Below are 94,381 nucleotides of genomic sequence, written 5' to 3' on the forward strand. Positions count from 1 at the left end.
CAACAGGAGATGTAGAGTGGTTCTATTTTAAGAGAAACGGGCACCCGGTTGCAGGAACCTCGGATGTTTATAAGGTAGAGAAGATCGACAGCAAGAGATATCTCTTTAATGAAAAGGGAAATCCTGCGTACGGCATTGTTCTGGGATCCACAAGCACCAATACTTCCGATGCGGATTATTACTATTGCGGTACCTCCCGCAATGACTGCTCTGTCAAGACCGGCAAGATGACCGTAGAGGACGGCGATGGCGAGAAGATTACCTGCTATTTTGATTCTACCGGCAAGGGCTATACAGGTGTTAAGGATGATTACCTCTATTATAAAGGCAAGCTCCAGAAGGCGGACAGTGATCTGGACTATCAGCTTTGCACAGTGAATGGTAAGCAGTATGTGGTTAATGAGTCCGGTCGTGTTATGAAGAGCAGAAGTAATGTTAAGGATGGAAACGGCAATAAGGTTTCTACCAACAGTGACGGCACATTAAAAGCAAATGTGAGCGGATCACTGGAGTCCTTTGCACCGGAGGCTCCGGTATTATGGGATACCGATGACTGATTCTGCTGATGGTACGTGATATATAAGATTTTTAGAGCGCTGAGAGTTCAGCGCTCTTTTTTGTACTGAGGCTTCAACACTTTTGTGCTTGCAAAACCGGACAAATCAAGGTAGAATTAGCACTTGTGGTTGACACGCACGGCTGGGTTTAAATGAAACGCCCGGATTCGTGTAAAATTGTTTGATATTAAAAACAATTTCCCTCAAAAACCGCTTGAAATTGCCAAATCAGTATGCTATCTTAGTATTCGCTGTGACATGATAGCGTTGAAATGAAAGATTGCTCGCAGAGCGAAAGCCAAGATCCGTACGGATTTGTTCTTCGGAACCTCAGCGAACCGGCAACGGTTCCTACTCTGATCCTGATACGGCAACCAAGTATAAGTCATGCGGGAGAACTTCACGGAGCGAATGTCGAGTTATTAAAACTGACGGCAGGTCACTGTACTACAATTTAATCCGCTGAACAGCAGGCGGATTTTGTGCGTATTCGCTCACGGACACGCACGGTTACGTGTACAGTCACCAACTTATCGTCAAAATTCCGATAGGAGGCGACTTTTTTTATGGCAAGTCAAGTAATGAGAATCACACTCAAGGCTTACGACCACACTCTTGTGGACGAGTCAGCCGCAAAAATTGTGGAGAGCTGCAAGAAAACTGGTTCACAGGTTTCCGGACCGGTACCACTTCCAACTAAGAAGGAAGTCATCACTATTCTGAGAGCTGTACATAAGTACAAGGACTCTCGTGAGCAGTTTGAGCAGAGAACTCACAAGAGACTGATCGACGTCATCAGCCCGAACCAGAAGACAATGGATGCACTTCAGAGACTGGAGATGCCGGCTGGTGTTTACGTTGACATCAAGATGAAGAAGAAATGATTCTAGGATGAACCGGGTAAAACTGGTTCCGCTGTAGAAAGGAGAACACATGAAGAAAGCTATTTTAGCTACTAAGGTAGGGATGACACAGATCTGGAACGAAGATGGCGTGTTAATCCCGGTAACTGTACTTCAGGCTGGTCCTTGTGTTGTTACACAGGTTAAGACAGTTGAGAACGACGGTTACAGCGCAGTTCAGGTAGGATTTGTTGATAAGAGAGAGAATCTTGTCAGCAAGCCGGTAAAGGGACAGTTTGACAAGGCTGGCGTTTCCTGCAAGAGATATCTCAGGGAGTTCAGACTTGAAAATGCCGAGGACTACAAGGTAAAGGACGAAATCAAGGCAGACATTTTTGCTGCAGGCGACAAGATCGATGTTACCGCTATTTCCAAGGGTAAGGGATTTGAGTCAGCCATCAGAAAGTACGGTCAGTCCAGAGGACCTATGGGTCACGGTTCCAAGTTCCATCGTCATCAGGGTTCCAATGGTACATCCGCTACACCATCGAGAGTACTTCCTGGTAAGGGAATGCCTTCTCACATGGGTGCAATCAAGGTTACAACACAGAACCTTACAATTGTAAAGGTTGATGCTGAAAATAACCTGATCCTTGTAAAGGGAGCAGTACCGGGACCAAAGAAGGCTCTGATTACAGTTAGAGAAGCTGTAAAGGCCTGAGACGGAAGAAAGGAGGAACATATAAATGGCTAACGTATCAGTATTTGATATGCAGGGTAAGGAAGTCGGAACTATGGATCTCAACGATGCTGTATTTGGCGTTGAGGTTAATGAGCACCTTCTTCACCTCGCAGTTGTTGCTCAGCTTGCCAACAAGCGTCAGGGCACACAGAAAGCATTAACTCGTTCAGAAGTTTCAGGAGGCGGCAGAAAGCCTTGGAGACAGAAGGGAACTGGTCATGCTAGACAGGGCTCCATCAGAGCACCGCAGTGGAAGGGCGGCGGAGTTGTATTTGCACCGGTTCCACGTGACTATACAACCACAATGAACAAGAAGGAAAAGAGAGCAGCTCTTAAGTCTGCGCTTTCCAATGCCGTTGCAGAGAACAAGCTCATCGTTGTTGATGAGATCAAGTTCGATGAAGTAAAGACCAAGAACTTCCAGAACATGATGGATGCGCTCAAGGTTAAGAAGGCATTTGTGCTTCTTGATTCCAACGATAAGAACACAGTTCTTTCCGCAAGAAACATCGCTGACGTTAAAACCGCTCAGGTAAATGAGCTTAATGTATACGATGTACTTAAGTATCAGACAGTAGTTGCTACAAAGGCAGCTCTTGAAAAAGTTCAGGAGGTATACGCATAATGGCAAACGTTAAATATTACGACGTGATCCTGCGCCCGGTTGTGACTGAGAAGTCCATGGGTGAGATGGCATCCAAGAAATATACCTTCTTCGTACATCCTGAAGCAACAAAGTCTCAGATCGCAGAGGCTGTTGAGAAGATGTTTGAGGGTGCAAAGGTTGCATCTGTAAACACCATGAATCTTGATGGCAAGAAGAAGAGAAGAGGTATGGTTGTTGGTCAGACTGCTAAGCAGAAAAAGGCCATTGTAACACTTACAGAGGACTCCAAGGACATTGAGGTCTTTGCAGGACTTTGATAAAGCGATCCGTCACGTGAAAAAATTTCTCAATTATACGTGACAACATTCATAAAGGAGAAAAATCAGTCATGGGTATTAAGACATATAATCCTTATACACCTTCGAGAAGAAACATGACCGGTTATGATTTTGAGGCAGTCACCAAGAAGACTCCAGAAAAATCCCTTCTTGCAACCAACAAGAAGAACGCCGGAAGAAATAATCAGGGTAAGATCACCGTTCGTCATCATGGCGGCGGAAACAGACAGAAGTACAGAATCATCGATTTCAAGAGAAATTCCAAGGATGGTCTGACAGCTACTGTAGTTGGTATCGAGTATGATCCAAACAGAACAGCTAACATTGCACTTCTCTGCTATGAAGATGGTTCCAAGGCTTATATCCTTGCACCGAACGGTCTTACAGATGGCATGAAGGTTATGAGCGGCGAGAACGCCGAGGCAAGAGTCGGCAACTGTCTGCCTCTTTCCAAGATCCCTGTAGGTTCCAGCGTACACGCAATTGAGCTTCAGCCTGGTAAGGGCGCACAGCTTGTTCGTTCCGCAGGAAACGCTGCACAGCTTATGGCAAGAGAGGGCAAGTATGCAACTCTGCGTCTTCCTTCCGGTGAGATGAGAATGGTTCCGATCGAGTGCCGCGCAACCATCGGTGTTGTAGGCAACGGCGAGCATAACCTTGTAAATCTTGGTAAGGCCGGCAGAAAGAGACACATGGGCATCCGTCCTACAGTTCGTGGTTCTGTTATGAACCCGAATGACCACCCACACGGAGGTGGAGAAGGTAAGGCTCCGGTCGGCAGACCTGGTCCTTGCACACCTTGGGGTAAGCCTGCTCTTGGTCTCAAGACCAGAAACAAGAAGAAGGCTTCCAACAAGCTTATCGTAAGAAGACGTGATGGTAAGGCCATCAAATAATTGAGGAGGAGAAAGAGAATATGGCACGTTCAGTAAAAAAAGGACCATTTGCGGATAAGAGCCTGCTCAAGGCTGTAGATGCAATGAATGCCGCAGACAACAAGGCCGTTATTAAGACCTGGTCTCGTCGTTCTACAATCTTCCCGTCATTTGTTGGTCATACAATCGCAGTACATGACGGAAGAAAGCATGTACCTGTATATATTACAGAGGATATGGTTGGACACAAGCTTGGTGAGTTCGTTGTAACCAGAACCTTCCGTGGTCATCATGGCAATAACGACGAGCGTAAGGCTTAATTGCATAGTTGAAAGGAGGACATGTTAAATGTCAAAAGGTCACAGATCTCAGATTAAGAGAGAAAGAAACGCAAATACTGACAGAAGACCTTCAGCTACTCTTTCATATGCAAGAGTGTCAGTTCAGAAGGCATGCTTCGTACTTGATGCCATCAGAGGCAAGAATCTTGACGAGGCAATCGGTATCGTAACATATAACCCAAGATATGCTTCAACCTTACTTAAGAAGCTCCTTGAGTCTGCAGCAGCTAACGCTGAAAACAACAACAATATGTCAAGAGATGATCTGTATGTTGCTGAGTGCTATGCCAATGCAGCTCCGACAATGAAGAGAATTCATCCGGAACCTCAGGGCAGAGCAATGAGAAGACTGAAGAGAAATTCTCATATCACAGTTGTTTTGGACGAGAGAAAGTAAGGAGGCATTGAATGGGACAGAAAGTTAATCCGCACGGCATGAGAGTCGGCGTCATTAAGGATTGGAACTCCAAGTGGTATGCTGACAAGAAGACTTTTTCAGATACCCTTGTTGAGGACTACAACATCAGAAAGTTCCTGAAAAAGAGACTGTATTCTGCTGGCATCTCAAAGATTGAAATCGAAAGAGCTGCTAATGACAAGGTCCGCATCATCATCTTTACTGCTAAGCCTGGTTTTGTAATCGGCAAGGGCGGCGCTGAGATTGAGAAGGTAAGAAAAGAAGTTCAGAAGCTCACAGACAAGAACGTTTACATCGATATCAAGGAAATCAAGAGACCGGATCGTGATGCACAGCTTGTTGCTGAGTCTATTGCACAGTCCCTTGAGAACCGTGTATCCTTCAGAAGAGCTATGAAGCAGGCAATGCAGAGAACTATGAAGTCCGGAGTGCTTGGTATCAAGGCTTCTGTTGGCGGACGTCTCGGCGGTGCTGATATCGCAAGAAGAGAGTTTTACAGCGAAGGAACAATCCCTCTGCAGACATTAAGAGCTGATATTGATTACGGCTTTGCTGAGGCTGCTACAACTTACGGCAGACTTGGTGTTAAGGTCTGGATCTATAAGGGCGAGGTACTTCCTGCCAAGAAAAATAAGGAAGGGAGCGAGAAATAACTATGTTAATGCCTAAGAGAACAAAATATCGTAAGCAGATTCGTGGCAACATGAAGGGCAAGGCTACAAGAGGAAACAGAATCTCACACGGTGAGTTCGGTATCATCTCTACAGAGCCATGCTGGATCAAGGCTAATCAGATTGAGGCAGCCAGAGTCGCTCTTACAAGATATATTAAGCGTGGTGGACAGGTTTGGATCGATATCTTCCCTGACAAGCCTATTACAGCTAAGCCTCTTGGAGTCAGAATGGGTTCCGGAAAGGGCGCTGTAGAATTTTGGGTAGCTGTTGTAAAGCCAGGCAGAGTTCTTTTTGAAATCGCTGGTGTACCTGAGAGTCAGGCAAGAGAAGCGCTCAGACTTGCAGGTCATAAGCTTCCTTGCAACTGCAAGGTTGTTTCCAAGGCAGATCTGGAAGGCGGTGATAACTAATGAAGAAAAATACTTACTTAGACGAGTTAAAGGCAAAGTCTCAGGAGCAGTTAAAGGAAGAGCTTGTTTCTGCAAAGAAGGAGCTTTTTAACCTGAGATTCCAGAACGCAACAAACCAGCTCGATAATACAGCAAGAATCACCGAGGTTCGCAAGAATATCGCGCGTATTCAGACAGTTATCACTGAAAAGGCTAAAGCGTGAGAAAGGAGAGCACAACAATGGAAAGAAATCTGAGAAAGACACGTACCGGTAAGGTCGTAAGTGCAAAGATGGATAAGACCATCGTTATTGCTATCGAAGATCACGTAAAGCATCCTCTGATCGGAAAGATCGTGAAGCGTACGGTTAAGATCTACGCTCATGATGAAAACAATGAGGCTGGTGTAGGCGATACCGTAAAGGTTATGGCTACAAGACCTCTTTCCAAGACCAAGAGATGGAGACTTGTTCAGATCGTTGAAAAGGCTAAATAATCAGGAGCAGGGAAGGAGCATTATATGATTCAGCAGGAAACAAGATTAAAGGTTGCTGATAACACAGGTGCAAGAGAGCTTCTTTGCATCCGCGTTATGGGTGGCTCAACCAGAAGATATGCCGCTGTAGGTGATACAATTGTTGCTTCCGTAAAGGACGCAATTCCGGGCGGACAGGTTAAGAAGGGCGACGTTGTTAAGGCCGTTGTAGTAAGAACGGTGGATGACATTCGCCGTAAGGATGGCAGCTACATCAAGTTTGATGAGAACGCAGCTGTAATTCTTAAGGAAGACAACACTCCAAAGGGAACCCGTATTTTTGGACCGGTTGCTAGAGAGCTTCGTGATCATGGCTACATGAAGATCGTTTCCCTCGCACCGGAAGTATTATAAGGAGGTTGCCAGATGCGTAGAATTAAAAAAGACGATATGGTACAGATCATTGCCGGTAAGGACAATGGAAAGCAGGGTAAGGTTCTGTCCTTTGATCCTGCAACCAATAAAGTAGTCGTTGAAGGCTGCAATATGGTAACCAAGCATCAGAAGCCGAGCGCCGGCAATCCACAGGGCGGCATCCTTCATAAGGAAGCACCGATCGATGCATCCAATGTGATGCTCGTTGTGGATGGTCAGCCTACCCGTGTCGGATTTAAGGTTGAGGACGGCAAGAAGGTAAGAATTGCTAAAAAGACCGGCAAGGTTGTTGATTGAGAGAAAGGAGGAATTTAAAAATGGCTAGATTAAAGGACCTTTATAATAGCGAGATTAAGGAAGCTATGGTTAAGAAGTTCGGCTACAAGAATGTAAACGAAATCCCAAAGCTTGAGAAAATCGTTATCAATATGGGCGTAGGAGAAGCTAAGGAAAATTCCAAGGTTCTCGACAGCGCAGTTAGAGACCTGGAGATCATCACAGGTCAGCATGCAGTAACAACCAAGGCTAAAAAGTCCGTTGCCAACTTCAAGATCAGAGAGGGACAGGCAATTGGCTGCAAGGTTACTCTGCGTGGAGACAGAATGTATGAGTTCGCTGACAGACTGATCAACCTTGCGCTTCCTCGTGTAAGAGACTTCAGAGGTGTTAATCCTAACGCTTTTGATGGCAGAGGCAACTATGCACTTGGTATCAAGGAGCAGATCATTTTCCCTGAGATCGAGTTTGATAAGGTTGATAAGGTTAGAGGTATGGACGTAATCTTTGTTACGACTGCTAAGTCCGACGAAGAAGCGCGTGAACTTCTTAAGCTTTTCAACATGCCTTTTGCAAAATAATCGGAGGATAGTATGGCAAAGTTATCAATGAAGTTAAAGCAGAAGAGACCTGCTAAGTTCTCTTCAAGAGAATACACAAGATGCAAGATCTGTGGAAGACCTCACAGCGTACTCAAGAAGTATGGTATCTGCCGTGTTTGCTTCCGTGAGCTTGCTTACAAGGGCGAAATTCCCGGAGTTAAAAAGGCATCCTGGTAAGTATCAGGCAATTCTGAGCCTGCGGCGATGTGCAAATGTCGTCAAGGGCGATAATTTCTGGACTGTATTCAAAAAAATACACGATGTATTTTTAAAAGATACGCCAGACCGGGTTGAAACTCGGAAAAAAATGGTTATAATGTAGAATGTTGCGTGTCTCTTTGAGGCACGTGACATTTCGCATCTAACAACATATTTTATTTGAGAAAGGATATCCGTAAACATGAGTATGAGTGATCCAATCGCAGATATGCTTACTAGAATTCGTAACGCAAATACTGCAAAGCATGACACTGTATGCATTCCATCCTCCAAGATGAAGGTAGCTATTGCCGACATTCTTGTTAACGAGGGTTATGTATCCAAGTATGAGCTGGTTGATAACGGCAAGTTCCAGGACATCAAGATGACTCTGAAGTATGGCGCTACAAAGAATGACAAGATCATTAGCGGCATTAGAAGAATTTCCAAGCCTGGTCTCAGAGTATATGCAGGCAAGGAAAACATGCCTAAGGTTCTTGGCGGACTTGGTATCGCAATCGTTTCCACAAATCAGGGCGTTATGACTGATAAGGAAGCAAGAGCAAAGGGCGTAGGCGGAGAAGTGCTGGCATTCGTTTGGTAATAAACGGAGCAGTGCATTACGCCAGAAACTGTAAACATCTGAAAACAGCCGTAACTGGCTGAGAATTTAAGAGAGAGGAGACATTACTATGTCACGTATCGGAAAATTACCGGTAGCAATCCCAGCAGGCGTTACTGTTGAGATCAAGGACGGCAATGTTGTATCCGTTAAGGGACCTAAGGGAACACTTACAAAGCAGTTTGCAAGTGAAATCACCATTAAGGAAGAAAACGGTCACATCGTCGTTACAAGACCTAATGATAATAAAAAAGAGAAGTCCCTTCACGGACTTACTAGAGCTCTCATCAACAACATGGTTGATGGTGTAACCAAGGGCTATGAAAAGAAGCTCGAGATCAACGGTGTTGGTTACAGAGCTGCAAAGCAGGGTAAGACGCTTACACTTACTCTGGGATATTCACATCCTGTAACAATGCAGGATCCGGAAGGCCTCGAGACAGTTCTGGATGGAACTAATACTATTTTTGTAAGAGGTATCGATAAGGAAGCAGTTGGACAGTATGCGGCTGAAATCCGTGCTAAGAGAGGACCGGAGCCATATAAGGGCAAGGGCATCAAGTACGCTGAGGAGACAATCAGACGTAAGGTTGGTAAGACTGGTAAGAAATAAGTAGGAGGAAAGTAAGATGGTTAGCAAGAAAAATAAAGCTGAGCTTCGTCAGAAAAAGCATGCAAGACTGAGAAACCGTTTTTCTGGTACTCCAGAGAGACCACGTCTTTCTGTTTTCAGATCTGACAAGCATATGTATGCGCAGATTATCGATGATGTTGCCGGCAATACCCTGTGCGCAGCATCTACTCTTGATAAGGATGCACATCTTGAGGTAACAGACAATGTGGCAGCTGCTCAGTATGTTGGTAAGGCAATTGCTGAGAAGGCTCTCGCTAAGGGAATCAAGGAAGTCGTATTTGACAGAGGCGGTTTCCTGTATCACGGTAAGGTTCAGGCTCTTGCTGATGCAGCTAGAGAAGCCGGCCTTGTATTCTAATCGAGAGGAGAGACAAGCAAGATGAAGCGTGAAAAAATTGATGCAAATCAGTTGGAATTAAACGACAACGTCGTTGCCATCAAGCGTGTGTCCAAAACTGTTAAAGGCGGACGTACGATCAGATTTTCTGCTCTCGTTGTAGTAGGAGATGGTAATGGTCATGTAGGCTGCGGTATCGGTAAGGCAGTCGAGGTTCCTGAGGCAATTCGTAAGGCAAGAGAATCTGCAGTTAAAAATATTGTAGCGATTCCTGTAACAGATGATAAGTCTGTTCCGCATGATTATGTTGGTAAGTACGGCAGTTCAACGGTTCTGCTTAAGAAGGCACCGGAAGGAACTGGTATCATTGCCGGTGGTCCGGCACGTTCTGTTCTTGAACTTGCAGGTATCAGAAATATCCGTACAAAGTCTCTTGGTTCCAACAACAAGATCAACGTTGTACTCGCTACGATCCAGGGTCTTACATCTATGAAGACTCCGGAACAGTTTGCTGCCCTCAGAGGCAAGACTGTAGCTGAGATTATGGGTTAATTGAGGAGGTTAAGAAATGGCAGATAAATTAAAAATCACATTAGTTAAGTCTCCTATCGCAGCTATCCCGAAGCAGAGAGCAACCATTGAGGCTCTTGGCCTGAGAAAGATTCGTCAGTCTGTAGAGCTTCCAAACAACAACACTACAAAGGGCATGATTCAGAGAGTTAATCACCTTGTAAAAGTTGAAGAAATCTAAGGAGGCATACAATGGAGTTATCTAGTTTAAGACCTGCAGAGGGTTCAAAGCAGTCAAAGAACTTCAGACGTGGCCGTGGTCACGGATCAGGAAACGGTAAGACAGCAGGTAAGGGAGCTAAGGGACAGAAAGCTCGTTCCGGAGCACCAAGACCAGGATTTGAGGGTGGTCAGATGCCTCTGTTCAGACGTCTTCCTAAGAGAGGATTTACAGATCGTAATTCCAAGGTTATCACAGGAGTAAACCTTTCTGCTCTTGAAGCTAAGTTCAACGACGGTGAGACCGTTACCGTTGAGGCACTTGTTGAGAGAGGCCTTGTAAAGAAGGTGTACGATGGCGTTAAGATTCTTGGCAATGGTGAGCTTACAAAGAAGCTTGATGTCAAGGTAAACGCATTTTCAGCATCAGCTAAGGAGAAGATCGAAGCTTTAGGCGGAACCTGTGAGGTAATCTGATGTTTAAATCGATACTAAACGCATTCAAGGTAAAGGATTTAAGAAAAAAGCTCTTATTCATTTTCTGGATGCTCGTAGTAATTCGGTTTGGATCGAATCTTCCTATCCCGGGTGTAAACTCGGGATATTTCGGCGACCTGTTTAATAGTATGGCAAACAATGATGCCTTCGGCTGGTTTAACACAATGACCGGCGGCTCCTTTGAGCAGCTGTCGGTTTTTGCGCTATCCATTACGCCGTACATCACTTCATCCATCATTATCCAGCTGCTGACCGTAGCGATTCCTGCGTTGGAGGATCTCCAGCAGGATGGAGAAGAGGGTAGAAAGAAGCTTACGGAGTACACCAGATACGTGACCATTGGTTTGGCACTGATTGAATCCAGCGCGATGGCGATTGGCTTCGGTGGAAACGGACTGCTGATCGGATATGCCCAAGCGAGCACAATCAGAAAGATTGCTGATATTGTTATTGCTATTGTTACCATGACAGCTGGTTCTGCACTTCTAATGTGGATCGGCGAGCAGATTACAGATAAAGGAGTAGGAAACGGTATTTCACTCGTTCTGCTCTTTAACATTCTTTCGTCTATCCCGAATGACTTCATGACACTGTATGTACGTTTTATACAGGGTAAGAAGGTGGCAACGATGGTGGTTTCCGTTATCATCATTGCAGCCGCAATCTGCGCCATGGTAGTATTTACAGTCGTTCTGCAGGACGCGGAAAGACGTATCCCTGTGCAGTACTCGCGGAGAGTTCAGGGAAGAGGCCTTGTCGGCGGTCAGTCATCTGTAATTCCGCTTAAGGTTAATACAGCCAATGTGATGCCGGTAATTTTTGCATCTTCCATTATGACGATGCCTGTTGTGATCGGTCAGATCCTTAAGGTGGATTATGGAACTATTCCGGGAAAGATCCTTATGATGCTTAATTCGGGAAGCTGGTGTAATCCCAATGCACCGATTTATTCGGTAGGTATGATTATCTACATTGTGCTGCTGTACTTTTTTGCATATTTTTATACGTCGATTTCCTTCAATCCGTTGGAGGTCGCCAATAATATGAAAAAACAGGGTGGCTTTATACCGGGAATCCGTCCAGGAAAGCCAACCAGTGATTACCTTGATGGTATTCTTACATACATCATCTTTATCGGTGCGACAGGACTTGCAATTGTTGCGATTATACCTATTGTGGTATCCGGACTTTTCTCTGTAAGTCGTATTTCATTTGCAGGAACATCTCTTATCATTATTGTAGGAGTTGTGCTTGAAACATTGAAATCTATCGAGTCACAGATGGTCGTAAGAAATTACAAAGGATTCTTAGAAGATTGATACATTACAGCCTCCCCATCCGTATGTGGTGGGGAGGCTATAAGTGCTTTATCAGACAAATGACAATATAAGAGCATTAACCAACAGGAGGCTTTAATGAAGCTCGTAATGTTAGGAGCGCCGGGCGCCGGCAAGGGCACTCAGGCAATCAAAATCGCTGACAAATACAATATTCCGCATATTTCCACCGGAGATATCTTCCGCGCCAACATCAAAGGCGGCACAGAGCTTGGCTTAAAAGCCAAAAGCTATATGGATAAGGGTGAGCTGGTACCGGACGATGTCACCATCGGAATGCTTCTCGATAGAATCGGTGCCGACGATTGTAAAAACGGCTATGTGCTGGATGGGTTCCCACGGACCATTCCTCAGGCAGAGAGTCTTACAAGGGCTCTCGCCGAAAGAGATGAAAGGATTGACTACGCACTGGACATCAACGTTCCGGATGATAACATTGTCAAGCGTATGTCCGGAAGACGTGCCTGTCCGAAATGCGGATCCACGTATCATGTTGTATACGCAGCGCCGAAGCTGGAAAATATCTGCGACAAATGCGGCGCCGAGCTTGTGATCCGTGAGGATGATAAGCCTGAGACGGTTAAGGAGCGTTTAAACGTTTATCATAAGCAGACAGAGCCGTTGATCTCATATTATAAAAATGAAGGTATCCTTAGAGAAATTGACGGTACACAGGATCTTGAAAAGGTATTCCAGGATATCATTTCCATCCTCGGATAAGGATCATCCTGAAAACCGGAAGATCCGGAAAGAAGTTAAGAGTAATGATCGAAATTAAATCAAAACACGAAATTGAGTTGATGCGGGAGGCAGGCAAGATCCTGTGCGAGATGCATAACAGACTGGGAGAAATGATCAGGCCGGGCATGAGCACTGGTGAAGTGAATGAAAAGGCAGAAGGACTTATGAAAAAGCTTGGCGGATTTCCAAGCATGAAGGGTCTCTATGATTTTCCGGCAGCCTGTTGTGTTTCTGTGAATGACGAGGTTATCCACGGAATCCCGGATTTCCACAGGATCTTAAAGGACGGAGATATTGTATCTATTGATACCTGCACAAGTTATCGCGGCTATAATGCAGACGCAACACGAACATGGGCAGTAGGAAACATTTCAGATAACGCAAAGCACATTATAGAAGTATGTCAGGACAGCTTCTGGGCAGGGGTTAAAAACGCGGTTCCCGGAAATCATCTTAATGATATCTGTGCAGCGATCGGTTATTACGCAGAGGATCATGGCTGTGGCGTCCTAAAGGAGTATGTAGGACATGGTATCGGGCACGAGATCCATATGGATCCGGAGGTTCCGAATTATGATATGCATCGTAAAGGACCAAAGCTTGCGGCCGGCATGGTACTTGCGATTGAGCCCATGATTGCAGAGGAAAGCGGTGATGTTCATACACTTGATAATGGATGGACCGTTGTTACCGATAACGGAAAACTTGGCTGTCATTATGAAAATACCGTACTGATAACAGATAATGGTCCGGAGGTCCTGACACTGGTAAAGTGATTATGAGTGTCGAGCGGCAGCGCTTCATCGATGAGCTTAACAGACCATATTACTAAAAGCACATAATATAAATGTACATATAAAAAATAAGAAGGAGAACGGGATGTCAAAATCAGATGTAATCGAGATTACAGGAAAAGTAATCGAAAAACTTCCGAACGCCATGTTTACAGTTGAGCTGGAAAATGGCCATCAGGTGCTTGCCAACATTTCCGGTAAGCTGCGGATGAATTACATTAGGATTCTGCCGGGAGATCATGTTAAGCTTGAATTATCTCCCTATGATCTCTCTAAGGGCAGAATTATCTGGAGAGACAAATGATTTTATGTATTAAAATTAATACATAAAAAACAATAATCCGGAAATAAAGAAGCAGAGTTTGGACTTTACATTTGTTGCCTGTTTTGCTAGAATAATACGGCAACTTTGTTCGAATTCGTAATTAGAAAGGGGAATTTACTATGAAGGTAAGATCATCAGTAAAGCCTATCTGCGAGAAATGCAAAGTCATTAAGCGTAAAGGCTCTATCAGAATTATCTGCGAAAACCCTAAGCATAAGCAGAGACAAGGTTAATTTTTAACAGGAGGAAACTAAAATGGCTCGTATTGCAGGTGTTGATTTACCTAGAGAGAAGCGTATCGAGATCGGTCTGACCTACATTTATGGTATCGGCAGATCATCTGCAGATAAGATCCTCAAGGAAACAGGCGTTAACCCTGATACACGTGTTAAGGATCTGACTGACGATGAGGTTAAGGTTCTTGCAAACTACATCGCTGAGCACCAGGAAGTAGAAGGTGACCTCAGAAGAGATGTGGCTCTTGATATCAAGAGACTGCAGGAAATTGGCTGCTACAGAGGCATTCGTCACAGAAGAAACCTTCCGTGCAGAGGACAGAAGTCCAAGACAAACGCCAGAACATGTAAGGGCCCGAGAAAGACTGTTGCTAATAAGAAGAAGTAATCCTTCTTGCGATTTAATGACAAGTCCAAAGGGAAATGTATTGGAACTATTGTGATCTTCATGTTTTAAATACAGGAAGAGAAATTGAGGAAAGTAGGTTAGTTTAAATATGGCTAAGTCAACTGGTAAAAGAGTGACAAAAAAGCGTGTAAAGAAAAACGTTGAACGCGGACAGGCACATATTCAGTCATCTTTTAATAACACTATTGTTACATTAACAGATGCTCAGGGTAATGCTCTTTCATGGGCAAGTGCCGGTGGTCTTGGTTTCAGAGGTTCAAGAAAATCTACTCCATATGCAGCTCAGATGGCTGCTGAAACTGCTGTAAAGGCAGCTTTAGTATACGGCTTGAAGTATGTGGATGTGATGGTTAAGGGACCGGGATCCGGACGTGAGGCAGCAATTCGTGCTCTGCAGGCAAATGGTCTTGAAGTAACATCCATTAAGGATGTAACTCCGGTTCCACATAACGGATGCCGTCCACCAAAGCGTAGAAGAGTATAATCAAATTAATGACTTAGGCCGCGTCATTTAAATAAAGCGGCACATCAGCCCGATGAAGCAGAGAATAAGATATATAAAGCTGTGTAAAGGGCGTATCACGTAAGTTAATTCATGATATTATAAGGAGAGATATAAAATGGCAGTAGATAAGACTCCTGTACTTAAAAGATGCAGATCACTTGGACTTGATCCTGTATTCCTTGGCTATGACAAGAAGTCTAACAGACAGCTTAGAAATCAGCGTCGTAAGATGAGTGAGTATGCTACTCAGCTTCGTGAGAAGCAGAAGGCAAAGTTCATCTATGGTGTACTTGAGAAGCCTTTCAGAAATTACTATGCTAAGGCTGATAAGATGAAGGGTCAGACAGGTACCAACCTTATGGTACTTCTTGAGTCCCGTATTGATAATGTTATCTTCAGATCCGGACTTGCACGTACAAGACGTGAGGCAAGACAGATCGTTGGACACAGACTGATTACTGTAAATGGTAAGGTCGTAAATATCCCTTCCTACCTTGTATCTGCTGGTGATGTAGTAGAGGTAAGAGAGTCCAAGAAGTCTCTGCAGAGATTTAAGGATATCGTCGAAGTAACAGGCGGCAGAATGGTTCCGTCATGGCTTGACGTTGATTCCGAGAAGCTTAAGGCAACTGTAAAGCAGCTTCCACAGAGAGAGGAAATCGATGTTCCTGTAAACGAGATGCTTATCGTCGAGTTGTATTCCAAATAATTAGCCTGCAATAAAGGAGGCATTGCATGTTCGATTTTGAAAAACCAAACATTGAAATTGTTGATGTTTCAGACGACAAGAGATACAGCAGATTTGTCTGTGAGCCACTCGAGAGAGGTTATGGCACAACTCTTGGTAATTCTCTTAAGAGAATCATGCTTTCTTCCTTGCCTGGTTCAGCAGTATCACAGGTTAAGTTTGAAGGTGTTAATCATGACACACTGATGATTCCCGGCGTTGCCGAGAGTCTGACAGATATTGTTATGAATCTCAAAAATCTGGCAATTCAAAATTCATCAGAGTCAGATGCGCCCAAGGCTGCATATATTGATTTTTCCGGAGAGGGCACAGTAACTGCGGCAGACATCCGTACGGATGAGGAAGTAGAGATCTTTAATCCGGAGCAGGTTATTGCGACTCTGACCGGAAGTGATGCGAAGCTCAAGATGGAGCTGACCATCACCAATGGCAGAGGCTATGTGGCTGCAGATCCGTCTCAGAAGGTTGAACCGGATGAGAACGGAAATGTCGTGTTGGATGTTGATGCTATCTATACACCGGTGGAACGCGTAAATATGACTATACAGAATACACGTGTCGGCAATATGACTGACTACGACAAGCTTACGCTGGATGTGTTTACCAACGAAACCGTCACACCGGAGGATGCAGTTTCAGCGGCTTCCAAGCTGCTTTCCAAGCACCTGGCTCTGTTTATCAATCTGAGTGCAAGTGCAGCGCAGACTGCCGTTATGGTTGAAAAACCGGATGATGAGAAGGAAAAAGTTCTCGAGATGAACATTGACGAGCTGGAGTTATCCGTTCGTTCCTATAACTGCCTTAAGAGAGCAGGTATCAATACCGTGCAGGAGCTTTGCTCCAAGACACCGGAGGATATGATGAAGGTCAGAAATCTCGGCCGGAAATCTCTTGAGGAAGTTCTTGCAAAACTGAAAGAATTAAATCTGAGCCTTTCTCAGAAAGAAGAATAGGGCGGAAACGTCAAACAGTATGAGGTGGATCCCGTAAAAAGCTACGGGGCTCAGATGATTTTACCGGTAAGTCCAAAGAGCACGGTGGAGGATTATAATTATGGCAATGTATAGAAAATTAGGTAGAGCTTCAAACCAGAGACAGGCTATGCTTCGTTCTCTTACAACTTCTGTTCTTGCTCATGGCAGAATCTTTACAACAGAGGCGAGAGCTAAGGAAGTTCGCAAGCAGGTTGAGAAGCTGATTGCCCTTGCTGTTAAGGAGAAGGACAATTATGAGGAAGTTACTGTTAAGGCTAAGGTTGCCCGTAAGGACGCTGATGGCAAGAGAGTAAAGGAAGTTGTTGACGGCAAGAAGACAACGGTTTATGACGAGGTTGAAAAGACCATCAAGAAGGACAAGCCATCCAGACTTGCAGCTCGTCGTAAGATTTACGCATCCACCTATGATGTAACAGAGGTTCCTCAGGCTAAGGCTGGTAAGAAGAAAAATACCAAGAAGGTAGATCTTGCCAACAAGCTTTTTGATGAGTATGCACCAAAGTACGCTTCACGTAACGGTGGTTATACAAGAATCGTTAAGGTTGGTCTGAGAAAGGGTGATGCTGCAATGGAGGTTCTGCTCGAGCTCGTTTAATACGGTTTGAGAGATGTGAGGGAACCGGTCATCGAACAGCCGGTTTCAGCGAATCCGACAAGGTTGCGTATACCACATTGACAGCATATGAGTAAGATCATATAGATAAAAAAGCGGACTCCGAAAGGAATCCGCTTTTTGTTTGCCTGAAAACGTAGATTGCCTAAAAACGCGTGGGAGGGTATACTGATTATGCTATTTATTGATCGGATTTTAAATCAATGCGACGTATAACGTACATAATGCACTGCCGTCGTGTGATATAAGTCGTGTGGTATAAGGAGATTGATATGAAAAAACGTCTGATATCTATTGCGCTTGCTCTGGCATTGTCTTACATAATGCTTCCTATGACATCTTTTGCAGGAAACAGCTACAGCACCATAAGCAGTGTAAAAATCATTGTAGACGATTATCTCAAAAACCTGGAGTATGAGAGCGGTACCCAGTATCCGGAGTTAAATGACACATATGTTTCTGTGCCGGACCAGAACCGGTACGAGGTTTCCGATGTTACCTGGCATTATGACAACGATTCCTCTTATCTTAAGGTCGGCGCTTCTCCCAAGGTTGCTGTATATCTATCTGCAGGCTCCAAGGAAAAAAGTAACGGGGATGAAATTATCTATCGCTTCTCCGGTGCATATACCGCATCCAACGTCACCGTATCCGGTGGAGATTTTGTCAGTGCGCGGAGGATCAGTGCAGATGAGCTGGAAGTAATATTCACAATCCCTGCAGTTACAGGTGACTATGATGCGCCAAGTGATGCCACATGGAGTGATAATGCTCTTGGCATGGCGTCCTGGAACGCCCCGACCGTTACATCAGGATATTATGAGGTTACGTTAAAGCGGGAAGGCAGTACCGTTGTAAAGATTACTACCAATACCATAAATGCAAATCTCTATCCGTGGATGACAAGGAGTGGAGATTATACCTTTACCGTGCGTACAATACCGTATACAGACTGGCAGAAAAAATATGGAAGCCGTTCTGAGGAAATAGAGTCTAATGTTTTGAGCATCACCGACTCCAATAAATCTAACGGCACTGGAAAATATGATACTACGCATATTACCGCGGATCCCGGTAATGCTGCTGCAGGCACCAATGGATCCGGTAATGCAGGAAATGGCAGTTCACAAAATACTTCCACGCTAGTCGGATGGTACCAGTCCGGCAATACATGGTATTTCCGCTATCCTAACGGTCAGCCGATCGTTGGTCAATGGCTGAGTTGGAAGGGCAAGTGGTATCATTTTAATACACAGGGGCAGATGGAAACCGGCTGGTACAAAAATGCTTATGGCAGATGGTTCTATCTTGATCCGCATAATGGCGACATGAAAACCGGCTGGAGGCTGATTGACAATACCTGGTATTATTTCAATCCGACAAAGGATGCGAATGAAGGCAGCATGTTCCAAAGCATGATGGCGGATATCAATGGCAAGACCTATTATTTTGATGACAAGGGTCACATGAAGACCGGATGGGCAGGCATCAAGGATGCAAGTGGAATCGAACAGTATTATTACTTTAAGAGTGATGGACAAATGGCGCGCTCCGAGACGGTAGACGGCTTCGCACTCGCCAAGGACGGTAGATGGATCCACTGATACGATCAAGCGTATAGTGGCATCATATGTATGAAGTTTAACGTAGCTTAATTCATTGCAGTAAATTCAATGCAGTAATTCTATAGACGGACTTTCATATTTACTTTTTATGTGTTTCTTAGTACATTACTAGGATACAATGGAAAATGAGCTACAATCGCAGGGTTACATTCTCATAAGAGAAGCAGCACCGGAAAGGTAAAGATTTGAAAATAATAGACGCTCTGCATCTTGCATTTGACTATGTAAGAACAGATGAAAACGATAAGGTCGTTGAGAAAACCAGAGCTTTGGATGATATGAGTGTACAAATCGAAGAAGGCAGCTTTGTCTGTATCCTTGGTCATAATGGCTCCGGAAAATCGACATTTGCCAAGCTCATCAATGGTCTTAATCTGCCAAGCGAAGGAACCATCCTTGTCAGTGGTAAGGACACAAAAAACGAGCAGGAAATATGGGACATCCGGAAATCCACCGGTATGGTTTTTCAGAATCCGGATAACCAGATTATCGCATCCGTTGTCGAGGAGGACGTGGGATTTGGACCTGAAAACATAGGGATTCCAACAGAGGAGATTTGGATACGGGTAAACAATGCATTGGAAGCAGTCGACATGACTGCCTATCGCCTGAAGTCTCCGAATCGCCTTTCCGGGGGACAGAAGCAGCGGGTAGCCATTGCCGGAACTATGGCGATGATCCCGAAGTGCATCGTACTGGATGAGCCGACTGCCATGCTGGATCCTAACGGCCGCAGTGAGGTGATCTGTACGATTACCGAATTGAATAAAAAACGTGGCGTTACGATCATACTGATTACACACTATATGGAAGAAACGGTAGGTGCAGACCGTATCATCGTCATGGATCAGGGCAGGATTGTGATGGATGGCACACCGCGGGAGGTTTTCTCTCATGTGGAGGAGCTGAAAAAGATCCGGATGGATGTCCCGGAGATGACGGAGCTTGCATGGAAACTGAAGCAGGCGGGGATGCCGATGCTGGACGAGAGCATTCTCACCCGGCAAGAGCTTCTGGACCGTCTTTCCAGACTCCTGCCAAAGCAGGCAGATTTTAATCCGGACTTTGTTAAGGACACACCAAGGCACATGGATATTACAGATCCGGTGATCCGGGTACAGCATCTCAGTCATGTTTACCAGCAGGGTACCGCAATGGAGAGCTATGCGCTGAAGGATGTTTCCTTTGACATTCAGCGTGGCTCAATCGTAGGCATCATCGGTCACACCGGATCCGGCAAGTCTACGCTGACGCAGCATTTAGATGGTCTCATTAAAGCGACAGAAGGCAGTATCCTTGTAAATTTCCGGGACAAGAGCCATCTTTTTGTGACAGATAAAAAAGTCGCTAAGGATCAGAGCGGGGCTGTGCAGCCAACTGCGGATGCGGATGGATTTGTGAATATCTATGCCGATGGATTTAACATGAAGGAGCTGCGCTTTAAGGTTGGTCTGGTTTTCCAGTATCCGGAGTATCAGCTGTTTGAGGTGGATGTAATTTCGGATGTTATGTTTGGGCCCAGAAATCAGGGACTCAGTGATACTGATGCTAAGGCACGTGCGGAGGAAGCTCTGCGAATGGTCGGACTCCCGGAGGAGACCTGGGAGAAGTCACCGTTTGAGCTTTCCGGAGGTCAGAAACGGCGGGCTGCCATTGCCGGGGTGCTTGCGATGCGTCCGGAGGTTCTGATCCTGGATGAGCCTACGGCAGGGCTTGACCCGGAGGGAAGAGATGACCTTTTCCGGCAGATTCGTGCACTGCATGATGAGGAGGGTATGACGATCCTTCTGGTGTCACATTCGATGGATGATGTGGCAAGATACACAGATCAGGTGCTGGTGCTGGATCACGGAGAGCTTAAGATGACAGGTACGCCGGAGGAGATTTTCCGCCGGTATAAGGAGCTTGAGACCATGGGTCTCGGCGCGCCGCAGATTACGTATCTTGTGCATGAATTAAAGGATATAGGCATTCGCTTTGAATCACGACCCGATACCGTAGATGAAATGAGAGATGCGATCCTCAAGCTTTATAAGGAAGCCGGCGGCAAGCTTGGGAAGGAGGTGCGCTGATGCTCAGGGATATCACCTTAGGACAGTACTATCCGGTGGACTCGGTGATTCACCGCCTTGATCCGCGTGTAAAGCTGCTAGCTACACTCATTTATCTGATTTCGCTTTTTGTGATGAACAGCTTCACAGGCTACCTCATCGCTGCGCTCGTGCTGGCAGTGCTTGTAAAACTCTCACGGGTACCCTTCCGGTTTATGACACGCGGCTTAAAAAGTATCATCATTGTGCTTTTGATTTCAGTCAGCTTTAATCTGTTTCTGACACCTGGTACAGAACTTGTGAGGTTCGGTTTTTTAAGGATAACGAGAGAGGGACTTCGGATTGCGTTGATGATGGGTGTAAGACTGATCCTGCTCGTACTTGGCAGCTCGCTTATGACACTTACGACGACACCGAACCAGCTCACAGACGGGCTGGAAAAGGGACTTGGCATATTAAAACGGGTCGGTGTGCCGGTACATGAAATTGCCATGATGATGTCGATCGCGCTTCGCTTTATCCCGATCCTCGTTGAGGAAACGGATAAGATCATGAAGGCGCAGCAGGCGCGTGGTGCGGATTTTGAGTCCGGAAACATCATACAGAGAGCCAAGGCGATGGTGCCGATACTGGTACCGCTGTTTATCAGTGCCTTCCGGAGAGCAAATGACCTTGCCATGGCAATGGAGGCAAGATGTTACCGGGGCGGTGAGGGCAGAACCAAGATGAAACCTCTGCACTATGAGAGAAGGGACAGAATCGCGTATATTGTCATTGCGTTATATCTTGTGATTTGTGTTATCCTGCGGATGGTGCCGGGAGTGCCGGTATGAGACGGATCAAGCTAACGATTGCCTATGACGGGACAAACTATCACGGCTGGCAAAATCAGACCGAGGGTGACGATACGATAGAAGGGAAGCTGGAGGCGGCAATCCGGAGCCTGCTTCCCAATGAAATACCGGAGCTGATCGGGGCAAGCCGGACCGACGCCGGAGTACATGCCCGCGGCAATGTTGCAGTATTTGATACATTGTCCACAATCCCGGCGCCGAATTTTACACCGGCGCTTAACCGCTATCTTCCAGAAGATATCCGGATTATAGCTTCGGAGGAGGTACCGGAAGCCTTTCATCCAAGATTTCAGCCGCATACCAAGATTTATGAATACCGGATTGACAATAACAGAGTTCCGGATCCTCTGAAGCGGCTGTATTGTTACAATTTTTCGTTCCCTCTGGATCTTTACGCCATGCAGAGGGCAGCGGGATATCTCATCGGTGTGCATGACTTCCGTAGCTTTGTAAATCCTGATTCTCAGGTGTTTCAACGGGGCGGAGACGCGGTACGAGAGATCTATCATATTGACATCTGCCGTATCTCGCCGGAGGAAGGTGCTTTTGAACCGAATGCCTCCGCAGGGCAAATGGTCAATGCTGCCGGAGACGGGCAGAAATCTGTCGCAGGCTGTGCAACATCCCCGGAGTTCTCAGGTGGTGAGCTTCGGATCCGGATTTCCGGCAATGGGTTTCTGTATCACATGATCCGTATCATCGCCGGGACATTACTGGAGGTCGGGACGGGCAAGCGAAAGCCTGAGGACATTCCCGATATCCTGAGTCAACGGGACAGGAGAGCCGCGGGCAGGACGGCGCCGGCGAAGGGGCTTACGCTTGTGAAGCTGGTTTATCAGGATACACCCTTACCGCACGTTTAAATCGCGTTTCGATCATGCTTTTAAGAATGCTGATACGGCGCCGATAACGTCGATACGTATTATCAAAAAACCAAAAAACAAAGCTGGTAAGTGCCACCAAAAACAATTGACACACACGGAAAATCCGAGTATTATTAAAAGGCTGTTGCATATGGCAGCATGATACTTATAAGCAGGGCTTCAGTGCCCGGGCTACATTAAATACTGAAATCAGTCTTTTAGAGAATGAGACCAGAGTAGGTAGCCCCACATCAGGAGGTTGTTATGAATTCATACGTAGCAAAAGCTTCTACTATTGACAGAAAGTGGTATGTAGTAGATGCAGAGGGCAAGACATTAGGACGTCTTGCATCAGAAATCGCTTCCGTTCTTCGTGGTAAGAACAAGCCAACTTACACACCGTTCCTTGACTGCGGAGATTACGTTATCGTAGTAAATGCAGATAAGATTACTGTGACCGGTAAGAAGCTGGACCAGAAGATTTATCGTACACACTCAAAGTACGTTGGATCAATGAAGGAAACCACTCTTAAGGATCTCAAGGCTAAGAAGCCGGAGAAGGTAATCGAGAACGCTGTTAAGGGTATGCTCCCTCATGGACCTTTAGGCAGACAGATGTACAAGAAGTTATTTGTATACGCTGGACCAGAGCACAAGCACCAGGCACAGCAGCCGGTTGAGCTTACATTTTAAGGAGGATATCTAAATGGCTAACAACAGAAACTACGGCACAGGCAGAAGAAAGAGTTCTGTAGCAAGAGTTTATATTATGCCTGGTACAGGTAAGATTACCATTAACAAGAGATCCCTGGACGAGTATTTCGGACTGGACACTCTTAAGTCCATTGTAAATCAGCCACTGGTTGCCACTCAGAATGAGGGCAAGCTGGATGTTCTTGTAAACGTACGCGGTGGTGGATATACCGGACAGGCTGGTGCAATCCGTCATGGTATTGCAAGAGCTCTGTGCGAGATGGATGAGGATTTCAGACCGGTTCTTAAGAAGGCTGGATTCCTTACAAGAGATCCGCGCATGAAGGAGAGAAAGAAGTACGGTCTCAAGGCAGCTCGTCGTGCACCGCAGTTCAGCAAGCGTTAATCGATTGTTGCAAACACCTGAAAAACCGCGTAAACAAGCCGTTTGCGCGGCTTTTTCATACCCAAAAATATCTCGGATTTTTTGCCCCAGTTTGTCTCAATTTGTAACAAAAAAGTCAGTTACAAAGTGGATAACAGGCCATTTTCGACCCCAAAAAGTTACAAAAGTGGATAATTTTCGCCTGTTTTGGAGGCAAAAACAGACCGGGATCCTTGACAGATTTTCGGTAATAATAGATCTCACGAAGAGGTATCAGACAGGAGAATTTTGCTGGTGAAACAGCCGGGAAAAATCTTTTGTCACAGTCTGTCACATTTTGACGTAAATTAAACGACATCAATTTTACATAGAGCGTCAGCTCATTCTTTGAACGGAAAGAATGGACTGGCGCTCTTTTTTGTTTTCACAAAGCGAAAGGAGGAAGACGATGCCGTTTGATTATTTCTATGGTCGGGAAGATGCCGAGCAGTATCTGTTCTATCGGATACCGAAGGCACTGATCACCGGTGAACAGTTCAGGGAAATCTCCTGCGAGTCAAAGCTGCTGTATGGCCTGATGCTGGATCGCCTGTCCCTGTCGATGAAGAACGGTTGGTTCGATGATCTGAACAGGGCATACATCATTTATACGGTCGAAGACATTATGTCGGATCTGCAATGCGGCAATCAGAAAGCAGGAAAGCTTCTGCAGGAACTGGAACAGAAAGCAGGGCTGATCAAAAGAAAACGCCAGGGACTGGGAAAGCCGTCTCTGATTTATGTGCTGAAGTTTTCAACAAGTTATCCACAGAAATCTTCGAAATCACATTTCAAGAAATGTGAAAATCACACTTCTGGAGATGTGAAAACCGCATCTCTTGAAATGTGCGAATCACACACTAATAAGACTGAGTTTAATAAAACTGAAATGAATAAGAATAATCCAATCTATCCATCACAGTGTATATATTCCGGAGAAGGACCTCACCCGGAAACAGACCGGATAGATGGATATGATGGGATATCTCATGATCCTGTGAAGTCAGATCCAATGGAAAAGAGAAGGCAGTATGAGCAGTATTTCCGTGATCAGCTGGAAATTGACTGTTTTAAGGACGATCCGTATTACAAGTTCGATCAGGGAAGAGTGAATGAGATTCTGGAGACCTGTGTAGACATCATGTGCAGCACAGCACCTACGATCCGGGTAAATGGTGAGGATATGCCTTCGGAAGTCGTGAAATCCCGGATCATGAAGCTTGGTTATAGCCATGTCCAGTATATTCTCGACTGTTTCCATGACCAGATATCTGACATCCGCAATATCCGGGCATATATGCTGACAACGCTGTATAACGCACCACTGACGATTGACCATTACTATGACGCGAAAGTGCATTACGACATGAGTCATCCGAAGGAATAGCGAAAGGAGGAGAGGATGAAAGAGAAACCAACGGTAATGGCTGTTGTCAATCAGAAGGGAGGAACAGCCAAGACGACCACTGTGGAGAATCTTGGTATTGGACTGGCGAATGCGGGAAAGAAGGTGCTGCTTGTTGATTGTGATCCGCAGGCATCACTGACGATCTGCCTGGGATACCCTAGACCGGATGAACTGCCGTTGACGCTGACGGAGCTTCTGACAGCTTCCATCAATGAGCAGACAGTTGATCTAACAAAAGGGATCCTGCATCAGAAAGAAGGTGTGGACCTGATCCCGTCCAATATTGCCCTTGCCGGACTTGAAGTTGCACTCGTCAATACGATGAACCGAGAGAGGATGCTGAAGCAGTTCCTGGAACCGATCAAGGAAAAGTATGATTATGTGCTTCTCGACTGTATGCCAAGTCTTGGGATGCTGACAGTGAATGCACTTACAGCGGCCGATACGACGCTGATCCCGGTGCAGGCGAATTATCTGTCCGCCAAAGGACTTGAGCAGCTTCTGCAGACAGTAAACAAGGTGAAAAGGCAGATCAATCCAAAGCTTCGGATTGAAGGAATCCTTCTTACGATGGTGGACGGCAGAACTAATTACGCCAAAGATATTTCAAATCTGATCCGGGAAACATATGGATCACGGATTAAGGTCTTTGATTCCGTGATCCCGAGATCGACCCGAGCAGCAGAAATCAGTGCAGAAGGGAAAAGTATCTTTGCCTATGATCCGAAAGGAAAGGTGGCGGCAGCGTATGAGGATATGACAAAGGAGGTGCTGAAGAATGCCGAAAAAAGGCGCAAACATCAGCTTGAACAGCTACGATGACATCTTCAAAACGGAAGAAGACAGACAGGATACCGGAGAACATGTAGTGATGGTGCCACTCGATAAGATTCACCCGTTTAAAGCTCATCCATTCAAGGTGGTCAATGATGAGGAAATGAAAAAGACCGCTGAAAGCATTAAGCAGTATGGCGTTCTGGTTCCGGCGATCGTCAGACCATTGGAAAATGGGGAATATGAAATGATCTCCGGACATCGCAGAAGATATGCTTCGATGCTAGCAGGAAAAGAGACGATGCCAGTTATTGTCCGGGAGATGGATGATGACACAGCGACCATTCTTATGGTTGATTCCAACCTGCAGCGAGAAAACATTCTGCCCAGTGAACGGGCAAAAGCTTATCAGATGAAGATGGAAGCTTTGAAACATCAGGGACAACGTACCGATTTAACTTCTGTCCAAGTTGGACAAAAGTTAGATGCCCGTCAACAGGTAGCAGAAAATACCGGACAGAGTCGTACTCAGGTCCAGCGCTATATGCGTCTCAACAATCTGATTCCGGAGTTGCTCGATATGGTGGATAACAAAAAGCTCGCTTTTAATCCGGCAGTTGAGCTTTCCTACTTGAAGCCGGAGGAACAGAAAGAATTCCTGACGGCTATGGAATCTGCACAGACATCCCCATCGCTCTCTCAGACGCAGCGACTAAAGAAAGCCAGTCAGGAAGGACGATGTACCGAAGACCTGATGCAGAGCGTTATGGATGAGGACAAGAAGAGCCCGATGGACCGGGTAGTATTTGATACAAGCGATTTGCGGAAATATTTTCCAAAGTCGTATACGCCGAAGCAGATGCAGGACACAATCCTGAAGCTGCTGGCACAATGGACCAGAAAACGGAATAGAGATCAGGAGCGATGAGGACGTCAGAGATAAATGCTGAACGTCCTTTTTTGATGCAAGGAGAGGAGAAAATAACATGAATGAAAAACACATCAGTAATGAGCAGTACAGCGATTTTTTGAAGAAAGTTCGGATATCGGTTATCTCAACGGATTACAACAAGGAATTTCTTCAGGTGGCAGCACACAAGGAGTTCGAGGACTTGTCGGTGGTCGCACATCTTATGGCACCGCAGGAGGACGGATCTGTCAAATCACTTCTGGTAACAGCCGTCGGTCTGGATGCCATGGGGATCAATCAGGAACAGTTTATGAAAGACGCTATTGAAGCATCGGAGAAGAATTTCCCGGGTAAAGCAGCACCGCTTCCGTCATACCTTTTTGGACAGGATAGTCCGGAAGACAGTTTTTCAGCAAAGATCTTTGTTGCATCCATGCAGGATATGAACAACGGCGCGGCAGTGATGCTGTATCCGGATTTTATGCAGAAAGCAGCGCAGGAGATCGGCGGGAATCTGTACGTTCTTCCTTCCTCTCGCCACGAAGTGCTTTTGATGAAGGAAGACCCTCTGTTTACACTGAAAGATCTCAAAGAGGTCGTTCATGAGGTTAACCGGACGGAAGTTGCCATGGAGGATCGGCTTTCCGATAACGTCTATCACTATGATGCTGCGGAGAGAAAGCTGGAGATCGGAGAGCATTATCAGGAACGGAAAGCCCAGGAGAAGGAAAGCAGGCACTCTGTCCTTGGAGATCTTTCCTCAAATAAAGCTGCGGCTAAATCACCTGCCGAGAAGGCAGCACGAAAAAAGGATGAGCCAGCACTTTGAGGAGACAGAAATATGTTCAGAGATAACTACAGTTTTGCAATGGAGGACGATGAAATGATTGAAAGATATGATGCTGCACAGAAATGTTTGCTGGGAATGGAAAAAGTTACAGATGATCTGGGAGCTTTGATTCAGGCTTATGCGGAATTAAGCCTGTCTATCGGTAACAGAATCAGGAAGGAAATCTCGGGCAAGGAAGAAAAAACCGGCTGTCTTGTGATATATCCGGACGGCAACATTTTCGAATATCCACTTCGGGCCTTTATAGATTACGAAGGAGATGAAGACGATGATGATGAGATTATCACAGGTCTTGGTGATACCGATCTTCTGTTCAGCTATTCAGAATATGATCTCTTCTCCATTGATGATCAGGACTATATCGATGGTCCCATACAGATTTTCAAAGCGGACTCGGAAGGAATGATTTTACCGCTGACGGATGCTGAAATCCTTATGGCAAGACTGGAAACGATGAAGATGGTCCGCATCGTTCGTGACCAGGGAGAAGCGGCATATATGTTTGCACTGGCAGGAGAGGAGAACTTTGACGCATGAAAGAGAGACTGGGGAAATATCAAGAACTGCTTTCATGCAGGAAGGAAAAAGACAGGCTGAAGTGTTATGCAGACTTATTGAGTTATGCATACCGTGTTGCGGGAAGGAGACTCTATGCAGGAAGAAATCGAAAACCGAAGCGTTAACCTTGCTGTCACAACAACCCGTCTTTCTGTGCACACAATTCTATCAGGAATCAAGGCATACCTGAATCACCGGGCAAAAGTAAAAAATCAGAAACTGGCAAAGGAAGCGGAAGGGCCGCATGGCCGGATGACGGTGAAAAAACTGATTGGTAAGAATCAGGGCGTCAGCAGCATTCCGCTGGATGACAGCCGGATCCGGGACTTTGAGCATGTAGCAAGGAAATATGGTGTAGATTTCGCTGTGACCAAGGATAAGAGTCAGGCGCCACCGAAATACACAATCTTCTTCAAGGCAAAGGATGCAGATGCGCTGACGGCTATTGTAGAGGATTACACAAAGAAGCAGCTTCGACATAGGGAACGTCCTTCTCTGCTGAAACAGCTGACCAAGCTGAAGGCAATTGTCGCAGCAATTCCGAACAAAGTACGGAACAAGGAACAGGAACATTCCCTGTAGAGAAAGAAGAGGTGATCAATATAAATGTAAATGATCGAAAGAAAATGCTGATCCTGAATCTGCCATATGTCATCTTCGGACTTGTCTGCACAAACTTTGGAGAGGCCTGGCGGCTGGCAGAAGGTAGCAATGCCTCAGAGAAAGTCTTATCGCTGATGACTACTCTCGGAACGGCGTTCGGCAATCCGCTTCCAAGCTTCTATCCACTGGATCTCATAATCGGGATCTGCTGCGGATGTATGTTCCGGCTGGCTGTCTATCTCAGAGGAAAGAATGCAAAAAAATTCCGTCACAACACCGAATATGGATCGGCAAGGTGGGGAACTCATAAAGATATTGAACCGTTTGAAGATCCTGTTTTTCAGAATAATGTGATACTGACGAAGACGGAATGGCTGATGATGAGCAACCGTCCGAAGAATCCCGGAAATGCCCGGAATAAGAATGTGCTGATCGTCGGCGGATCTGGTTCCGGTAAGACAAGATTCTGGCTGAAACCGAATCTGCTCCAAATGCATAGTTCTTATGTAGTCACAGATCCGAAAGGAAGTGTTCTGGTCGAGTGCGGGAATGCCCTATTGCACGGCGCACCGAAGCTTGATGAGAGGGGAAATCCTCTGAAGGACAAGAACGGGAAGGTGATCCGGGAACCGTATGTCATTAAGGTTTTCAATACGATTAACTTCAAGAAGTCTATGAAGTATAACCCGTTTGCCTATATCCATTCCGAGAAGGACATCCTGAAGCTTGTGACAGCATTGATTGCTAACACCAAGGGAGAAGGGAAGGCAGGTGATGAATTCTGGACCAGTGCGACACGTTCGCCAGCGGTAAGAAGCTGGCGGACACGCAACTATGTTGCGTGGATAACTGATAGTTTGACAGGTGAAATGATGGGGTAACGCCCTGAAACGCCTGCCCTCGGCGGGCATGCATCAGCTGTAAAGGCTCTTGTATGAAGCCCCGCGACAACGGCCGAGAGCAGCCGAACCGGTAGCCAATGCCGGCGAAAGCGCCCCAGAGGTGGGGTGTGCTGCCTATAGGCCAAGGGTCTACAAGACGCCCATGGTTAGAATGTTCGCCTTGGCGGGCGGACTGACGAACCTGCGAATGTACAGGTCTAAAAGAAGACCCGGTAGAAATGCCGGGGTGCGTTAAAGCGCAGTCGGTGTGGTTTAGTAAGAATTTTTCCTATGAACGACCATGCTGTGTTACAGGCACAGGCAAGCCGACAGGACTATAGTGGGAACCTAAAGGCGCGTATGTACAGATAGAACTATCGGAACGTGGAAAGGTACCGGGTTCCGCAAGGAATAGCCTGACGAAGAACAATAAGCAGGTGAACCGGTGCTGAAAAGCCGTGATCGAACCTATGACAGCCCCTGTAATGGGGGAAAGAGGGATGGTCACCAGTCGGTTGGTCTAAGCAGGCATTATTCAGTCCAGGATAAGGATTCGAGTAAGACCAAAAGGGTCACTCTCTGAGAGGAGGTGATGCCTTATGCCAGGAGAAGCAAAGAGTCTATGTGTTGACGACCTTCGGCATGCAGAGTATTACGGCATGCAACCGGTCTTTGATGAGCTTTACCGAAAAAGCAAGAGCGGGGAAATATTTACAAACCTGATGGAGATCATCCTGCGGCGCGAAAATATCCTGCTTGCCTATCGGAATATCAAGACCAACGGAGGAAGTTACACGGCAGGCACAGACAACAGAAACATTACAGACATCGGGAGCAGGACTCCCGAAGAAGTCGTGGAGAAAGTGAGGTTTATTGTCACAGGGAGTCGGCACGGCTACCGGCCCAAACCGGTCAGACGCAAAGACATCCCGAAACCGAACGGCAAAACAAGGCCGCTCGGCATCCCTTGCATCTGGGACAGGTTGATACAGCAATGTATTAAGCAAGTCATGGAACCGATCTGTGAAGCTCAGTTCAGCGACAACAGTTACGGCTTTCGACCGAACCGATCGGTGGAGCATGCCATAGCGAGGACTTATTCGCTGATGCAGGTGACGCATCTTCACTACGTCATTGAGTTCGACATTAAGGGCTTTTTCGACAACGTGAATCACAGCAAGCTGATCAAACAGATATGGGCAATGGGAATCAGGGACAAGCAGTTGATATTTGTAATAAAGCGGATTCTGACTGCGCCGATTCGCATGCCGGACGGCACAACTATCCTACCGGACAAAGGCACGCCGCAGGGCGGCATCATCTCGCCGCTACTGGCAAACATCGTGCTGAACGAACTGGATCACTGGGTAGAGAGCCAATGGCAGAACAATCCGGTGGCTGTAGCCCGAGGAAGATACAGGACAATCGGTAAAAACGAGGTGTTCGACAAGAGCCACGGGTACAGAGCCATGAAGAGCACAAATCTGAAGGAAATGTATATCGTAAGATATGCTGACGATTTCAGAATCTTCTGCCGCTCGAAGGATGATGCTGTAAAGACAACGGAAGCTGTGACGCAGTGGCTTGAAGAAAGACTGCGGCTTGAAGTTTCCCCGGAGAAAACACGGATAGTGAATGTGAGAAAACGCTATTCGGAATTCCTTGGGTTCAAGATACGGGTCAGACAGAAAGCAAAGAAATACACTGTACAGTCCCACATATGTGACAAGAAGTTTGGGATAGAGCGGGAAAAGCTCGTGGAACAGGCAAAAAGAATAGCCAGACCATCCGAAGGCAAAACGCCATTAGGAGAAATCCGGACTTACAACTCGATGGTGATGGGCATCCAGAACTACTTCGAGATCGCCACCTGCATCAGTCTTGATTGCAGGATCATCCACAGGCAGGTAATGACCGTTCTTACCAACAGGCTGAATTCAGAGAAAGGGTGCAGGCTTCAACGCGAGGGCGGAACTATGACCCAGACGGAGAAGGAGCGATACGGAAGGTCGAAAATGGTGCGCTACGTTGCCGGGATCGATCAACCGATCTACCCGCTTGCATTCGTGAAAAACAAGATACCACACTCGAAGCGGTCTGCCGTATGTAGTTACACGGCAAAAGGCAGAAAGCCAATACACACGAATCTCCGATTGAACCCATTTGTTCTTGAAGGATTACGGTCGATGGCATCGGGCGGACACAGCACAGAATACGCCGACAGCAGAATTTCTTTATTCTCTGCCCAAGGCGGCAAATGTGCGGTCAGCGGAGAGGAATTCGGAAATGCATCCGAAATCGCCTGTCGGCTGAAAATGCCAAAGAAAAACGGCGGTCAGGAACGCTATCAAAACATGACGCTCCTGCATTATCGGTATCTGCCGCTGTTGGAAACATCAGACGCGGCAAAGCTCAAAGCCTTAACCAAAACGCTCAACATGACGAAGAAGCAAGTTTCAAAGGTAAACAGACTGCGAGAGCAGGCTGGTCTGGCGGCTATAGATTAAAAAGCTATTTTGGTGACTGATTAAATGCTTGTAAAAACGATCGATGGAACGCCGGATGCGGTGAAAGTCGCATGTCCGGTGTGAAGTGGGGGAAAACCCGGAGATTACTTCAAAGGGTTACCTATCACTATAGGCGGAGACATTGCTTTATACAGCGCTGATCGGCTATATCCACTATGAAGCTCCGGAGGAAGAGCAGAACTTTGCAACGCTTCTGGAAATGCTCAATTCAATGGATGTCCGGGAAGATGATGAAGACTATCAGAATCCGGTGGATATTCTCTTTGAGAAACTTAAGGAGAAGAATCCAAGTCACTTTGCCGTGCGTCAGTATGTGAAGTTTAAGATGGCAGCCGGCAAAACGTTAAAAAGTATACTTGTGAGCTGTGGCGCCCGTCTGGCTCCATTTGATATTCAGGAAGTTCGGGATATCACCATGTATGATGAACTGGAACTGGATACGCTGGGAGACCGGAAGACAGCGCTTTTTCTCATCATGTCGGATACTGATGCAACGTTTAACTTCTTGATTGCCATGATCTACACGCAGATGTTCAATCTGCTTTGCGAGAAGGCGGATGACGTATACGGCGGAAGGCTTCCGGTTCATGTACGTTGCCTGATCGACGAAGCAGCCAATATCGGACAGATCCCGAATCTGGAGAAGCTGGTTGCGACAATCCGAAGCCGCGAGATCTCAGCCTGTCTTGTGCTTCAGGCACAGTCCCAGCTGAAGGCAATCTACAAAGATAATGCAGATACGATTATCGGCAACATGGATTCCCGGATCTTCCTGGGTGGAACAGAACCGACGACACTGAAGGAGCTGAATCAGGCACTTGGTAAGGAGACGATTGATACCTACAACACTGGTGAGAGCAGGGGGCGCGAAGAATCCCACAGCTTGAATTACCAGAAGCTGGGCCACGATCTTCTTTCCGTCGATGAGCTTGCTGTGCTGGATGGCTCCAAATGTATTCTGCAGCTACGTGGTGTCCGGCCTTTCCTGTCTGAAAAGTACGATCTGACAAAGCATCCGAACTATTATCTCACTGCCGATTATGATAAGAAGAATACTTTTAACATTGAGAAGTATCTCAACCGGAAGATGAAGCTGAAACCGCAAGATGAATATGTGGTAGTAAATGGTGATGTAGAAGCAATTTGATATTAGGGGTTTTGAAGAAGCAGAATCTGTGATACGTTAAAATTGAAAAATATACACCATGCGGGCTGGATTTCTTAAGCGAGTATCGGTTTTGCTGAGATATCAATTTCAAAACCAGAGACGGAGATTTTCAGGCTGTACAGCTCAGATTATCTGGCACTGGTGTGATCATCTGTGGGGAATCTTCAAACAAGGTGCATTGGAAGTGAAATCCGACAACGTGCCGCCTTTGTTTAGGCGGTACGTTTTTGTCGGTAAAGAGGTTAGATTATAAGCAACGGTGACCTTGTAAGTGTTATCGTCCTTATCCCATACAGTGACGGAGTTTACGAAAAGGTCAATGAGCATACGGCAGAACTCTTCATCTTCAATACTGCCGCCACGGAATTGTTCTAACCAATAGATAACCTGGGCTTTGTCCAGTTCAACAATATCCTCAGATTCTTTCTTAGCCTGTTCTTGCAGGTCTTTCTTTTCTTTCTCTAATTCACCCATACGCTTCACAAGCATATCCGGGGCTGACCCAGATTCAATAGCTTTAAGAAGATTGTTGAGAGATAAGTCTACCTGGTGAATACGGTCACGGATTGTTGGGAGGGCTGAATCCAGTTCAATCTCATGCTGATTCTTCTCACAGGCAATAGTAGCAATCTGTTCTATATATTCATCCGTAAGGAGTGATAGAGCGTCCTGGGCAACCAGTCTTTCTATGAACTCCTTACGGATGTTCTTTTTCTTGCAGTCAACATTACCATTTTTCTTCCCATAACACTGATAGTAATAGTAATTTCCCGCATTGCAATTCCCGTTCATTTTACTGCCGCAATGTCCGCAGAAGATTTTACCACTAAGCAGGTAGACTACTTTTGCTTTGTTCCGGGCAGGTGCATTTTTAATCTTGCCGACTCTAAGTTGCACCCTGTCCCAGAGGTCTTTGTCAATAATAGCAGGTATAGCGTCCTCTGCCCGGTAGTCATGGAAGGTGTAAACTCCGATGTATCTCTCATTGCGGAATATTTTGGTGAAAGAACTCTTTCCGAAAGCTGTACCCTTTGAGGTCTTGTACCCACGGGCATTAAACTGGCGGCAGATTTCAGCAACCGTTTCTCCGTCTGCATATTTCTCAAAGGCTTCTTTTACAATGGGAGCCGTTTTAGGGTCTATTACCAGTTTCTTATCTTCAATCTTATATCCCAGAGGGACTGCCCCTCCTATAGAGTTATGTTTATAGGCTGACTCTCTCATACCACGGTTAATTTTCTGGGATAGTTCGGCACTGTAGAACTCAGCCATACCTTCAAGCACGGATTCAAGAATGATACCTTCCGGGTCATTGCTAATATTCTCTGTGGCAGATATAAGCTGCACCCCGTTACGCTTCAAGCGATATTTGTAGGTGGCTGAGTCATACCGGGAACGGGCGAAGCGGTCAAGTTTGTATACGATTACAGCGTCAAACAAGCCCTTCTCAGAGTCCTTTATCATCTTGAGAAACTGGACTCTCTTCTCTATATCCTTACTGGCAGATGTGGCTCTGTCAGCATATATCTCTACAATTCTAATATTATGCCGCTTGCAGAAGTCACGGCAAACACGGGTCTGCCCTTCAATAGATTGCTCAGTCTGGTTATGGCTTGAGAATCTAACGTATAGGCAGGCTGTTTTTATATCCTCATACATGGTTCTTCCTCCATTCTATGAAATCAATTACCCGACACTTTCGTTGTCCCCTTTTCGCTTCTCACACATACAGGTGGTAATAATGTTGAATCTGCCTTGTGGGGTAGCGGAACGAAATGCGTCAAGCAGTAATTGCTCTTCTTCCGTTAGGGAAATCTCTACTTTCGGGCAAGGTGAATCAGATAAACAGAATAGATAATCAGTAGAAACGTGAAAATATTTAGCCAGTCTTAGTACAGCTTCGGCACTGGGCGCATAGGTTCCCTTTTTCCATTTGCTAAAACTGCCATTAGATATGCCTGTAGCAGCTTCAAGGGCTTTTACTGTTAATCCAGACTGTTTTTGTAACTCCAAAATGCGTTCTAAGGTATCCATAAGAACCCTCCTAAAAATAAATTTGGGAAAACTCTAAAATACCTGTTGACAATTTGGGAAAACTCTACTATACTGAGTATGTCAACAAAAGTTGTTTACAGGGTATAAGAAATAGCCCCTCCGGGCTGTAAATTTTACCCCGCAGAGTTTTCAATGGTATATGGGTGTGGTAACTTCATTATAACCTTTGAAGAGTCTGTTGTCAACTTTAGTTTACAAGATTCTAATATGAAAGGAGGAAGCGGAAACGTGGAGGAATGTGAAAACATTCGTGAGCGGCTTAAAAAGCACAAGCTGTCTTACGTCTGGTTGATTGGTCAGCTTGCCTTGAGGGGTATTGTGACTGATAAGACAGAGATGAGTTCAGTAATTTCGGGAACCAGAAACGGTACTAAAGCGGACGCAATCATTGAATTGTCCATAGATATTCTGGACAAGTATGAGAATGGTTCCGTCCTCGTTGATGGGGCTTAATGCTTCGCACATTAGAAGGAAGCGCACTTTGTTCTGTCCTTGCTGACAGGGTAAAGGAATACTTCAAAGATGAGGAAAACCGCAAGAAGTTTGAAATCTGGTATCAAGAAAAATACGGTAAGCCGTACAAGTGGAGGAAAACACAATGAAAGTAAAAAGAATGATTAAGTCTGACGTTGATACTTTTAAGGTTGGAGATATTATCAAGGTCAAACTCACGGACGGTGTGAAGGTGCAGGCTATGGCTATGCAGCAGGAAGAGGACGGCATGATTTTCTGCCTGGTTGATTGCCTGCCTGGTGAGTACCCGATGAACAGTACCCGTACCAATGAAGGAGGTTACGAAGAGAGTGACCTGCGTAAGAAGCTGAATGGTGAGATTTTGAATCTCTTCCCGGCTGAACTAACGGATATGATGGCTCCGTTCGACAACGGTGACCTGCTCCGTCTGCCGACTGAGAAGGAGATTTTCGGTGAGAACTACTACGGTGAGTACGAAAGCCCGTATGTGAAACAGTGGAAGCCGATGAAGAAGCGCAGAAACCGTATGGCGTTCGATGGCACTAAGGAAGAGAACTTGCAGTGGTACTGGCTGATGAACAAGGTCAGAGAATCCGCCGATAACTTCGTTCTTGTGAACTACACTGGGAATGCGAACAACAACTACGCTTCTTCCTCTAATGGCGTTCGCCCCGCTTTCAAAATCAAGAATCGTTAATCTGCACCTCCTTGTGAGGTGCAGTGGGAGCAGAAGCCTATGAAGCAAGTGAACAAAACAATGGGAAACCACTTTGAAGAGGAACTGTGTGAACTTCTGGCAGAGCAAGGTTTCTGGGCGCACAATCTGGCACAGAACCAGGTAGGACAACCCGCAGACGTGCTTGCGGTTCGGGACAACATAGCAGTCTTGATTGACTGCAAGGTATGTTCCAACAACCGCTTCCCGTTATCTCGGATTGAGCCGAACCAGGAAGCAGCTATGACCATGTGGGAAGCCCAGGGCAATGAGCATTGCTACTTCGCTATGAAGCTGAATGATGGACAGATTTATATGATTCACTTCGATGAGTTATGTCTGCGGCAGCTTTACGGGCAGGGCAGCATTACAGAGTCAGAGTTTCCAGAGTACAAGACCTTTCAAGAGTGGTTGGAGGAAATGGATGTTTATAGAAATCGGGAGCCGATTGAAAATCCTTGACCCCTCACCCGAACTGATTAAGTGGTGCAAAGAGAATCTGGAAATGACAAACCCAGAGTATCAGAAAAAAGCCAGAATGCACCTGTGGCTTGGGAATACCCCACGAACGCTTTATCTCTATGAGGTAAATGGAAATAGCTTGATTCTCCCATTCGGGTGTCTGAGAGCAATCCTGCCGCTTCTGGAAGGAGATATGAAGAAGCTGTTCAAAGAGCCGAAGAAGGTTGACTACGGAGACAAGGTTCCGCTGTATGACTACCAGGAAGAAGCAGTTGCGGCAATGCTGATAAACCACTACGGCATTCTACAATCCCCTGCCGGGTCTGGTAAGACCCAGATGGGAATTGCCCTGGCGTGTGCGTTAGGGGTAAAAACCCTCTGGCTGACACATACCAAAGACCTGCTGACGCAGAGCAAGAGCCGTGCAGAACAGTATGTTGATTCGGAACTACTGGGAACGATAACCGAAGGAAAGGTTAATATCGGCAAGGCTATGACCTTCGCCACAATCCAGACCATGTGCAAATTGGACTTAGACAAATATAGAAATGAGTGGGACTGCGTGATTGTGGATGAGTGTCACAGAGTAAGCGGTACACCTACAGCGGTAACCCAGTTCTCAAAGGTACTGAATACGCTGTGTGCCAGACATAAGTTCGGGCTGTCAGCAACCGTCCATCGTTCGGACGGCATGATAAAAGCAACCTACGCAATGTTGGGTCAAGTAGTATGGACTGTTCCAGATGAAGCAGTGAAGTCCAGGGTTATGACAGTAAGTGTTCTGCCGAAAGGTACGGACGTGAAACTGAGTCCTGCTTATCTGAACAGTGACGGCACAATTAACTACTGCAAAATGATTACCTACCTCACAGAATGTGAAAGCCGAAACAAGATTATTCTTGATGACCTGGTTGAGAACCGTGAGCATTTCAATCTGATTTTATCAGAAAGGGTTGACCATCTTAAATACCTGTATGAGCAGTTACCTTTGAAACTAAGGGAGCAAGCAGCGGTGATAGATGGAAAGATGACCAGTAAGAAGCGAAAAGCTGAACGGGAACAGGCTATTGAGGATATGAGGACTGGCAAGAAACGGTATCTGTTTGCAACATATTCCCTGGCAAAAGAAGGTCTGGACATTCCCAGACTGGACAGGTTGTACTTAACAACCCCCCAGAAAGACTATGCGGTGATAGTTCAGAGCGTAGGACGTATCGCCCGAACCTTTGACGGTAAGGAGCAGCCGATAGCTTATGACTATATTGACTGCATACGGTCATTGCAGAAATCTTTCAAACAACGCTGCACCAGTTACAGGAAGTGTGGGTGCGAATTTATAGGAGATTGACATGAAGAATAAAGTTCTGAAAACAATCGGATATATTGTAGGCATAACGTGGCTGTTCACTGCCTGCGCTCTGGATGATGAAGTCTACGGGATGACAATGCTCTTCATCAATGTCCTTTGTACTGCATACCTGGCACTGTTCTCCTGGGCAAATAACTGGTGGTATGACTTGGAGGACTACGAAGATGAAGATGACGAAGAATGTGAAGAACCACTTCACTACGGCTCAACTTCTTCTGGCAGGCGTAGAAGAGAGTATGGGAGCCGAACCCGACAAGTGGGGCGTAATTCCTCCCGAACACTCCAAAGCGTCAATGATTCGCCGCTGCGTACAGGCAAGACAAGAAATCTTGCAGGTACAAAAGGCTCTGGAAGAAGGGCGGTGTAACGATGGTTGAGGGAACCTACATATTCGACTGTGAGGTATTTGCCCATGACTGGCTGTTTGTGTTCAAAGAAGTAGCCACGGGAGAGTACACGGTTATCTGGAATGACAATGATGAAGTTCTGGCTTTCATGGAGCGTAACCCGTATCTGGGTGGCTTCAATAACAAGCACTACGATAATCACATACTCAAGGCAGTTATGTGTGGGTTCACCCCGGAACAGGTGAAGGAGATAAATGACCTCATCATCGTTCACGAATTAAACGGGTGGGACATTCCCGCTCTGAGAGAGTACCGAGTCTATTTTGACAGCTTCGACCTCAAGGATGATTGCCAGGACGGTGTATCCCTTAAAGGGATTGAAGCCCACCTGGGTATACCGATTGAGGAAACAGAGGTTGATTTCAATGTTGACCACGTTCTCTCTGAATCAGAAAAGGCACAGACTACTTACTACTGTAAGTACGATGTGGACGCAACGGAGATTCTTTTCAAGTTGCGGCAAGGTTATCTGGACAACAAAGCGGCTGTAGGCAGGAAGCGTGGTCTGACAGATAGGCAGGCTATGTACATGACCAATGCCAAACTGACAAGCGTGTACCTGCAAGCCCAGAAACCAGAGAAGCCATGGACAGACGAAAGAGATTATCAGTACCCGGATAAGCTGCTCAGACAGTACATTCCGCAGGAAGTATTCGACTTCTTTGACAAGCTACATGACCCGAACATTCCGAACTACCTTCTGTTTGGTGGCTACGATGAACAGGGTGTGAAGCACAAGGGAGCCGCCCTGGACTTCTCCATTGGTGAGTGCAAATGCACGATAGCCTACGGGGGTATACACGGTGCAATTCCTACTTATGTGGAAGAAGCTACTGAGGGCAGGTCAATCCGAAACAAAGATGTGGCAAGTTATTATCCGCACTTGATGACCATTCCTCTCTCAAAGGGACAGAAATACGGCTTCTGTAGCCGCAATATCCCATCCCCACAGGTATATGTAGATACCCTGGAAGAGAGAGTACAGGCGAAGAAAGCCGGGGATAAGGTTACGGCAAACGCTTTGAAACTGGTACTGAACACCACCTACGGAACCATGCTTAACGGTAAAGACGGCGTGGCTTTCAATGACCTGTATGACCCTCTGATGGGACGTTCAGTTTGTATCACAGGACAGCTTCTCCTACTGGAACTGTCAATGCACTTGGTCAGTGAGTGTCCGACTCTGAAAATCATTCAGCTTAACACGGATGGTATTATGGTGAGTTTCGACAACTCCGATGAAGCAAAATGGCAGGAAATTACCCAGGAATGGCAGGACAGAACCGGGTTTGAACTGGAAGAGGATTTCATTCAGAAAATCGTGCAGCGAGATGTAAACAACTACGTTGAGGTTCCTGTGGGTGACGGCAAGCCGAAGGTCAAGGGCGGCGCACTGGTTAGAGGTATTCTAACCAATGCAAACATTGACTTCACCAAAATGGGACTCCCTGCCTGGGAGAACATGAGCGGTGGTGCATGGAATATCAACAACAATGCGGTTATAGTCGCACGGGCAATCCAGGATTACTTTGTAAAGGGTGTAGACCCAGAAGAAACGATAATGGCAAGTAAGAATATCCTGGACTTCCAGGTGATTGCAAAGGTTGGAGGTAAGTATTCCGGGTGCTATCAAATGGTGGGTGAAGATAAGGTTCCCGTACAGAAAGTCAACAGAGTATATGCCACGGCAGACAGACGGTATGGAACCATCTACAAGACCCACGCTGTAACAGGCAAGGACGCAAAGGTTCCCAGTCTGCCAGTTCACTGCATGGTAGACAACAATAATGAGTTGTCTATTGATGTGGTAGACCGTAACTGGTATCTGAAACTGGCACAGAAGAATATCCGTGAGTTCCTGGGTGTGAAACCACCCCGGAAGAATACAAGGAGAATCAATTCCTTGAAAAAAGAAATCTTTAGAATTATTCGATTAAGGAGGATAAGACAATGAAGTATAGCGAAGTGGCTAATGCACTGAAAGCAGGTAAGAAGATTAAGTTGGTTGCATGGAAGAAAGCCTACTGGTATCAGAATGAGAAGGGCGAAATCATCAACCATTTTGAAGATGGTGGCGAAGTCCCGTCTGCGGTACTCTTCCCGCGTGACCTGCTGTGGGTAATGAACGGTAACTGGGAAGTTGTTGAGGACGGTGAGTCGAAGAACGTCAACAAACCTGTGAGCGAGATGAAGAAACTGCGTAACTTCGGATGGGCGATTGCCGCTCTCAAGCGTGGTGAGAAGGTATCCCGTAAAGGTTGGAACGGAAAGAAGCAGTACATTCAGCTTGCGTCTGGTATCTCCTATGTTACTTCTGACGGAAAGATTGTGAACTGTGAGCATGACGCAATCGGAAACCAGGCTATCGCTTTTGTAGGTACGTCTGGGGTTCAGATGGGTTGGCTTGCTTCCCAGGCTGATATGCTTGCGGAAGATTGGACATACGCAGAGGTTTAATCATCGAATTATAAGGAGGACATTAGCAATGGCTAATATTTATGAAGCAATGAACGTGCGCCAGAAGTTGGCGAAAGCAAGACTGTACTTTCTGAATCAGAAGGTACAGAAGTCGGGTAAGAATATGCACCTTGAGTTCAAGTATTTTGAATTGGAGGACATTGTGCCGCCTGCAACCCGTATCTTCGCCCGTGTGGGTCTTACCACGGAGATTGATTTTACGGATGAGGGTGCTGTGATGAAGGTCTACAACGTGGACAACATTGAGGAAGCACCTATGAAGTTCCGTGTTCCGTACCGTGAGGTGAAGCCGATTGTGAGCAATGCAGGCAAGGAAGTCACCAACCCTATGCAGGCTCTTGGCTCTTCTATCACTTACCTGCGCCGTTACCTATGGATGGCGGTTCTGGACATTACTGAACCCGATGACATTGACGCAAACCTTGGTTCTGATGACCAGGCAGAGGAAGAAGAAATTCCTGCTCCGAACCCGGAAACGGCTAAGAAGGAGAAGAAAAAGAAGTCTGCTGCACCTGCCACTCCGAAGGAGCGTGAGGAAGCGAAGAAGGAAATGACGGGTACTGACGGACAGGCTGATGAGTTGCAGATTAAGGCACTCAAGGAAGCCTGCAAGACTCTGATGGACAAGGATTCCGACCAGGAAGAGTTTGTTCAGCAGATTGCCATGAAAACCAATGGCTTCACCAATGTCACCCGTGCAGCGTGTGAGCAGCTTATTCAGAACCTTGGTGAGATGATTGCCGCCTACGGTGAGTAAGGAGGGCTGAGTCATGGCTGACAATGTAAACCATCCCGCTCACTATGAAACCGGGAAGTTTGAGTGCATTGACGTTATGGTGGAAACCCAGGGAGTAGAAGCCACGCAGGACTTCTGCGTGTGCAACGCTCTCAAGTACGTCTACAGGCACAAAAAGAAAAATGGCATGGAGGATTTACAGAAAGCAATCTGGTATCTGAACAAAGCCGTTGAGTTGGAAGGAGAGAAAAACCATGAAGTGGAATGATGATAAGACCATCACTATCACCCCGCCGAAGCGTCCTAAGAAGATTACAGGTACACGCTTTGCGGCGATTATGGGGCTGAACAAGTGGACAACCCCGTTCAACGCTTGGTGTGCAATCACCAGAACCTACGAAGAGCCGTTTGAGGACACAATCTATACCGTTGCAGGTAAGACGATTGAGCCGAAGCAGGCTGAGTTTATGAAGAAGTCCTATTTTATGACAAACCTCATCACACCTACGGATGTGTACGGGGCTGACTACTTCCAGAAAACCTGGGGTGACTTCTTCAAAGACAGTCCTATCTTCGGTGGTATGTGGGACTATCTTCTGGTAGACAAGGACGGCAAGCCTACCACGGTTCTTGAAATGAAAACCACGAAGCGTTCTGAGGATTGGGTTGATGATGTTCCAGAGTACTACGCTTTGCAGGCTGCGCTCTATGCGTACCTTCTGGGTGTAGATGACGTGATTATGGTGTGTAGCTTCCTGGGTGACAAGGACTATGAGAACCCGGACGCATATCAGTGTAGCACTGAGAACACCATCGTTCGTCCGTTCAAGTTGTCTGAGCGTTATCCAGAACTGAAAAAGACCATCAAGAAGGTTGAGAAGTGGTGGAAAACCCACGTTGAGGGCGGTGTTTCTCCGAAGTTCGATGAGAAAGCGGACGCAGACATTCTGAAAGTCCTGCGTGATAACAACCTGTCCCCGGACACTGACATTGCTGCTCTGGTTGCCGAAGCAGAGCAGTTGAAGAAACACATTGATGAGGTCAAGGGTACTGTAGCTGACGATGAGAAGAGGTATAAGACTATTACCGATATGCTCAAGAAGGAAGCTATCAGCCAGTTCAAGGAGGGCGATAAGACCGTTACTATCAGCGGTGCTTCCTTCGACTGGGTTACCTCTAAGACCATGAAAGACCCTGGCTACGATATGGCGAAAATGCAGGAGGACGGCATTGATATTGAGAAGTATCATGGCGCACCCGAACCACAGTACCGCTTTACTCCGAAAGCCAGAAAAGAATCTGCTTAATCAGAAAATTCTCTGATTATATAAACAATTTCAAGGAGGATACTTAAAATGGCAAAAATTGGACTGAGTGATGGTTTCACTCTTATTCCGAAGGGAACCCACGTTTTTAAGATTGTTGAGGTCAAGTACAAAGAGGACTTCGGCAAGATGGAGATTGTTATGCAGCTTGCTTCGGGTCAGAAGCACACGGAACGTTTCTCTCTGCTGAATGCAGACGGTGAGCCGAACCAGGGAGGTCTGAATGCTTTCAGTTACTTCGCAAAGACTGCACTGAATGACTACACTCTGACGGAGATTGACCATGAGGAACTTGTTGGTCACTATATCCGCTGTGAGGTAGACCACGAAGAGGTTGAGTCCAAAAAGACTCCGGGCAAAATGCTCAAGTTCGTTCGCCTGGGTGATAAGGAGCCTGCGGATGGTTTTGACGAAGCGGAAGCCTCTGCCCCGAAGAAGGAAAGCAAGCCTGCGGCTACTGCCCCGGCTGCTGCACCTGCTGAAAAGGCAAGCGGTAAGAAGTTCGACCTGAACAGCATTCTGGGTTAATTAAATGACCTGCGGAGAGGGAGAAGTGTAGCTTTGAACTCTCCAATGGTCTATATTCTATAAAGTTGAATGAAAGGATTGAAGATTATGAGCGAACGAGATAAGCGTGTCAAGGCGTTTGAGAAGCTGATGAGGGGCGGGCTGTCCAGTACGGATGTGTCCTGTCTGAAAAATCAGTTGATGGCAATGGGGTTCTTTACGGCTCCTGCTTCTACGAAGTACCACGGAAACTATGAGGGCGGGCTGTTCGACCATAGCTTTACAGTAACCTCTTCTCTGCTTTCTCTGACAAAGAGGATGGGTCTGAACTGGAAGCGCAAGGCAAGCCCCTACATTGTGGGTATGCTCCATGACCTCTGTAAGTGTGATTCGTACATTCACAACCCGGATGGCACATACAGCTACAACCCCGACATTCTTCTGCCGGGACACGGTGACAAGTCCGTAATTCTGGCACAGAAGATTGTTGACCTCACAGATGAGGAAATGGCTTGTATCCGTTGGCACATGGGAGCCTTTGATGACAAGGAGAACTGGGATAAGTACGGGAAGTCCATTGAGAAATACCCGAACGTCCTGTGGACTCATACCGCTGACATGATGGCGGCACGAATTTTCAAAATTTAAGGAGGAAGAAAACGGCGTGGACTTAGAAGTACAGAAACTCTTAGAGAAAGCAGATGGAAATTTTGCAATCTTTGATTCTGTAGCAAAAGCACATTCCGTTCTTTCCCGTTATGACAGCATAGCTTGCTCTATATCGGGGGGGGAAGGATAGTGACATAATGCTTGATTTGATTTCAAAGATTGATAAAGACCGAAAGGTTAGATATATCTGGTTCGATACTGGGTTAGAGTACCAGGCAACAAAAGACCATCTGAAATACCTTGAAGAGAAATATCATATTGAAATCGAAAGAATCAAAGCAATTAAGCCTATCCCTCTTTCGTGTAGTGAATACGGGCAACCTTTCTTATCAAAGTTTGTATCAGATATGATTTCCCGGCTACAACGCCATGGCTTCACATGGGAGGATAAACCCGTAGAGCAGCTATTGGCTGAATACCCAAAAGCACAGGGAGCAATAAATTGGTGGTGTAATGGCAGAAACAAACCAGGTTTCAAAACCTCAATGTTCAACATTAACTATCATAAGTATCTGAAAGAATTTATGATTGAGAATCCCCCGTGGTTCAAAATTTCAAGTAAGTGCTGCACTTATGCTAAGAAAGAAGTTTCTGCTCAATTTATAAAGGACAACTACATAGACCTTATGATTATTGGAGTCAGAAAAGCTGAAAAAGGTATAAGGTCTGCAAGCTACAAAACCTGCTTTACAGCAAGAGAAGATGAATGCGACCAGTACAGACCGTTATTTTGGTATAGCGATAAAGACGAAGTTTACTATGATGAACTTTTCGACATTCAGCACAGCGATTGCTATACAAAGTACGGTATGACCCGAACAGGGTGTGTAGGTTGTCCGTTCAATCGAAAATTACTGGATGAATTGAGCATAATCGAAGAGCATGAACCTAAAATGCTCAAAGCCGTTTCTCATGTATTCAAAGACAGTTACGAATATACCAGAATGTTCAGAGAATACGTTCAGAAACGGAAGAACGAAGAGAAAGAGAGGACAAAATAATGGGATTTACTGAGATTCTGACGATTATTTTCATCATCTTAAAGTTACTGGGAGTTATCACTTGGGCATGGTGGGTATGCCTGCTCCCGGAGATTATCGCAGGCGTTCTCTACGTTGTTATCGTAGTGGCACAGTTGGTGGCAATCTATAAGACCCACAAGAGTATCAAGAAACATTTCGATGAGTTCTAAGGAGGATTCCAGTCATGGTAACAGTATTGATTGCAATTCTGGCTTTCATTCTGTGTGGTATATGCGGGATGATTCTTCTTGCAGTAATTGCCGTTGCAGCGGCACACGGATGTATGAATGATGAACCACCTAAGTCAAAGGAAGAATGGAAAGAGGTAGATTGATATGACAGGTAAAGAATACCAGGCATTAGCCATTAGAACTTGCAGCATTCCCTACGATTGCAAGGCTGACCGTCTGTATCATGCAGTGTTTGGTCTGAACAGCGAAGCGGGAGAAGTTGCAGGTATCTTACAGAAGAAGTACCAGGGACATGAAGTGAACCTTGAACACATGGAGAAGGAACTGGGAGATTGTCTCTGGATGATTGCGGAAGCGTGTGACGCACTGGGTACGGACATTGATACGGTCATGCAGATGAACATTGACAAGCTGAAAGCCCGTTACCCAGAGGGCTTTACGGTGGAGAACTCCCTTCATCGTAAGGTAGGCGATATTTAATGAACTTCCACAATATCACGCACGATGATATGAACAACGGTGATGGGTTGAGAGTGGTTCTCTGGGTTGCAGGGTGCGAACACCACTGCAAGAACTGCCAGAACCCTATCACCTGGGATTTCACAGACGGGGTTAAGTTCGACAAAGCAGCTTTCCATGAAATCTGCACGGAGTTGAGCAAGCCTTATATCAGCGGTCTTACCCTCTCTGGGGGTGACCCGCTGCACCCCGTCAATCGTTGTCAGATTTTATGGCTTGTGAAGAAGGTCAAGCAGTTCTTCCCGCACAAAACTATCTGGCTCTATACCGGGTACACATGGGAAGAGATAAATGCTGACAACTTCTATTGCAGAGCCATTCTGGACTACATTGACGTTCTGGTGGACGGACGTTTTGAAGAAGCATTAAAGGACGTGGGTTATCACTGGGCAGGTTCCACCAACCAGAGAGTTATCAATGTCCCGCAGTCCTTAAAGGAAGGGAGGGTTATACTCCATGAAAGTAATTAAGAAGGACGGTACGATTGAGCAGTTTGACGGTAAGAAGATTGTCAACGCAGTCAGTAAGTCTGCCGCCCGTGCAATGATTGAATTGGACGATACCCAGTACCATGAGATTGTATCTAAGGTCATGGCTATCGTTTCTGAGCGTTTCCCGGAACAGGTTCATGTTGCGGATATGCACAACATTGTGGAACAGGTTCTTGATGAGGTAAATCCGAAGATTGCGAAGTCTTACAGAGATTACCGAAACTTCAAGAAGGATTTCGTTCACATTATGGATGAGGTCTATCAGAAATCTCAGTCCATTCGTTTTCTGGGCGATAAGGAGAACGCAAACACGGACTCCACCCTGGTTGCTACGAAGCGTTGTCTGATTTTCAACGAACTGAATAAGCGACTGTACCGCAAGTTCTTTATGACCAATGATGAGTTGCAGGCTTGCAAGGATGGATACATTTATATCCATGACCAGTCAGCCCGCCTTGACACTATGAACTGCTGCCTGTGCGACATTTCCTCTATTATGAGCGGCGGCTTTGAGATGGGCAACGTCTGGTACAATGAGCCGAAAACTCTTGATACCGCCTTTGACGTTCTGGGAGATATTATCCTGGCTACTGCTTCACAGCAGTACGGCGGCTTCACTGTCCCGGAGGTGGACAAGATTCTGGCTCCGTATGCAGAGAAGTCCTACAAGAAGTACTGCGCTGAGTACATGGAAATCCGCAATCAACAGACCTTCACCCAGGACGTAAAAGACTGGGCTATGAGCAAGGTGCAGCGTGATTATGAGCAGGGCTTCCAGGGTATTGAGATGAAGCTGAACACTGTGGGTTCTTCCCGTGGTGATTATCCGTTCATTACTATGACCTTCGGACTGGCTACTGATGTGTTCGGCAAGATGGCAAGCAAGACCTTCCTCAAAGTTCACATGGAGGGTGAGGGTAAGCCGGGATTTAAGAAGCCAGTACTGTTCCCGAAACTGGTTTTCCTCTATGACGAAAACCTTCACGGTGAGGGTGGCTTCAATGAGGATGTGTTTGAAGCAGGTATTGATTGCAGTAGAAAGACCATGTATCCCGACTGGCTGTCCCTTACGGGTGACGGCTATGTGGCTGAGATGTACAAAAAGTACGGTAGAGTGATAAGCCCTATGGGTTGCCGTGCATTCCTCTCCCCGTGGTTTGAGCGTGGCGGCATGAAACCTGCGGACGCAGATGACAAGCCTGTATTTGTGGGACGCTTCAATATCGGTGCGGTTTCCCTGCACCTGCCTATGATTCTGGCAAAAGCCAGAGCCGAAAGCCGTGACTTCTATGAAGTCCTGGACTACTACCTGGAAATGATTAGAGGGGTTCACAAGCGTACCTATGAATATCTGGGTGAGATGAAAGCCAGTACCAACCCTATCATGTATTGTGAGGGTGGTGTATATGGTGGACACCTCAAACCGTCTGAGAAAATCAAGCCCCTGCTGAAACCCATGACAGCTTCCTTCGGTATCACAGCACTGAATGAGTTGCAGCGGCTCTACAACGGCAAGTCCATTGCAGAGGACGGAGAGTTTGCCCTGGAAGTCATGCAGCATATCAACCAGAAGGTTACGGAGTTCAAGAATGAGGACGGTTGGTTGTACGCAATCTACGGAACCCCGGCTGAAAGCCTGTGTGGTTTGCAGATTGAGCAGTTCCGTAAGAAGTACGGCATTATCGAAAATGTATCTGACCGCCCGTATGTGAGCAATTCCTTCCACTGTCATGTGACAGAGGACTTAACTCCGATTGAAAAGCAAAACCTTGAAGGACGTTTCTGGGATATGTTCAACGGTGGCAAGATTCAGTACGTTCGCTATCCGATTTCCTACAACCGGGAAGCAGTCAAGACTCTGGTTCGTAGAGCAATGCAGCTTGGTTTTTACGAAGGTGTGAACCTCTCCCTTGCTTATTGTGATGACTGCGGACACCAGGAACTTGAGATGGATGTTTGCCCGGTCTGTGGAAGCACCAACCTCACGAAGATTGACCGCATGAACGGTTACCTGTCTTACTCCCGTGTTCATGGCGATACCCGTCTGAACGCTGCGAAGATGGCAGAGATTGCCGAACGGAGGTCTATGTAATGGGGGGGGACGAAACTTGCATGACATTGGACTGGAAAATCTCAGATTCGCGATTGTGGAACAGGCTGTAGACGATTACCTCAGTTTACTGGCAGGGTTTATCACCCCGACAACAGACTGCAATATTGCAGAACTGGAACGATTCTTTTATTCTGATTGGTTCAGTGTTTTATGCAAGTTGGAGCCAGAGTTCATTATAGAGAATCTGAAAAGAAAGGCGAAGAAGATGATTCTGAAATATACCGTATCAAAGCAGAAAGGCAGTAGCCGTTACTATGTGCATGAGGTAGGCAGTAAAGAGCCTATCCCCGGCACACTGGGAACTAAGAAACAGGCTTTGCACAGAGCGGCAAAGATGAATGACCTGGACTATAAGGACTACATGAGAGTCCGCAGAAGGGATGGTGTGAGTTGTGATAAAGATTGATGAAGTCGAAACCTACGGATGGCAGGCGGCTATCCGTGGTATGAGAAATCCGAAGAACTCCTGGGAGAAGTCAGACAGCTATCCCGCTGTAGATTGCGGGAAGTGCGGAGTGATTGACCGGGACGGTATCTGTCATCCGAAGGAGCATGACTGCACTCCGTTTGCCTGCTATGCAGTCGGTGACAATGACTTGAAGCTGATGGAAACCCTGGGTGCTGCGGGAACTGACCACGGAAAGTACCTGCGTATGATTACCGTGACCGCAGATATTACCGCCCCTCTGTATTGGTGGAAAGAGTACGATACCTACAAGGTAGGCACTGTGGCAAACTCTTGTTCCACCATGCACAAAATCCAGGCAAAGGAGTTCGTTCTGAGCGATTTCAGCACGGAACACCTATCTGCTACGAACCTCATTGTGTTCAGCATGGTCATTGACGCTATGAATAATGCCCGTCTGGATTTCTTGCAGAGAAAGGACAAGAAGGACTGGTGGCAGATGATTCAGATGTTACCGACCTGTTACAACCAGAAGAGAACCGTACAGCTAAATTACGCTGTTCTCAAGAATATGTACCATTCCCGCCAGAATCACAAACTGGATGAGTGGCGTGAGTTCTGCAAGTGGGTGAAAACCCTGCCGTACAGTCAGTTAATCACAGGATAAGGAGAGTGTGGGAATGAAGGATTATTCCAAAATACCAGAGGAATTAAAGAATATGAATCAGTGGGTGTGTGCCTGGGATAACTCCAAAATTCCCATGAAAGCCTTTGAGAAGAAAGCCGCTTCCTCTACTGCCCCGGATACATGGAGTTCCTTTGAGCAGGCAGAGTGGGCAGTAGAGAACGGCTATTATGATAACCTGGGATTTGTATTCGCAGACAACGGACTGGTTGGTATTGATATTGACGCAGGCTTTGAGGATGGTCTTATGACCCCTCTCTGCGCCGATATTATGACCGCCTGCAAGTCCTACACAGAGAAGTCCAGAAGCGGACGTGGCGTACATATCCTGCTGCGGGGTACACTTCCCTTCCATGGTAAGAACAATCTTGCAGGGGTTGAGATTTACAAAGCCCGCAGGTTCTTCATTATGACCGGGAAACAGCTTATCTTTCCAACCATCATTGAGAACCAGGAAGCCATTGATTATGTGGTGGAGAAGTACTTCAAAGAGGTTGAGAAAGAGAACGGCGGGAAGTCTGCACTGGTACAGAAGATATACGCTCCGAAGTTCAATAAGCCAGAGGGCGGCAAGATTCCAGTTCGCCCAGATTACCCGCCGATTGCTTCTGGGGGCAGAAACCTGTCCCTTACTTCTCTGGCGGGAGCAATGCACAACACGGGCTACAACCCGGCACAGATTTATGCGGAACTGAAATTTGTCAACATGACTCAGTGCAAGCCGCCGCTTGATGACCGGGAACTGCAAACCATTACAGAAAGCGTGACGAGGTACAGACGATGAGAAGAGAAACTGGAAATCCCTGCTTTGATTGCAGGTGTGGTTGGTATGACTCTGACCTTGGATGTACCTGTCCTTCACTTGAGAAGTGGTATCAATGTCCGTTAGAGCCAGAACCCGACTGGGAAGAAATAATGAAGGAGGAAAAGAACCGTGGATGACTACGATTATTGCTATGAATGCGGAGGATATGGTGATGACTACCACCTGGACGAGAACGGAGAGTGGGTAAGCAGTTGTCCTGGCTGTCCTCACAATACATTGGAAGGAGATTATGACGATGAATGGTGAGAAAGACACTTGTGCAACCTGTTCACACTTCATCGGTGGCGGTGACTGGAACCTGTGTTGCGATTTGAAATACGATTTATGTTATAGCTGCACTCCGAAGTGTAACGATTATAAAGAGAGGAAGGAGGAAAAGCACAATGGATAATATACTGAGTATCCAGTGGAGTTCTGGACACATGGCAATCTATATGCCCGCTTTCTTCCCTTGTACTGCCGGGAAACTCAATAAGCTGAAAAAGTATATTGCTATGGACGTGGAACACGCAGAAGCCCTGTTCAAGCAAATGCAAGCATTCTTCCGGGAGCGTATTCCCGAATGTGAAGAAGTTTTTCAGCGTGAGGGTAAAGCCTACTGGAATTACCAGGACAAAGCCGCTGACTACGAACATCAACTTGCTAATGGCAAGATCCCGGTGGGACTCCCGCTGACGAAAGAGCAGAAGAAAGACTGGAAGAAGTACGCAAAAGATTGTGCTGCTTCTGCCAGGGCTTGTAAGCGTAGTGCATTACAAGCAAAGAAACAGAAAGAGTGGTTTGAAGCCCACCTGGAAGGAGGTACAGAAGAGTGAGTGATGAGTTATTTCAGTTGTCCAATGGCAGGTACATTACCTCTGAGGACATAAGCAGAAAGCTGTATTACATTAAAGACCACCACCCGGAAACCGCCTACCAGGATGATTCCACTGGGTACTCTTGGGATGAAGCGGGTATGGCTGACCTCTTCTCTGAGTGTTATCAGAATGACACCCGCTACTGCCCAGAAGCAAAGTCCTGGTACACCTATGAAACTGGCAAGTGGCACAAGGATGTGGGTGCGCTTCTGGTTTCTGCAAAGATTAAGGAGTTTGTGCGACTCATGGCTCTGTACTGCGGAGAGATTACCGATGAGGAAAAGCGTAAGCAGTACATGGCTTTTGTGGGGAAGATGGGTGACCGCCGCTTCCGTGACCGTCTTATGAAGGACGCTGCGGACAGCATGAAGATTGCAGCGGCACAGTTTGACACTCATCCCTATCTGATTAACTGTCTGAACGGCACTTATGACCTGGAACACATGAAGTTCCGTGAGCATAGATGGGATGATTTCTTGACCATGCAGACCAATTTTGAATACACCTTGCAGGAAGTTACCTGTCCACGATGGGAACAGTTCATCAAGGAAGTTACCCAGAACGAAGCAGACAAGGCAGACTACTTGCAGAGGGCTTTGGGTTATTCAATCTTAGGTACAAGTAAGGAAGAATGTATGTTCATCCTCCATGGTAAGACCACCCGCAACGGCAAAAGTACCATGCTTGACGCTATTCAGCACTTGCTTGGTGACTATTCAACCGTGGCTCCCGTAGAACTTATCTGCCGTGGTGACCGCCAGAAGAACGCAGAAGCAGCAAACCCGGTACTGGCAAAGCTGAAAGGTAAACGCATGGTTACTATGAGTGAGTCAGATACCGCAGGCAAACTGGATGAAGCTACAATTAAACAGTACACAGGTGGTGAGGACATTACCGCCCGTGAGTTGTATCAGTCGGCTATCACCTTCAAGCCGCAGTTTACCATGTGGCTGTCCTGCAATGACCTCCCTTCGGTGAAGGATAAGTCTTTGTTTGCGTCTGACCGTGTGCGTGTCATTGAGTTCAATCGTCACTTCACTGATGAAGAGCAGGACAAGGGACTCAAGGACTATTTTGAAACCCCAGAAGCAATGCGTGGTATCTTCACATGGTTGGTAGCAGGCTACTTCAAGTATATCCGCTTCGGGCTGAAAATGTCCCAGGGTATGCAGAAGGTTATTAAGCAGTATGAGAAGGATAATGACCTGGTACTGCAATTTCTGGAAGAGAAGTGTGAGCGGAAAGATGAAGGGTACACAAAAGCAAAGTCACTCTACGATAACTACAAAATGTGGTGTAAAGGGTGCGGTTATTATGTGTGCAGCATGAAGAAATTCAACGCAGAACTGACCGCACACCCGGAGTGGTATGCTGATAAAGGTGTCATAAATGGGGTAGCTGTCTATTATGGCATGGGTATGAAGTCAAATTAGTAGGGGTTGGTAGGGTAAAATAAGATTTTACTATAAGTTTTCTTAGTACGCGCGTATCTATAAAAACTTACTGTAAAAATTGAATTTGCCCTACCAACCTCATGCCCGACAGAAAGGAGACAGAAATGGAGTCTTATGTAGAAAGATGGAAGCGGGAGCAGGCTGAGAAACGACTGCTTGAGCAGAAAGAAGCAAAGCAGAAGGAGGTGCAGAAGGACAATGGCAGAAGAGCGGAAGAAACCCGGAGTAAGAGGAAAGGACAGAAAGCCCAGAAGAACAGAAGGGTATCAGAAGAGCAGTCCTAAGAATCTGGTGAAAGCCAGAGAGAACAGTCCTATCATGCAGGCTCAGACTAAGGAAATGCCAGAAGGGTACAATGCGAAGGTGACTGCCTTTATGATGGAGATTATGCCGAAGGAACCTCTGGACTTGCAGGACGTGCCAGAAATGGAAAGACGATTCTTGAATTATGTGCAGAAGTGTTCTGAATGGGATATGAAGGTGGGCAACCAGGCTGCGTATATGGCTATTGGTATCACGAAGGAACAGGCATGGGAATGGGAGAACGTCACGAAGGGGAACCCTGCCCGCACTGACTTTATCAAAAAAGTTCGCCAGTTCTGTGGTGTTTTTCGTGAGGGTCTTATGCAGGACGGCAAGGTGAACCCTGTCACGGGTATCTTTTGGCAGAAGAACTATGACGGCATGAAAGACCAGACAGAAATGGTACTCACCCCGAATAATCCTCTGGGAGAGCAGAAGGACATGAAAGCCCTTGAGCAGAAATACCTTGAGAGTGCTTATGACGGCTCAGAAGTCGCAGAAGGGACTTTTGCAGAAATCGCAGAAAGCCCAGAAGGGGCAGAAGGGCAGAAAGACTAATTTCAAAAGTCGCAGAAGGGGCAGAAGGGCGGCAACCCCTGCCCGCCTGCTGCCTTCCCTGCGGCAGACCGCCCGCCCAGGCTGCGGGGTTTCACCATGCTTTCAAGGCGTGGGACAGGGACAGACCGCCCGCCGCCCGTGGTGCTGTCTTGCTGCCGTGGTGCAGGCGTGGACACTCTGCGCCCCTCTGCGGGCTTTTCTGCCTGTTATGGTATAAGTATAGCCCCGTAGGGCTTGCGCCCGTCCTGGGTGGCTCTGCGGGGCTGTGATGGCATATAAGTATATAGACATAAAAGAACCCCGGCAGGCTGTGAACCTGTCCGGGGTTTCGTGCGTTATAACCAACGCAAGCGGGGGCGGCTGTGGTGCTTCCAATAGTCTACAAGCCGTTGCACCTCTGCGGGGTCATACATGGGTATATTATACAGTTGCAAGCCTGCCGGGGTCATATAATAGCCCTGTCCATAGCGGGGCAGGGTTTCGCACCCTGGAAGCCCTAAAATATTGCGGCTGTCTTGCTTGCTGCGGGTTCTAAGTCCTACACGACTGTCAAAATTTACTTTTATAGGGGTAGGGATAACAGCGGATAGCGGGCACTGTGTAGCGGCTATGATATGCACGTTTGCCGCTCTGCCTATCTGTGCAAGGCGTTGTATAAGCGGTTGCACTTGCTTTTTGTTAGTTGTCATTAAGTCCGCTAATTCATCAATAACCACATAGACCGCCCCGCCACTATAGTTCTTTTCATGGCGGCTCTGCATAGCCCTGTAGCGGCTTTCTGTGGTATCCATGGCATATTGTAACGCCTGCACCATGTCCCCCGGCTCACTGGCATATTTTAGCGTATGCGGCAGGGGCTTATAGTCTACAAGTTCTACCCGTTTAGGGTCTATAAAGATAAATTGCACGGCGGCGGGGCTGTCTTTTAATGCCGTTGTTATTATGCCGTTAATAACTACACTTTTACCGCTGCCCGTTGCGCCCGCTACAAGTAAATGCGGCTGTTTTAGCATATCGGAAAATAGATTGTAATAGCTGCCCTGCGGCGTTTCCCAGGTCTTTTCAATCAATGTTTTATGCCTCCATTCTATGAAATAAGCCCCGGCAGGCGGTGAAGCTGTCCGGGGCTGTGGTTTACTGCTGCATATAGCTATAATCGTATTGTTCCACGGTTTCCAGTGTGGCGGGCGTTGGTGCTTCACCTGTGAACCTGTCCACGGTGCAAACCGGGATATAAAAAGCGCTGTATTTGCCCGTTTCGGAATCGATACAATTATAGTATTCAAACGAATTAACTAAGTTATTAAAATCGTTTATAACTCCGATTTCATCAATTACGAATTGCGCCCGGTCTTTTCTGCTTAACCTGTGTTCATTATGCCAGGGTGTGAACGGGCGCAAGTTGCACGGGCAAATAATAACGGTTAAACCGTTCTTGTATGCGGTGCGGGCGGTCTTTTTGTCAATCCGCTTGAATGTATAGCCTTTTTCGGTAAATATGTATTTTCGCATGGTTTATACCTCCTATTTGTGCATTTTGCTATTGTATGCGGTTCTTTCTGTGGTGCAGGTTTGAAAGCCTACAGTTTCCAGACCCCCGGCGTAGCCGGGACGCTTGCGCCCTAACTGGCTATTTATACACGGCGCAACGTGTTTAAAATGCTATGCGGGAGAGTCTGCAAGCGGCTTGATATAAAGCCCTTGCTTGAACGTCTAACCATTCCTCACGGCTGTTAGGTCTGCGCTCACCCTCACGGGTGCGCTTGTACTCAGATGGGCAGCAGAGCCGCTCTGCAATGTCCCCGTTATAAATGAGGGACGAACCGCCGTAACTATAGGACTTCCAGGAGTCCGCACCATTGAGCAACCACGTTTTAAACTCCGCACGGTCTGCGGCTTCTCTGCCCTCATACGCTGCCCGCTCCTGGTATTCTTCCAGGAGTTCAAGAGCGTATATTGTAACGCCCTTACTCCATGCGCTGAGATCTTTCCTGGCTTCCAGTTCTTTCTTGATTTCGTTGTATGTTTTCATCTGTTTACCTCCTGTTTATTGTGCGCTGCCCTGGCGGGCGGCTGTGGTTTCGAACTTGTTTATCAAGTGTTTTATTGATTATAATATATCAAGTGTTTTATTGAATGTCAAGTGATTTATTGATATTCTTTTAAACTTTTTCACCACGTCCCGCCGCTCTGCCTGTGGTGCAGGCTGTCCCGGTCATCCTGCGGACAGACCCCCGGTGGGGGATATAGACCCCCGGCAACCGGGGCGGGTGAGCCTGGAAAATCCCGCAAAAATAAAAAAGATTCAATAAAACGCTTGACAATAAAATGCTTGTGATATATATATATATACTGACCATAGGAGGTGCAATATGGAAGCAAGAGAGATTATTAAAGACATTATGAGTACCGATGAAGTTACGAATGCTGAACTGGCACGGAGATTAGATATAACGCAGGCAACCGTCTGGGACAGGTTGAATAATAAGAAGGGGCGCAAGGATATTCCTGTATCTCTTCTCAAAACGATGTTAAGCGCACTTGGTTATAAAATCGTGGTTGTTCCAGATGAAATGCCTATCCCCGAAGGTGGATATGAAGTTGGTCAGACAGACATGGTAGGGTAAAATTGAATTTTTCACTAAGTTTTTATAGTAGAAGGTCTACTAAGAAAACTTATATGAAAATCTTAAAATACCCTACCAACCTTTACCGATTAAGGAGGTAATTATTTATGAGCGAATTAACGCTTATTGAACAGAGAACGGTAAATAATGTTCTGGTGGACGGGTACTATGGTAGCGAAGAAGCGTGGTTTACCCGTTTTCAAATAGGTGAAGCATTAGAGTATTCAGACCCTATAACTGCGATTACGAAAATTCACAATCGCCATCCAGAACGATTTGAAGGAAAATCAGTAACTACCAAACTGGTAGGTACTGACGGTAAATCATACGATATGTGGGTTTACAACTTCAAAGGAGTACTTGAGATATGCCGTTGGAGCAAACAGCCTAAAGCCGACATGGTGATGGACGCACTGTATGATATGGCTGAATCTGTTGTTAAAAAGGGCTACTATACAGTCATGTCCGCAGAAGAAACCATCAAAGCATTGGCTAAAGGTATGGAATATAATCATTTCATGGAAGATGTTGTATTTCCAGCTATTGAAATGCAGGATGAATTTACTTTCGATGGGCTTTTGGAACATTATTGTGGCTATCCCGTAAAAACGATGGATGATTTGAAACACGCAAAGGTCGTATTCAACCAAACTTCTAAGGAGAGAAAACAACGATTGTCGGCACTGAAATACAATGTTAATGACTATGTGAATGACGATGATATGTACCGCCGTATCAACAGGTTCAAATGGTCAGCCCCGGAGAATAGAGGTCATTATAAGACCATCAAGGGTGTTCGTTGGTTCGATGACTTTATTATGCAACAGCTAAGATGAAGTAGATTTCATCGACAGCAAGGTATATAAGGAGGTCGCAAACTACGACTCCATTATATGTGGAAGGGGTGAACTCATGTTTTATATTTTGTTTTGCTGTCTATGGTTTCTATGGTGGTGTATCAAGTCAATCGTTTTGTTTGCAATGTGGTTCACCTGGAATATTGTAGTCAGACCTGTGGCATGGTGTTTGTGCCTGCCCTTCAAGTTAATATGTAGCCGTAAGTGAGTTACGGTTTTGTCCAATGGGACTGTCTTAGTTGACGGTTCCATTTTTTTTTTTTGTTTACGGAGGTATGTATGGATTATAGTAAAATGAAAAGCAGCATTGACCAGGCTATCTTAAAAAGTCCGCTTGATGTTGCAGCCTATGATGATAAATTTGCCCTGTGCCGTGACTATGAGGGTACAGAGTTCCGACTGGCTCACGAATGGAACCAGGCTTTGCAGGAGGAAATCAGAGCGGGACTGAAACTGGCAGTAGATACCAGGGATTTTAAGACAGCAGAGGAATTTGACAATCTGCTGTTTCGCTCCCTACTGTTTTGTGCGCCCCATTATTTTGACGCATATTTACAGGCGGTAGAGTACGGCAAGCCTCTTGACAAGAAGTTCTACCTGCCCCGCCGTCATTACCTTAGACGATATGTGGAAGGATACCAGGAAGTTCTTGATGGAAAATTGGACTTTCTGTCCATTTCCATGCCGAAACGATGTGGTAAGTCTCAGCTTGGTATCAACTTTACGAATATGCTTTCTGGTAAATTTCCAGACCGTTCTACGCTGATGGAGGGTACAGGTGATGACCTTGTTCAGTCTTTCTACAAAGGTTGCCTTGAGTACATTCAGCAACCGAACGATTATCATTTTTATGATATTTTCCCAGAGAGCAAACTGGTACAGACCAATGCTGATACGAAGGTCATCAACCTTCTGCACAAGTCCCGATTCCCTACGGTCATGTGCCGTTCCATTGACGCACGGCAGGTAGGTCTTTCGGAAGCAACCAACCTTCTTTACCTGGATGACTGCGTAGAGGGACGTGAGGAAGCGAAGAACAGACAGAGACTTGATGACAAGTGGGAGGTTATTTCTGGTGATATTATCGGACGTGCCATTGAGGGTACGCCTATCGTTATCTGCGGTACACGATATTCTCTGTATGACCCTATCGGTCACTTGCAGGAGGAAATGCGGAAGCAGGGTAAGCGGTGCAAAATCATTGAAACCCCTGCTCTTGACCCAGTGACGGATGAGAGTAACTTTGAATACATTCGTGAGGGCAGGAAGGTTTTCACCACGCAGTACTTCCGTGACCAGAGAGAAATGCTTTCGGCAGAGCAGTTTGAGTCTGAGTTTCAGCAGCAGCCGTTTGAAGCGAAAGGTATTCTTTTCCCGGAAGCGTCCTTGAACCGATACTTTGAACTCCCTGTAGACCGTGAGCCAGACAGTATCATTGCCGTTTGCGATACTGCGGACAAGGGTGCTGACTATTGTTCTATGCCGATTGCTGCGGTGTACGGAGATGAGGTCTACATTGTAGACGTAGTGTTCGATGACTCCCCGCCAGAGGTCACTAAGCCAGAGTGTGCAAAGGCTCTGATGGACAATCTTGTGGTGGCAGGAACTTTTGAGTCGAATAATGCAGGTACATACTTTGCCAGGGATGTACAGCAGATTTTGACTGACCGAAAGTATGTCTGCAATATCCGAACGAAGAGAACTATCAGTAATAAGCAGACCCGTATCGAGTTCGCTTCTGATAACATTATCAAGCATTTTTACTTCAAAGACCCGTCACTCTACGCACGGAACAGTCAGTATGCCATGTTTATGAAGCAGGTCACAACTTACACCCGGTCTGGTAAAGTGCCACATGATGACGCACCCGACTCTCTTTCTCTGCTTGAGAATGAACTGCGTGGACTGGTAGGAGCGAAGGTTGAAGTTTTCAAAAGACCGTGTTAATTTACACAAAAACTCTTCAAACCTATTATCAAGAAAACTCTTGAAATAACCATTGAAGAGTGCTATAATTACAATAGAAATATTAGGATTGGAGGTGGCTTGCGTGTCTTTCGGTTTATACGGTAGACGCATGATAAAGTCTGATGAAACCGAAGTGACCGTTGAGAACGTGGTTGCGATTCTCAATAAGGCACTTCCTTATCACTGGGAGAATCGCAGTGAAATTCAATATCTGTGGTACTACTACAGAGGATTACAGCCGATTCTCAACCGTGAGAAACAGGTTCGTCCAGAGATTTGTAATAAAATCGTGGAGAACCGGGCAAATGAGATTGTGTCCTTCAAGTCTGGCTATTTGATGGGCGAACCTCTACAGTATGTTTCCCGTGGTAACGGTGATAATCTCTCGGACGCAATCAATCAGCTTAACGAATTTGTGTTTGCCGAAGAGAAGCCCGCAAAGGATAAGGAACTTGCTGACTGGTTCCATATCTGCGGTACGTCTTTCAGAATGGTTCTTCCAGATGAGGGAGTAGGTGAGGACGATGACTCCCCATTTGAAATCTACACACTTGACCCACGAAACACTTTTGTAGTGTACAACAATGGTCTTGGAAACAAGCCGCTTCTGGGTGTCAAGTATGTGGTGGATGACAACGGTATAGTTCATTATTGTTGCTACTCTGACCATGAGTATTTTGAGATTGTAGAATCTCATATCATCAAGGCAGAGCCGCACATTCTGGGTGATATTCCCATCATCGAATATCCTCTGAATATTGCCCGCATTGGTGCGTTTGAGTTGGTTATCCCGCTCTTGGACGCAATTAACCTTACGGACAGTAATCGCCAGGATGGAGTTGAACAGTTCATCCAGGCACTCATGCTTTTCCATAACGTAGACATTTCGTCTGACGATTATGAGAAGCTGAGAGAGGAAGGGGCTATTAAGTTCCGGGATATTGACCCTCAGTTGAAAGCCGAAGTATCTTATCTGACCAGTACTCTGAACCAGGGTGAAACGCAAACCCTGGTTGACCATATGTACCAGACGGTATTGACTATCTGTGGTATGCCGAACCGCAACGGCGGTACGTCTACCAGTGATACCGGGTCTGCGGTCATTATGAGAGATGGTTGGTCTGCTGCGGAAGCAAGAGCAAAGGACAGCGAATTGATGTTCAAGAAGAGTGAGAGGATTTTCCTTAAGCTGATTCTGAATATCTGCAAAACTCTGAAAGGCATGGACTTGAAGGTTTGCAACATTGAAATTCGCTTTACCCGAAGAAATTACGAAAACATTCTGCAAAAAGCCCAGGTGCTTGACCTTATGTTGAAGAACAGTAAGATTCACCCACGGCTTGCTTTTGAGCATTGCGGACTGTTTGTTGATTCTGACCTGGCATACACATTAAGTGAGGAATATGCAGAGGAACAGGAGAAGAAAGCACAGGAGTTGCTTGAAAAGCAGAATACGGAAAAGGAGGATGAAACCGATGACTCCAACACTGACAAAGGAAATGGTGCAGCAGGTGGAAACGCTGCTCAAGCACGGCAGCAGAGTGGAAGTGCTAATTGAGCAGGGCAAGGTTACGATTGTTGAAATCAAACGCAAGATGAGAATGAAAGAGTAACACCAGGACAGAGGTTCTGGTGAGTCCAATGGGACTGTGAGTGACGAACTCATAGTCCCTTTTTATTTTGCCTATGAATAATACATTTTCAGCTTATATTTCTGCGTTTGATGAACTCAACATTCTGACTTCCACCAGTTATTACTCCGCTTCTGGGAAGGATATGACCTCAAAGGTTGCTCAGATTGCGGATGACATTTTATCACTGCTCATCCGGGCTTATCAGCAGGGCATTACAGCCACGGCAGATATGCTTGCCTACGATTTGACCGTAGACGTGGATTCCATGGAGGAAGCCATTTATGAGGTGATAGACGGTAAAACCTTTGAAGACAGAATCGCTGACCATGTGATAGCCGGGGATTTGTCGGGCTTACAGATGTTAGTCGAATCTGAATATCACAGGGTATTCAATGCAGCGGAAGAGGATGGAGCCTATGAGTTCCAGTCCACAAGAGGACTGGGAGTCTTAAAGAAATGGGTGACTGTCCGGGATGAAGCCGTTCGGGATACTCATAAATACCTGGAAGGTGTAAGCGTGGCTCTGGATGAAGAGTTTTATACCTTTGATGGTGACCATGCTTCCAGACCGGGTGAGTTCACTAAGGCAGAGAACAATGTGAACTGCCGCTGTGTACTGAAACTTGAAACTGATACTTCGCAGGATTGACCTGCTTGTATGGTGAGGGAACACCTAAAAACGCACACTCAGACAAGAGGATAAAACAGAAGAACATGGTGAGGGAACACCTTAAAACGCAAGGAGGACTTTATTATGAGTTATTTAAGTGATTTGCTTGGAGATTCCTACAAGGAAGGTATGACTGAGGAAGAGATTTCTACGGCTTTACAGGCTGCGGGTGCAGGTCAGAATAATGACGCTGAAATCAATCGTCTGAAAGCACAGCTTTCTAAAGCCAATTCCGAAGCTGCTGATTACAAGAAGCAGTTAAGAGGTAAGCAGACTGCTGATGAAGCCGCTGCCGCTGAACAGAAAGCAATCATGGACAAGCTGACCCAGGAGAATACCGATTTGAAGCGTTCTATCGCTCTGGCAGACAAAAAGACAAAACTGGTAGCTATGGGCTACGATGAGAAACTTGCTGACAGTACTGCAATCGCAATGGTTGACGGCGATATGGACACGGTTATGAAGAACCAGGCTACGTTCAATGAGTCCCGTGAAAAGGCAATTCGTGCTGAACAGATGAAGAAAACTCCCAGACCTGCTGCGGGTTATGATGGGACGGGCGGCATGGATTACGCTAAGAAAATCGAAGAAGCGCAGGCAAGCGGCGATTTGACCGCAGTTGCCTACTATACACGTCTGAAAGCGCAGGATGAAGCGAATCAGATGAAAGAGTAAAAATCGGAGGTAAAAGACAATGGCAGATACGTTTGCAACCAGTTTTGGCGTTCTGAATTATTCTGGAATGCTGTTTAACAAGGGTAACGTGCGTACCCCGCTTTCTTCCATCATTGGTAGCAAGGCGAAAACCACGAATCATGTAGAGTTCGTTACTGGACAGGAGTACACCTCTAACGGTAATGGCTCTCAGCCTGCAATCAGTGAGAGTGCTTCTCTGACTGCCCCGGATGCTAATGTTGTGACCCGTTCTCAGAAAACGAACGTCACTCAGATTTTCCAGGAGTCCGTTGGTATCTCTTACGGTAAGCAGAGCAACATGGGTACTCTGAGCGGTATCAATGTCGCAGAGCAGCAGGCAAACCCGATGAGCGAACTGGACTTCCAGGTTGCCGCTAAGATTCAGAAGGTCAACCGTGATATTGAGTACACCTTTATCAACGGTGAGTACAACAAGGCTACTTCTGATTCTGAGGTAAACAAGACCCGTGGTCTGGTGAATGCTATCACCACTAACATTATGACAATGGCTAAGAAGCCCCTGGGTCTGTGGGATATTGCCGACATGGTGAAGAAGATTTACGGTGCGAATGCTCCGACTGACGGTCTGGTGCTGTGGTGTGACGCTGTGACTCTGTTCCAGGTCAACGCTGACGCTGTTCAGAATGGTCTTACCGTTGTTCCCGCTGCCCGTGAGATTAACGGTATTGCTCTTTCCAGTGTGGTAACTCCTATCGGTGTTGTTTACCTGTATCTGGGTGAGTGCCTGCCTGCGGGTACTGCACTGCTTCTGAACCTTGATGTTCTGGCTCCTGTTTATCAGCCTGTTCCGGGTAAGGGTAACTTCTTCCTGGAGCCGCTTGCTAAGACGGGTGCTGGTGAGAAGTATCAGCTTTTCGGTCAGATTGGTCTTGACCATGGTCCCGAATGGTATCACGGCAAGTTCACTGGTATTTCTACTACCTTTGAGAAGCCGACCTACAGCCGTTCTATTTATGTGGCGAATGCCGCTGACATTGGCAAGACTACGGTCTAATGAAGATTGAAAGGAGGTGGACAACATGACCGATGAAGAGAAACTGACCATGCTTAAAAGCATGACAGAGGAAACGGATAACGATGTGTTGTCCACTTACCTCACTTTAGCGAAAGGGGTAGTGCTTTCCCGTGCCTACCCTTATACGGAAGAAGATACGGTTCCTGCAAAATATGACACGGTTCATGTTGAAATTGCCGCTTATATGCTGAACAAGCGTGGGGCAGAGGGTGAAACAGCACACAGCGAAAACGGCGTTTCCCGTTCTTATGAAGATGGTGACATTCCCCCTACTCTGCTGCGGCGAATCCTACCTATGGCGGGGGTGATTCTATGAAGCTGATGAAGCGCAATCTAAAATCCGTGCATTACTGCCTGTATAAAGGTAGGGAGCCACTTCTGGACGATGACGGGAATGAAACTGGTGAATACCAGGTGGGCTATGAAATCCCCGTTGAACTGCAATGCAGTGTTTCACCTGCGACTGGATATGCCCAGGTGAATATGTTCGGTAACTTAGAGTCCTATGACAAGGTACTCATTACTGATGATATAAATTGCCCCATTGACGAAAACACCCTGCTCTTTGTAGATAAAGAGCCAGAGTTCGGAAATGACGGCAATCCTCTCTGTGACTATAGGGTACGGCGTGTTGCAAAGTCCCTTAACAGTATCTCTTATGCTATTAGCAAGGTGACCGTATCGTGAGCAAGCGTGTTATCAAAGTTACGTTATCTGAAAAGAGCATTGACAATGCCATTAAAGAACTCAAGAACTACAAGACGTGGCTGAAAGAGTGTACTGAAAAATTCATACAAGCCCTTGGCGAAGAGGGAGTCCAGGTGGCTACAGCAAAGTTCCAGACAGCCGTCTATGACGGTACGAACGATGTGAGCGTGTCTGTAGAAAGCCGGGATAACAACAAAGTAGCCGTGGTAGCTGTAGGAAGTTCAGTCCTCTTTATTGAGTTTGGTACAGGTGTAAAGTACCCAGACAATCACCCGGAAGCAGGCAAGAACGGTTTCACCCGTGGCGGCTACGGCTATAAACTGGGACGGCTTGAAAATGGATGGCGGTACACTGGTGACCCTGGTTCTAACGGTGAAGTTATTACCACGGGAAAACACGCAGGTGAAGTTCACACCTACGGTAACCCTGCAAACATGAGTATGTACGAAACAGTCAGAGAGTTGGAAGAGAAGTTTGAAGAGATAGCAAGGAGGTGTTACACATGATTGACTGCGAAAACGAAGTCTATACAAGGCTTGCGAAAATCTTGAGAGAGAAATTCCCTAAGATTGATATTGCCAGTGAATATGTGAAATCACCTTCTTCTTTTCCTCATGTGAGTATTACCCAGAGTGACTGCTATATCCCTACGGAATGGCAGGACAGTAGCATGAAAGAGAATATGGTCATTGCCATGTTTGAAATCAATGTCTACTCCAATAAGGCTGAGGGTAAGAAAACGGAATGCAAGAAGATTATCAAAGAAATCAATGACGCATTGTACTCCATGAATTTTAGGAGAACGGCTATGACCCCGGTTCCGAACATGGAGGACGCAACAATCTATCGGATTACAGCCCGTTTCCGTGTGGCAACCGATGGAAAACACTTTTACAGGAGGTAAGCAAAATGGCTACAAGTACTTATATGACCTTCCTCATGCACAAGAAACAGTCTACATGGGAGAAGCTGCTTGACATTACTGAGTTCCCCGACCTGGGCGGTGACCCGGAACTGCTTGAAACCACCACTTTGTCTGACAAAATGCAGACCTATGTGAATGGTGTCCAGAGCAATGACGGCATGACCTTTAATGCCAACTATGACCACACTGAGTACAAGGCTCTGAAAGCCCTTGAGGGCAATAATGAGGAATACGCAGTATGGTTCGGTGGCACTGAGACTGCAAGTTCCCCGACTCCTACGGGTTCTGAGGGCAAGTTCAAGTTTGCAGGCGAACTGTCCGTCTACGTTACTGGCGGCGGCGTGAATGAGGTTCGTGGTATGGCGATTACGATTGCCCCGTCCACTCCTATCACTGAGGACGAAGAGTAAGATCACATTTAATTTTGAGAATTAAAGGAGAGTTGAGCAATGGCTAAACAGATTGTTTTTACCTATGAAGATAAGGAATACACGCTTGAGTTTACCAGGCGTACTGTCAAGCAGATGGAGGATGAGGGCTTTGTTGCACAGGACATTGACCGTAAGCCTATGACTCTGCTTCCTGCTCTTTTTGCAGGTGCATTCAAGGCGCACCATCGTTTCGTGAAGCAGGATGTGATTGACAAGATTTATGCGAGTATGCCTCATAAGGATGAACTGATTGGCAAGTTGGCAGAGATGTACAATGACCCGATTGTGACTCTGATGGAGGAACCCGATGAGAAAGCGGTAAAAAACATGAGTTGGGAAGCGAACTGGTAACGGGTTCGGACTCCCAGGCTGAAACGGGCGGCAACTGCCGCTTGCCCGTTGTTTATCGTTACGGGGAAACTTTTGAAAAACTCTGCGGTTATTACATGAGTCTGGGCATGGGCTATCACGATTACTGGGATGGTGATTGTGAGATGGCACGGTACTACAGGGATATGGATGAAAAGGTCAAAGAGCGGCAGAATGAAGCCCTCTGGCTACAAGGTCTGTATTTCTATGAAGCGTTGGTTGACGCTTCCCCGGTACTGAATGCTATGAGCAAAAAGCATAAGCCTATTCCTTACAGGCAGGATCCGATTCCTCTGACCGAAGCACGTCATAGACAGCAGCAAGAGGAAGAGAATCAGAAGAAACTTCATGCGGGTAAGGAAGCCATGAAACAGATAATGGCAGGGGTCAATTCAAAATTCAAACGGAAGGAGGAATAAATCATGGCAGTTGAGATTGAAGGTCTTGAGTTTCAAATTGAAGCGAAGTCCGAAAATGCCGCTAAAGGTGTAGACGCTCTGATTAACAGCTTCAATAAGCTGAAAGCAGCAACCAAAGGTGGCGCAGGTCTGAACAATATCAGCAAGAAACTGGACGCAATCAGTAATGCAAAGCTGAGTATGTCCGGGATTGAGAAGATTGAAGATTTGACGAAAAGCCTTAATTCTCTGAGCAATGTCAAGATTTCCTCCACAATCTCTAAGAGAATAACTGAAATCGGTGCTTCTCTGGATGGTCTGAACTGGTCTGGTGTGGAAAAGGTTGAAGCACTCAGCACTGCTCTACAGAATATGCAGGGCATTCAGATTCCGAATATGAGAAACCTTACTGGGAACCAGACAGCTACGCCTGCCGGGACTGCTACTCCTGCTGCGGCAGCAACGAACGCTACTTCGGCGGCAACCTCTGGTGTTACTCAGTATACTTCACAGGTTACGGCAGCAACCAGTGCCACTCACAATTTCGTATCTTCGCTTGGTAAAGTGGCAGGTGCAGTGGGTGGATTTACGGGTATTACATATCCGTTCGTACAGGCGAAAAATGCACTGGGCGCACTTCCTGCCAAAATCAAAGAAGTGGTGGGAAACCTGGGAACGCTCTATCAGCAGTTTGTTAATACGGGCGGTGTTCTGGGTCTGTTCGGGAGAAGTATCAAAGCGGTTGCTTCTACGCTGGGTTCTAAGTTGGCTGCGGGAATGAAGAATGTAACCTCTAACCTCAAGAAGATGAACCCGGTGGCTCAGATTGCGAACGGGAAGTTGGGTCAGTTGTTCTCTTCCTTAAAGCGTATTGCAATGTACCGTGCAATTCGATTCTTCTTTGCACAGCTTACGGCTGCAATGAAGGAAGGTATTCAGAATTTGTATATGTACAGTTCCCTCATGGGCGGTACGTTCAAAGGAAGCATGGACAGTCTGGCAACCAGTTTCCAGTACCTCAAGAACAGCATGGGTGCTATGGTGGCTTCGCTCATCAATATGATTGCTCCTGCGGTGGACGCTCTGATTGATAAATTTGCGGCATTGCTGAACATTGTCAATCAGTTCTTCGCCCGTCTGTCTGGTGCAACCACCTTCACGAAAGCGAAGAAAGCGGCGGCTTCCTATGGCGATTCTATCTCTGGTGCGGGTAAGTCTGCGAAGAAAGCGGCAAAGGATATTAAGGACGCTACGGTTGGCATTGATGAATTGAACATTATCAGTCAGAAGGATTCCAGTGGAAGCGGTTCTGGCAGTAAGAACTATGGCGATATGTTTGAAACCGTGCCGATTGACAGTAGCATTTCTGAATTTACCGACAAGCTGAAAGCAGCACTGGACGCAGGTGACTGGAAAACCCTGGGTACTTTACTGGGTGAAAAGTTCAATGAGATTGTGGATAGCATTGATTGGTCTGGTATCGGTCACAAGATTGGATACGGACTGAACGGTGCAATACAGACAGCATACTGGTTCCTAAAGACAGCGGATTTCAAGAACCTGGGTAACCATATAGCAGAACTGCTGAATGGTGCAATGGAGGAAATTGACTTCACATACCTGGGCAGACTTCTGGTTCGTGGTGTCACGGTAGCCCTTGATTTTATGATTGGCTTGCTTGGCGGTTTGAATTGGAGCCTTGTGGGAAAGAGCATTGGCGATTTCTTGAAGGGTGCATTCAATGAAGCCCAGGAGTGGATTGCAAGCTATAACTGGAACAAGATGGGCAAAGACCTGTGGAAGAATCTCAAGGCTTGTATCAAGGGCATTGACTTTGCAGGTGTGGCACAGAGTTTCTTCAAGTTACTGGGTTCCGCTATAGCGGCTGCTGTGAGCGGTATCGCAGGTTTCGTACAGGGTATCTGGGAGGACATTACCGGGTACTTCCAGAAATATCTCACCAATGATGACGGTACAAAGAAATGTGGTCTTGACTGGGTAGCGGGTCTACTTGAGGGTATCTGGGACGGCATTAAAAATATCGGCAAGTGGATTAAGGAGAACGTATTTGACCCGTTCATTGAGGGATTCAAAGAGTGCTTCGGTATTCACTCTCCTTCTACAGTAATGAAGGAGATGGGCGGTTATGTGGTCGAAGGTTTCTTGCAGGGACTTAACAAGTTCAGTGAGATTGCAGGCAAGGTGAAGGAATGGGCAGGTAAAGTCATTGAGTGGTTCACGAAGGGTGAGGACGGCAAGGGTATTGTTGAGCATTTCAAGGAAATCGGCGGCAATATCGTAAGCGGCTTCAAAGACAAGGTTGGTGGCACTTATACCACGGTCAAGTCTAACGTGACTACCTGGGCAAGCAAAGTGAAAGACTGGTTCAGCAACAACTCTTTTGGTGGAGTGAACAGCGATACTTTCAGTACCTTTGCGAACAACACGATTGAAGGTTTCCGAACCAAAGTCGGTAGTGCCTATACCAACACCAAAACGAATGTGACCACCTGGGCAAGTAAGGTCAAGGAATGGTTCACCAGTAGTTCCTTCGGTGGCGTAAACTCTACGAACTTCCAGACCTTTGCAAACAATGTGGTGACCGGGTTCAAGGATAAGATTGGTTCTGCGTATGTGAATACGAAGAGCAATATGACTACCTGGGCAACCAATGTGAAGAACTGGTTCTCTGGTATTGCTTCCGCTTCTGCATTCTCTGGCTTCGCAACCAGTGTGGTTGATGGGTTCAAGAACAGAATCGGCGGGTACTACACTGCGGCACAGGGTAACATGAGTACCTTTGGTAGCAGTGTGAAGAGTTGGTTCACAGCACATTGCTCCTACAATGGTTTCTATAATGTAGCTTCTGACGTAGTGAGTGGTTTTAAGAACGGTATCGGTGAATTGTACCATACTTGCAAAAGCACAATCTCTTCCTGGGGTAGTTCAATCATTTCCTGGTTCAAGGACAAGTTGGACGTAAACTCCCCGTCTAAGGTCTTTTATGAGATTGGTGGTTTTGCCGTTGCAGGTTTCAATAATGCGATTGCCCAGGTGGGTAAGAGTACGAAGTCTGTAGTCGGAACATGGGCTGATTCCTTTACGAATTTCAGTCCGACAATGGCACTGGCAGTTGATACTTCTGCTCTGAAATATTATGACTCTGCCGCATTCTCCCGGTCTATTTCTTCTAACGTACAGAGCAGCACGGAGGTTTCCGCAACGGGCTTCCGTGAAGCCATGGAGGATTTCTACCATGAGTACGTTGAACCAACCATGGTTCAGATGGCTGATGATATGCGTAGGCAGGCTGATAAGGAAGAGAAAACCGTGGTGCAGGTTGGTAACCGTGTGGTGACTGACGCTGTGACCACTCAGAAGAAAGCCAATGGCTATAGCTTTACGGGATAAGGAGGTAATGTGTAATGGCTTATCTGGCAATCAACGGTTATGCGTTACCTCCCTGCAAGAGAGGTGTCACCCCTACGGTGACCACTCTTGTAGATTCCGGGCGTAACGCAAACGGTACGGTGGTGGGTCAGCGTATCGGACGTGACCAGTACAAGATTGACAATCTGGAATGGTCATGGCTCACTGCCGAACAGTGGTCAAAGATACTGAGTATCCTTGATAACTTCTTTGTAAATGTAACTTTTATTGACCCTGTAAGTAATGCACCTAAGACCATCAAAATGTACTGTGGTAACCGAACGGCTGAACCCTACTGGGTAGATAAGGACGGTCACCCGACACACTACAGGAATTGCAAGGTGAATCTGATTGACGTAGGAGAGTGATTTTATGCAAAAGGTATCCAAAGAGTATAAGGCAAGCATGAAAGACTCCCTCCGTGAGAGAGCATACATAATGATTTCTTTCGGAGTTGTCAACCAGGAAGCGCAGGCGAAAGCCAGAGTAGACAGCGGAGAGTTTGCCTACTTCTCCAACCCGGACAACCTGTTCAATGAGGGAAATGACGATATGGTGTACGCCACTCTGGAAGAGAACTTCACCAGGGTTGACGGTTCCATGTATTTTCTCCCACGGAACAAGCCGGGGGCAATGTTCTACAACACAGGGTTGGTAGGGAAGAATCTGGTATCAGACGGACTGTATGAAGTGACCATAAATCTTCATGCGGCTCCGACTGATTTCAGAGGTATTACGATTAACTTCGGTGAGAACTATCCTACTGATTTTGATTTTGTCACGAATACCGGGCAAAAGGTTGAGTTCCGGGATAATGACAAAGCTGTTTTTACTACAGAGGAAGTGCTTGAGAATGTAACCACACTGACTCTGGTGATTCATAAAATGAAGAACCTCCAAAGCAGGCTGCGTATCTACTCTTTCCGTTTTGGCTACGGACTGGTGTACTACAACGATTCTGTTATGAGTTCTTCGCTTGAGAGTTATGTCAGCCCGATTGGTGCTGACATTCCTCAGATTGATTTCTCAGTAACGCTGAAAAACTATGACAAGTATTTTAATGTGGACAACCCGAAGTCGGCTATCAACTTCCTGGAAACTGGACAGGAGATGGACATTTACTACGGGTATCAGCTTCCGAACTCTGATGAAATTGAATGGGTCAGAGGAAATCACCTGCTCTGTTCTGAGTGGGAGTCCGATGACTACACGGCAACAATCCGTTGCCAGGACGTGTTCCGTAACATGGACACGGAGTATTACAAAGGACTGTATGCTCCGAACGGCAAAAGCTATTATGACCTGGCGATTGAGGTTCTGAAAGCTGCCGGGGAGAAAGACTACTATGTTGACCCCCGACTCAAAAAGCTATATACGAAGAATCCTATCCCCCGTGTTTCCTGTAAGGAAGCATTGCAGATTATAGCCAATGCCTGCCGCTGTGTTCTGTCACAGTCCAGAGTTGGTACGATTCAGATTAAATCCTCTTTCGTCCCGGAAGCTGCGGCAAGCAGCAATGGTGAAACCGATTACTCCCACGTTGCGAAGATTCTAACGGATGATACCAAAGATGAGTACGCAACACTGGCAAGTAACTACACCACGGCAGACGGGACAATGTTCTTCCTGCCACGGGCGGCAAGTAAGAGGACGTTGAACACAGGCTTTATTTCGGAGCAGAAGTCTGACGCTGACGGTAAGTTCACCACAAACCCTATGGTAACAATCGTGCAGGAAGCCGCCTGTATGTACTACGGTGTGAAGTTCGTGTTCGGTAACGCTCTTCCTTCGGGAATGGTCATTCGTACCTACAACAATAACGAACTGGTTACTGAGTATGAGGTGGAAGAAGAGATTACAAAGACCCTGGTGGTTCTTCGGGACTTTGATGATTTCGACACCATGAAGATTGAGTTCACGGGAACGGCAGAGCCGTACAACCGTATTGTGCTTAACAACTTCGCTTTCGGTGATGTGACTGACTTCACCATGGAGCGGCAGGACATGACTTCTTCCCCGAAAGCCATTAAGCAGGAGTTGGTCAAAGAGGTCATCGTACCTTGCTACAGTTATCAGCCGGGTAATGCCGAAGAGAGTCTTGTCAGTGAGGATATTACCGTGAAGTCTGGTGATGTGGAAACCTTCTATGTGGGTGAACCGTCCTACAACTTCCGGGCAACACTGGACGAAAGTGCCAGTGGTGTGAGTATCACTGCATGGGGTAACTACTATGTGACAGTCAAGTTCTCTAAGACAGGAACCTTCCGTCTGGAAATTCTGGGCTATCGGTACAAAATCGTGGAGCGATATGCCACGAAGTCACTGAACAGCAGAGGTAAGTCTGTAAAATGGGCGAACCCGCTTATCAGTGATATGGCGATTGCTACAGAACTGGCTGAATGGATTGGTGACTATTATACCGCAGGTATTGAGTATGAGTACGATACCAGAGGTAACCCGGAGATTGACGCAAACGATATTGTGTACCAAGAGAATGAGTTCCATGACGGAATGAAGGTAAATATCTATCGGCACACAATCAACTTTGACCAGGCGTTCAGCGGCAAGGTAACCGCAAGACGTGTATCCAGTTAGGAGGTGACGGAAGATGGCATGGCAAACACCTAAAACAGATTGGCACGGAAGTACAAATTCAGAGGGTGTTTATACGGGTGACAGATTCAATGCTTCGGATTTCAACCGTATTAAGAACAATCTGACGTTCCTCCGGGATATGGCAATCAAGCTGTACAAGGAGTTCTCTCTTGTAAGCCTGGGTGATGACAGAGTACCAGGTGACTACTTTTACGCTGATGAAATCAATCAGCTTGAAGAAAATCTGGAAACCCTCAACACCAACACTCTCAGAATGTCTTACGGGTCTGCACCCGTTTATAACGATAACGGCACTACGATGGATTTCAATGAACTGAATCGTTTAGAGGGTGCAGCCTTAGACCTGTATGACAGACTCACGAATGAGAGTGAAGGAAGGAGGATGTTTACATGGAATTTCGGAATGAAGGGAGGGGACTTGTAAATGGCATGGGAACTTTTACCTGTTGACTATACGGACGCTGTGTGGGCGGGCTTGAAGCGATACAACCAGATTAACAATGAAGATGGTTCGGTATCCTTCCAGGACATTACGGCTTATACCGGGAAAGAGAAATCTTTCTTCGGGGCAAAAGACGCTAACCGCATGAACGAAGCCCTCAACACCATTATGAGCATGGTGGAGAATGGCACTGACCTGTATACCGCATTCCAGAATTATTTTGCAGAGCAGAAAACTTTGTTTGAGCAGGAAGCTGATTCCAAAGCAACGGAGTTTGATAACTACACGGATAATCTGGAACAGGAATATAAGGCAAGCATGGCGGCTTTTGAGAGTCAGCAGCAGCAAATTTACAATGCCTGGTTCCAGGCTATGAAAGACCAGTTGAGTAAGGACGCTGCGGGCAACCTGCAAAATCAGTGTACTGAACTGGATGAGCGTTTGACTCTGCTTGAGCAGATGACAATGCAGAATGACTTCTCTGCTCCGCTTGCTACAGATGATGAAGCAATCACGCTGATTGTGGATGACCTGGATTATGCGATTCTGGCAGATTGGAAATACAAGGAGGAATAAAAGATGGCAACTATTAGTGTTCAGACGAAAAAGTTTGCAGACCTGGAAGCGATTCTGTCCGTTACGGGTACTGAGCAGATGTTGATTCACGATGGTAACGGCGTGAAGGTCATTACCGTTCAGAATCTCCATAAGGGTTTGCAGGCTGACATTGACGCAATTCAGAATGTGATTGCGGATGGCGCAGGCGCACATAACAGCATTTACCGTGGTAAGAACCTGGGTACTTCTGTTACAGCAGAGCAGTACAAGGCTATTTCTGATGGTACATTTGCAGGTCTTTATGTCGGTGACTACTGGGTTATCAGTGGAGTGACTTACCGCATTGCAGGCTTTGACTATTACCTGCATAACGGCGATACCGATACTACCAAACACCATGCGGTGATTGTACCCGATGAGAATATGGGTTCGGCTCAGATGAATACCACGAATGTCACTACGGGTGGTTATGTTGGTTCGGCTATGTATAAGGCTAATTTGAATGCGGCTAAGACCAAAATCAAGGCTGCGTTTAGTGGTCATGTGCTTAGTCATCGTGTTTATCTGACGAATGCTGTATCTAACGGCGCACCTTCGGGTGGTGCATGGTTTGACAGCGAAGTTGAACTTATGACAGAGCGTATGGTTTACGGTTGCCCTGTTCACTCTCCGATGGGTGACGGTCAGAAAGACCCGTGGAGCGCAATGCACAATTATACCGTGGAAAAATCTCAGCTTCCGTTGTTCGTCCTCAACCCGGCTGCGATTGCTACACGATATGATTACTGGCTGAGAGATGTGGTTACCGCCGTTTACTTCGCTGGTGTGGACTACTACGGGCTTGCGAGCTACGGCAGCGCTTCTAGCTCTCTTGGCGTTCGCCCCGATTTCTGTATCTGTTAATCGAAAATCTGCACCCCCTTGTGGGGTGCAGTAGAAAGGAACTAATGAAATGTCAGTATTGAAAAGCAAACGGAAACCCTCTCAGTTTGAGGTGTTCCATCATCTCAACAAAGTTAGAAAAGAGGTTACTGATTTGCTGCTCCGTGACTTCGGCTACAGCAAACGAAAGGCGGCACAACGTCTTGAGAAGAAATTCAGTGGGCGAAGCTACGAAGAACTTACTGACGTTGAGAAAGAGATTTATGACCATTTCCGCAAACAGCAGGAAGCCTTTGATACTTGGTTTATTGAGGATGAGCGGAAAGCTGTAGTCGATTGTCTGAGGTCTATCGGTGAACACGTTTACACTGCGAACAGCATTTATCCCACCTACTATGAAGAGTTGGTGGAGCGGCGTGTTCATCAAGACCTGGCAATCGGTCAGTGTTACCGACTGGTACAGGAATTACAGTATGCAATAGAAACTCTCCCGGTGGATGTTAATTCTTTCTTGAGGTTCGGTGAGGACATTCAAAGAGAGATAGACCTTATTAAAGGTTGGCGTAAATCTGATAACAAGTTCAAAGGGGCAATCTCTGCAACCGCCGATAACTTCGCTAATGTGAACAACAACGGGAATGCGAACAACAACAACGCTTCTAACTCTAATGGCGTTCGCCCCGATTTCGATACTTCGATTAAATAGCCACTTGAGCGTTTCGGAGTAAGAGAAAGGAGAGGTTGTCCTTCCTATGATGGTAAATACCAAACACGATACTACTTCTTACGAGAATTGTAGTTGTCAACGTGAAATATATGACGGCAATGCGTTGTATGACGCTTATCTTAGAGCAAAGAGTGGGAGTGATTGGAAGCCGCAGGTTCAGCGGTATGAAATGGCATACCTTCTGGACTTGTCCAAAATGCAAAGAGAGTTGAAAGAACATACCTACGAATTTCAGCCCTGTAGCAGTTTTCCTCTTAATGAACGGGGTAAGACCCGCTTTATTACAGGCGAACAGATACGGGATAGAATTGCCAAACATTCTTTATGTGATGAAGTCTTAACTCCCGCAATTAAAGACCACCTCATCTATGATAATGGCGCAAGCCAGAAAGGTAAAGGAATTGACTTTACCCGCCGCAGGTTAGAAGCGCACCTGCACAAGTTCTTCCGGGAGAATCAGAGTAATGATGGTTATATCCTGCTGATGGATTTCTCAAAATACTATGACAACATTCGACATGACAAACTCATGGAGTTGTTTGAAAAGTACGTTGATGACGATACAGCACTCTGGTTCCTGGAAAAGATTGTAGACAATGAGAAGGTGGATGTGTCCTATATGAATGATGAAGAATATGAGTCCGCTATGGACGATGTATTCAATTCACTGGAACACGAAAAGGTTGACAAGAACCTGCTGACCGGGAAGAAGTTCTTGCGAAAGCACTTGAACATTGGTGACCAGGTAGCGCAGGACGCAGGGATTGCTTATCCCATACCGATTGACAACTACATAAAGATTGTAAAAGGCGTGAAATTTTATGGCAGATATATGGATGACAGTTATGTGATTCACAAGGATAAGGAGTTTCTGAAAGGGCTGCTTATAGAGATTGTAGAAATCGCACATGACCTGGGTATTACCGTGAATCTTCGGAAAACCAGAATATGCAAACTGTCTGAAATGTGGAGGTTTCTACAGATTCAGTATTCGCTTACCGATACCGGGCGGGTGATTCATAAGATTCATCCGAAACGGCTTACAGGTATGAGAAGGAAGGCTAAGAAACTGGTACTCATTCTCTCAGAGAAGGATTTCGATGACTGGTTTAGGTCATGGTTCAATGGTCACTGCCACTACATGAGCAAGCTACAGAGGTCAAATATGTTAGACCTTTGCAAGAAATTAAAGGAGGAACACTACTATGGTAAAACTGATTTTAGCTGACGGCACGGAACTCAAGGGCTTCAAGCAGAATGGTAACAACTATGTCAGCAAGACTGAGGTTGATGTGTCCGTGTTTGAGGACAATCTGTCCACTCTTACGATTGTGGACGGTGACACTCAGATGGTCATGCACAACGCTGAACTGATTCAGCAGGTTCAGTATGCTGACGGTTGGTATCTCTGCTTCCGTGAAAAGACTGAGCAGGAAATGCGCTATGCTGAACTTATGGGCAAATTTGAGTACCTGGCAATGATGACTGGCGTGGATATGGAGGTGTAAATCATGGAACACAGCAAGAATTATGAGAAGGTAAAGAAGTTCTACAAGATGGGCATTTGGTCTGAAAAGATGGTGTGGAACGCAGTAGGCAAGTGGATTACCCAGGAAGAGTACAAGGAAATCACCGGGGAGGATTACAGCAAGGAGGGCTAAGATTATGAAAGAATGGATTTGTACTGCAATCGGAGTAGCGGGTAGCTTTATTGCTTCCCTGTTTGGCGGTTGGGACGCTGCTCTGGCAACTCTGGTCATCTTCATGGCGATTGACTATGTTACAGGTCTGATTGTCGCAGGCGTGTTCCATAACAGCGGCAAGACTGAGAATGGTGCGCTTGAGAGCCGTGCAGGTTGGAAAGGGCTGTGCCGTAAGGGTGTTTCCCTTCTGGTGGTTCTGGTTGCCTGCCGCCTGGATTTAATTACTGGTACTAATTTTATTCGTGACGCTGTGGTTATTGCATTCGTGGCAAACGAAACTATCTCCATCGTGGAGAACGCAGGACTCATGGGTATCAATATTCCCCCGGCTATTACTGCCGCTATCGAAGTACTCAAGAAGAAGTCCGATACTGACAACGGCGCAAACTAAGGCGGGAGAGAGGGTTCGCCCTATCTCCTATAAAGGAGTGATGACCTATGACTATCCAGGAGTTTACTGACAGTATTGCCGGGTACATTAAGAAATATGCTGCCGCTTACAATGTATGCGTGTTCAGTCCGATTATTGCCCAGGCGATTCTTGAGAGTAACAAAGGTACGTCTGAACTGGCAGTCAACGCTCATAACTACTTTGGCTTGAAGTATCGCAAAGGACGCTGCAAGACCTGCGTGGGTGTTTACCACAAAGTAGGCAGTGAGCAGAACCCAGACGGAACCTACACCAGTTCCGCTATGGAATGGTGCAAGTTTAGAAGCATGGAAGATGGTATCATCGGGTATTTTGATTTCACCAACATTTCTGCTTATTCCAATTTGAAGGGTGTGACTGACCCCAGACAGTACCTTGAGAATATCAAAGCTGACGGGTATGCAACCTCTCTGAAATATGTGGACAACCTTATGGCTGTCATTGAGAGGTATGACCTTACCCGATATGACAAGGAGGAAATGAAAATGAGTAACAGTTCTCTGGTGTCCTACACCAAAATCTCACCTAACAAAAACAGTCCCCGCAATCATGCGATTGACCGTATTACCCCGCACTGTGTAGTCGGTCAGCTTTCTGCGGAGAGTATCTGCGGTTGCTTCACCAGTCCTTCCCGGCAGGCAAGCTGCAACTACGGTATCGGTTATGACGGCAGAATCTCTCTGTGTGTGGAAGAGAAAGACCGCTCCTGGTGTTCTTCCAGTTCTGCGAATGACCATCGTGCCGTGACCATCGAATGTGCGTCTGACAAGACTCACCCTTACGCTATGACGAACGCTGTATATGCTTCCCTCATCAACCTTTGCGTGGACATTTGCAAGCGCAACGGTAAAAAGAAGCTGCTCTGGTTCGGTGACAAGAACAAGACTCTGGCGTACAGCCCGAAGTCTGATGAGATGGTTCTGACTGTACATAGATGGTTTGCAAACAAGTCTTGCCCCGGTGACTGGCTCTATTCCCGTATGGGTGACCTGGCGGCAAAGGTTACTGCCCGTCTGAGCGGCAGCACTGATGAAGAGAAGCCTGCAAGCACTACCACACTGTACCGTGTCCGCAAGACCTGGGCTGATAGTGCTTCCCAGAAGGGTGCATTCTCTTCCCTGGCGAATGCGAAAGCCTGTGCAGACAAGAACCCCGGATACAAGGTGTTTGATGGTTCGGGGAATGCTGTGTACCCTGCGGAGAGCAAGCCTGCATTCTCTCCGTATAGAGTAAAGGTTACAGCTTCGGTTCTGAATATCCGTAAGGGTGCAGGTACGAATTACGCCCTGGCAGGCTCCATCCGCAACGGTGGTGTTTATACCATCGTGCAGGAAAGCACTGGGCGGGGCGCAACAAAGTGGGGTAAGCTGAAATCTGGCGCAGGGTGGATTTCTCTGGACTAGACCACGAAGGTATCATAATCCCAGAATCGCTTCCAGGAATGGGACTTCAATCTACAGTGGAACGTGTGAATTAACAGGTTTCCTGTGATTGTTGGATTTGCACTCATACCTGGAGCTTAGCAGATGGATAGAATTAAGAAGGACAGTCAGGATACATTGTATCTGATTAACAGAGGAGGAAACGCATGGCAGAAAGCCAGAATATAGAATACAAAGAGTCTTGGCGTGATGAGTATCTGAAATGGATATGCGGATTTGCCAATGCGCAGGGAGGAACGATCTTTATCGGAGTCCGCGATGATGGAAGCATTGTGGGGGTTAAGAACGCCAAGAAACTTCTTGAGGATATCCCGAACAAAATCCAGACGGGATTAGGCATTATTGCTGACGTTAACATGCATACAAAGAACGGACTGGATTATATTGAGATAAAGGTTGAGCCCAGTAGCTTTCCTATAAGTTATCATGGCGAATACCATTACAGAAGCGGGGCTACAAAACAGCAGCTGACAGGCATTGCATTGTCAGAATTTATTATGCGAAAAACTGGATTCCGCTGGGAAGATGTCACGGTCGATAACCTTTCTGCAGATGATCTGGATGAGGAAAGTTTCAAGATTTTTCGCAGAGAGGCATTCAAAAGCGGCAGGATGAAGGATACAGAGCTGAATGTCTCTAACGCGGAGCTTCTGAGTAAATTGCATCTTATTTCCAATGGAAAGCTGAAGCGTTCTGCAGTTCTGCTTTTTTATAGTGATCCGCAAATTATTCAGAATGGGAGCTACGTCAAAATCGGGAAATTTGGCGAAGGAGCAGATCTTCAGTACCAGGATGTGATGGATACGTCTCTTATTACAATAGCAGACAGAATTATTGATCTGATCTATATGAAATATCTTAAGGCAAAAATCACGTATGAGCATGACCGCAGAGTCGAGACATACCCGTATGCGCGTGAAGCGGTCCGTGAAGCAATTTACAATGCGATAGCTCATAACTGCTATATGTTCGGAACTCCGATACAAGTCAGAATAGAGGACCAGGAAATGATCATCAGCAATCGATGTATCCTGCCGGATGGCTGGACATCCAAAACTTTGATGGAGCCGCATGATTCGATTCCTTATAACCCTGATATTGCAAATGTGTTCTATCGGATGGGATATATCGAAAGCTGGGGACGTGGTATTCAGAAGATTTGTGATGAATGTATTGCAATAGGGGCTGATCTTCCAAGGTATGAGGTGCTCGGAAATGGCATACGACTGCATTTTAATGCTTTGCAGAGCGCGTTAATAGATCAGACTAAAGATCCAAAGTATCAGAGAGATACTTTGGCTGATACTTTGGCTGATAAAATTATTGCTTTGTTGACTGAGAGTCCTTCCTTAACCCAGGAAGAACTGGCAGAAAGTTTTAAAATATCTGTTCCATCCGTAAAAAGAGCTATGAAAATACTTTCGGATTCTGGTCGCATAGTGCGTGTCGGTGGGAAACGATATGGTCACTGGGAAGTGAAATGAGTGTGGGCGGCAGCCAGAACGCATCATTATGATCTGAATATGATCATGTGGCGGTATGTAGATGCGAAAACGCCAGAAGAAGAAAGTCAGTTTGTTCAAAATAAATCAGAAGTTGGAGTGGCTAAGATATGAAAAAGAGAGTCAGAGTGCCTCTGGCATTAGGGATAGGTTTTGGGCTTGCCATATTATCAATGGCGATAGCAATATATTTTGGTTATGTGCACGCATATTCAAGTGAAGAGAATATAAGATATGTATACCTGTTTGGATTTAAGATATACAGGCTAACGCTTGAAGGTGAAAAATATATTGGGACTTCACTTGGAGTGAATATGGGGATTATTTGTGCCATCTATATGGGGATTGTTTTCGCTCTCGAAGAAATCATCCATAAGCTTAGAGCACTTTAAAAACCATTTTCCAAATTCCAGTTGTGCGCCCAGCCAAGGGTGTGTAGCCTAACCGGTGGGAGTCCGGTATATCCAAGGCCTAACCAGCCAGATATTAGCGAGTCTTGGGATGGCATCAGTAATGATGCTTGACAAGCGTAGACAGCAAGCAAGTAGGGTCGTTAAAGCGATTGAGCCTCGAAAAGTTAGTTATTCCAGTTGGCCGACGTCTTAACTGGTGTGGAAGGCAACATCATACAGTTCGTTATGGTGAGAACTATATGGCACTGCGGGGTCAGAGAGCCGATCATGCTTGACACTAAGGATTCACATCAACTGGGGAGAGCCTGTCGCCTCTCGCAAAAGAGTATGACATACCAACTGAAAATGGAGGATGTCAAACGGGCGGCAGGCAGTCGGATAACTTCATAGTACTGTTGAAGTCGGGTAATGCCGACAGAGGGAAGGAGGTTACGCAGTAGCGGTCTCTCTGAGGAAACATCATCCGTACTCAGGGACGGAGGAAATGATGGGAACAAAATTAGAGAGAATAGCAGAAATATCAGCGAAAAGTAAGAAACCAGAATTCACAAGTCTGTATCACTTGATCAATGCTGACCTGCTGAAACAATGCCACAAGGAACTTGATGGCAAGAAAGCGGTTGGTATAGATAAAGTGACCAAGGAAGAATACGGAAAGCATCTTGACAGCAATATTGCTGACCTTGTGCAACGGCTGAAGAACAAATCGTATAAGCCACTCCCGACGCGGAGGGTCTATATACCCAAAGCAAATGGAAAACTGCGCCCTCTGGGAATCGTATCTTATGAGGATAAAATAGTGCAGCTGGCAGTAAAGAAGATACTGGAAGCGATATATGAGCCAAGGTTTCTAAATTGCATGTACGGTTTCAGACCTAAAAGGGGATGCCATGAAGCGGTCAAGGATGTTTATCAACATGTGTCGCGCGGGAAGATAAACTTCATTGTGGATGCCGACATAAAAGGTTTCTTCGACCATATCGACCACGAATGGATGATGAGATTCCTGGAATGGCATATCAAAGACCCGAACATACTGTGGCTGATACGAAAGTATCTAAAGGCAGGAGTAATGGTGGATGGTATGTATGAAGATACGGAAGAGGGTGCAGTACAGGGCGGAAATATAAGCCCAACGTTGGCAAACATATATATGCATAACGTGCTGACACTTTGGTTTAAGTTAGTAATCCAGAAAGAGGCAAGGAGCGAATGCTTTCTTGTGAATTACGCAGACGATTTTGTGGCGGGATTCCAATACAAATCAGATGCGGAGCATTACTATGCGGCATTAAAAGAGCGTATGGCAAAGTTTAACCTCGAACTGGAAAAAAGCAAAAGCAGACTGATAGAATTCGGGCGATATGCGGAGCAAAACCGCAAAGCAAGGGGGCTGGGTAAGCCGGAGACATTCGACTTTCTTGGGTTTACATTCTACTACGGCAAGAGCAGGAAAGGATACCCGTGGCCCAAAGTCAAAACATCGCGAAAGAAATTTGAGAAGAAGTTGAAGGAATTCAAAGAATGGCTCTATGAAAATAAGAACCAGCCTGCGAGTGACATAGTGAAACAACTCAATGTGAAACTGGCCGGCTACTACCGATACTACGGAGTGTCATTTAACATCTATAAGCTCAATGCGTTCCTACATCGGGTACAGCAGTTTCTTTTCAAAGCGATGAATAGACGGGGATGTAGACGTACATATACATGGAGCGGATTCGTTGACATGTTGAAGTGCTATCCACTTGCAAAGCCCAAAGTTTACTATCCGCTATATTAAAGTAAATGTTACTGTGAGGAGCCGGATGCGGGAAAGCCGCACGTCCGGATCTGTGAGGGGCTAAGGGTGTGAGCCCTTAGTCTACTCGACTGTCGCACATAAATATATAGCTTTTACTGACCGGAGATCACTCTAAGAAGCGTTCTCCGGTTTCTTATTACCCGGAAATATTGGACACATATTGATGCCGCATCGGTTGATGCGGATTACATAGCAGTCAGATGTTATCTGTGAAGACATCTGGCTGCTTGTTTTGTTTTCAGGATCTGTTTGATCAGGAACAATGCATACGCATAAGAGAAAAGGAAGTCCTTTGCATCATCAGAGACATGAAAGCAAAGTATCGAAAACATGCATAGCCGAAAGGCACAAATCAAGGAGGAAAAATTTATGGCATTTTTTAACAGCGCAGTTGGTGTACTTCAGACTCTTGTTATCGCTCTTGGCGCAGGTCTTGGTATCTGGGGAGCAATCAACCTCATGGAAGGATACGGGAACGACAACCGTGCGACACGTTCGTAAGTGAAAAGCTTGCGCACAAAGTCGAAGGGCATTGACCCGAAAACTTTGGAGAACTGATATTCCGATTGGTGAAATGAGGGAGTAACGCCCTGAAGCGCCTACCTAATACTCCGAATGGCAGGAAACCATGCAACAGGTTTCCCCCAAAGATGTTATAGAGCTCGGTGAAGTCGGCAGAGAGCAGTCGTAAGTATGATTTTCAGACGATACACGAAAGCTGTCCAGCGGTGGATGGTGCTGCCTATATGCCGGGGTTCGGTTACCCATGGTCAGGATGATAGAGATATCTGACGAATTTCTGAATGTACGAGTCTAAACGTTGATACTGTCGAAAGGCAGTACACCTTTTACGGTGGTGTCCGTGGATAAGTAAGACTGGTTGTTATGAAAGTCCATGCATCGTTACAGGCGATGCGGTTATGCATGACCGGATACAGGCTTAGAGGAAAGACCTAAAGGTATCCAATGATAGGAATATCGGAACGTGGAAAGCTGGGAACATGGAGGCTGTTGCAGACCGATGAAGTGGTGGATGGGAATACCTTCGCGAGAGGGCAATAACCGTTCTTTATTCTAGTGAGAGCAGTGGCATGGTACCTGTGAAGCCGTGAACAAGTAAGCGGTGGAGGGACGGCCACAAGTCGAATTCAGTAAAAATCATAAAATACACAACAAACACAGCTTCGAGTATGACAAAGAAAATCCAAACTGGAAGGAGAGGATGCCTGTGCCCACTTCGGAGCAGCAAGAAAGGAAAAGTAAACAAAGAAAAATCCGCAATTCAGAGTATTACGACATGGAGTCAACCTTTGACCGCCTGTATGCCGAAAGCAAAAATGGAAAAACCTTCAATCATCTGATGGAAATCATTGAGAGCGAGGAAAACATCAAGCTGGCTTATCGGACGATCAAAAAGAATACAGGAAGTAATACGGCTGGTGTGGATAAGCGGACGATAAAAAGCCTCATGAAATTAAGTGAGGAAGAATACGTCCGCCGGATACGAAATCAATTCAGCAACTATCACCCGCGCCCCGTAAGGCGTGTGGAGATACCAAAGCCCAATGGAAAGATGAGACCGCTGGGAATCCCCACGATCATAGACCGCATTGTCCAACAGTGCGTTTTACAGGTCATGGAGCCGATCTGTGAAGCAAAATTCAGCGAGAATTCAAACGGGTTCCGCCCGAATCGCTCTGCTGAAACAGCGATTGCACAGTGTATGCGGCTGGTGCAGGTACAACACCTGTATCATGTCGTTGATCTTGACATCAAAGGATTCTTCGACAACATCAACCATACAAAACTGATCCGTCAGATCTGGGCATTGGGAATCCGTGACAAAAAGCTGATATGCATCATTAAGGAAATGCTGAAAGCGCCGGTCATCATGCCAAACGGTGAAAAGGTCTATCCGACCAAGGGAACACCACAGGGAGGAATCCTGTCACCGCTACTTGCAAATATCGTATTGAATGAACTGGATTGGTGGATTGCTTCCCAATGGGAAGAAATGCCAACCAAAACAGAATTCAAGATAAGAGAAAATGCGAGTGGCACAAAGATCAAGAGCCATTCTTACAGAGCTTTGCGCAGAAGCAGACTGAAAGAAATGCACGCGGTCAGATACGCAGATGATTTCAAAATCTTCTGTTCCTCTCATGAGGAAGCTGTCAGGGCCTATAAAGCCACAGAATTATGGCTGAAGGACAGACTGGGGCTGGATATCAGTCCTGATAAATCCAAGGTAGTGAACCTGAAACGGCAGTATTCTGAATTTCTCGGATTCAAGCTGAAAGTTCGTAAAAAGGGCAGGAAATATGTCATTCGGTCTCATATGAGCGATAAGGCGTACAAAAAGGCGCATGAAAAGCTATCCGAAGAAGTGAAGAAGCTGGCTCATTCGTCAGAAGAAGCACAGTTCATGCAGTTACAGAAATACAATTCTGTTGTTGCAGGACTTCACGAATACTACTGTATTGCTACAGAAGTATCTCATGACTTCGGAAAGCTTGCCTTCAGTATTAACAAACAGCTCAGAAACAGGCTGAAAGGCGATCTGTCCAAAACAGGATATCTCAAGGATGGGTTTATCAAGCGGAAATATGGAGAAAGCAGACAGCTGAGATTTCTTCACAAGCGGCCTGTGGTTCCGGTGGGATTAGCACAGCCCAAGAACGCCCAGCACAAACGCAAGGCGGTCAATAAGTATACGGTGGAAGGTCGTGAGTTGATTCATAAGAATCTTCAAATTGACACAGAAACAATGCTTTGGGTGATGCGCAATCCTGTCCGGGGTCGATCTATAGAGTATGCGGATAACAGGATTTCACTGTATGCGGCGCAGTACGGCAAATGTGCTGTCACTGGGGAGACAATGGCTCCTCATGACATCCACTGTCACCATAAGCTGCCGGTCAGCAAAGGTGGAACCGATGAATATGCCAACCTGATTTTGATTAAGAAGGATGTGCATACCATCATCCATGCAACACAAGACCCAACAGTCGAGAGACTCCTGAAATTCCTTAATCTTGAACCAAAACAACTTGTAAAGCTTAACAAGCTTCGTGCATTGGCAGAAATGCCGCCCATTATTCTTTGAATGAAATGCTGTAACGAGGTGTGTAAGTTGTGTGCTTCATGTCCCAAAACTACTGAATTCGATGGAACGCCGTGTGCGGTGAAAGCCGCACGCACGGTGTGGAGCGGGGGAAAATCCTGAGATAATTTCAAGGGATTACCTATCGCTATCCGGCGCGAAGTCTCAGGGCATGAAGCAGCTGATGGCAGGCGGCGGTGTCGCCCTTATCGGGACTGTACTTGTACCGCTTCTTTCCGGACTGTTCGGCTGATACAGGGGAAGGAGACCGCTAAATGGACACAATTCTTCAGCAGATTACAGAATGGCTGAAGAAAATGCTCGTAAGCGGGATCATGAACAATTTCACCGGCATCTTCGATTCTGTCAACAAACAGGTTGGCAGCGTCGCTTCACAGGTAGGGACATCGCCCGCGAATTTCTCTCCGGGCGTTTTCTCTATGATCCGGAATGTTTCTGAGTCGGTGATCATCCCGATTGCTGGGATGATCCTGACTTTTATTGCCTGTTACGAGCTGATTCAGCTGATTATCGATCACAACAATTTAGCCAATTTTGAAACATGGATTTTCTTCAAATGGATCTTCAAGACCTTTGTCGCGGTCATGCTGATTACAAATACGTTCAATATTGTGATGGCCGTATTTGATGTCGCACAGCATGTTATTTCACAAAGTGCAGGAATCATTTCCGGCACGACGGCAATTGACGGCAGCGCACTGTCGCAGATGGAAGACACCCTGATGGCAATGGACCTGGGACCGCTTCTGGGCGTGTTCCTGCAGTCCATCATACTAAATATTGCGATGTGGATCATGTCGCTTGTGATCTTTGTCATCATCTATGGACGAATGATTGAGATCTATCTGATGACGAGCCTTGCACCGATTCCGTTCTCCACGTTTGCAAACAGGGAACAGAGTCAGATCGGACAGAATTACTTCCGATCCATCTGTGCACTTGGCTTTCAGGGATTCCTGATCATGATCTGTGTCGGGATCTATGCGGTGCTGATCCAGAACATTGCATTCTCGGATGATATTATCGCTTCAGTCTGGGGAGTCCTCGGCTACACCGTTTTGTTGTGCTTTACGCTCTTTAAGACGGGAAGTCTTGCAAAATCCGTGTTTAATGCACACTGAAAAAGGAGGAAATCATATTGTCGGCGTATATCTCGGTGCCCAGAGATCTTACCCGTGTGAAGTCCAAAGTATTCTTCAATCTGACAAAGAGACAGCTTATTTGTTTTTCTGTGGCGGCGCTCATTGGAGTACCGTCTTTCTTTTTGATCAGAAAGACTGGAAATATGAGTCTGGCTTCCATGGGGATGATCCTGATCATGCTGCCGTTTTTCTTTCTTGCTATGTACGAGAGAGACGGCATGCCGCTGGAAGTGCTGATGCAGCACTTTATCGAAGCAAAATTCATCCGCCCGAAAGAGCGGCCATACAAGACGAACAACTATTATGCTGCGCTGATGCGTATGGCGCAGGCAGATAAGGAGGTGAGAGAGATTGTTCTGGAAGCAGAAAAAAGACAGGGCGGCAGAAAGTCTGAAGCTGCCGACAAACCTGACAAGCCGCGAAAAGCGGAAAATCGAAAAGATCATTAAGGATGCCAGACAGGATGACGGTATCCCAAGGACCGCACAGCAGTCCATTCCGTTTGAACGCATGTTTCAGGATGGGATCTGCCGGTCAGACAGCAATTATTACAGCAAGACGATTCAGTTTCAGGACATCAATTACCAGCTGGCACAGCAGGAGGATAAGACAGCCATCTTTGATGAATGGTGCGGATTCCTGAATTTCTTTGACAGCTCGGTACATTTTGAGCTTTCGTTCATGAATCTCAGCACAGATGCCGTGAGCTTTGAGAAGAGCATCCGTATCCCGCCGAGAAATGACGGCTTTAATGATGTCCGGGAAGAATACAGTAAGATGCTGCGGACGCAGCTGGCGCAGGGTAATAACGGTCTGACCAAGACCAAGTATCTGACGTTTGGCATTGAAGCGGAATCCATGAAGCAGGCCAAACCACGTCTGATTCATATTCAGACGGATCTTCTGAATAACTTCCGAAGACTCGGTGTGGTGGCAACTGTATTGGATGGAAAGCAGCGACTGAAAGTGATGCATGATCTGTTCCACATGGGTGACAAGGACCGGTTTTATTTTGAATGGAAATGGCTGCCAGAGTCAGGACTTTCGGTGAAGGATTTCATCGCACCATCTTCTTTTTCCTTTCCCGGCGGACGTATGTTCCAGATGGGAGATCTTTACGGAGCCATGTCGTTTTTGGCAATTACAGCCTCGGATCTTTCGGATCAGCTTCTGAAGGACCTTCTGGATATGGAATCCTCACAGGTGGTTACGATGCATATCCAATCTGTCGATCAGAACGAGGCGATCAAGACGGTCAAGCACACGATCACGGAACTCGACCGATCCAAGATTGAAGAGCAGAAGAAAGCTGTTCGTGCTGGTTACGACATGGACATTATCCCGTCAGATCTTGCAACGTATGGGAAAGATGCGAAGAGTCTTCTGCAGGAGCTGCAGAGTCAGAATGAGCGGATGTTCCTGATGACGTTTCTGATCCTCAACACCGGGAAAACCAAACAGGAGCTGGAAAACAATATTTTTCAGGCATCCAGCATTGCCCAAAAGCACAACTGCAACCTCAGAAGGCTGGATTTTCAGCAGGAACAGGGCCTGATGAGCAGTCTGCCGCTTGCACACAATGAAATTGAAATTCAGAGAGGACTGACGACTTCCAGTACGGCGATCTTTGTTCCGTTCACGACGCAGGAGCTGTTCCAGAACGGCAAGGAAGCGCTGTACTACGGGCTGAATGCGCTTTCCAACAACCTGATCATGGTGGACCGAAAGATGTTGAAGAATCCGAATGGCCTGATCCTCGGAACACCGGGTTCTGGTAAGTCGTTCAGCGCAAAGCGTGAGATCACCAATGCGTTTCTGGTGACAGATGATGACATTATTATCTGCGATCCGGAGGCAGAGTATTCCCCGCTTGTAGAACGTCTGAAAGGACAGGTAATCAAGATCTCTCCGACCAGTACGCAGTTCATTAATCCGATGGATATTAATGCGAACTACTCGGAGGAAGACAACCCGATTGCACTCAAGGCGGATTTCATCCTTTCCCTGTGTGAGCTGGTTGTCGGAGGCAAGGAAGGACTGCAGCCGGTAGAAAAGACGGTCATCGACCGCTGTGTGCATCAGATCTACCAGAAGTATTTTGACAATCCGGTGCCGGAGAACATGCCGGTTCTAGAGGACCTTTATAATGTGCTGCTGGCACAGGAGGAGAAAGAAGCCCACCATGTGGCAACGGCACTGGAGATTTACGTCAAGGGATCACTGAATCTCTTCAACCACAGAACCAACGTCGATATCAATAACCGTCTGGTCTGCTATGACATCAAGGAACTTGGCAAGCAGCTGAAAAAGCTCGGCATGCTGATCGTTCAGGATCAGGTGTGGGGTAGAGTCACTGCGAACCGGGAAGCCGGAAAGTCTACGCGCTACTACATGGATGAGTTCCATCTGCTTCTGAAAGAAGAACAGACGGCAGCCTACTCCGTGGAGATCTGGAAGAGATTCCGTAAGTGGGGCGGTATCCCGACCGGTATCACACAGAACGTGAAGGATCTTCTCTCCAGTAGGGAAGTCGAGAACATCTTCGAAAACTCGGATTTCATCTATATGCTCAATCAAGCATCCGGTGACCGGGCCATTCTTGCAAAGCAGCTCAATATCTCTCCGCATCAGCTGTCCTATGTGACACATTCCGGCGAGGGAGAAGGGCTGCTTTTTTATGGCAATGTCATCCTTCCGTTTGTGGATCACTTCCCGACGGATCTGGAACTGTACCGGATCATGACGACAAAGCCGGGTGAAATATCCCACGAGAAGGAGGAAAGTTAATTGGCCGAGAAGAAAGAAAAAGTCCGCTTCCGGAAGGATATGGCGGAGCAGTCGGCTAGAGCAGCACCGGAGGCAGAAGAGGTCCGGCTTCCTTCTGAGGAAGGATATACAAGGACTAGGAAGAAATCCCGTTTCAAAGGCAATACGAACTATGGGAAGGAGCTTCGGTTTAGAAAGAAGAAACAGGACAAACCGAAAACATCAAAAACCGTTTCATCGGCGGTTATTTCCCAGAGAATGCATTCTGCTATTGAATCAGGAGATCAGGATGATAACGTCGGCAGCAAGGCATTGAACCGCAGTACAGAAGCTGCGGAAGATACCGGAAGAGCTGCAGGCGATATTGCAGGAAAGGTGAAATATTCGAGAAAGCTTAAGGCGGCAAAGACAGCAGAAAAGCTGCAATCGGAGTCTGAATATGCTTCACGCGTGGGAAAGACAGCAAAGGAAGCAAATGCGTCAGAATCTGCCGCAGAGAGCACAGGCAATACCAGCTTCTTTTCACGCTGGAAACAGCGGCAGAACATTAAGCAGCAGTATGCGGCAGCAAGGAAAGCCGGAAAAGCGGCTGGGAAAGAAACCGGAAGTGCAGCAGCCAGAGGAAGCACCAAAGCAGGCAAAAGAATTGCAGACATTGGCGCCAATATTCAGAGGTTTGTCTCGGAACATCCTGGAATGCTGCTGACGACCGGTGTTCTCGGACTGATCCTTATTCTGGTTGTAAGCACGTTCTCATCCTGTTCCATGTTTGCCAGCGGCACCGGCAACAGTATTCTCGGCAGTTCCTATACCGCAGAAGATGCGGCGATTCGTGGAGCAAACAATGACTATAAAGCCATGGAAGCAGATCTGCAGTCGCAGGTTGATCAGGTTAAAACGACGCATCACGGCTATGACGAGTACCAATTTGATCTTGCCAATATCAACCACAATCCCTATGTTCTGACATCGTATCTCACGGTTCTCTATGAGGATTATTCAGAGGAAGAGGTGCAGGACAAACTAAAGGAACTGTTCCATGCACAGTATCAGCTGACTTTCCGGGAAGAAATTCAGACCCGCACAAGGATAGAGGAACGGACAGGACACCGGACCGTCAGGGATCCGGATACCGGCGAGACTTCGCGGGAGAAATACACCTATGAAGTGGAAGTGCAGTACGAATATAAGATTCTGCATGTAAAGCTCGTCAATAAGACGATGGAAGCCTGTATCAATCAGGCATCTCTGACTGATGCGCAGAAGTCACGGTATGCGCTTCTCAATGAGACAAAGGGCAACCGGGAATATCTGTTTGCGGATGATGTCTATGCCAATCCATCTGCCGGAGAATATACGGACTATGACATTCCGGTGGAAGCGCTCAGTGACGAGAAATTTGCCAACATGATGCATGAGGCGGAGAAATACCTTGGCTATCCGTATGTCTGGGGAGGATCCAGTCCGTCCACCAGCTTTGACTGCTCTGGGTTTGTCTGCTGGGTGATCAATCACAGCGGTAATGGATGGAATGTTGGCAGGACAACGGCGGAGGGACTTCGTCAGAAGCTGAATATCATTCCGCCGGATGAAGCAAAACCAGGCGACATTATCTTTTTCCAGGGAACGTATGACACGCCGGGCGCCAGCCATGTCGGGATCTATGTCGGCAACGGCATGATGATTCACTGCGGCAACCCGATTCAGTATGCTTCCATCAATTCATCGTATTTCAGACAGCATTTCTACTGCTTTGGCAGATTACAGTAAGGAGGTTTTCATGAGTAAGAAACTGGAAAGAATCAAAGCGGATCTTAATAAAGCCCGTACAAAACGGGCAGAGTGGGATCAGCGGATCAAAGAACTGGAACAGAAATATACAGAAGAGGAGAACACAGAGATCCATGAGGTTGTGCATGCTTTCAGCCTTACCCCGGAGGAACTGCGGGAACTTCTTCAGAATCGGGCAGCCATGGTTCCGAATAAAGGCGCGGAAATGGCAGAACAGGAGGCGGAACATGAAGAAGAGTAAATGGCTTTCCGTTGTACTGGCAGCAATGCTCTGCTGCGGTGTTTCGTCGATCCCGGTATTTGCCCAGACAAATGAACCGGCAGCATCCACCGAGTCGGTTCCGACGGAGACAACCGAGGAGCCGTCAGAGACTGCGGAAGAACCCGAGAAACTGGATCCGCTCACCCCGGATGGCAATCTCACACTGGTGGATGACATTTCAACAAAGAGTGGGAAGCAGTTCATTACCGTCGTTACAAAGAACGGAAACTATTTTTACCTCATCATTGATCGTGATGATGAAGGGGAGCAGACGGTCCACTTCCTGAATCAGGTCGATGAGGAAGATCTTTTGAATCTGATGGATGATGAGGATGCAGATGCTATCAGGGAATCCTTGGATCAGCAGAAAACACAGGAGACAGTAACACCGGAACCGGAAGAGAAAAAAGAGGAACCGGAAACCACAGTGGAACCCGTAGAGAAGAAAAAGAGCAGCAATAACTTCATGCTTCCTGCGGTAGTTGTTCTGGTCGCTGCCATCGGAGGTATTGGTGTGTGGATTTTCCTGCAGGCAAAGAAGAAAAAGGGAAAGCCTGCCAACCAGCCAGATCCGGACGCAGATTACCGGGAAGATGACGACGGTTTTGACCTTCCGGAAGAAGAGGAAACGGAGAATGAACAGGAATCCGAAGACTCTGACGGAGAAGAATAAAAATTTTTCAAGAAATTTTGAGGGAAATGGCTGTTCTTTGCCTATATAGAAGGTGAAGGAGGTCATACACATGACAGAAAACATGAATTCTTTATGCAATGCAGCAGCGATTCGTTCCCTTATTGAGGAAAACAAGAAGATTGAAGAGGAGATCGGAGAACTGGAACAGCTCTTTTGGCAGAACATTATGAAACTGGCGATGCTGGGAGACGTTCCATCTATGTGTCTTCTCATTCGTACAGGAGGTGACAGTCCATTCGATATTGATCCCATGTTTCCCTGGAACTAATCCATCCGTCAAACAGGATAAAGATACTGAGCTGTAGAAATTTCTATGGCTCAGTTTTTTCATGAAAGGAAAAAAAGACTTATGGAAAACGAAAAGACGATTGATGAACCCATTTCAACGACCGGAACAGTTCGGGATGTCTTGGAAGAGCTGAAGGATCAGGATGTTGTAATCGTGATCCCGATCGGAGGTGATGCAGATGAGTTCAAGTAAACGCTACAAGCTCGATAAAGTCGGTATCCGCATGGTAAAGGAGCCGCCTCTCTACAGCTCCGAACCTGTAAATTCACCGGAAGCAGCTGTCCGTCTGATGGCAGAGACACTAAAGGGATATGACCGTGAAGTATTGGCGGTTGTAAACCTGAGAAATGATCTTTGTCCTATCAACATGAATGTTGTTTCCATCGGGACATTGAATCAGTCGCTTGCACATCCGAGAGAAATCATGAAGAGCATCATTCTCTCCAATGCTGCATCCGTCATGCTGTTCCACAACCACCCGAGCGGCAATCTTATGCCGTCTCAGGAAGATATCGCCCTGACGGACCGGATGGCAAAGATCTGTGAGCTGTTAGGAACACCGATTGTGGATCACATCATTATCGGCAATGACGACAGCTATTATTCGTTCCGGGAAAACAGCATTCTGAAGGTCCCGCCTCTGGAATATGCCAGAGATGTTACCGATCTTCACCTTGGGGCAGATGCTGTATCAGAGCCGGGTACAAAGAAGCCGCAGCAGACAATCGCGGAAATCACGGAAAAACTGGAACAGGGAGTTCATGAACTTTTTGAGAGTGAGAAGTACAAGGCGTATCTTTCCAGTATGTCCAAGTTCCACAATTATTCTCTGAACAACACGATTCTCATCAGCATGCAGAAGCCGGATGCCACGCTGGTTGCCGGATATCAGGCATGGAAGAAAAACCATGGCAGACAGGTAAAGCGTGGAGAGAAGGGAATCAAGATCATTGCCCCGGCACCTTACAAAGTGAAGACAGAACGGGATGTGATTGATCCGGATACGCAGAAGGCAGTTCTCGATGCGGATGGCAAACCGAAAAAGGAAACAGTTGAGATCGAAAGGCCGTCGTTTCGGGTCGCCACCGTATTTGATGTGAGCCAGACGGAAGGAAAAGAGATTCCTGCGCTGGGTGTGGAGGAACTGACGGGATCGGTTGATGGTTATGGCAGTTTCCTTACAGCACTGGGGCAGACATCCCCTGTGCCGGTCAGCTTTGAGGAGATTACGGGTGGTGCCAAAGGGTATTTTCATACGGCAGAGAACCGGATCGCCATTCAGGAAGGAATGAGTGAGATCCAGACCGTAAAAACACTGATTCATGAAATGGCGCACGCGACACTCCATGCCGGAAAGGACAGGGAAAAGTTTGATACCAGGACAAAGGAAGTACAGGCGGAGAGTGTTGCCTATACCGTTTGCCAGCATTACGGCATTGAGACTTCGGATTATTCCTTCGGCTATATTGCCGGGTGGTCCACTGGGAAAGAAACAGCGGAACTGAAAGCCTCGTTGGAGACGATCCGAAGCACATCCAGCGATCTGATCGGTCAGATTGACGGGCATTTACTCGATCTGCAGAAGGAGAAGAGCGTAGACAGGGAATCTTCCATGGGAGCACCGGAAGCTGCAGAAACAGGGACAAATGCTCGACCCACAGAGCAGAAAACAGCCGATAAGGAGGTACAGCCGAAGAAGTCTGTGTGCGCGGAGCTGAAGGCTCCTCGGAAGAAGAAAGAAACACCGGTGAAGAAACATCCGCCGAAGAGCAGAGAAGAGGTGCTGTGATGGGATATAAACTTGTTTATGTAAAGCTTCACATAAACAAGTTTATGTTGTGTTGTAGGAAATGAAAAGTTTTGCTTTGTTTTGTTTGGCATTATTGAAATCCTCCTCCTTTTTCTTTACATAATCCCCCAGCGAATGAGCAGGAGGATTATG

Annotated in this window: 114 protein-coding genes and 5 pseudogenes (1 of these 119 running past the window's edge); 114 read left to right on the forward strand and 5 right to left on the reverse strand. The window is 46.5% G+C overall.

Going from position 1 to position 94,381, the window contains the following annotated elements:
* The 47 genes and pseudogenes from ACTNEN_RS03650 to ACTNEN_RS03880 form a co-directional block, all read left to right on the forward strand.
* Positions 1 to 557, forward strand: the 3' portion of a protein-coding gene (locus ACTNEN_RS03650; protein WP_441204721.1) for a cell wall-binding protein. Its footprint begins 685 nt before the window's first position; 557 of the gene's 1,242 nt are visible here — the last part of the coding sequence; its start codon lies off the left edge, out of view; its stop codon occupies positions 555 to 557.
* A 566-nt stretch (positions 558 to 1,123) separates the two neighbouring features.
* Positions 1,124 to 1,441: a 30S ribosomal protein S10 gene (rpsJ, locus tag ACTNEN_RS03655; RefSeq protein ID WP_441204722.1), complete on the forward strand. Its 318-nt coding sequence runs from the start codon at positions 1,124 to 1,126 to the stop codon at positions 1,439 to 1,441.
* 49 nt (positions 1,442 to 1,490) lie between these two features.
* A complete protein-coding gene (rplC, locus tag ACTNEN_RS03660; RefSeq protein WP_441204723.1) occupies positions 1,491 to 2,120 on the forward strand; it encodes a 50S ribosomal protein L3 in 630 nt (209 codons plus the stop codon).
* 25 nt (positions 2,121 to 2,145) lie between these two features.
* Positions 2,146 to 2,766, forward strand: coding sequence for a 50S ribosomal protein L4 (gene rplD, locus ACTNEN_RS03665; protein ID WP_441204724.1), 621 nt, complete (start codon positions 2,146 to 2,148; stop codon positions 2,764 to 2,766).
* Positions 2,766 to 3,065 carry a 50S ribosomal protein L23 gene (gene rplW, locus ACTNEN_RS03670; RefSeq protein ID WP_441204725.1) on the forward strand — a complete coding sequence of 100 codons (300 nt, stop codon included), beginning with the start codon at positions 2,766 to 2,768 and terminating at the stop codon, positions 3,063 to 3,065. The genes rplD and rplW overlap by 1 nt, the downstream gene beginning before the upstream one ends.
* Before the next feature lie 71 nt (positions 3,066 to 3,136).
* On the forward strand, positions 3,137 to 3,982 hold the full coding sequence (gene rplB / locus ACTNEN_RS03675) for a 50S ribosomal protein L2 (RefSeq protein ID WP_441204726.1): 846 nt from the start codon (positions 3,137 to 3,139) through the stop codon (positions 3,980 to 3,982).
* Positions 3,983 to 4,002: 20 nt separating this feature from the next.
* Positions 4,003 to 4,281 (forward strand): 30S ribosomal protein S19, encoded by a 279-nt coding sequence (gene rpsS / locus ACTNEN_RS03680; protein WP_441204727.1) that lies wholly within the window; start codon positions 4,003 to 4,005, stop codon positions 4,279 to 4,281.
* A 28-nt stretch (positions 4,282 to 4,309) separates the two neighbouring features.
* Positions 4,310 to 4,699: a 50S ribosomal protein L22 gene (rplV, locus tag ACTNEN_RS03685; RefSeq protein ID WP_441204728.1), complete on the forward strand. Its 390-nt coding sequence runs from the start codon at positions 4,310 to 4,312 to the stop codon at positions 4,697 to 4,699.
* Positions 4,700 to 4,710: 11 nt separating this feature from the next.
* Positions 4,711 to 5,373: a 30S ribosomal protein S3 gene (rpsC, locus tag ACTNEN_RS03690; RefSeq protein WP_441204729.1), complete on the forward strand. Its 663-nt coding sequence runs from the start codon at positions 4,711 to 4,713 to the stop codon at positions 5,371 to 5,373.
* A 2-nt stretch (positions 5,374 to 5,375) separates the two neighbouring features.
* A complete protein-coding gene (gene rplP / locus ACTNEN_RS03695; RefSeq protein ID WP_441204730.1) occupies positions 5,376 to 5,804 on the forward strand; it encodes a 50S ribosomal protein L16 in 429 nt (142 codons plus the stop codon).
* Complete coding sequence (rpmC, locus tag ACTNEN_RS03700) at positions 5,804 to 6,007, forward strand: 50S ribosomal protein L29 (RefSeq protein WP_441204731.1); 204 nt, start codon at positions 5,804 to 5,806, stop codon at positions 6,005 to 6,007. Before rplP ends, rpmC begins: the two co-directional genes overlap by 1 nt.
* Positions 6,008 to 6,024: 17 nt before the next feature.
* The gene (gene rpsQ / locus ACTNEN_RS03705) at positions 6,025 to 6,279 is read left to right on the forward strand and encodes a 30S ribosomal protein S17 (RefSeq protein ID WP_441204732.1); all 255 of its coding nucleotides are present in this window, start codon (positions 6,025 to 6,027) and stop codon (positions 6,277 to 6,279) included.
* A gap of 24 nt (positions 6,280 to 6,303) precedes the next feature.
* Entirely contained in the window at positions 6,304 to 6,672 is a 369-nt protein-coding gene (gene rplN, locus ACTNEN_RS03710; protein WP_441204733.1) for a 50S ribosomal protein L14, read from the forward strand.
* Between the two features lie 12 nt (positions 6,673 to 6,684).
* Positions 6,685 to 6,990, forward strand: coding sequence for a 50S ribosomal protein L24 (gene rplX, locus ACTNEN_RS03715; RefSeq protein WP_441204734.1), 306 nt, complete (start codon positions 6,685 to 6,687; stop codon positions 6,988 to 6,990).
* 20 nt (positions 6,991 to 7,010) lie between these two features.
* Entirely contained in the window at positions 7,011 to 7,550 is a 540-nt protein-coding gene (gene rplE / locus ACTNEN_RS03720) for a 50S ribosomal protein L5 (RefSeq protein WP_441204735.1), read from the forward strand.
* A 12-nt stretch (positions 7,551 to 7,562) separates the two neighbouring features.
* On the forward strand, positions 7,563 to 7,748 hold the full coding sequence (locus tag ACTNEN_RS03725; protein WP_441204736.1) for a type Z 30S ribosomal protein S14: 186 nt from the start codon (positions 7,563 to 7,565) through the stop codon (positions 7,746 to 7,748).
* Between the two features lie 223 nt (positions 7,749 to 7,971).
* Positions 7,972 to 8,373: a 30S ribosomal protein S8 gene (rpsH, locus tag ACTNEN_RS03730; RefSeq protein WP_441204737.1), complete on the forward strand. Its 402-nt coding sequence runs from the start codon at positions 7,972 to 7,974 to the stop codon at positions 8,371 to 8,373.
* A gap of 88 nt (positions 8,374 to 8,461) precedes the next feature.
* A complete protein-coding gene (gene rplF / locus ACTNEN_RS03735; RefSeq protein ID WP_441204738.1) occupies positions 8,462 to 9,004 on the forward strand; it encodes a 50S ribosomal protein L6 in 543 nt (180 codons plus the stop codon).
* Between the two features lie 16 nt (positions 9,005 to 9,020).
* Positions 9,021 to 9,383, forward strand: a complete 363-nt coding sequence (rplR, locus tag ACTNEN_RS03740; protein ID WP_441204739.1) for a 50S ribosomal protein L18 — start codon at positions 9,021 to 9,023, stop codon at positions 9,381 to 9,383.
* Positions 9,384 to 9,404: 21 nt separating this feature from the next.
* On the forward strand, positions 9,405 to 9,914 hold the full coding sequence (rpsE, locus tag ACTNEN_RS03745; RefSeq protein ID WP_441204740.1) for a 30S ribosomal protein S5: 510 nt from the start codon (positions 9,405 to 9,407) through the stop codon (positions 9,912 to 9,914).
* 16 nt (positions 9,915 to 9,930) lie between these two features.
* Positions 9,931 to 10,113: a 50S ribosomal protein L30 gene (gene rpmD, locus ACTNEN_RS03750; protein ID WP_441204741.1), complete on the forward strand. Its 183-nt coding sequence runs from the start codon at positions 9,931 to 9,933 to the stop codon at positions 10,111 to 10,113.
* A gap of 11 nt (positions 10,114 to 10,124) precedes the next feature.
* Positions 10,125 to 10,568 carry a 50S ribosomal protein L15 gene (gene rplO / locus ACTNEN_RS03755; RefSeq protein WP_441204742.1) on the forward strand — a complete coding sequence of 148 codons (444 nt, stop codon included), beginning with the start codon at positions 10,125 to 10,127 and terminating at the stop codon, positions 10,566 to 10,568.
* Positions 10,568 to 11,908, forward strand: a complete 1,341-nt coding sequence (secY, locus tag ACTNEN_RS03760; RefSeq protein WP_441204743.1) for a preprotein translocase subunit SecY — start codon at positions 10,568 to 10,570, stop codon at positions 11,906 to 11,908. The genes rplO and secY overlap by 1 nt, the downstream gene beginning before the upstream one ends.
* Before the next feature lie 96 nt (positions 11,909 to 12,004).
* The gene (locus ACTNEN_RS03765; RefSeq protein WP_441204744.1) at positions 12,005 to 12,646 is read left to right on the forward strand and encodes an adenylate kinase; all 642 of its coding nucleotides are present in this window, start codon (positions 12,005 to 12,007) and stop codon (positions 12,644 to 12,646) included.
* Between the two features lie 44 nt (positions 12,647 to 12,690).
* Positions 12,691 to 13,443 carry a type I methionyl aminopeptidase gene (map, locus tag ACTNEN_RS03770; protein WP_441204745.1) on the forward strand — a complete coding sequence of 251 codons (753 nt, stop codon included), beginning with the start codon at positions 12,691 to 12,693 and terminating at the stop codon, positions 13,441 to 13,443.
* Between the two features lie 103 nt (positions 13,444 to 13,546).
* Positions 13,547 to 13,765 carry a translation initiation factor IF-1 gene (gene infA, locus ACTNEN_RS03775; protein WP_441204746.1) on the forward strand — a complete coding sequence of 73 codons (219 nt, stop codon included), beginning with the start codon at positions 13,547 to 13,549 and terminating at the stop codon, positions 13,763 to 13,765.
* A gap of 140 nt (positions 13,766 to 13,905) precedes the next feature.
* On the forward strand, positions 13,906 to 14,019 hold the full coding sequence (gene rpmJ / locus ACTNEN_RS03780) for a 50S ribosomal protein L36 (RefSeq protein ID WP_003022746.1): 114 nt from the start codon (positions 13,906 to 13,908) through the stop codon (positions 14,017 to 14,019).
* 22 nt (positions 14,020 to 14,041) lie between these two features.
* Entirely contained in the window at positions 14,042 to 14,410 is a 369-nt protein-coding gene (gene rpsM, locus ACTNEN_RS03785; RefSeq protein ID WP_441204747.1) for a 30S ribosomal protein S13, read from the forward strand.
* A gap of 109 nt (positions 14,411 to 14,519) precedes the next feature.
* Positions 14,520 to 14,915, forward strand: coding sequence for a 30S ribosomal protein S11 (gene rpsK / locus ACTNEN_RS03790; RefSeq protein WP_441204748.1), 396 nt, complete (start codon positions 14,520 to 14,522; stop codon positions 14,913 to 14,915).
* Positions 14,916 to 15,051: 136 nt separating this feature from the next.
* The gene (gene rpsD, locus ACTNEN_RS03795) at positions 15,052 to 15,645 is read left to right on the forward strand and encodes a 30S ribosomal protein S4 (protein WP_441204749.1); all 594 of its coding nucleotides are present in this window, start codon (positions 15,052 to 15,054) and stop codon (positions 15,643 to 15,645) included.
* 26 nt (positions 15,646 to 15,671) lie between these two features.
* Positions 15,672 to 16,637: a DNA-directed RNA polymerase subunit alpha gene (locus ACTNEN_RS03800; RefSeq protein ID WP_441204750.1), complete on the forward strand. Its 966-nt coding sequence runs from the start codon at positions 15,672 to 15,674 to the stop codon at positions 16,635 to 16,637.
* A gap of 100 nt (positions 16,638 to 16,737) precedes the next feature.
* On the forward strand, positions 16,738 to 17,274 hold the full coding sequence (locus ACTNEN_RS03805; RefSeq protein WP_441204751.1) for a bL17 family ribosomal protein: 537 nt from the start codon (positions 16,738 to 16,740) through the stop codon (positions 17,272 to 17,274).
* Positions 17,275 to 17,564: 290 nt separating this feature from the next.
* Positions 17,565 to 18,896, forward strand: coding sequence for an N-acetylmuramoyl-L-alanine amidase family protein (locus ACTNEN_RS03810; protein WP_441204752.1), 1,332 nt, complete (start codon positions 17,565 to 17,567; stop codon positions 18,894 to 18,896).
* 206 nt (positions 18,897 to 19,102) lie between these two features.
* The gene (locus ACTNEN_RS03815) at positions 19,103 to 20,989 is read left to right on the forward strand and encodes an energy-coupling factor transporter ATPase (RefSeq protein ID WP_441204753.1); all 1,887 of its coding nucleotides are present in this window, start codon (positions 19,103 to 19,105) and stop codon (positions 20,987 to 20,989) included.
* Positions 20,989 to 21,801, forward strand: a complete 813-nt coding sequence (locus tag ACTNEN_RS03820; protein ID WP_441204754.1) for an energy-coupling factor transporter transmembrane component T family protein — start codon at positions 20,989 to 20,991, stop codon at positions 21,799 to 21,801. The genes ACTNEN_RS03815 and ACTNEN_RS03820 overlap by 1 nt, the downstream gene beginning before the upstream one ends.
* Positions 21,798 to 22,685 (forward strand): tRNA pseudouridine synthase A, encoded by an 888-nt coding sequence (locus tag ACTNEN_RS03825; RefSeq protein ID WP_441204755.1) that lies wholly within the window; start codon positions 21,798 to 21,800, stop codon positions 22,683 to 22,685. Before ACTNEN_RS03820 ends, ACTNEN_RS03825 begins: the two co-directional genes overlap by 4 nt.
* 264 nt (positions 22,686 to 22,949) lie before the next feature.
* Positions 22,950 to 23,378 carry a 50S ribosomal protein L13 gene (rplM, locus tag ACTNEN_RS03830; protein ID WP_441204756.1) on the forward strand — a complete coding sequence of 143 codons (429 nt, stop codon included), beginning with the start codon at positions 22,950 to 22,952 and terminating at the stop codon, positions 23,376 to 23,378.
* A gap of 13 nt (positions 23,379 to 23,391) precedes the next feature.
* Positions 23,392 to 23,784, forward strand: a complete 393-nt coding sequence (gene rpsI, locus ACTNEN_RS03835) for a 30S ribosomal protein S9 (RefSeq protein WP_441204757.1) — start codon at positions 23,392 to 23,394, stop codon at positions 23,782 to 23,784.
* 427 nt (positions 23,785 to 24,211) lie between these two features.
* Positions 24,212 to 25,189, forward strand: a complete 978-nt coding sequence (locus ACTNEN_RS03840) for a DUF6017 domain-containing protein (protein ID WP_441204758.1) — start codon at positions 24,212 to 24,214, stop codon at positions 25,187 to 25,189.
* A 15-nt stretch (positions 25,190 to 25,204) separates the two neighbouring features.
* On the forward strand, positions 25,205 to 26,032 hold the full coding sequence (locus tag ACTNEN_RS03845) for a ParA family protein (protein WP_441204759.1): 828 nt from the start codon (positions 25,205 to 25,207) through the stop codon (positions 26,030 to 26,032).
* Positions 25,989 to 26,912: a ParB/RepB/Spo0J family partition protein gene (locus ACTNEN_RS03850; RefSeq protein WP_441204760.1), complete on the forward strand. Its 924-nt coding sequence runs from the start codon at positions 25,989 to 25,991 to the stop codon at positions 26,910 to 26,912. The genes ACTNEN_RS03845 and ACTNEN_RS03850 overlap by 44 nt, the downstream gene beginning before the upstream one ends.
* A 58-nt stretch (positions 26,913 to 26,970) precedes the next feature.
* On the forward strand, positions 26,971 to 27,723 hold the full coding sequence (locus ACTNEN_RS03855) for a DUF5688 family protein (RefSeq protein ID WP_441204761.1): 753 nt from the start codon (positions 26,971 to 26,973) through the stop codon (positions 27,721 to 27,723).
* Between the two features lie 12 nt (positions 27,724 to 27,735).
* The gene (locus tag ACTNEN_RS03860; RefSeq protein ID WP_441204762.1) at positions 27,736 to 28,281 is read left to right on the forward strand and encodes a hypothetical protein; all 546 of its coding nucleotides are present in this window, start codon (positions 27,736 to 27,738) and stop codon (positions 28,279 to 28,281) included.
* Between the two features lie 114 nt (positions 28,282 to 28,395).
* A complete protein-coding gene (locus ACTNEN_RS03865; protein WP_441204763.1) occupies positions 28,396 to 28,884 on the forward strand; it encodes a PcfB family protein in 489 nt (162 codons plus the stop codon).
* A 44-nt stretch (positions 28,885 to 28,928) separates the two neighbouring features.
* Positions 28,929 to 29,699, forward strand: a pseudogene (locus ACTNEN_RS03870) (type IV secretory system conjugative DNA transfer family protein); the annotation flags it as partial.
* 686 nt (positions 29,700 to 30,385) lie between these two features.
* Positions 30,386 to 32,293, forward strand: a complete 1,908-nt coding sequence (gene ltrA, locus ACTNEN_RS03875; RefSeq protein ID WP_441204764.1) for a group II intron reverse transcriptase/maturase — start codon at positions 30,386 to 30,388, stop codon at positions 32,291 to 32,293.
* Between the two features lie 133 nt (positions 32,294 to 32,426).
* Positions 32,427 to 33,461, forward strand: a pseudogene (locus tag ACTNEN_RS03880) (VirD4-like conjugal transfer protein, CD1115 family); the annotation flags it as partial.
* Positions 33,462 to 33,629: 168 nt separating this feature from the next.
* Here ACTNEN_RS03880 and ACTNEN_RS03885 read toward each other — a convergent pair.
* Together ACTNEN_RS03885 and ACTNEN_RS03890 are read right to left on the reverse strand one after the other, a co-directional pair.
* Positions 33,630 to 35,141: a recombinase family protein gene (locus ACTNEN_RS03885; protein WP_441204765.1), complete on the reverse strand. Its 1,512-nt coding sequence runs from the start codon at positions 35,139 to 35,141 to the stop codon at positions 33,630 to 33,632.
* A gap of 27 nt (positions 35,142 to 35,168) precedes the next feature.
* Positions 35,169 to 35,516, reverse strand: a complete 348-nt coding sequence (locus ACTNEN_RS03890) for a helix-turn-helix domain-containing protein (RefSeq protein ID WP_119204444.1) — start codon at positions 35,514 to 35,516, stop codon at positions 35,169 to 35,171.
* A 249-nt stretch (positions 35,517 to 35,765) separates the two neighbouring features.
* Between ACTNEN_RS03890 and ACTNEN_RS03895 the strand changes: the two genes are divergently transcribed.
* The 25 genes from ACTNEN_RS03895 to ACTNEN_RS04015 all read left to right on the forward strand — a co-directional run bounded on the left by ACTNEN_RS03895 (position 35,766) and on the right by ACTNEN_RS04015 (position 54,104).
* On the forward strand, positions 35,766 to 35,990 hold the full coding sequence (locus ACTNEN_RS03895) for a hypothetical protein (protein WP_441204766.1): 225 nt from the start codon (positions 35,766 to 35,768) through the stop codon (positions 35,988 to 35,990).
* Positions 35,991 to 36,150: 160 nt separating this feature from the next.
* Positions 36,151 to 36,708 carry a DUF6273 domain-containing protein gene (locus ACTNEN_RS03900; RefSeq protein WP_441204767.1) on the forward strand — a complete coding sequence of 186 codons (558 nt, stop codon included), beginning with the start codon at positions 36,151 to 36,153 and terminating at the stop codon, positions 36,706 to 36,708.
* Between the two features lie 39 nt (positions 36,709 to 36,747).
* Positions 36,748 to 37,188 (forward strand): Holliday junction resolvase RecU, encoded by a 441-nt coding sequence (locus ACTNEN_RS03905; RefSeq protein ID WP_015552394.1) that lies wholly within the window; start codon positions 36,748 to 36,750, stop codon positions 37,186 to 37,188.
* On the forward strand, positions 37,151 to 38,536 hold the full coding sequence (locus ACTNEN_RS03910) for a DEAD/DEAH box helicase (RefSeq protein WP_441204768.1): 1,386 nt from the start codon (positions 37,151 to 37,153) through the stop codon (positions 38,534 to 38,536). The genes ACTNEN_RS03905 and ACTNEN_RS03910 overlap by 38 nt, the downstream gene beginning before the upstream one ends.
* 1 nt (position 38,537) lies before the next feature.
* Positions 38,538 to 38,924, forward strand: coding sequence for a hypothetical protein (locus ACTNEN_RS03915; RefSeq protein ID WP_441204769.1), 387 nt, complete (start codon positions 38,538 to 38,540; stop codon positions 38,922 to 38,924).
* Between the two features lie 2 nt (positions 38,925 to 38,926).
* The gene (locus ACTNEN_RS03920) at positions 38,927 to 40,918 is read left to right on the forward strand and encodes a DNA polymerase elongation subunit (family B) (protein WP_441204770.1); all 1,992 of its coding nucleotides are present in this window, start codon (positions 38,927 to 38,929) and stop codon (positions 40,916 to 40,918) included.
* Positions 40,915 to 41,421 (forward strand): Thoeris anti-defense Tad2 family protein, encoded by a 507-nt coding sequence (locus ACTNEN_RS03925; RefSeq protein WP_441204771.1) that lies wholly within the window; start codon positions 40,915 to 40,917, stop codon positions 41,419 to 41,421. The genes ACTNEN_RS03920 and ACTNEN_RS03925 overlap by 4 nt, the downstream gene beginning before the upstream one ends.
* A 28-nt stretch (positions 41,422 to 41,449) precedes the next feature.
* Positions 41,450 to 42,199, forward strand: a complete 750-nt coding sequence (locus ACTNEN_RS03930; protein WP_441204772.1) for an ERF family protein — start codon at positions 41,450 to 41,452, stop codon at positions 42,197 to 42,199.
* A 13-nt stretch (positions 42,200 to 42,212) separates the two neighbouring features.
* Positions 42,213 to 42,446 (forward strand): DUF3310 domain-containing protein, encoded by a 234-nt coding sequence (locus ACTNEN_RS03935; protein ID WP_441204773.1) that lies wholly within the window; start codon positions 42,213 to 42,215, stop codon positions 42,444 to 42,446.
* Positions 42,433 to 43,485 carry a YqaJ viral recombinase family protein gene (locus ACTNEN_RS03940; protein WP_441204774.1) on the forward strand — a complete coding sequence of 351 codons (1,053 nt, stop codon included), beginning with the start codon at positions 42,433 to 42,435 and terminating at the stop codon, positions 43,483 to 43,485. The genes ACTNEN_RS03935 and ACTNEN_RS03940 overlap by 14 nt, the downstream gene beginning before the upstream one ends.
* Before the next feature lie 48 nt (positions 43,486 to 43,533).
* The gene (locus tag ACTNEN_RS03945) at positions 43,534 to 44,031 is read left to right on the forward strand and encodes a hypothetical protein (protein ID WP_441204775.1); all 498 of its coding nucleotides are present in this window, start codon (positions 43,534 to 43,536) and stop codon (positions 44,029 to 44,031) included.
* A gap of 87 nt (positions 44,032 to 44,118) precedes the next feature.
* Complete coding sequence (locus tag ACTNEN_RS03950) at positions 44,119 to 44,658, forward strand: hypothetical protein (RefSeq protein ID WP_441204776.1); 540 nt, start codon at positions 44,119 to 44,121, stop codon at positions 44,656 to 44,658.
* Between the two features lie 158 nt (positions 44,659 to 44,816).
* The gene (locus tag ACTNEN_RS03955) at positions 44,817 to 45,680 is read left to right on the forward strand and encodes a phosphoadenosine phosphosulfate reductase family protein (protein WP_441204777.1); all 864 of its coding nucleotides are present in this window, start codon (positions 44,817 to 44,819) and stop codon (positions 45,678 to 45,680) included.
* Positions 45,681 to 45,885: 205 nt separating this feature from the next.
* The gene (locus ACTNEN_RS03960; RefSeq protein ID WP_441204778.1) at positions 45,886 to 46,035 is read left to right on the forward strand and encodes a hypothetical protein; all 150 of its coding nucleotides are present in this window, start codon (positions 45,886 to 45,888) and stop codon (positions 46,033 to 46,035) included.
* 1 nt (position 46,036) lies between these two features.
* Entirely contained in the window at positions 46,037 to 46,372 is a 336-nt protein-coding gene (locus tag ACTNEN_RS03965; protein ID WP_015552411.1) for a nucleoside triphosphate pyrophosphohydrolase family protein, read from the forward strand.
* Positions 46,372 to 46,881, forward strand: coding sequence for an anaerobic ribonucleoside-triphosphate reductase activating protein (nrdG, locus tag ACTNEN_RS03970; protein WP_441204779.1), 510 nt, complete (start codon positions 46,372 to 46,374; stop codon positions 46,879 to 46,881). Before ACTNEN_RS03965 ends, nrdG begins: the two co-directional genes overlap by 1 nt.
* Positions 46,868 to 48,994, forward strand: coding sequence for an anaerobic ribonucleoside-triphosphate reductase (gene nrdD / locus ACTNEN_RS03975; protein ID WP_441204780.1), 2,127 nt, complete (start codon positions 46,868 to 46,870; stop codon positions 48,992 to 48,994). The genes nrdG and nrdD overlap by 14 nt, the downstream gene beginning before the upstream one ends.
* A 16-nt stretch (positions 48,995 to 49,010) precedes the next feature.
* Positions 49,011 to 49,421, forward strand: a complete 411-nt coding sequence (locus ACTNEN_RS03980; RefSeq protein ID WP_441204781.1) for a hypothetical protein — start codon at positions 49,011 to 49,013, stop codon at positions 49,419 to 49,421.
* Positions 49,408 to 50,088, forward strand: coding sequence for a hypothetical protein (locus tag ACTNEN_RS03985; protein WP_441204782.1), 681 nt, complete (start codon positions 49,408 to 49,410; stop codon positions 50,086 to 50,088). The genes ACTNEN_RS03980 and ACTNEN_RS03985 overlap by 14 nt, the downstream gene beginning before the upstream one ends.
* Positions 50,089 to 50,101: 13 nt before the next feature.
* The gene (locus ACTNEN_RS03990) at positions 50,102 to 50,890 is read left to right on the forward strand and encodes a primase C-terminal domain-containing protein (RefSeq protein WP_227162000.1); all 789 of its coding nucleotides are present in this window, start codon (positions 50,102 to 50,104) and stop codon (positions 50,888 to 50,890) included.
* Between the two features lie 150 nt (positions 50,891 to 51,040).
* Positions 51,041 to 51,178, forward strand: a complete 138-nt coding sequence (locus ACTNEN_RS03995; RefSeq protein ID WP_166436676.1) for a hypothetical protein — start codon at positions 51,041 to 51,043, stop codon at positions 51,176 to 51,178.
* Positions 51,179 to 51,315: 137 nt separating this feature from the next.
* Positions 51,316 to 51,747 carry a hypothetical protein gene (locus ACTNEN_RS04000; protein ID WP_441204783.1) on the forward strand — a complete coding sequence of 144 codons (432 nt, stop codon included), beginning with the start codon at positions 51,316 to 51,318 and terminating at the stop codon, positions 51,745 to 51,747.
* Complete coding sequence (locus ACTNEN_RS04005) at positions 51,744 to 53,222, forward strand: DNA primase family protein (RefSeq protein WP_441204784.1); 1,479 nt, start codon at positions 51,744 to 51,746, stop codon at positions 53,220 to 53,222. Before ACTNEN_RS04000 ends, ACTNEN_RS04005 begins: the two co-directional genes overlap by 4 nt.
* Before the next feature lie 125 nt (positions 53,223 to 53,347).
* Positions 53,348 to 53,527, forward strand: a complete 180-nt coding sequence (locus tag ACTNEN_RS04010) for a hypothetical protein (RefSeq protein WP_441204785.1) — start codon at positions 53,348 to 53,350, stop codon at positions 53,525 to 53,527.
* A 34-nt stretch (positions 53,528 to 53,561) separates the two neighbouring features.
* On the forward strand, positions 53,562 to 54,104 hold the full coding sequence (locus ACTNEN_RS04015) for a hypothetical protein (protein WP_441204786.1): 543 nt from the start codon (positions 53,562 to 53,564) through the stop codon (positions 54,102 to 54,104).
* Between the two features lie 335 nt (positions 54,105 to 54,439).
* Here the strand turns inward: ACTNEN_RS04015 and ACTNEN_RS04020 are convergent, their stop codons facing one another.
* The 3 genes from ACTNEN_RS04020 to ACTNEN_RS04030 all read right to left on the reverse strand — a co-directional run bounded on the left by ACTNEN_RS04020 (position 54,440) and on the right by ACTNEN_RS04030 (position 56,136).
* Positions 54,440 to 55,174, reverse strand: a complete 735-nt coding sequence (locus ACTNEN_RS04020; protein ID WP_441204787.1) for an FtsK/SpoIIIE domain-containing protein — start codon at positions 55,172 to 55,174, stop codon at positions 54,440 to 54,442.
* A 64-nt stretch (positions 55,175 to 55,238) separates the two neighbouring features.
* Positions 55,239 to 55,616 (reverse strand): hypothetical protein, encoded by a 378-nt coding sequence (locus tag ACTNEN_RS04025; RefSeq protein ID WP_441204788.1) that lies wholly within the window; start codon positions 55,614 to 55,616, stop codon positions 55,239 to 55,241.
* A 142-nt stretch (positions 55,617 to 55,758) separates the two neighbouring features.
* Positions 55,759 to 56,136, reverse strand: coding sequence for a hypothetical protein (locus ACTNEN_RS04030; protein ID WP_441204789.1), 378 nt, complete (start codon positions 56,134 to 56,136; stop codon positions 55,759 to 55,761).
* 340 nt (positions 56,137 to 56,476) lie between these two features.
* Between ACTNEN_RS04030 and ACTNEN_RS04035 the strand changes: the two genes are divergently transcribed.
* From ACTNEN_RS04035 to ACTNEN_RS04240, 42 genes and pseudogenes are all read left to right on the forward strand, one after another.
* On the forward strand, positions 56,477 to 56,731 hold the full coding sequence (locus tag ACTNEN_RS04035; RefSeq protein ID WP_441204790.1) for a winged helix-turn-helix transcriptional regulator: 255 nt from the start codon (positions 56,477 to 56,479) through the stop codon (positions 56,729 to 56,731).
* A 107-nt stretch (positions 56,732 to 56,838) separates the two neighbouring features.
* On the forward strand, positions 56,839 to 57,567 hold the full coding sequence (locus ACTNEN_RS04040) for a hypothetical protein (protein WP_441204791.1): 729 nt from the start codon (positions 56,839 to 56,841) through the stop codon (positions 57,565 to 57,567).
* 300 nt (positions 57,568 to 57,867) lie between these two features.
* On the forward strand, positions 57,868 to 59,535 hold the full coding sequence (locus tag ACTNEN_RS04045; RefSeq protein WP_441204792.1) for a hypothetical protein: 1,668 nt from the start codon (positions 57,868 to 57,870) through the stop codon (positions 59,533 to 59,535).
* 103 nt (positions 59,536 to 59,638) lie between these two features.
* A complete protein-coding gene (locus ACTNEN_RS04050) occupies positions 59,639 to 61,114 on the forward strand; it encodes a phage portal protein (protein WP_441204793.1) in 1,476 nt (491 codons plus the stop codon).
* A 218-nt stretch (positions 61,115 to 61,332) separates the two neighbouring features.
* Positions 61,333 to 61,839, forward strand: a complete 507-nt coding sequence (locus ACTNEN_RS04055) for a phage minor head protein (protein WP_441204794.1) — start codon at positions 61,333 to 61,335, stop codon at positions 61,837 to 61,839.
* A 105-nt stretch (positions 61,840 to 61,944) separates the two neighbouring features.
* On the forward strand, positions 61,945 to 62,535 hold the full coding sequence (locus tag ACTNEN_RS04060) for a hypothetical protein (protein ID WP_441204795.1): 591 nt from the start codon (positions 61,945 to 61,947) through the stop codon (positions 62,533 to 62,535).
* A gap of 19 nt (positions 62,536 to 62,554) precedes the next feature.
* Positions 62,555 to 63,571: an SU10 major capsid protein gene (locus ACTNEN_RS04065; protein WP_441204796.1), complete on the forward strand. Its 1,017-nt coding sequence runs from the start codon at positions 62,555 to 62,557 to the stop codon at positions 63,569 to 63,571.
* Positions 63,572 to 63,596: 25 nt separating this feature from the next.
* Positions 63,597 to 63,908 (forward strand): phage head-tail connector protein, encoded by a 312-nt coding sequence (locus tag ACTNEN_RS04070; protein ID WP_419047623.1) that lies wholly within the window; start codon positions 63,597 to 63,599, stop codon positions 63,906 to 63,908.
* On the forward strand, positions 63,905 to 64,279 hold the full coding sequence (locus ACTNEN_RS04075) for a hypothetical protein (RefSeq protein WP_441204797.1): 375 nt from the start codon (positions 63,905 to 63,907) through the stop codon (positions 64,277 to 64,279). Before ACTNEN_RS04070 ends, ACTNEN_RS04075 begins: the two co-directional genes overlap by 4 nt.
* Entirely contained in the window at positions 64,276 to 64,806 is a 531-nt protein-coding gene (locus ACTNEN_RS04080) for a hypothetical protein (protein ID WP_441204798.1), read from the forward strand. The genes ACTNEN_RS04075 and ACTNEN_RS04080 overlap by 4 nt, the downstream gene beginning before the upstream one ends.
* Positions 64,803 to 65,204: a hypothetical protein gene (locus ACTNEN_RS04085; protein WP_015552429.1), complete on the forward strand. Its 402-nt coding sequence runs from the start codon at positions 64,803 to 64,805 to the stop codon at positions 65,202 to 65,204. The genes ACTNEN_RS04080 and ACTNEN_RS04085 overlap by 4 nt, the downstream gene beginning before the upstream one ends.
* A 5-nt stretch (positions 65,205 to 65,209) precedes the next feature.
* Entirely contained in the window at positions 65,210 to 65,635 is a 426-nt protein-coding gene (locus ACTNEN_RS04090) for a phage tail tube protein (RefSeq protein ID WP_441204799.1), read from the forward strand.
* 39 nt (positions 65,636 to 65,674) lie between these two features.
* On the forward strand, positions 65,675 to 66,007 hold the full coding sequence (locus tag ACTNEN_RS04095) for a DUF5055 domain-containing protein (RefSeq protein WP_441204800.1): 333 nt from the start codon (positions 65,675 to 65,677) through the stop codon (positions 66,005 to 66,007).
* Complete coding sequence (locus ACTNEN_RS04100) at positions 65,989 to 66,444, forward strand: hypothetical protein (protein WP_441204801.1); 456 nt, start codon at positions 65,989 to 65,991, stop codon at positions 66,442 to 66,444. The genes ACTNEN_RS04095 and ACTNEN_RS04100 overlap by 19 nt, the downstream gene beginning before the upstream one ends.
* Positions 66,445 to 66,447: 3 nt before the next feature.
* A complete protein-coding gene (locus ACTNEN_RS04105; protein ID WP_441204802.1) occupies positions 66,448 to 69,834 on the forward strand; it encodes a hypothetical protein in 3,387 nt (1,128 codons plus the stop codon).
* Positions 69,835 to 69,848: 14 nt separating this feature from the next.
* Positions 69,849 to 70,220 (forward strand): DUF6711 family protein, encoded by a 372-nt coding sequence (locus ACTNEN_RS04110; RefSeq protein WP_441204803.1) that lies wholly within the window; start codon positions 69,849 to 69,851, stop codon positions 70,218 to 70,220.
* 4 nt (positions 70,221 to 70,224) lie between these two features.
* The gene (locus tag ACTNEN_RS04115; protein ID WP_441204804.1) at positions 70,225 to 72,447 is read left to right on the forward strand and encodes a hypothetical protein; all 2,223 of its coding nucleotides are present in this window, start codon (positions 70,225 to 70,227) and stop codon (positions 72,445 to 72,447) included.
* A gap of 13 nt (positions 72,448 to 72,460) precedes the next feature.
* Positions 72,461 to 72,892: a hypothetical protein gene (locus tag ACTNEN_RS04120; RefSeq protein WP_441204805.1), complete on the forward strand. Its 432-nt coding sequence runs from the start codon at positions 72,461 to 72,463 to the stop codon at positions 72,890 to 72,892.
* Positions 72,893 to 73,486, forward strand: a complete 594-nt coding sequence (locus ACTNEN_RS04125; protein ID WP_412267751.1) for a hypothetical protein — start codon at positions 72,893 to 72,895, stop codon at positions 73,484 to 73,486.
* 3 nt (positions 73,487 to 73,489) lie between these two features.
* Positions 73,490 to 74,371, forward strand: coding sequence for a hypothetical protein (locus ACTNEN_RS04130; RefSeq protein WP_441204806.1), 882 nt, complete (start codon positions 73,490 to 73,492; stop codon positions 74,369 to 74,371).
* 49 nt (positions 74,372 to 74,420) lie between these two features.
* Complete coding sequence (locus tag ACTNEN_RS04135) at positions 74,421 to 75,056, forward strand: hypothetical protein (RefSeq protein WP_441204807.1); 636 nt, start codon at positions 74,421 to 74,423, stop codon at positions 75,054 to 75,056.
* A gap of 46 nt (positions 75,057 to 75,102) precedes the next feature.
* Positions 75,103 to 76,305, forward strand: coding sequence for a reverse transcriptase domain-containing protein (locus tag ACTNEN_RS04140; RefSeq protein WP_441204808.1), 1,203 nt, complete (start codon positions 75,103 to 75,105; stop codon positions 76,303 to 76,305).
* Positions 76,283 to 76,585: a hypothetical protein gene (locus ACTNEN_RS04145; protein WP_419047604.1), complete on the forward strand. Its 303-nt coding sequence runs from the start codon at positions 76,283 to 76,285 to the stop codon at positions 76,583 to 76,585. The genes ACTNEN_RS04140 and ACTNEN_RS04145 overlap by 23 nt, the downstream gene beginning before the upstream one ends.
* A 3-nt stretch (positions 76,586 to 76,588) precedes the next feature.
* Complete coding sequence (locus tag ACTNEN_RS04150) at positions 76,589 to 76,738, forward strand: XkdX family protein (protein WP_441204809.1); 150 nt, start codon at positions 76,589 to 76,591, stop codon at positions 76,736 to 76,738.
* 4 nt (positions 76,739 to 76,742) lie between these two features.
* Positions 76,743 to 77,171, forward strand: a complete 429-nt coding sequence (locus tag ACTNEN_RS04155) for a phage holin family protein (RefSeq protein ID WP_441204810.1) — start codon at positions 76,743 to 76,745, stop codon at positions 77,169 to 77,171.
* Positions 77,172 to 77,218: 47 nt separating this feature from the next.
* Positions 77,219 to 77,656 (forward strand): annotated as a pseudogene (locus tag ACTNEN_RS04160) (glucosaminidase domain-containing protein); the annotation flags it as partial.
* Between the two features lie 39 nt (positions 77,657 to 77,695).
* The gene (locus ACTNEN_RS04165) at positions 77,696 to 78,613 is read left to right on the forward strand and encodes an N-acetylmuramoyl-L-alanine amidase (RefSeq protein WP_441204828.1); all 918 of its coding nucleotides are present in this window, start codon (positions 77,696 to 77,698) and stop codon (positions 78,611 to 78,613) included.
* Positions 78,614 to 78,798: 185 nt separating this feature from the next.
* The gene (locus ACTNEN_RS04170) at positions 78,799 to 80,136 is read left to right on the forward strand and encodes an RNA-binding domain-containing protein (RefSeq protein ID WP_441204811.1); all 1,338 of its coding nucleotides are present in this window, start codon (positions 78,799 to 78,801) and stop codon (positions 80,134 to 80,136) included.
* 128 nt (positions 80,137 to 80,264) lie between these two features.
* Entirely contained in the window at positions 80,265 to 80,546 is a 282-nt protein-coding gene (locus ACTNEN_RS04175) for a DUF5963 family protein (protein ID WP_441204812.1), read from the forward strand.
* Positions 80,547 to 81,054: 508 nt separating this feature from the next.
* Complete coding sequence (gene ltrA / locus ACTNEN_RS04180) at positions 81,055 to 82,350, forward strand: group II intron reverse transcriptase/maturase (RefSeq protein ID WP_441204813.1); 1,296 nt, start codon at positions 81,055 to 81,057, stop codon at positions 82,348 to 82,350.
* 390 nt (positions 82,351 to 82,740) lie between these two features.
* A pseudogene (locus ACTNEN_RS04185) lies at positions 82,741 to 82,869 on the forward strand (Maff2 family mobile element protein); the annotation flags it as partial.
* Between the two features lie 724 nt (positions 82,870 to 83,593).
* Positions 83,594 to 85,477: a group II intron reverse transcriptase/maturase gene (gene ltrA / locus ACTNEN_RS04190; protein ID WP_441204814.1), complete on the forward strand. Its 1,884-nt coding sequence runs from the start codon at positions 83,594 to 83,596 to the stop codon at positions 85,475 to 85,477.
* 151 nt (positions 85,478 to 85,628) lie between these two features.
* Positions 85,629 to 85,727, forward strand: a pseudogene (locus ACTNEN_RS04195) (Maff2 family mobile element protein); the annotation flags it as partial.
* Between the two features lie 22 nt (positions 85,728 to 85,749).
* A complete protein-coding gene (locus ACTNEN_RS04200) occupies positions 85,750 to 86,616 on the forward strand; it encodes a VirB6/TrbL-like conjugal transfer protein, CD1112 family (RefSeq protein ID WP_441204815.1) in 867 nt (288 codons plus the stop codon).
* A 17-nt stretch (positions 86,617 to 86,633) separates the two neighbouring features.
* The gene (locus ACTNEN_RS04205; RefSeq protein WP_441204816.1) at positions 86,634 to 87,086 is read left to right on the forward strand and encodes a PrgI family protein; all 453 of its coding nucleotides are present in this window, start codon (positions 86,634 to 86,636) and stop codon (positions 87,084 to 87,086) included.
* Positions 87,046 to 89,424 (forward strand): VirB4-like conjugal transfer ATPase, CD1110 family, encoded by a 2,379-nt coding sequence (locus ACTNEN_RS04210; RefSeq protein ID WP_441204829.1) that lies wholly within the window; start codon positions 87,046 to 87,048, stop codon positions 89,422 to 89,424. The genes ACTNEN_RS04205 and ACTNEN_RS04210 overlap by 41 nt, the downstream gene beginning before the upstream one ends.
* Complete coding sequence (locus tag ACTNEN_RS04215) at positions 89,425 to 91,173, forward strand: C40 family peptidase (protein ID WP_441204817.1); 1,749 nt, start codon at positions 89,425 to 89,427, stop codon at positions 91,171 to 91,173. It begins immediately after the preceding gene.
* Between the two features lie 10 nt (positions 91,174 to 91,183).
* The gene (locus tag ACTNEN_RS04220) at positions 91,184 to 91,435 is read left to right on the forward strand and encodes a DUF4315 family protein (RefSeq protein ID WP_441204818.1); all 252 of its coding nucleotides are present in this window, start codon (positions 91,184 to 91,186) and stop codon (positions 91,433 to 91,435) included.
* Positions 91,422 to 92,129 (forward strand): DUF4366 domain-containing protein, encoded by a 708-nt coding sequence (locus tag ACTNEN_RS04225; RefSeq protein WP_441204819.1) that lies wholly within the window; start codon positions 91,422 to 91,424, stop codon positions 92,127 to 92,129. The genes ACTNEN_RS04220 and ACTNEN_RS04225 overlap by 14 nt, the downstream gene beginning before the upstream one ends.
* 70 nt (positions 92,130 to 92,199) lie before the next feature.
* Entirely contained in the window at positions 92,200 to 92,418 is a 219-nt protein-coding gene (locus ACTNEN_RS04230; protein ID WP_441204820.1) for a hypothetical protein, read from the forward strand.
* A gap of 81 nt (positions 92,419 to 92,499) precedes the next feature.
* Positions 92,500 to 92,631 (forward strand): hypothetical protein, encoded by a 132-nt coding sequence (locus ACTNEN_RS04235; protein WP_441204821.1) that lies wholly within the window; start codon positions 92,500 to 92,502, stop codon positions 92,629 to 92,631.
* Positions 92,618 to 94,228: a JAB domain-containing protein gene (locus ACTNEN_RS04240; RefSeq protein WP_441204822.1), complete on the forward strand. Its 1,611-nt coding sequence runs from the start codon at positions 92,618 to 92,620 to the stop codon at positions 94,226 to 94,228. Before ACTNEN_RS04235 ends, ACTNEN_RS04240 begins: the two co-directional genes overlap by 14 nt.
* Positions 94,229 to 94,381: the final 153 nt, after the last annotated feature.

Source organism: Oribacterium sp. HCP28S3_H8, assembly GCF_052064775.1.
GTDB lineage: Bacteria > Bacillota > Clostridia > Lachnospirales > Lachnospiraceae > Oribacterium.

Coding starts and splice junctions, on each gene's coding strand:
- rplW (WP_441204725.1), top strand. CDS start 2,766: ATGGCAAACGTTAAATATTACGACGTGATCCTGCGCCCGGTTGTGACT.
- ACTNEN_RS04230 (WP_441204820.1), top strand. CDS start 92,200: ATGACAGAAAACATGAATTCTTTATGCAATGCAGCAGCGATTCGTTCC.
- ACTNEN_RS03925 (WP_441204771.1), top strand. CDS start 40,915: ATGAAGTATAGCGAAGTGGCTAATGCACTGAAAGCAGGTAAGAAGATT.
- ACTNEN_RS04165 (WP_441204828.1), top strand. CDS start 77,696: ATGAGTAACAGTTCTCTGGTGTCCTACACCAAAATCTCACCTAACAAA.
- map (WP_441204745.1), top strand. CDS start 12,691: ATGATCGAAATTAAATCAAAACACGAAATTGAGTTGATGCGGGAGGCA.
- ACTNEN_RS03920 (WP_441204770.1), top strand. CDS start 38,927: ATGGTTGAGGGAACCTACATATTCGACTGTGAGGTATTTGCCCATGAC.
- ACTNEN_RS04085 (WP_015552429.1), top strand. CDS start 64,803: ATGATTGACTGCGAAAACGAAGTCTATACAAGGCTTGCGAAAATCTTG.
- ACTNEN_RS04135 (WP_441204807.1), top strand. CDS start 74,421: ATGTCAGTATTGAAAAGCAAACGGAAACCCTCTCAGTTTGAGGTGTTC.
- ACTNEN_RS04000 (WP_441204783.1), top strand. CDS start 51,316: ATGGATAATATACTGAGTATCCAGTGGAGTTCTGGACACATGGCAATC.
- ACTNEN_RS03930 (WP_441204772.1), top strand. CDS start 41,450: ATGGCTAATATTTATGAAGCAATGAACGTGCGCCAGAAGTTGGCGAAA.
- ACTNEN_RS03890 (WP_119204444.1), bottom strand. CDS start 35,516: ATGGATACCTTAGAACGCATTTTGGAGTTACAAAAACAGTCTGGATTA.
- rpsS (WP_441204727.1), top strand. CDS start 4,003: ATGGCACGTTCAGTAAAAAAAGGACCATTTGCGGATAAGAGCCTGCTC.
- ACTNEN_RS04065 (WP_441204796.1), top strand. CDS start 62,555: ATGGCAGATACGTTTGCAACCAGTTTTGGCGTTCTGAATTATTCTGGA.
- ACTNEN_RS04225 (WP_441204819.1), top strand. CDS start 91,422: ATGAAGAAGAGTAAATGGCTTTCCGTTGTACTGGCAGCAATGCTCTGC.
- ltrA (WP_441204764.1), top strand. CDS start 30,386: ATGCCAGGAGAAGCAAAGAGTCTATGTGTTGACGACCTTCGGCATGCA.
- ACTNEN_RS03725 (WP_441204736.1), top strand. CDS start 7,563: ATGGCAAAGTTATCAATGAAGTTAAAGCAGAAGAGACCTGCTAAGTTC.
- ACTNEN_RS04110 (WP_441204803.1), top strand. CDS start 69,849: ATGGCTTATCTGGCAATCAACGGTTATGCGTTACCTCCCTGCAAGAGA.
- rpsH (WP_441204737.1), top strand. CDS start 7,972: ATGAGTATGAGTGATCCAATCGCAGATATGCTTACTAGAATTCGTAAC.
- ACTNEN_RS03900 (WP_441204767.1), top strand. CDS start 36,151: ATGATTAAGTCTGACGTTGATACTTTTAAGGTTGGAGATATTATCAAG.
- ACTNEN_RS04150 (WP_441204809.1), top strand. CDS start 76,589: ATGGAACACAGCAAGAATTATGAGAAGGTAAAGAAGTTCTACAAGATG.
- rpsI (WP_441204757.1), top strand. CDS start 23,392: ATGGCTAACAACAGAAACTACGGCACAGGCAGAAGAAAGAGTTCTGTA.
- rplR (WP_441204739.1), top strand. CDS start 9,021: ATGGTTAGCAAGAAAAATAAAGCTGAGCTTCGTCAGAAAAAGCATGCA.
- ACTNEN_RS04075 (WP_441204797.1), top strand. CDS start 63,905: ATGAAGCTGATGAAGCGCAATCTAAAATCCGTGCATTACTGCCTGTAT.
- rpsC (WP_441204729.1), top strand. CDS start 4,711: ATGGGACAGAAAGTTAATCCGCACGGCATGAGAGTCGGCGTCATTAAG.
- ACTNEN_RS03940 (WP_441204774.1), top strand. CDS start 42,433: ATGAAGTGGAATGATGATAAGACCATCACTATCACCCCGCCGAAGCGT.
- rplN (WP_441204733.1), top strand. CDS start 6,304: ATGATTCAGCAGGAAACAAGATTAAAGGTTGCTGATAACACAGGTGCA.
- ACTNEN_RS03855 (WP_441204761.1), top strand. CDS start 26,971: ATGAATGAAAAACACATCAGTAATGAGCAGTACAGCGATTTTTTGAAG.
- nrdD (WP_441204780.1), top strand. CDS start 46,868: ATGAAAGTAATTAAGAAGGACGGTACGATTGAGCAGTTTGACGGTAAG.
- ACTNEN_RS04220 (WP_441204818.1), top strand. CDS start 91,184: ATGAGTAAGAAACTGGAAAGAATCAAAGCGGATCTTAATAAAGCCCGT.
- rpmC (WP_441204731.1), top strand. CDS start 5,804: ATGAAGAAAAATACTTACTTAGACGAGTTAAAGGCAAAGTCTCAGGAG.
- ACTNEN_RS03850 (WP_441204760.1), top strand. CDS start 25,989: ATGCCGAAAAAAGGCGCAAACATCAGCTTGAACAGCTACGATGACATC.
- ACTNEN_RS03990 (WP_227162000.1), top strand. CDS start 50,102: ATGAAGGATTATTCCAAAATACCAGAGGAATTAAAGAATATGAATCAG.
- ACTNEN_RS04105 (WP_441204802.1), top strand. CDS start 66,448: ATGGCAGTTGAGATTGAAGGTCTTGAGTTTCAAATTGAAGCGAAGTCC.
- ACTNEN_RS03825 (WP_441204755.1), top strand. CDS start 21,798: ATGAGACGGATCAAGCTAACGATTGCCTATGACGGGACAAACTATCAC.
- ACTNEN_RS03885 (WP_441204765.1), bottom strand. CDS start 35,141: ATGTATGAGGATATAAAAACAGCCTGCCTATACGTTAGATTCTCAAGC.
- rpsJ (WP_441204722.1), top strand. CDS start 1,124: ATGGCAAGTCAAGTAATGAGAATCACACTCAAGGCTTACGACCACACT.
- ACTNEN_RS03840 (WP_441204758.1), top strand. CDS start 24,212: ATGCCGTTTGATTATTTCTATGGTCGGGAAGATGCCGAGCAGTATCTG.
- rpsE (WP_441204740.1), top strand. CDS start 9,405: ATGAAGCGTGAAAAAATTGATGCAAATCAGTTGGAATTAAACGACAAC.
- ACTNEN_RS04010 (WP_441204785.1), top strand. CDS start 53,348: ATGGAGTCTTATGTAGAAAGATGGAAGCGGGAGCAGGCTGAGAAACGA.
- infA (WP_441204746.1), top strand. CDS start 13,547: ATGTCAAAATCAGATGTAATCGAGATTACAGGAAAAGTAATCGAAAAA.
- secY (WP_441204743.1), top strand. CDS start 10,568: ATGTTTAAATCGATACTAAACGCATTCAAGGTAAAGGATTTAAGAAAA.
- ACTNEN_RS03935 (WP_441204773.1), top strand. CDS start 42,213: ATGGCTGACAATGTAAACCATCCCGCTCACTATGAAACCGGGAAGTTT.
- rplO (WP_441204742.1), top strand. CDS start 10,125: ATGGAGTTATCTAGTTTAAGACCTGCAGAGGGTTCAAAGCAGTCAAAG.
- ACTNEN_RS04060 (WP_441204795.1), top strand. CDS start 61,945: ATGAGTTATTTAAGTGATTTGCTTGGAGATTCCTACAAGGAAGGTATG.
- ACTNEN_RS03910 (WP_441204768.1), top strand. CDS start 37,151: ATGTTTATAGAAATCGGGAGCCGATTGAAAATCCTTGACCCCTCACCC.
- ltrA (WP_441204813.1), top strand. CDS start 81,055: ATGGGAACAAAATTAGAGAGAATAGCAGAAATATCAGCGAAAAGTAAG.
- ACTNEN_RS04090 (WP_441204799.1), top strand. CDS start 65,210: ATGGCTACAAGTACTTATATGACCTTCCTCATGCACAAGAAACAGTCT.
- nrdG (WP_441204779.1), top strand. CDS start 46,372: ATGAACTTCCACAATATCACGCACGATGATATGAACAACGGTGATGGG.
- ACTNEN_RS04115 (WP_441204804.1), top strand. CDS start 70,225: ATGCAAAAGGTATCCAAAGAGTATAAGGCAAGCATGAAAGACTCCCTC.
- rpsM (WP_441204747.1), top strand. CDS start 14,042: ATGGCTCGTATTGCAGGTGTTGATTTACCTAGAGAGAAGCGTATCGAG.
- ACTNEN_RS04240 (WP_441204822.1), top strand. CDS start 92,618: ATGAGTTCAAGTAAACGCTACAAGCTCGATAAAGTCGGTATCCGCATG.
- ACTNEN_RS04145 (WP_419047604.1), top strand. CDS start 76,283: ATGGTAAAACTGATTTTAGCTGACGGCACGGAACTCAAGGGCTTCAAG.
- ltrA (WP_441204814.1), top strand. CDS start 83,594: ATGCCTGTGCCCACTTCGGAGCAGCAAGAAAGGAAAAGTAAACAAAGA.
- ACTNEN_RS03860 (WP_441204762.1), top strand. CDS start 27,736: ATGTTCAGAGATAACTACAGTTTTGCAATGGAGGACGATGAAATGATT.
- rpmJ (WP_003022746.1), top strand. CDS start 13,906: ATGAAGGTAAGATCATCAGTAAAGCCTATCTGCGAGAAATGCAAAGTC.
- ACTNEN_RS03945 (WP_441204775.1), top strand. CDS start 43,534: ATGGCAAAAATTGGACTGAGTGATGGTTTCACTCTTATTCCGAAGGGA.
- ACTNEN_RS04155 (WP_441204810.1), top strand. CDS start 76,743: ATGAAAGAATGGATTTGTACTGCAATCGGAGTAGCGGGTAGCTTTATT.
- rpsK (WP_441204748.1), top strand. CDS start 14,520: ATGGCTAAGTCAACTGGTAAAAGAGTGACAAAAAAGCGTGTAAAGAAA.
- ACTNEN_RS03845 (WP_441204759.1), top strand. CDS start 25,205: ATGAAAGAGAAACCAACGGTAATGGCTGTTGTCAATCAGAAGGGAGGA.
- ACTNEN_RS04030 (WP_441204789.1), bottom strand. CDS start 56,136: ATGAAAACATACAACGAAATCAAGAAAGAACTGGAAGCCAGGAAAGAT.
- rplD (WP_441204724.1), top strand. CDS start 2,146: ATGGCTAACGTATCAGTATTTGATATGCAGGGTAAGGAAGTCGGAACT.
- ACTNEN_RS04170 (WP_441204811.1), top strand. CDS start 78,799: ATGGCAGAAAGCCAGAATATAGAATACAAAGAGTCTTGGCGTGATGAG.
- rpsD (WP_441204749.1), top strand. CDS start 15,052: ATGGCAGTAGATAAGACTCCTGTACTTAAAAGATGCAGATCACTTGGA.
- ACTNEN_RS04025 (WP_441204788.1), bottom strand. CDS start 55,616: ATGCGAAAATACATATTTACCGAAAAAGGCTATACATTCAAGCGGATT.
- ACTNEN_RS04235 (WP_441204821.1), top strand. CDS start 92,500: ATGGAAAACGAAAAGACGATTGATGAACCCATTTCAACGACCGGAACA.
- ACTNEN_RS04040 (WP_441204791.1), top strand. CDS start 56,839: ATGAGCGAATTAACGCTTATTGAACAGAGAACGGTAAATAATGTTCTG.
- rpsQ (WP_441204732.1), top strand. CDS start 6,025: ATGGAAAGAAATCTGAGAAAGACACGTACCGGTAAGGTCGTAAGTGCA.
- rplC (WP_441204723.1), top strand. CDS start 1,491: ATGAAGAAAGCTATTTTAGCTACTAAGGTAGGGATGACACAGATCTGG.
- ACTNEN_RS04015 (WP_441204786.1), top strand. CDS start 53,562: ATGCAGGCTCAGACTAAGGAAATGCCAGAAGGGTACAATGCGAAGGTG.
- ACTNEN_RS04045 (WP_441204792.1), top strand. CDS start 57,868: ATGGATTATAGTAAAATGAAAAGCAGCATTGACCAGGCTATCTTAAAA.
- ACTNEN_RS03865 (WP_441204763.1), top strand. CDS start 28,396: ATGCAGGAAGAAATCGAAAACCGAAGCGTTAACCTTGCTGTCACAACA.
- ACTNEN_RS04120 (WP_441204805.1), top strand. CDS start 72,461: ATGGCATGGCAAACACCTAAAACAGATTGGCACGGAAGTACAAATTCA.
- ACTNEN_RS03800 (WP_441204750.1), top strand. CDS start 15,672: ATGTTCGATTTTGAAAAACCAAACATTGAAATTGTTGATGTTTCAGAC.
- rpmD (WP_441204741.1), top strand. CDS start 9,931: ATGGCAGATAAATTAAAAATCACATTAGTTAAGTCTCCTATCGCAGCT.
- ACTNEN_RS04130 (WP_441204806.1), top strand. CDS start 73,490: ATGGCAACTATTAGTGTTCAGACGAAAAAGTTTGCAGACCTGGAAGCG.
- ACTNEN_RS03950 (WP_441204776.1), top strand. CDS start 44,119: ATGAGCGAACGAGATAAGCGTGTCAAGGCGTTTGAGAAGCTGATGAGG.
- ACTNEN_RS04055 (WP_441204794.1), top strand. CDS start 61,333: ATGACCTCAAAGGTTGCTCAGATTGCGGATGACATTTTATCACTGCTC.
- ACTNEN_RS04175 (WP_441204812.1), top strand. CDS start 80,265: ATGAAAAAGAGAGTCAGAGTGCCTCTGGCATTAGGGATAGGTTTTGGG.
- ACTNEN_RS03915 (WP_441204769.1), top strand. CDS start 38,538: ATGAAGAATAAAGTTCTGAAAACAATCGGATATATTGTAGGCATAACG.
- ACTNEN_RS04095 (WP_441204800.1), top strand. CDS start 65,675: ATGGCTAAACAGATTGTTTTTACCTATGAAGATAAGGAATACACGCTT.
- rplE (WP_441204735.1), top strand. CDS start 7,011: ATGGCTAGATTAAAGGACCTTTATAATAGCGAGATTAAGGAAGCTATG.
- ACTNEN_RS04070 (WP_419047623.1), top strand. CDS start 63,597: ATGACCGATGAAGAGAAACTGACCATGCTTAAAAGCATGACAGAGGAA.
- ACTNEN_RS03955 (WP_441204777.1), top strand. CDS start 44,817: ATGCTTGATTTGATTTCAAAGATTGATAAAGACCGAAAGGTTAGATAT.
- ACTNEN_RS03960 (WP_441204778.1), top strand. CDS start 45,886: ATGGTAACAGTATTGATTGCAATTCTGGCTTTCATTCTGTGTGGTATA.
- ACTNEN_RS04125 (WP_412267751.1), top strand. CDS start 72,893: ATGGCATGGGAACTTTTACCTGTTGACTATACGGACGCTGTGTGGGCG.
- ACTNEN_RS03905 (WP_015552394.1), top strand. CDS start 36,748: ATGAAGCAAGTGAACAAAACAATGGGAAACCACTTTGAAGAGGAACTG.
- rplP (WP_441204730.1), top strand. CDS start 5,376: ATGTTAATGCCTAAGAGAACAAAATATCGTAAGCAGATTCGTGGCAAC.
- ACTNEN_RS03805 (WP_441204751.1), top strand. CDS start 16,738: ATGGCAATGTATAGAAAATTAGGTAGAGCTTCAAACCAGAGACAGGCT.
- ACTNEN_RS03820 (WP_441204754.1), top strand. CDS start 20,989: ATGCTCAGGGATATCACCTTAGGACAGTACTATCCGGTGGACTCGGTG.
- rplM (WP_441204756.1), top strand. CDS start 22,950: ATGAATTCATACGTAGCAAAAGCTTCTACTATTGACAGAAAGTGGTAT.
- ACTNEN_RS04140 (WP_441204808.1), top strand. CDS start 75,103: ATGATGGTAAATACCAAACACGATACTACTTCTTACGAGAATTGTAGT.
- ACTNEN_RS04035 (WP_441204790.1), top strand. CDS start 56,477: ATGGAAGCAAGAGAGATTATTAAAGACATTATGAGTACCGATGAAGTT.
- ACTNEN_RS03810 (WP_441204752.1), top strand. CDS start 17,565: ATGAAAAAACGTCTGATATCTATTGCGCTTGCTCTGGCATTGTCTTAC.
- ACTNEN_RS03765 (WP_441204744.1), top strand. CDS start 12,005: ATGAAGCTCGTAATGTTAGGAGCGCCGGGCGCCGGCAAGGGCACTCAG.
- rplX (WP_441204734.1), top strand. CDS start 6,685: ATGCGTAGAATTAAAAAAGACGATATGGTACAGATCATTGCCGGTAAG.
- rplV (WP_441204728.1), top strand. CDS start 4,310: ATGTCAAAAGGTCACAGATCTCAGATTAAGAGAGAAAGAAACGCAAAT.
- ACTNEN_RS03965 (WP_015552411.1), top strand. CDS start 46,037: ATGACAGGTAAAGAATACCAGGCATTAGCCATTAGAACTTGCAGCATT.
- ACTNEN_RS04200 (WP_441204815.1), top strand. CDS start 85,750: ATGGACACAATTCTTCAGCAGATTACAGAATGGCTGAAGAAAATGCTC.
- rplF (WP_441204738.1), top strand. CDS start 8,462: ATGTCACGTATCGGAAAATTACCGGTAGCAATCCCAGCAGGCGTTACT.
- rplB (WP_441204726.1), top strand. CDS start 3,137: ATGGGTATTAAGACATATAATCCTTATACACCTTCGAGAAGAAACATG.